We start from the raw sequence: 113928 nt of genomic DNA on the forward strand, positions 1-113928 counted from the left end.
AGCCCGGGGCCCGGCGGCGGTCCGAGACCCGGAAGCGCTCAGCGGCGCGTGTTCGTCCGCTTCGTCGGCTCCGCCCCCGCCGGGTCCTCCGGCCACGGGTGCTTCGGGTACCGGCCGCGCAGCTCCGCCCGCACGGAGCGGTACCCGTCGCGCCAGAAGGACGCCAGGTCCGCCGTGACGGCGGCGGGCCGGCCGGCCGGGGACAGCAGGTGCACCAACACCGGAACGCCCGCTATCCGCGGGGTCTCGCCGAGCCCGAACATCTCCTGCAGCTTCACCGCCAGCACGGGCTGCTCCCCGGCGCCGTACTCCACCCGGATCCGCGACCCGCTGGGCACCTCGATCCGCTCCGGGGCCAGCTCGTCCAGGCGGGCCGCCTCACCGGTGGCCCAGGGCAGCAGCCGCTGCATCGCCTGACCGGCGTCGACACGGGCCAGGTCCGCCCGCCGCCGTGCCCGGGACAGCTCCGGTTCCAGCCAGTCGCCGGCCCGCTCCAGCAGCGCGGCGTCCGACACGTCCGGCCACGGCGCGCCGACCACCCGGTGCAGGAACGCCAGCCGCTGCCGCAGCCCCTCCGCCTCCCGCGACCACCGCAGCAGCCCGAGCCCCTCGCGCCGCAGGCCATCCAGCAGCGCCTCCCGTACGCGTACGGGGTCCGGGTCGGTCAGCGGCCGTACGGTCAGCTCGACGGCGCCCAGCCGCTCCACGGACCGGGCGACCACGTCACCGGCCTCCCAGCCGACCTCCTCACCCGCCAGGAACAGCCCCCCGGCGGCCGCCCGCGCGGTCTCCTCGTCGATCACGGCCGCCAGCCGCACCCGCGCGGACGCCGCGTGAGCGGGCCGGTCCGCGACGGCCACGGCCAGCCACTCCGACCCGCGCAGCCGGGACCCCTCGCCGAGTTCGGCCCGCGTCCCGGACGCCATGAGGAACGCGCCCTCGGCCTTCGCGCCCCGCGCACGCGCCACCCGTTCCGGATACGCCAGGGAGGTCACCGCGCCGACGGCGGCGTCATCCGGCACCCCACGGCCCGGGCCGTCGGCGGAGTCCAGCTGCCCCGCGAGGCGCCGGGCCTCCTGCCGCCAGCGGGCGCCGTACGCGTCGCCCGGCGTACGGCGTGCCGTGCGCCAGGCGGCGGCCAGGTCGTCGCCGTACTCGCGCGGGGGTTCCTCGCTCAGCAGGGCCACCACCTCCGCGGCGCGCCGTGCGCCCACCACAGGCGCTCCGTCCAGCAGGGCGCGGGCCAGCCGGGGGTGCACGCCCAGCCGCGACATGCGCCCGCCCCGGTCCGTCACCCGCCCAGCCCCGTCGACCGCGCCGATCGCGGTCAGCACCTCCCGCGCGGCGCCCATCGCGCCCGCGGGCGGCGGATCCAGCAGCGCGAGACCCGCGGCACCCGGGTCGCCCCAGGCGGCGGCCTGCAGCGCGAACGCGGTCAGATCGGCCACCTGGATCTCGGGCGCCGGGAACGGCTGCCGCCGCGTGTCCTCCGCCTCGGCCCAGCACCGGTAGACGGTGCCCGGCGCCTCGCGCCCGGCGCGCCCGGCGCGCTGCCGGGCGGCGGCCCGCGACGCCCACACCGTGGTCAGCGACCCCAGGCCCCGCGCGTGGTCCACCCGCGGCTCACGCGCGAGCCCCGAGTCGACCACCACGCGCACGCCGGGCACGGTCAGCGACGACTCGGCGACCGACGTCGCCAGCACCACCCGGCGGCTGTCCCCGCCGGGGGAGAGGACCGCGTCCTGCACCGCCGCCGGGGCCCGGCCGTGCACCTGGAGCAGCTCCACGCCGGACAGGCCGGACAGCAGTCCCGCCACCCGCGCGATCTCCCCGACACCGGGCAGGAAGCACAGCACGTCCCCCGACCGCTCCGCCAGCGCCCGCCGCACCACCGAGGCCACGTGCCCGAGCAGCGCCGGGTCCACCCGCATCCCATGAGGCGGCCGCACCGGCGCGGCCGGCGGAGCCCACACCACCTCCACGGGGTGCGCCACACCCGCCGCCTCCACCACGGGCGCGCCGCCCAGCAGCCGCGCCCACCCCTCGGCGTCGGTCGTCGCGGACGCGGCCAGCAGCCGCAGCTCGGGCCGCAGGGTCTCCCGTACGTCCAGCAGGAACGCCGCCGCCGTGTCCGCGTCCAGGTGCCGCTCATGGCACTCGTCGAGCATCACGACGTCGGTGCCGCCGAGCTCCTGGTCGCGCTGGAGGCGCTGCAGCAGGACACCGGTCGTCACCACCTCGACGACCGTCTCGCGCGACACCACCCGTTCACCGCGCACGGTGAAGCCGACCCGGCCGCCGGCCTTCTCGCCCAGCAGCCACGCCATGCGCCGGGCCGCGGCCCGCGCGGCGATCCGCCGCGGCTCCGCGACGAGGACGCGTGCGCCCCGCTCGGCGAGCACCAGCGGCACCATGGTGGTCTTGCCGGTGCCGGGCGGCGCGCACAGCACCGCCGCCCCGTGCCCGTCCAGCGCCCGCTCCAGGGCGGGCAGGGCGGTGCGTACGGGCAGGTCCAGGGCCTCCGCACGCATCACGCGCGCTCGCACACGAAGATCGCCGTCCCCGGGATCAGGTTTCCGCGCAGCGGGGACCAGCCGCCCCACTCCTGGGTGTTCCACGCGGGCCATTCCGGTTCGACCAGGTCCACCAGGTGGAACCCGCCCGCCACCACGTCCCGCACCCGGTCCCCGAGGGTCCGGTGGTGCTCCACGTACACCGCCCGTCCCTCCTCGTCCTGCTCGACGTAAGGGGTGCGGTCGAAGTACGAGGAGGCGACCGACAGCCCCTCCGGTCCGGGCTCGTCGGGGAACGCCCAGCGGATCGGGTGCGTCACCGAGAACACCCACCGCCCACCCGGCCGCAGCACCCTGCGTACCTCGCGGAACACCCGCACCGGATCGGCGACGAAGGGAACCGCCCCGTACGCGGAGCAGGCCAGGTCGAAGGCGCCGTCCCGGAAGGGGAGGGCGCCCGCGTCGGCCTCCACCAGCGGGACGTCCGCGCCGATCCGCAGGGCGTGCTGGAGCTGGCGGTGGGAGAGGTCCAGGGCGACCGGGCGGGCGCCCCGCGCGGCGAGCCAGCGCGAACACTGCGCGGCGCCCGCGCCGATCTCCAGGACGTCCAGTCCGGAGACGTCCCCCAGGAGCCGGGCCTCCGCCTCGTCCAGCCCCTCCGGCCCCCAGACGAAGCGGTCGTCCCCCAGGAACGCGCCGTGCTCGGTCTGGTACTCGTCGGCGTTCCGGTCCCACCAGCCCCGGTTCGCCCGGCTGCTCTCGGCGTCACCGGCATGGCGCCTGGTGGCCTCGGGCTCGTACTCTTGGATCATCCCCACCGCCGTTGTAGGTTGCGCACGGCTGCCTGCGGGAGCCCCTGAGCGGGCGCCCGCGGAAGCCGAAGCCGCGGCCACGATGGCCTTGGGAAACATTAAATGTGCCGGGTATGTGACGTTCTGCCCCGGGTGTGCGCCTTCGCGCATTGACCGTGTCCGGCCGTCCCCGTATGCTAAAGGTTGCGCTGCGGGCCTGCGCGCCTCAGACGGAGCAGGCCGCGCTCGCATCTGTTGCATGTCCCCTCGGTTCTCGAGGCCTCGCCCCTTCGGGGCGGGTGCTTCCTTGGCTGTCCGGCTTCTGCAGAGGCGATACGGGCTCTCGGCGTAGCAGTACCTACGACTTCAATGTCCGTACCGGAGCCCTTTCCCACATGACGAGCAGCACCGAGACCACCGCCACCACCCCGCAGGTTGCGGTCAACGACATCGGTAACGAGGAAGCCTTCCTCGCCGCGATCGACGAGACGATCAAGTACTTCAACGACGGCGACATCGTCGACGGCGTCATCGTGAAGGTCGACCGGGACGAGGTCCTGCTCGACATCGGTTACAAGACCGAAGGTGTCATCCCGAGCCGCGAGCTCTCGATCAAGCACGACGTCGACCCGAACGAGGTCGTCAAGGTCGGCGACGAGATCGAGGCCCTTGTTCTCCAGAAGGAGGACAAGGAAGGCCGCCTGATCCTCTCGAAGAAGCGCGCCCAGTACGAGCGTGCCTGGGGCACCATCGAGAAGATCAAGGAAGAGGACGGCATCGTCACCGGTACCGTCATCGAGGTCGTCAAGGGTGGTCTCATCCTCGACATCGGCCTCCGTGGCTTCCTGCCGGCCTCCCTCGTCGAGATGCGTCGTGTCCGCGACCTCCAGCCCTACGTGGGCAAGGAGCTCGAGGCGAAGATCATCGAGCTGGACAAGAACCGCAACAACGTGGTCCTGTCCCGCCGCGCCTGGCTCGAGCAGACCCAGTCCGAGGTCCGCCAGACGTTCCTCACGACCCTCCAGAAGGGTCAGGTCCGTTCCGGCGTCGTCTCCTCGATCGTCAACTTCGGTGCCTTCGTGGACCTGGGTGGCGTCGACGGTCTGGTCCACGTCTCCGAGCTGTCCTGGAAGCACATCGACCACCCGTCCGAGGTTGTCGAGGTCGGCCAGGAAGTCACCGTCGAGGTCCTCGACGTCGACATGGACCGCGAGCGTGTCTCCCTGTCGCTGAAGGCGACGCAGGAGGACCCGTGGCAGCAGTTCGCCCGTACGCACCAGATCGGTCAGGTCGTCCCGGGTAAGGTCACCAAGCTCGTTCCGTTCGGTGCGTTCGTCCGCGTGGACGAGGGCATCGAGGGTCTGGTCCACATCTCCGAGCTGGCCGAGCGCCACGTGGAGATCCCGGAGCAGGTCGTCCAGGTCAACGACGAGATCTTCGTCAAGGTCATCGACATCGACCTCGAGCGCCGCCGCATCAGCCTCTCGCTGAAGCAGGCCAACGAGTCCTTCGGTGCCGACCCGGCCTCGGTCGAGTTCGACCCGACCCTGTACGGCATGGCCGCGTCCTACGACGACCAGGGCAACTACATCTACCCCGAGGGCTTCGACCCGGAGACCAACGACTGGCTGCCGGGCTACGAGGCCCAGCGCGAGGCGTGGGAGACCCAGTACGCCGAGGCGCAGCAGCGCTTCGAGCAGCACCAGGCCCAGGTCATCAAGTCCCGCGAGGCCGACGAGGCCGCCGCTGCCGAGGGTGGCGCCGCCGCTCCGGCGGGTGTCTCCGGCGGTTCGTACTCCTCGGAGTCGGACGACAACTCCGGCGCCCTGGCGTCGGACGAGGCGCTGGCCGCCCTGCGCGAGAAGCTGGCCGGCGGCCAGAGCTGACGATCGGCTCGCATCGATGCGGCTGGAAACGGCCCGGATCGATCGATCGACTCGCCGCTGAGCGGTAGGTAGCAGTACTGAGGCCCGTCCCCGGAAGGGGGCGGGCCTCAGTCGTGTTCGCGACCCGGGGCCGCGGAGTGGGAATGCCTGTGCGGTGAGTGATGTTCTTCCCAGAGATATGAGGAGGAGCGGTAATCGTGCTTGATCCCCGGGATTTGTACGCATGGGAGCCGAAGGGCCTGGCCGTCGTCGACATGGCGCTGGCACAGGAGTCGGCCGGCCTCGTCATGCTCTACCACTTCGACGGATACATCGACGCGGGTGAGACCGGCGAGCAGATCGTCGACGGCCTGCTCGGATCCCTGCCCCACCAGGTGGTGGCCCGCTTCGACCACGACCGGCTCGTGGACTACCGGGCCCGCCGCCCGCTGCTGACGTTCCGGCGCGACCGCTGGACCGGGTACGAGACGCCCGCCATCGAGGTCCGCCTCGTCCAGGACTCCACCGGGGCGCCCTTCCTGCTGCTGTCGGGTCCGGAGCCGGACGTCGAGTGGGAGCGGTTCGCCGTCGCCGTACGGCAGATCGTCGAGCGGCTCGGCGTGCGTCTGTCGGTCAACTTCCACGGCATTCCCATGGGCGTGCCGCACACCCGCCCGGTCGGCCTCACCCCGCACGGCAATCGCACCGACCTGATGCCCGGCCACCGCAACACCTTCGACGAGGCCCAGGTGCCGGGCAGCGCCGAGTCGCTCCTGGAGTACCGCCTGATGGAGGCGGGCCACGACGTGCTGGGCGTCGCCGCGCACGTACCGCACTATGTGGCGCGGTCTTCGTACCCGGACGCGGCCCTCACCGCGCTGGAGGCCATCACCGCCGCGACGGGCCTGGTCCTGCCGGGTGTCGCGCACGCGCTGCGCACCGAGGCCCAGCGCACTCAGACGGAGATCGAGCGCCAGATCGGCGAGGGCGACGAGGAGCTCGTCGCGCTCGTACAGGGCCTTGAGCACCAGTACGACGCGATGGCGGGTGCCGAGACGCGCGGCAGCCTGGTCGCCGAGCCGGTGGAGCTGCCGTCCGCCGACGAGCTCGGCCGCCAGTTCGAGCGGTTCCTCGCGGAGCGGGAGGGCGATGCCTAGCGGCGGCGCCCCGCGATGGCGGCGCCCCGCGATGCCGTTGAAGGGTGCCTGACACGGCGGGGGAGTCAGGGCCTAAGCTTCGGCACATGCTGAGAGTGGGGCTGACCGGCGGCATCGGAGCCGGCAAGAGCGAGGTGTCGCGGCTGCTCGTCTCGTACGGAGCGGTCCTGATCGACTCCGACAAGATCGCCCGCGAGGTCGTCGAGCCCGGCACGCCCGGGCTCGCGGCCGTCGTGGAGGCGTTCGGGCCCGAGATCCTCACCCCCGAGGGCACCCTCGACCGGCCCCGGCTCGGCTCCATCGTCTTCGCCGACCCGGACCGCCTCGCCACCCTCAACGCCATCGTCCACCCCCTCGTCCGCGCCCGCTCCGCCGAGCTGGAGGCGGCCGCCGGGCAGGACGCGGTGGTGATCCACGACGTCCCGCTGCTCACGGAGAACGGCCTGGCGCCGCTCTACGACCTGGTCGTCGTCGTCGACGCCTCGCCCGCGACCCAGCTGGACCGGCTCGTACGGCTGCGCGGGATGACCGACGCCGAAGCCCGCGCCCGGATGGCGGCCCAGGCCACGCGCGAGCAGCGCCTCGCCATCGCCGACCTCGTCATCGACAACGACGGGCCGCTGGAGGCGCTGGAGCCGCGCGTGCGCGAGGTGTGGGCGGAGCTGGGCGAACGGGCCGCCCGTTAGGGCCTGTCTTCCGGATCAGGCCCTAGCCGCCGGAATACGGGCCGCGCTGACGATGTTGAAGGGCTGGAGCCAAGGGGAAGGATGTGACCGTGCCCGACAGCAGCCCCGAGACCTACGTCATCGACTTCCGCGCCGCGGAGCAGCTCCTCGCCGCACGGGACCCGCGCGGAGCCGTCAAGCTGCTCGACTCGGTGATCGCCGCCCATCCCGAGAACACCGCCGCCCGTCTGCTGCGCGCCCGCGCCTTCTTCGCCGCGGCGCAGCTGCGCCCCGCCCAGCTGGAGTTCGAGCTGGTCCTGGAGCGCGAGCCGGACAACGCCTTCGCCCACTTCGCACTCGCCCGGACCTTCCAGCGCTCCGGTCGGCCGGACCAGGCCAAGCGCCACTTCCGCCTGGCCGCCGCGCTCGATCCGAAGCCCGAGTACCTGGAGGCGGCCCGCTTCGAGCCGGGCCCGTAGCGGTTCTAGCGGTCCCGTAGCGGGGGCTCAGGGCTCGTACGGAGGGACATCGCGGCCCGGCTGGTAGTGGGGGCCCTGGCGGATGTGCCGCGTGATGAACACCAGGTCCGCCGTGACCACCAGGAACAGCACCCCGCAGGCCACCGCCCACCCGGTGCGCCCGGCCAGGGCGAAGCCCGCCGTGCCGGCGGCCGCCCAGATCAGACCCCAGACCGCCAGCCAAAACCGGATGCGCAGTGGACTGCGTGCGGTCCTGGGTTCACTGCCCGTACGTCGCATGGTGATCGCTCTCCCGTGCGTTCCTCCGCGCCGGGTACCCGTTCAGCGCGCACCTCTTCCCGGACGCTCCGATGAGCTCTCGGCGCGGGCCAAGGGGAAGTACGCCGCCACCCCCGTCGTCTTCGTGGTGCTGCTCGCGCTCGTCCGTCGGCGGAAGTGACCCCTGCGCCAGGCACGTACGGGAGACACTGAGGTGCCCCGACGTCGACCGAAGGGACCCGGTGAACCCCATGGATGAAGCGGTGTGCAGGACACGGCAGGGCGCGGTGCGCGGCACCCTCTCGGCGGACGGGGGCGTCGCCTCCTTCCTCGGAATCCCGTACGCCGCCCCGCCCTTCGGTCCGTTGCGCTTCCAGCCACCGGCTCCCCCGCGCGCGTGGAGCGGCACGCGCGATGCCACCACCCACGGGCCGACGGCCCCGAAGGCCCCGTACACCCCGCCCTTCGACGCCCTCATACCGGAGGGCGGCGTCCCGGGAGAGGACTGCCTCAACCTCAACGTGTGGACGCCCTCACCCGGCCCCGGAGCCCGGCTGCCGGTCATGGTCTGGCTGCACGGCGGCGCCTTCACCAACGGGTCGGCGTCGTCGTCCGCGTACGACGGCAGTGCCTTCGCCCGCGACGGTGTGGTGTTCGTGTCGCTCAACTACCGGCTCGGCGCGGACGGGTTCCTGCACCTGGACGGTGTGCCCGACAACCGGGGGCTGCTCGACCAGGTGGCCGCGCTGGAGTGGGTACGGGACAACATCGCGGAGTTCGGCGGCGACCCGGACCGGGTCACCGTCTTCGGCGAATCGGCCGGTGCGATCGCCATCGGTTTCCTGCTGGCCGACGAACAGGTGCGCCGGCGCGGCCTGTTCAGGCGGGCGATCCTGCAGAGCGGCGCCGCCCACCACTTCCTCCGCCCCCGGTCGGCCCGCCGCATCACGGAGCACCTGGCCGGGAAACTCGCCGTCGAACCGACCGCCGAGGCGTTCGCCGCGGTGCCGATGGACCGGCTCCTCGCCGCCCAGGCCGAGCTGCGCCGCGAGATCGGCGCCCGGCCCGACCCCGCGGTGTGGGGTGAGGCGGCGCTCAACGTCATGCCCTTCGAGCCGGTGACCGCCGGACCGGCCGAAGACGGGCTGGAGCTCCCGGGCCCCGACTGCGGCGTCGAGCTGCTCCTCGGCAGCAACCGCGAGGAGTACCGGCTCTTCCTGGTCCCCACCGGGCGACTGGAGCTGCTGCCGGAGGCCAAGTTGCGCGCCACGGCCGAGGCGTACGGTCTCGACCCCGACAAGGCCCTGGCCGTCTACCGGGACGCGCGGCCGGGCGCGGTGCCGGGCGAGATCTTCGACGCGGTGACGACGGACTGGTTCTACCGGATTCCGGCGATCCGGCTGGCGGAGTCGGTGCCCGGTTCGTACATGTACGAGTTCGCCCGGCGCTCCTCCGCCTTCGACGGGCGCCTCGGCGCCTGCCACGGCAGCGAGCTGGCGTACGTCTTCGACCGCCTCGACGATCCGGCGTCCACCCCGCTGGCGGGGGAGGACGCGCCGCAGGCGGTGGCGGACGCCATGCACGGGGCGTGGGTCGCCTTCGCGAAGACCGGCGACCCGGGGTGGGCCCCGTACGACACCGGGGCGGAGGCCGCGGGCGCCGGGGCGCGGGCGACGATGGTCTTCGACGATGTCGCCCCCGGGGTGGTGGAGGACTTGCGAGCGGAGGAGCGGGCGCTGTGGGAAGGGGTCCGCTGACGGCTGCGCTGACAGCTGTGCCGACAGCCTGCTGCAGGTGCTCGGGACCGATTGTCAGACCCCACCCGTAAGGTCGTAGATCCAGGCGGTTCCATGACGCGGACCGCGTGACACGACCAGCGTGAGGGGAGGTGACCGGCCATGGGCCAGGGTCCGCCGCACCACCGGCTGCCGGCCGGCTGCGCCGCCACCTTCCTCCCCGCCGACCTGCCCCGCGACGGCCGCGTCGCCTTCTGGTCCGTGACGGGCGGCCCGCTGCCGGACCCGCCCCCGGGCGGGGAGGGGCCGACGGCGGGCGCGACCGGGCCGACGGCCGACGGGGCCGGGACGACGCGTGCCGCCACCGGCACCGTCACCGTCGTAGGGCCCCACGGGAGCGGGGTGCGCAGCCGGGCGGTCGCCGCCGTCGTGCTGCCGGTCGCGGAGGCCCTGCCGCTGCTCGTCGCCGCCCGGCAGGACGGCGGCGCGCACCCCGCGGCGGTGTGCTGGGGAGCGGCCGCGCTGCACGCCCTGCACCTGGTCGCGCGGGGGCGGCTGCTGCCCGGCCTGACCGCCGCCGACTTCGACGCCTGGCGGGCCGGGCCCCTCGACCCCGACGACATCGCCCACCTGCGGGCGATCGCCGCCGCCATGCCGTACGAGGCCCACGCCGCGCCCGTCCCGGGCCTGCGCCCGCTCCGGCTGCCCGAGCCGGAGGCGCTGGTGCGGGCGTTCCTGGACGCGGTCGCCGACACCCTGCCGCGTACGCCCGCCGCCGCGTACGCCGCGGGGGCGCCGTTCGCGGCCCGTGCGCCGCAGCACCTGCCACACGCGCGTGCCTGGGCCGCCGAGGCGGCGGCGGGCATGGACGCCGGGGTCCGCGTCTCGCTGCGCCTCGACCTGTCCGGGTACGAGCTGTTCGACACGCTCCCGGAGGGCGGTGAGGAGCGGCAGGCCGCCGCCGCCCTCCTCCAGGTGCACAGCCTCGCCGACCCGTCCCTCGTCGTCGACGCGGCCGAGCTGTGGGCGGGCGCGGGCGACGAGCACTTCGGGCCGCGCGCCCGGATCGACACCGTCCTGGCGCTGCGCCGCGCCGCGCGCGTATGGCAGCCGCTGGCCCGGCTGCTGGAGCGGGACGTGCCCGACGTGCTGTCCCTCACCGAGGACGAGCTGTACGAGCTGCTGGGCCCCGCCGCCGCACGGCTCGGCGCGGCGGGCGTCACCGTGCACTGGCCCCGGGAGCTGGCCCGCTCGCTGACCGCCGCCGCGGTCGTCCGGCCCGCGCCGGGCTCGGCCACCGACGGCACGGCGTTCTTCGACAGCGAGCAACTGCTGAGGTTCAACTGGCAGCTGGCGCTGGACGGCGACCCGCTCACCGAGCGCGAGATGGACGCCCTCGCCGAGGCGCACCGCCCCATCGTGCGGCTGCGCGACCAATGGGTGGTCGTCGACCCCGCGCTCGTACGCAAGGCGCGCAAGCGCGAGCTGGGCCTGCTGGAGCCGGCCGACGCCCTCGCCGTCGCGCTCACCGGCACCGCCGAGGTCGACGGCGAGACGGTCGAGGCCGTCCCCGCCGGTGCGCTCGCCGCGCTGCGCGACCGGCTCCTGGCCGGCCCGGCCGACGCGACCCAGCCCCCGGGGCTGGACGCCACCCTGCGCGACTACCAGCTCCGCGGCCTCGCCTGGCTGGACCTGATGACCTCCCTCGGCCTCGGCGGCTGCCTCGCCGACGACATGGGCCTCGGCAAGACCGTCACGCTGATCGCCCTCCACCTGCGCCGCGCCCACCCCGCCCCCACCCTCGTCGTCTGCCCCGCCTCCCTCCTCGGCAACTGGCAGCGGGAGATCACCCGCTTCGCGCCCGGAGTCCCCGTGCGCCGCTTCCACGGCACGGACCGCACCCTGGAGGGACTGGACGGCCCGGACGGCGGCGGCTTCGTCCTCACCACGTACGGCACCATGCGCACCAGCGCCGAGAGGCTGGCCGCGCAGCGGTGGGGGATGGTCGTCGCCGACGAGGCCCAGCACGTGAAGAACCCGTTCTCCGCCACGGCCAAGGCCCTGCGCACCATTCCCGCCCCCGCGCGCGTCGCGCTCACCGGCACCCCCGTCGAGAACAACCTCTCCGAGCTGTGGGCGCTGCTCGACTGGACGACGCCGGGGCTCCTCGGCCCGCTGAAGGCGTTCCGGTCCCGCCACGCCCGCGCCGTCGAGAACGCCGAGCGGATCGAGAACGACGAGGCCGTCGAGCGGCTCGCCCGGCTGGTCCGCCCCTTCCTCCTGCGCCGCAAGAAGTCCGACCCGGGCATCGTGCCGGAGCTGCCGCCCAAGACGGAGTCCGACCACCCCGTCGCCCTCACCCGCGAACAGGCCTCCCTCTACGAGGCGGTCGTACGGGAGACGATGGCGCAGATCGAGGGAGCGGAGGGCATGGCCCGCCGCGGCCTGATCATGAAGCTGCTCACCTCCCTCAAGCAGATCTGCAACCACCCCGCGCAGTATCTGAAGGAGGAGCCGGCGCGGCTCGCCGGCCGCTCCGGAAAGCTGGCCCTCCTGGACGAACTGCTCGACACGATCCTGTCCGAGGGCGGCTCGGTGCTGGTCTTCACCCAGTACGTGTCCATGGCGCGGCTGCTCACCGCCCACCTGGCGGCCCGCGCGGTGCCGTCCCAGCTGCTGCACGGCGGGACGCCGGTGGCCGAGCGGGAACGGATGGTGGACCGGTTCCAGTCCGGCGAGGTCCCGGTGTTCGTGCTGTCCCTCAAGGCGGCGGGCACCGGCCTGAACCTGACCCGAGCGGGCCATGTGGTGCACTACGACCGCTGGTGGAACCCGGCCGTCGAGGAGCAGGCCACCGACCGGGCCTACCGCATCGGCCAGACGCAGCCCGTCCAGGTCCACCGGCTCATCGCCGAGGGGACGGTGGAGGACAGCATCGCGGAGATGCTCCGGAGCAAGCGGGCCCTCGCCGACGCGGTGCTGGGCTCCGGGGAGGCGGCCCTGACGGAGCTCACCGACCGAGAGCTCGCCGACCTCGTGTCGCTGAGGAGGCCGTCATGAAGGCCGTCATGAAGGCCGACATGAGGAGGCCGTCATGAGCCCGCACCGTACGCGTCCGGGCGCCGCCCGCCGTGCACCGCTGCACGACGACCACCGCCGTACGTTCCCGCAGCTCGCCCCGGCCCAGGACGCCGAGGGGCGGTTCGCCGCCACCTGGTGGGGCAACGCCTGGGTGCGGGCCCTGGAGGACACCGCCCTGGACCCGGCACGCCTCGCCCGTGGGCGGGCCTACGCGGCCGGGGGCCACGTGGACGCCATCACCGTGACGCCGGGCCGGGTCGTCGCGTACGTCCACGGCAGCAGGCCGCGCCCGTACCGCGCGGAGATCCGCCTGCGGGTCCTCCGCGACGACGACTGGGAACGCTTCCTGGACCTGGCCGCGGCCCGGCCGGACCACATCGCGGCCCTGCTGGACAAGGACGTGCCGCACGCGCTGGCCGCCGTCGCCGACCTGCTGCCCGGCAGCGGGGACCTGATCCCCGACTGCTCCTGCCCCGACCACGGATACCCCTGCAAACACACGGCCGCCCTGTGCTACCAGGCGGCGCGGCTCCTCGACGAGGACCCGTTCGTGCTGTTCCTGATGCGGGGCCGCGGCGAACAGGAGATCCTCGCGGCACTCAGCCACCGCAACGCCACCCGCGCCGCCGCCGAGACCAGCGCGGCGCCTCCGCGGATGCCGACGGTCCCGGCACGCGAGGCGCTGGCCGCCCCGTCCGGCGCCGGTGCCGTGGGCGGCGCGCTCGCCCTGCCGCCGCCGTTGCCCGTCCTGGAGCACCCCGGCCGCCCGCCCGCGTACCCGGAGGATCCGGAGGGGCCCGACCCCCTGGCCCTGGAGCTGCTCGCCACCGAGGCGGCTGCCCGCGCGCACGCGTTCCTGGCGACGGGCCGGGACCCGGTCGCCGCGCTCACGCCCTGGCAGGACGCCGTGCGCCTCGCCGCCGCGCACCCCGGCTCGGGCCTGACGGCCACGACCCGCGCCCTGTACCGCGACCTCGCCGCCGCGCTGGACCGCACCCCCGCCGACCTGGCCCGCGCGGTCGCCGCCTGGCGTCAGGGCGGCCCGGCGGGCCTCGCCGTCCTGGAGGAGGCCTGGGACCCGCCCGCAGGCCCCTTCGACCGGGCGCGCCCCGCCCTGATCGCCGCCGACTTCCCGCACTTCCGCCCCTGGCGCAACCGCCTGTCGAGCCGCTCCCTCCAGCTGCGCTACGGCCGCGACGGCCTCTGGTACGGCTACGAGTCCGACCCGGACCGCGAGGACTGGTGGCCACGCGGCACTCCCGACACGGACCCCGTCGGCGTACTCGCCGACCTGCTCGGGCGCTGATGGGTAGGCTGCCGTCGGATACGGGGAAACGACCACGAAGGGGGCCGGGTGGAAGCCGAGTTGATGACGCTGGCGACGGCGGGGGCCACCGCGCTCGTCCATCAGATGGTGGGCGACAGCTGGGAGCAGGTCAAAGGCCGGATCGTCGCGTTCTTCGCCCGCCGCGCGGGCACGGACCCGGCGGTGATCGAGGACGAGCTGGACACGGTACGAGCGGAACTGCTCGCCGCCGAGGAGACGGGCGACGAGCGCACGACGGCCGACGCCCAGGCCGAAGCGCGGACCGAATGGCGGGCCCGCATGCGCCGCACCCTTCAGGCGGACCCGGAGGCGGCGGTCGAACTCCGCGACCTCCTGGACGAGATGATGCCCAGGAACCCGGGCCCGACGACCATCACGACGAACAACACCATGAACGGCGGGGTCAACCACGGCACCGTGATCCAGGCCGGCATCATCGAGAGGAACTACGGCGCACCGGGCGCCTGACCCCTACAGTTGGGCCGTGAGCGACGAGACACGGAACAGCGTGGGCGGCAGCGCACGGGTGGACACGGTCGTATAGGCGGGCCACATCGGCGAGCTGCACCAGCACCGCCACGACCACCACCACGTGACCCCACCGCCCCCGGAGCTCACGGCCCACCAATTACCGCCGCGCCCCCGTCACTTCGAGAACCGTGACGCCGAGCAGCAGCGACTGCTGAGTGCCGTGCGCACGGACCGGCCGCGGGACGGCCGCCCGTTCGTCGCCGCCCTCAGCGGCCTGCACGGCGTCGGCAAGACCACCCTCGGCGTACTCCTCGCCCGCAGACTCGTCGACCGGCACGCCGACGAGCACACCTCCGACGAGCACACCTCCGACGAGCACGCCATCCGCTACATCGACCTCGACGACCACCGCACCGACGGCGGCGCCGACATCGCCGAGGCCCTCGCCGACCTGCTGCGCTCGCTCGGCGTCCACCCCGGCTGGATCGAGCGCACCCTCGCCGGGCGCCGTCGCCAGTACTGGGCGAGCACCGAGCACAAGCCCCTCGTCCTCGTCCTCGACAACGTCCGCTACGGGACGGAGGTCGACCAACTGCTGCCCGCGTCGCCGCACAGCACCGTGATTGCGATCAGCAGGCGCCGCCTCTACGACATCCGGGGCGGCGCCGACCTCGACCTCCCGCTCGGCCCGCTCGACGCGCACCACGCCCAGCAGCTGCTGCACCGCATCGCCGCCGACGACCCGCGGCTGTCGGCCGAGGCGACCGCCGTCGCCGAACTGGCCCGGGCCTGCGCAGGTCTGCCCGCCGCCCTGGAGGTCGCCGCCGAGTGGCTGCGCCGCCACCGCCGCCGCCCCCTCGGCCGGCTCGTCACCCAACTCGCCGACACCTGGCGGGACAACGGCGTACCGGAGGTGGAAGCGGTGTGGAACACGGCGTACCGGGAACTGAGCCCCGAGTCCGCCCGCCTCTACCGCCTCCTCGCCGTGCACCCCGGCCCGTACGTCGCCCCCGACGCCGTCGCCGCCCTCCTGGGCACCGGGCCGGACGCCGCCGAGGACACGCTCGACGAGCTGGAGGTCTCCGCCCTCCTCCCGCTGGGCCGGGGCGGCCTGTACCGCCTGCACGACCTGCTGCGCGACCACGCGCACCGCAGCGCCCGCCGCGACGACCCGGACGGCACCGAGGCCGCCGCCGGCCGCACCCGGATCATCCGCTGGTACCTGCGCCAGGCGCAACGCGCGGACGCGCTCTGGGCGGGCACCAGGCTGACCCTCGCCGCACCTGTGCCCCCGCTCCCCGGGGACGTACCGGACGTGGACTGGGGAACCGAGAGGGGCGACGCGCTGCGCTGGCTGGAGGCGCGCAGGCACGCCCTCTACGCGGCCGTCCGGTCGGCGTACCGGCACGGTATGGACGACGAGGCCTGGGCCCTGTGCGAGCCCCTGTGGACCCACTTCCTCGACCACCAGCACTACGCCGACGTGACCGACGCCTTCACCGCCGGGCGCGACGCCGCCCGCCGCGCCGGGAACGTCCCCGCGCTCATCCGGATGCGCTGCCAGCTGGCCCGGCCCCTGTGGGAGCAGGAGCGTTTCGACGAGGCGGAGGCCGAGGTGGAGGCGGCGGTCGACGCGGCGGCCGGCCTCGGCGAGAGCACGCTCCACGGCAAGCTGCGGGCGTCGGCGTCCGAGTTCCGGGGCAAACTCCGCACCGTACGGGGCGACTGGCGGGCGGCGGCGCCCGACTTCGAGACGGCGCGCCGCATCCACCAGGAGATCGGCAACGCCTACGGGGTCATGCTCCAGACCTATCTCCTCGCCCAGACCGCCCGCGAAACCGGCGACCTCGACGCGGCTGCGCGCCTCGCCGAGCAGGCGCACCGCATGGCCGCCCTGCCCCCCGAGCGCCCCCGGATGAAGGCCCGCACCGCCTTCGAGCTGGGCCGGACGCTCCACGCCCTCGGCCGCACCGACGAGGCGCGCCCGCTCTACGCATCCGCCCTGGCCGGCGCCCGCGAGCGCGCCGCCACCCGGGAACAGGCCACGATCCTCACCGCCCTGGCCGCCCTCGCCGACGACACCGGCGACCGGCCGGCGGCGCAGCGCCATCGGGAGGAGGCCCGCGCGATCAGGGCCGCGGCGACAGCCGCAGACTGACCCGCCGACCACCCACGACGCACCACGCCTCACCGCTGCCACCACGACCGCCGCCACCGCCGCCGGTCCGCGCACCCCGTTCCAGCCACGCGTGGACACCGCTGAGCAGGGCGGCCGGATCGGCACGGTGCCGGCGCTCGGCGACCACGTCGTACACCTCACCGTCCCGCCGCCGTACGACGAAACGCTCCGGGGACCGCACGACGGCGGCGGTACGGCACCCGGGGAACGCCGCCAGGGTCCGCGCGGCCCAGGCGGCCACCCCGTCGGCCGGTTCGGCGCGCCGGTAGAGCAGCGCGGCGCTCTGCCGCTGCCGTACGCCCGCCAGGTCGTCCTCGGCGGCGAGATGGTCCACGTCCACATCCGCCTCGGCCGCGGCGGGATAGCGCTCGACGTCCACCGTCCGCCCGTCCACCGCCGCCCGTACGGCGAAGGCCGCCGGTACGGCCCCGGGCCCGCCGGGGGCCGGCCCCCAGCCCGTGGGCACGGGGAGCGGCCGCGGCTCGGCCGGGTAGCCCGGCGGATCGAGCTCGAGCAGCCGGTACACCTCGGCCCGCAGCCGCTCCAGCGACTCGCCCTCGCACGCGAACGCGCCCCGCGCGTACGCCCGTACGCCACCCGCGCGATGCTCCCGCACCACCCTGTCGAGCTCCCGGGCACCCCCGAAAGCGGGCACCGCGCCCAGCAGCCGCGCCATCGGGCTTCCCGCGATGAGCTCCCGTCCCCCGTCGTACGCCCCGACGACCGGCCGGTCGAGAGCGGCCGCGTACAGCGCCGCCGACCCGTGGTCGGTGACCACGACGTCGGACGCCACGAGCAGCGCGCCCCACTCCTCGTACGGCCGCGCCAGCACCGCCCCCGCGTCGAGGGCGGGCCCCAGCGTCAGCCGCAGGTCGTACGCCCCGACCTCGCTGAACTCGTTGGGGTGTACGACGACCGCCACCTGCCAGCCGTCGTACGGGAGGGCGCCGACGAGCTCGGCGGCGAGGCCGGGCCGTCGGCGTATCAGCGACTCGGGCCCCCACGTCGACGCCACGACCACCAGCCGCCGCGCCCCGGTCCCGAGCGCCGCCCGGTACCGTTCACGGAGCCCCGTGGACGTGAGGATCCGGTCGAGCGTGGGATCACCCACGACCACGCCGCGCCCGGCCGCACGGGGGCACGTGGCGGCGATCCGCTCGATCTGCCGGCCGTGCGCGAGCGCGTGTACCGCGGCCAGCGGCCGTCCGTCCCGCATCAGGTACGACGGGTCGAGGCCGGATGCGGAGTCCGCCGAACCGCCTTTCTCCACCGCCTTGTTGAAACCGGCGCCGTGCGGCATCAGCACGAGCGGCCCGTCCAGCAGCTCCAGCCGCCCCTTGGGGCTCGCGGCCACCACCAGGTCGTACCGCGATGCGACGGCCTCGTCCCACGCAACCGTCCGTGCCCCCGCCTGCTCCAGCGCGGCGAGCGCGTCCACCCCGAAGTCCGACCCGGGTACGAGGACGAAGCGCCGGTGGATCCGGTGGTCCCCGTGGAAGACGGGCATCACGTCAAGCAGCCGATGCAGCGCGGTCGCCGACCGTACGGCGAACAGCACGGTCCTCGACGCCTCTTGGCCCCCGGCCTGCTGCCTGCTGCCTGCTGCCTGCTGCCTGCTGCCCGCTGCCCGCTGCCCGCTGCCCGCTGCCCGCTGCCCGCTGCCCGCTATGTGATTGTTCATCCTACTCTGTGCCGATTTCGCGCATATGCCGTTCCGTTCAACTGGCTCCGGTGCACCCGTCGTCGGCATGCCGGCGATCGTACGTGAGTGCGCCAACCGGCCCAGTGCCTCCCCGGATCGCGCGTTCACGCCGCGCCCAGGGGTGCGATCCGTAGAGGACCTGTGAGGGTTCGATTAAGCCGCCACTCGATGGGGTGAATGACAGATGCGACATAACCCGCGTTGTCTGTAAGGCGTTAATTCCGGTGCGGGCGGGTGCCCGTGAAAGTCTCCGGAAGGCAGGAAGCCATGAGGCACACTCGCCGAAATGGTCTGGCCACCCTGGTGGCCACCGGCGGCGCGCTCGCTATGGCGGCGGGTTATGCGTACGCCGACTCCGAGGCGGCCGGCGCTACGGCCGACTCGCCGGGGCTGGTCTCCGGCAACAGCGTGCAGCTGCCGGTGGACGTCCCGGTCAATGTCTGCGGCAACACCATCAACGTGGTCGGTCTCCTCAACCCGGCGGCCGGCAACACGTGCGCGAACAAGAGCGGCGGCAAGTCCGCCCACAAGGACCAGGCGACCACCCCGCACGGCGGCAGCGGCAGCGGAAGCGGCGACAGCAGCGGTAAGGGCAGCGCGAACGGCGGCGGTGCGTCCGCCGAAGGTGTCATCAAGGGGTCTCCCGGGGTGATCACGGGCAACGGCATCCAGCTGCCCGTCGACCTGCCGGTCAACATCAGCGGCAACTCCGTCAACTTCGTCGGTGTCCTCAACCCCGTCTTCGGCAACGCGTCCAGCAACGGCGGCGGCAAGACCCCCGTCACCCCGCCGACGCCGCCGAAGGGCGACGAGCCGTCCCAGCCGCCGAAGCCGGGTGCGTCGAAGCCGGAGGAGCCGTCCGCCGCGGGGCCCGCTCCGGCGCCCGACACCCGCCCCGCACTGGAGACCAGCACGACGCCGCTGGCCGAGACCGGTGCCGACGGCGACCTGCTCGCCCTCGGCGGTGCGGCCATGGGCCTGCTGCTCGGCGGCGCCGTCCTCTACCGCCGCTTCCGCGGCCCCGCGACGCACGAAGGCGTCTGAGCCCGCTCAGGCCGGCACCGACGCGTAGGTCTCACCGCCGCCAGGACTCCAGCACCGCGTCGATGGCCGGTGCCAGGCGGGTACGGGCCTGGTGGCGGGGGACACCGCGCATCAGCAGCGTGTCGTACTCCGTGTCGAGGTGCCGCACCGACGCCCGCACCGCCGCGGTCACCGCGCCCTCGTCCAGGGCCCGGCCCGCCGCCGTACGCCCGACGCGCCCGCTGCCGCGCAGCGAGGCGTGCGCCGCGATGCCGGCGGCCCGCTCCGGGGGGCACCCCGGGAACAGGCGCAGGATCTCGGCGGCCAGGGCGGCCGTGAACCGCTCGTCCTCGGCCGCCCGCCGCTCCGCGTCCCTCGCCCTGCGGCGGGCGCGCGCCTCGGCGTCGGCGAGGCAGGCGGCCTCGGCCCGCGCCAGGGCCGCCTCCTCCACGAGGATGCCCTGGCGCTCGTATCGGGTGCGGCGCCGGTTGTGGCGTACGACCACGGCCCACAGCCCGCTCGCCTCGCGGGCGCGGCGGGTCAGCGCCGCGTCGCCGCGCGGCAGGTAGACCAGGTGGCCGAGGTCGGCGCAGTCCAGGCAGAGCGGCGCGTGGAACTCCAGGACCATCCGGTCCAGCGGGCCGCTGCGGCACTCCGCGCAGTGGCGGCGTCGGCGCAGCGGCTCGATCACCACGATCGGGGCCGGTACGGACATGTCGGCGCCCTCTCAGCGCACGCTCGGCGCCGCCGCCTCGATGAACGCGGTCAACGCCTCGACCGCCTGCTGCGAGCGCCGGTCCCGGTCCGCCTCGTCCCTCGCCTCGTGCATGCAGTTCGTCACCTGGAAGGTCTCCTCCGCCAGCCGTACGATCGCCGGGTCGTCGCACACCAACTGCACGCGCACCAGAGCCTGTCGGGCGGCGGCCCGCCGGTCGTACGACTCCAGGCGGGTGCTCTCCGCGTGCGAGCCGTTCCTGCGGTACCAGCGCGCGTTCTGCGCCCGCCGGTACTCCACCACCGCGTCGGCGAACGCGCTGTACGTCGCGATCCGTTCCTGACGGAGCTGTTCCGCGCGGGCGAGCGCGGCCGTGCGCTGCGCCGCCCGCCCCTGGAAGAAGTGCGTGACCACCGCGCCGAGCAGCGTGCCGATCACCGCGATCAGCGCCGTCTCCATCGCTGTCTCCCCCTCGGGTCCCCCGCTCCGTACGCGGTCGTTCCGCACCCTATTACGACCGTGCGCCGAGCCGCACCGGTCGGGAGCGGGGCCCGGACTGCGCCAAGGCAAGCTCCCCGGTGGCGAGTTCAGGCCGACGCCCCCTGCACCGGGACGGGTATGCGGCGCAGGGGGCACCGACATGCTGTGGGGGCCGCGGTCTCGGGGAACATGGGGGCGTGAGACTCGAACCGATCACCTGGGAACGGCTGGCCGACCACCTCGCCGCGCACGTGGACGGGCTCCGGCCCGGCGACGGAGGACCCTGGCTCAAGGTCGGCGTCGACGGGCCGCCCGCCGCCCGGCCCGAGGAGCCGGCCGCGCTGCTGGCCGAGGCGCTGCGGCTGCGCGGCCGGGCGGTGGCGGTGGTCGGGACGGAGGGCTTCCTGCGCCCGGCGTCGTTGCGGTACGAGTACGGGAAGGAGGACCCCGACTCGTACTACAGCGGCTGGTTCGACACGAGCGCGCTGTGGCGCGAGGTCTTCACGCCGCTGGAGCCGGGCGGCACCGGGCGCGTCCTCCCGGACCTGTGGGACCCGGTGACGGACCGCGCCACGCGCAGCCCGTACACCCGGCTCCCGCCCGGTGGTGTGCTGGTGCTGCACGGCCCGTTCCTGCTCGGGCACTGGTTCCCCTTCGACCTGACGGTGCACCTGCGCCTGTCGCGGGGAGCCCTCGCCCGGCGCACGGCCGAGGCGTGGACCCTCCCCGCCTTCGACCGTTACGAGGCCGAGGTCGGCCCGGCGGAGGCGGCGGACGTCCTCGTGCGCGCGGACGACCTCCGCCACCCGGCGTGGACCGGCGTCCGAGGACGGGACGCGCAGTAGCCCGGCGGCCCTCACCGACCCGCCGGCCGGCCGCCCAGCACCGCCACCGCCTCGGCCCCCGCGCGGCAACCGGCCGACGCCGCACCGGCCGGGGACGCGCCGGAGAGGCGGGCGGCCAGGAAGGCACCCGTGAAGGCGTCGCCGGCGCCCGTCGAGTCGAGCGCCCGCGCCGGTGGTGCCGACGCGCGGGCGACGACGCGGCCGGACGCCGCCACCAGCGCGCCCGCCGCGCCGAGCGTCACGGCGACCAGCGGGAAGCCGTGGCTGAGCTTGGCCGCGGCGTCCGACGGGTCGGGCAGTCCCGTCAGCAGCGCGGCCTCGTCGGCGTTGGGCAGCAGCACGTCCGCGCCCTCCACCGCCGCCAGGAACCGGGCCACGCCGAACTCCGCGAGGAACCCCGCCGACGCCGGGTCCACGCTCACCGGCACGCCCCGCTCCCGCGCCGCCGCCAGGGCCAGGGACGCAGCCTCCCGGCTGGGTCCCGCGAAGAAGAGGTACCCGGACAGATGTACGTGTGACACACCCTCCAACAGGGTTGGCGACCAGTCGCCACGGTCCAGCCGCAGCGCCGCCCCGCCGTCCGTGAGGAACGTGCGCTCCGCGGTCGCGTCGACCAGCGCCACGACCGTCGCGGTCGGCGCCTCCCCGTCCCGTACGAGCAGGGGCCGCACCCCGGCCGCCCGCAGCCGCTCCTCGTGCCAGGAGGCCCGGTCCGCGCCCACCCGCGCCAGGATCCGCACGTCCGGCCAGCCCGAACGCGCCGCCCAGCACGCGACGTTCCCACCGGCGCCGCCGGGCAGGGTGCGGATCTCCGCCGCCGTGTCGGTTCCCCGCGCCGGCGGGGTACGGTGCCGGGCCACGACGTCGGTGACCACGTCACCGACCACGAGCAGTGCGCCGCTCATCGCAGGGGTTCTGCCGCAGCCGCGGTCGGTGCCGCGGCCGTCGCCGCCGCCTCCGCGATGCGCGCCGCGAGCCGCACATTGCCGCGTACGGCCGCGATGTTGGCCTCCAGGGACGCGCCGCCGGTGTGCCGCATGAGGTACTCCAGGAGGAACGGCGTCACCGCCTGCCCGGTGATCCCGCGCTCCCGGCACGCGTCCAGGGCCTCGGCCAGCACCCGGTCGTGCAGCTCCGGGTCCAGTTGCTCCGCCTCCGGCACCGGATGGGCGACGATCAGCGCGGTTCCGGTGCCGGTTCCGGTTCCGGTTCCGGGTTCGGCGAGGGCGTCCTGCGCCCGCATCACCGCCGCCACCTCCTGTGGCGACCGCACCGTCCAGTCGACCGGTTCCCCGGAGGACGTCAGATAGAAGCCGGGGAAGTACTCGGTTCCGTATCCGAGGATGCCCACGCCCAGCGTCTCCAGCCGCTGGAGCGTCGCCGGGACGTCCAGGATGGACTTGACCCCCGCGCACACCACCGTGATCCGCGTCCGCGCCAGCAGGCGCAGGTCCGCCGACTCGTCCTGCGTGTGCGTCCACTCCCGGTGTACGCCGCCGAGCCCGCCGGTCGCGAAGACCCGGATGCCCGCCCGCGCGGCCAGGAACGCCGTCGCCGACACGGTCGTCGCCCCGCTCGCCCCCGTCGCCAGGGCGGGCGCCAGGTCCCGGTGCCCCAGCTTGCGTACGCCGGGATCGCCGGCCAGCCGCTCCAGCCCGCTCTTGTCCAGCCCGATGCGGGCCACACCGTCCAGGACGGCGATGGTGGCCGGCACGGCACCACCCTCCCGTACGAGCGCCTCCAGCTCCCGCGCCACGGCGAGGTTGCGCGGGCGGGGCAGCCCGTGGGCGATGATCGTCGACTCGAGGGCCACGACGGGCCGGTGAGCCGCCAGCGTCTCCCGTACTTCTTCGGACAACACCACTGTGGTCTCTGGCATGTCCCCATCCCTGGCGCGACGGCGGGCCCCGCAAACCTGAGCCCCGCGGCGCTCAGGTCACCCGGAACGCTTCGGTGAGCGCAGCGCCAGCACGGCGAGCGGCAGCAGCAGGCACGCGCCGGCCGCGTTCAGCCAGCCGTAGCCGGCCTGGGCGACGATCAGGCCGGCCGCCGCCCCTCCGATGCCCGCCGACGTGTTCATCGTCAGGTCCGACAGGCCCTGGACGGCGGCGCGCGCCGCCTGCGGCACGGAGTCGGTCAGCAGGGCCGAGCCGGAGACCAGGCCCGCGGACCAGCCCAGACCCAGCACGAAGAGCCCGGCGGCCGTACGGCCGTGACTGGCCCCCGCCGTACCGGCCAGCAGGGCCGCGCAGGACAGCAGCCCGACCGCCAGCCCGATGACCGACAGCCTGCCGAGCTTGTCCGACAGCCACCCCATCACGGGCGAGAACGCGTACATGCCCGCGATGTGGCCGCTGATGACGAGCCCGATCAGCTGGATGCCGGCGCCGTGGTGGCTGAGCGCCACGGGGGTCATCGACATGATCGAGACCATCGCGGTGTGCGAGGCCGCCACCGTCACCAGCGCCAGCCGGGCGCGCGGCGACTCCCGCACCGCGCGGAGGCCCGCCTTCAGGGAGCGGCCCTCCGGTGCCGTGTCCTCCGCGGAGCCGGCCGCCAGCGCCCGTGCGGTCAGCAGCGGGTCCGGGCGCAGCAGCGCGGCCACCGCCAGCGCCGAGACCAGGAAGACTCCGGCCGCCCACAGGAACGGTCCCGCCGCCGCAGGGATGCCCATTCCGGCGACGCTCCGCCCCGCCGGCGCGGCGATGTTCGGGCCCAGCACCGCGCCGATCGTGGTGGCCCACACGACCGTGGAGATGGCCCGCCCGCGCCGCTCGGGCTCGGCCAGGTCCGCGGCCGCGAAACGGGCCTGGAGGTTCGCCGACGACCCGGCGCCGAACCCCGCCATGCCCACGAGCAGCAGCGGAAAGCTCCCGACGACCGCCGCGAGCACCACCACACCCGCGCCGACCGCCCCGAGCACGTACGCCACGACCAGCCCGGGCCGCCGCCCGCGGGCGGTCATCAGCGCCGCCAGCGGCATGGACAGCAGCGCCGTCCCGGCCACCATCGCCGTGGGGGCGAGCCCGGACAGCGCCTCCGTCCCGCTCACCTGCTGTGCCAGTACGGAGGCGAGCGCGATGCCGATCGCCACCCCCAGCCCGCCCAGGATCTGGCTGACGATGAGGACGGCCGCGGTCCGCCGCCGCAGGGAGGGCAGATCGGCCACCGCGACCGGCGCGGAAGCGGAGTGGGGCACCGGCACGGGAACGTCGGGTATACCGGAGGGCGTAGTCACCGCGGAAGTCTGTCACCCCTTACACACTTCGGCCAGATCCGTAGGGCGGTGGCGGTCGCCACACCCCGTCCGCCCGGTCGCCCGGGCCGCGCGTGCGGGGATGCCCTCATGCCGACCACCGTACGACCCGCCACTGACAGCGCCACCCGGCTCGTGGGCGCGGTGTGAATCTTTGTTTGGTACGTCTCCGGCCATAGCCTCACACCCCTACCAGCGGGTACACATGGCACGACCAGCACGACAGCACCACGACGACAGACCACGTACGAGGCTTGGCAGGCGGCGGGGCACAAGGGGCGAAGGGCTTACGGGTATGCCGAGTATGCAGGGCACGGTCGACGGATTCAGCTACGGACTGGTCACGCCCGTGGCCGCCTATCTGATGGCGTGCCTCGGCGGCGCGCTCGGACTGCGCTGCACCACCAGGTCGCTGCGCGACGGGGGACGGTTCCGGTTCGGCTGGCTGGCCCTCGGCGCCACGTCCATCGGCTCCGGCATCTGGACCATGCACTTCATCGCGATGATGGGCTTCAGCGTCCAGGAGTCGCCGATCGGCTACGACCGGCTCATCACCTTCGCCAGCCTCGCCGTCGCGATCGCCATGGTCGGCGTCGGCATCTTCCTCGTCGGCTACCGCGGCGCGACGGCGATGGCCCTCGTCACCGGCGGCACCATCACCGGACTCGGCATCGCCACCATGCACTACCTCGGCATGGCCGGGATGCGGCTGCAGGGCCGGATCGAGTACGACACCCTCACGGTCGCCCTCTCGGTGGTGATCGCGGTGGTGGCGGCCACGTCCGCGCTCTGGGCGGCCGTATCGGTCCGCGGCTTCATGGCCACCCTGGGCGCCAGCCTGGTCATGGGCGTCGCGGTCACCGGCATGCACTACACGGGCATGGCCGCCGTCAACGTCCATCTGCACGGCGACGGCCAGGTGCCGGGCACCGAGGACACCACCGCCCTCCTCACCCCGATCCTGATCGGTCCGGCGGCGTTCCTGCTGCTCGCCGGGGTCGTGGTGCTTTTCGACCCGCTGCTGGTGCTGGGCGAGACCGGCGGGCGGCGGCCCGTCTTCCGCCCGCCGCACCGGTACGGTGCCCCGGCCCGGCTCCACGGCCAGGAGGCCCGCCGGACCCGCCAGGCCCACGAGGACCGCCGGAGCCATGGGAGCCACGACGGCCATGGGAGCCACGCCTACGGGGAGTCGGCCAACTGGTCGGCGGCCCGTCCGCCCCGCCGCCGCGAGCGCTCCCGCCCCCGCTGATCCCCACGACGACCCCCGGCTGTCAGTGGTGAGTCGTACGGTGGTTGCATGCGGCCCGTTTCCAAGATCGAACGTTCGGTGGCGCCCTTCGAGGTCGTCAGCCCCTACCAGCCCAGCGGCGACCAGCCCACGGCCATCGCCGACCTGGCCCGCCGTATCCAGGCGGGCGAGAAGGACGTCGTCCTGCTCGGCGCGACCGGCACCGGCAAGTCGGCGACGACCGCCTGGATGATCGAAAAGCTCCAGCGCCCCACCCTGGTGATGGCGCCGAACAAGACGCTGGCCGCGCAGCTGGCCAACGAATTCCGCGAGCTGCTGCCGAACAACGCCGTGGAGTACTTCGTCTCGTACTACGACTACTACCAGCCCGAGGCGTACGTCCCCCAGTCGGACACGTACATCGAGAAGGACTCCTCCATCAACGAGGAGGTCGAGCGGCTGCGCCACTCCGCCACCAACTCGCTGCTCACCCGGCGCGACGTCGTCGTGGTCGCCTCCGTCTCCTGCATCTACGGCCTCGGCACGCCGCAGGAGTACGTGGACCGGATGGTCCAGCTGAAGGTCGGCGAGGAGACCGACCGCGACGAGCTGCTGCGCCGGTTCGTCGACATCCAGTACACGCGCAACGACCTCGCCTTCACCCGCGGCACCTTCCGTGTCCGCGGCGACACCATCGAGATCTTCCCGGTCTACGAGGAGCTCGCCGTCCGCATCGAGATGTTCGGCGACGAGATCGAGGCGCTCTCCACGCTGCACCCGCTCACCGGCGAGGTCATCAGCGACGACCGCGAGCTCTACGTCTTCCCGGCCAGCCACTATGTCGCGGGCCCGGAGCGCATGGAGAAGGCGGTCAACGGCATCGAGCGCGAGCTGGAGGAGCGCCTGGCCGAGCTGGAGAAGCAGGGCAAGCTGCTGGAGGCCCAGCGGCTGCGCATGCGCACCACGTACGACATCGAGATGATGCGCCAGATCGGCTCCTGCTCCGGCATCGAGAACTACTCGATGCACTTCGACGACCGCGAGCCCGGTTCCCCGCCGAACACCCTCCTCGACTACTTCCCCGAGGACTTCCTCCTCGTCATCGACGAGTCCCACGTCACGGTCCCGCAGATCGGCGCCATGTACGAGGGCGACGCCTCGCGCAAGCGGACGCTGGTCGACCACGGCTTCCGGCTGCCGTCCGCGCTCGACAACCGGCCGCTGAAGTGGGAGGAGTTCCAGGAACGGATCGGCCAGACCGTCTACCTGTCGGCGACGCCGGGACAGTACGAGCTGTCCCGCTCGGACGGCTTCGTCGAGCAGATCATCCGCCCCACCGGCCTCGTCGACCCCGAGGTCGTCGTCAAGCCCACCGAGGGCCAGATCGACGACCTGGTACACGAGATCCGGCTGCGCACCGAGCGCGACGAGCGCGTCCTGGTCACCACCCTCACCAAGAAGATGGCCGAGGACCTCACCGACTACTTCCTGGAACTGGGCATCCAGGTCCGCTACCTGCACAGCGACGTCGACACCCTGCGCCGCATCGAGCTCCTGCGCGAACTGCGCGCCGGTGACTACGACGTCCTGGTCGGCATCAACCTGCTCCGCGAGGGCCTCGACCTGCCCGAGGTCTCCCTGGTGGCCATCCTCGACGCCGACAAGCAGGGCTTCCTGCGCTCCGGCACCTCGCTGATCCAGACGATCGGCCGTGCCGCGCGCAACGTCTCCGGCCAGGTCCACATGTACGCGGACACGGTCACGCCCGCCATGGCCCAGGCCATCGACGAGACCAACCGGCGCCGCGAGAAGCAGGTCGCGTACAACAAGGCCCACGGCATCGACCCACAGCCGCTGCGCAAGAAGATCAACGACATCGTGGCCACCATCGCGCGCGAGGAGGTCGACACCGAGCAGCTGCTCGGTACCGGCTACCGCAAGTCCAAGGACGGCAAGGGCGCCAAGGCGCCGGTGCCCTCCCTCGGCGGCGCCACGGCGGCCACGGCCGGCAAGGGCGGCAAGGCGGGCAAGGCCGCCTCCAAGGGCGCGCTGGTCAGCGACCGCCCCGCGGCCGAACTGGCGGGCATCATCGAGGAGATGACCGACCGGATGCGGGCCGCGGCCGCGGAGCTGCAGTTCGAGGTGGCCGCGCGGCTGCGCGACGAGGTGAGCGAGCTGAAGAAGGAGCTCCGGCAGATGAAGGAGGCGGGCATCGCCTGACCGGGCGTCGCCTGACGCTCCCACAGCGACGGCCGGTCCGCCCTCGTGCCGGGCCGGCTGTGTTGCAACACCGCCACAAATGCCGGACGTGGCTGCTGCCGCCCCGGCCCTCCTGCGTAGGGTGCTGGGCAACCGCACTCGAAGACGGTCGCGGGGGAACGCAACGAGAGGGGACAGCGGTGACGGTCAACATGACCAAGGGGCAGGCCATCAGCCTGCAGAAGAGCGACGGAGGCACCCTGACCGCCGTGCGGATGGGGCTCGGCTGGCAGGCCGCGCCGCGCCGCGGCCTGTTCGGTTCGCGCACCCGGGAGATCGACCTGGACGCCTCCGCCGTGCTCTTCGCCGACAAGACGCCCATCGACGTGGTCTTCTTCCGCCACCTGGTCAGCGACGACGGCTCCGTACGCCACACCGGCGACAACCTGGTGGGCGGCGCCGGCCAGGGCGGCGACGACGAGGCGATCCTCGTCGACCTCGCGCGTGTCCCGGTCCACATCGACCAGATCGTCTTCACGGTGAACTCCTTCACCGGCCAGACGTTCCAGGAAGTGCAGAACGCCTTCTGCCGCATCGTCGACGAGACGAACGGCCAGGAGCTCGCCCGCTACACGCTCGACGGCGGCGGCCAGTACACCGCGCAGATCATGGCCAAGGTGCACCGGGCCGGCTCCGGCTGGCAGATGACGGCGCTGGGCAGCTCGGCCAACGGCCGTACGTTCCAGGACCTCATGCCGGCGATCCTGCCGCACCTGTAAGTCCACGACCTCGTCGCCGCACACACCGCGGCGACGGGCACCGCGTCCATCCGCAGCTCCCGGAGGCACCAGGCCGCCCCGGGAGCTGCCGCAGCGTTCGAGCTGTCGCAGCAGCGAGGGGGAACAGGCGCATGACGGCCGCACTGGTCCGGGGACAGAACCATCCTCTGCCCCACGCCCGACTCGAGATCCGGGTGTCGGCGGCCGAGCCGGTCATGGCCGGTGCCACACTCGGCGACGAGGACGGCCGTGTCCCCGGCGTCGAGTGGGTCGTCCACCCCGGAGCGCCCGCCCTGCCCGGCGTGGAGGTCTCCCGTCAGGCGGCCGCCGACCACCGGCTCGCCGTCGACCTCGACGCGCTGCCGCCCTCGGTCCACAGGGTCGCGGTGCTGCTCGCGCTGCCCCTCGGCCTCGGCGGCCCGGACCGGTTCGGCGCCGTCGCCGCGCCCTTCGTCTCGGTCACCACCCTCGACGGCACGGGCATCGCCGACTACACCCTCACCGGCCTCGACCGCGAGTCCGCCGTCGTCGCCCTGGAGCTCTACCGCCGCCAGGGCGCGTGGAAGGTCCGCGCCGTCGGCCAGGGGTACGCGGGCGGCCTCGCGGCGATGCTCGCCGACCAGGGGCTCGACGGGGCCGACGACCTGGCGGAAGCCATCCGGCAGGCCATCGCCCAGGGCATGAGCCGGGCGGTGGCCGCGCCGCCGCCGCGTACCGCCGAAGGCGACCGGGTCCGCCGGGACGCGCCCCCGACGGCGGGCCCCATCGACTACACGCACCCCCGGCGCCGGGCGGAGTCCCAGCCGGCCGCCCCGGCCCCGGCTGCCACGCAGCGGCAGCCCGCGCCGCCGGTCGCCGGTGACGCCTCGGGCTGGACCATGGAGGAGCGGCTCTACAACCAGGTCTGGGGCATGTTCGAGGACCTGGCCCGCACCACCGCCGCCTACCGCAGCGCGGTCGACTTCGCGGAGTCCCGCATGGACCAGGAGCTCGACCGCGTCCTGTCCGACCCGCGCAGCCGTATCGGATCCGGCGGAGACGCGGTACGGGCCGCCGCCCGCGCCAAGCACGACGAGCTGACCGCACGGGCCCGCGAGGCGCTCGACCGCGACCTCGCGCAGCTCGCCGCCGAGGCGGAGGTGGTCGAGCCCGCCCTGCCGCCCGCGTTCGCCGGCTGGGACAACCCCGTCTGGCACGCCTACCGCGTCCCCGCCGAGGCCCCGATGGCCCTCCGCCTCGGCGACCTCCACCTCCCGGAGAGCCCGGAGCTGCGCATCCCCATGCTCGTACGGCTGCCGCTGGCGCGGGGCCTGTGGGTGGACAGCGGCCGCTCGGGGGCCACCGAGGAGGCCGGCCTGGACGACGGCGCACTGCGCCGGCTCGCCATGGACACGGCGGTGTCGCTCGCGGCGCGGATCGTCGCGGTGCACCCGGCGGGGGAGTACACCGTTCACGTCGTCGACCCCGCGGGCTCGGCGGCGGCCTCCCTCGCCCCGCTCACCGAACCCGGCGTACTGGCCGGTCCGCCGGCGTCCGGCGCCGGGGGAGTGGCCGACCTCCTCGGCCGGCTCACCGACCGCGTGGACCTGGTGCAGATGGCCGTCCGCGGCGGGGCGGCCGACGCCCTCCCGCCCGACCTGGACACCGCCGAGCAGTTGCTGATCGTCAACGACTTCCCGCACGGCTTCGACGACCGGGCCGTCACGCGGCTGCGCTACCTCGCCGACGAGGGGCCGGCCGTCGGCGTGCACCTGCTGATGGTCGCGGACCGCGACGACGCCCGGGCGTACGGCCCGGTGCTCGACCCCCTGTGGCGCTCGCTGCTGCGGATCACGCCCGTCCCGGACGACCATCTCGCCGACCCGTGGGTGGGCCATGCGTGGACGTACGAGCCGCCGCTGGTCCCGGCGGGGAGCGGGATCCTGCGCCAGGTCCTGTCCCAGGTCGCCGGCGCTCGCCCCAACAGGCGCCACTGACCTGCACACTTGGGGCTCCCTTTACTTTCCTCTTTACCTTTCTTTGGTGTTTGCGGTACTGTTCTTTGCGCGGAGGGGAGTACTCCCACGTGCGGCGTTCCCGTCAGTACGGACGGTCGGATCACGACCGGTCCCGGGGCGCCGGCCCGTTGTGTCGTCCGGCGGTGAGAACCGGCGGAGCCTCGGGTGGAAGAGACCTCCGGCAGCGACGACGCTGATCAGTAGCCGTACGACGCCGGAGGCGCAGTGGACGTTTCAATGAACCTGTGGGTGGCGACCGTTCTCGGTCTGTCCATCCTGATCGCGGCCGACTTCTTCATCGGGCGCAAGCCGCATGACGTGTCGGTCAAGGAAGCCGGTATCTGGACGGCCGTCTGGATCGTCCTCGCCGCGCTGTTCGGTCTGGGCCTGCTGGTCTTCGGCGAGAGCCAGGCGTCCGGAGAGTTCTTCGCCGGCTTCATCACCGAGAAGTCGCTCAGCGTCGACAACCTCTTCGTCTTCGTCCTGATCATGGCGAAGTTCTCGGTGCCGTCCCACCTCCAGCAGCGCGTGCTGCTCATCGGTGTACTGATCGCCCTGGTGCTGCGCGCGATATTCATCGCCGCCGGCGCCGCGATCATCGCCAGCTTCTCGTGGGTCTTCTACATCTTCGGCGCGTTCCTGATCTACACCGCCTGGAAGCTCATCCAGGAGGCGCGGGCCGACGAGCCGGAGGAGGAGTTCGAGGAGAACCGCCTCCTGAAGTCCATCGAGAACCGCTTCGGCGTCGCCGACCGGTACCACGGCACCAAGCTCTTCATCCGCAACAACGGCAAGCGCATCCTGACCCCGCTGATGGTGGTCATGCTCGCCATCGGCACCACGGACGTGCTGTTCGCGCTGGACTCCATCCCCGCGATCTTCGGCCTGACCCAGGACCCGTACATCGTCTTCACGGCCAACGCGTTCGCCCTGATGGGTCTGCGGCAGCTGTACTTCCTCATCGGCGGCCTGCTGAAGAAGCTGGTCCACCTCAGCTACGGCCTGTCGGTGATCCTCGGCTTCATCGGCGTGAAGCTGGTGCTCCACGCCATGCACGAGTCGGGGGTGCACGTCCCGGAGATCTCGATCCCGGTCTCGCTGGCCGTCATCTGCGCCGTGCTGGTCATCACCACGATCACCAGCCTGATCGCCTCGAAGAAGCAGGCCGAGCGCGAGGAGCGCGAGGCGGCCGCCGAGGACAAGGACAGCGTCGAGGCCTGACGACTCCGCCACGGCGCGCGCACGTGCCGTGGCGGGCACAGGCTCAGTCGGCCGGTACGGGTTCGCATGGCGACCCGCACCGGCCGGCCTCGTCAGACCGCCGCCGAGCCCCCGGCCGGCTCAGCGACCGGTTCCGCCACCGGCTTGGGGCGTGTCTCCGGCAGCAGCGCGAAGCAGCCGAAGCTCAGCAGCGCGATGCCGGTCAAGTACGCCGCCACACCCCATGGCGGCCCGGCGGCGCCACCCGCCGCGGCCGTCGCCACGATCGGCGTGAGCGCACCGCCCACCACTCCCGCCAGGTTGTAGCCGACCGCCGCACCGGTGCACCGCACCCTCGGCTCGTACAGCTCCGGCAGGTACGCCGCCACCACGGCGAACGTCGTGATGAAGGCCAGCAGCGCCCCCGTGAACCCCACGAACATCAGCAACGGCTGCGCGGTGTGGAGCAGCCCCACCATCGGGAACATCCACAGCGCCGATGCCGCGCAGCCCGCCAGGCACATCGGCCGCCGCCCGAAGCGATCCCCCAGCATCGCGGCGAACGGCGTCGCCACGCCCTTGACGGCCACCGCCGCCATGATGCAGACCAGCATCACCGTACGGCTCACGCCGAGCCGCTCCGTGCCGTACGCCAGCGCCCAGGTGGAGACCGCGTAGAAGACGGCGTACCCGACCGCGAGAGCCCCGGCCGTCAGCAGCACCAGCCGCCAGTGCCCGCGCGCCACCTCCACCAGAGGGGCGTTCGCCCGCGCCCCCGTCGCGGCCAGCTCCTCGAACTGCGGCGTCTCCCGCAGCGACCTGCGCAGCAGCAGCCCGCCGGCCGCCAGCACCCCGGCCGCCCAGAACGGCACCCGCCAGCCCCACTCCCGGAACTGGGCGTCGCTCAGCCCGGCCGACAGCCCGAGGATCACCCCGTTCGCCAGCAGGAACCCCACCGCCGGTCCCACCTGCGGAAAGCTCGCCCACAGCCCCCGCTGCCGCTCCGGCGCGTGCTCCACCGTCAGCAGCACCGCCCCACCCCACTCCCCGCCGAGCCCGAGCCCCTGCAGGAACCGCAGCACGAGCAGCAGGACGGGAGCGGCCACGCCGAGCGTCGCGTACGACGGTACGCAGCCGACCGCGACCGTCGCCGCGCCCGTCAGCAGCAGGGAGCCGAGCATCACCGGCCGCCGCCCGTAACGGTCACCGATGTGTCCGAACAGCACAGAACCGAGCGGGCGGGAGAGGAAACCGATCGCGAACGTGCCGAACGCCGCCAGCGTCCCGGCCACCGGCGAGAAGGTGGGGAAGAACAGCGGCCCCAGGACGAGTGCGGCGGCGGTCCCGTAGACGAAGAAGTCGTAGAACTCGACCGCCGTCCCGGCGAGGGCGGCGACGGCGAGCCGTCTCATGGAGGGAGGCGTGGAGGGGTTCGTCGACGGGTTCGCTGACGGGTTCGCGGACGGAGTGGGTGTGGTGTGACTCTGGCGCATGCCGCGCCAACCACCCCGCGCAGACCAGGGTTACGGCCCGTCACGGGGCGCGCGGAAGCACACCGCGCGCACGGCCCCGCCAGGGGCGGACCGGAGCTGCTACCAGCCGCGCTCGCGCCACTCCGGCAGATGCGGGCGCTCGTCACCCAGCGTGGTGTCCTTGCCGTGTCCCGGGTAGATCCAGGTCTCGTCCGGCAGGACGTCGAAGAGCTTCGTCTCCACGTCCAGGATCAGGCTGGCGAAGGCGTCGGGGTCCTTGTGCGTGTTGCCGACGCCGCCGGGGAAGAGGCAGTCACCGGTGAATACGTGCGGATGGCCGTGCGGGTCGTCGTAGATCAGCACGATCGAGCCGGGCGTGTGCCCCACCATCCGCCGCGCGGTGAGCTCGACCCGTCCGACGCGGATCGTCTCCCCGTCCTCGACCGCCACGTCCGTGGGCACGTCGATGCCCTCGGCGTCGTACCGCCCGGCGTACGTCCGGGCCCCGGTGGCCGCCACGACGTCGGCGAGCGCCTGCCAGTGGTCGTGGTGGCGGTGGGTGGTGACGACGGCGGTGATGCCGTCGTCACCGATCAGCCGGAGCAGCGTCCGCGGCTCGTTCGCCGCGTCGACCAGCAGCTGTTCGCCGGTGGTCCGGCAGCGCAGCAGGTAGGAGTTGTTGTCCATCGGGCCGACGGCGACCTTCGAGATGATCAGGTCCGTGAGCTCGTGCACATCCGCGGGCCCGCCGACCTTGACCGCTCCGCTGTACGTCATGCCCCCAGGCTATAGCGGCGGCAGCGCCGGAAGGGTGCCACCCCGCACTTCCAGGGCCGCGCCGTCGCGGCGGCCGGCGAGCCAGCCCAGCAGGTCGGCCGCCGTGCCGGAGACGGTCACCTCGGTGCCCTCCTCGCCGCCGGTGCGCCACTCCCGGCCGCCGGCCAGCAGCCGGGTGGGCGGCACCGTCGCGTTGCCGGAGAACCGGTCGGCGAGGAACTCGATCTCCCGCTCCGTGAACTCCGCCGGAAGGTCCTCCAGCTCGTAGCCGATGCCCAGGTCGACATGGTGCAGCTCGACCTCGACGAGGCGGCGGAAGGGCACCCGGACGGCCCGGTCCGTCACGCCGTTGCGGAGCTCGACCGTCCGGTCCCAGTCGGCCGGGACCTCGCCCTGGGCCTGGAAGCGCGCGGCGCTCTCGCGGACGTCGTCGAGCTGGGCGGCGAGCGGGCGGGGGGCGTCGCGCTCGATGTCGGTGTCACGGGCCTCGCCGCTCTCGTACATCGGGCGGCCCTGGAGAACATTTACGAGGGCATCCGCGTTACGTGAGAGGTGGGCCAGTACGTGGCCCCGGGTCCAGCCCGGCAGGCGGGAGGGCGCGGCGACCGCCGCGTCGTCCAGTTTGGCGGCTGCGGTGAGCAGCCGGTCGGTCGCCTCGCGTACAGAGGCCAGGTCATGCACGTGATCGATCATGCCGCCGACCCTAGCGCCGCCACACGATCGGGTGAAGGTGGCCGAGCAAGACCGGAAATCGAATGCACGTGCTATACGCTCGGTGGGGGCATCCTTGAAAGTCAGGCACTCATCCGTTTGGCGGCCCCCCGTAGGCTTGAACAGTCTGGGACGGGGGCTGTGCCCCCGCTTCTCTCAAGAAAGGTGCGGACCGGCGTGGCCGACCGTCTCATCGTCCGTGGCGCGCGCGAGCACAATCTGAAGAACGTCTCGCTCGACCTCCCGCGCGACTCCCTCATCGTCTTCACCGGGCTCTCGGGGTCGGGCAAGTCCTCCCTCGCGTTCGACACGATCTTCGCCGAGGGGCAGCGCCGGTACGTCGAGTCGCTCTCCTCCTACGCCCGGCAGTTCCTCGGCCAGATGGACAAGCCGGACGTCGACTTCATCGAGGGCCTCTCCCCGGCCGTCTCGATCGACCAGAAGTCGACCTCGCGCAACCCGCGCTCCACGGTCGGCACCATCACCGAGGTCTACGACTACCTGCGCCTGCTCTTCGCGCGCATCGGCAAGCCGCACTGCCCGGAGTGCCGCCGCCCGATCTCGCGCCAGTCGCCGCAGGCGATCGTCGACAAGGTGCTGGAGCTGCCCGAGGGCAGCCGCTTCCAGGTGCTCTCGCCGCTGGTGCGCGAGCGCAAGGGCGAGTTCGTCGACCTCTTCGCCGACCTGCAGACCAAGGGCTACAGCCGGGCCCGGGTGGACGGGCAGACCGTCCACCTCGCCGAGCCGCCCACCCTGAAGAAGCAGGAGAAGCACACCATCGAGGTGGTCGTCGACCGCCTGACGGTGAAGGACAGCGCCAAGCGCCGGCTCACCGACTCCGTGGAGACCGCGCTCGGCCTGTCCGGCGGCATGGTCGTGCTCGACTTCGTCGACCTCCCCGAGGACGACCCCGAGCGCGAGCGGATGTACTCCGAGCACCTCTACTGCCCGTACGACGACCTCTCCTTCGAGGAGCTGGAGCCCCGCTCCTTCTCGTTCAACTCGCCCTTCGGCGCCTGCCCCGACTGCACCGGCATCGGCACGCGCATGGAGGTCGACCCCGAGCTCGTCGTCCCCGACGAGGAGCGCTCCCTCGACGAGGGCGCCATCCACCCCTGGTCGCACGGCCACACCAAGGAGTACTTCGGCCGCCTGATCGGCGGGCTCGCCGACGCGCTCGGCTTCCGTACCGACATCCCCTGGGCCGGGCTGCCCGCCCGAGCCAAGAAGGCCCTGCTGTACGGGCACAAGACCCAGGTCGAGGTCCGCTACCGCAACCGGTACGGCAGGGAGCGGGCGTACACCACCCCCGCCTTCGAAGGCGCCGTCTCCTTCGTCAAGCGGCGGCACAGCGAGGCCGAGAGCGACTCCAGCCGCGAGCGCTTCGAGGGGTACATGCGCGAGGTGCCCTGCCCCACGTGTGAGGGCACGCGCCTCAAGCCGATCGTCCTCGCGGTCACGGTGATGGAGAAGTCCATCGCCGAGGTCTCGGCGATGTCCATCAGCGAGTGCGCCGAATTCCTCGGCCGCCTCACGCTGAACGCCCGCGACAAGAAGATCGCCGAGCGCGTGCTCAAGGAGGTCAACGAACGGCTCCGCTTCCTCGTGGACGTGGGCCTGGACTACCTCTCGCTGAACCGCGCGGCCGGCACCCTCTCCGGCGGCGAGGCCCAGCGCATCCGGCTCGCCACCCAGATCGGCTCCGGCCTGGTGGGTGTGCTGTACGTGCTCGACGAGCCGTCCATCGGCCTCCACCAGCGCGACAACCACCGGCTCATCGAGACGCTCGTGCGCCTGCGCGACATGGGCAACACCCTCATCGTCGTCGAGCACGACGAGGACACCATCAAGGTCGCCGACTGGGTCGTCGACATCGGCCCGGGCGCCGGCGAGCACGGCGGCAAGGTCGTCCACTCCGGCCCGCTGAAGCAGCTGCTGGCCAACAAGGAGTCGATGACCGGGCAGTACCTGTCCGGGAAGCGGTCCATCCCGACCCCCGACGTCCGGCGGCCCGTGGACCCGTCCCGCCGGCTCACCGTGCACGGCGCCCGCGAGAACAACCTGCGGGACATCGACGTCTCCTTCCCGCTCGGCGTGCTCACGGCGGTCACCGGCGTCTCCGGCTCCGGCAAGTCGACCCTGGTCAACGACATCCTCTACACCCACCTCGCGCGCGAGCTGAACGGCGCCAAGTCGGTGCCGGGACGGCACACGCGCGTGGACGGCGACGACCTCGTCGACAAGGTCGTCCACGTCGACCAGTCGCCCATCGGCCGCACCCCGCGGTCGAACCCGGCGACGTACACCGGTGTCTTCGACCACGTCCGCAAGCTCTTCGCCGAGACGATGGAGGCGAAGGTCCGGGGGTACCTGCCCGGGCGCTTCTCCTTCAACGTCAAGGGCGGCCGCTGCGAGAACTGCTCCGGTGACGGCACCATCAAGATCGAGATGAACTTCCTGCCGGACGTGTACGTCCCGTGCGAGGTCTGCCACGGGGCGCGCTACAACCGGGAGACCCTGGAGGTGCACTACAAGGGCAAGTCCATCGCCGAGGTGCTGGACATGCCGATCGAGGAGGCCCTCGGCTTCTTCGAGGCCGTCCCCACGATCGCCCGCCACCTGCGCACCCTGACCGAGGTCGGTCTCGGGTACGTACGGCTGGGCCAGTCGGCGCCGACGCTCTCCGGCGGCGAGGCGCAGCGCGTCAAGCTCGCCTCCGAGCTGCAGAAGCGGTCGACCGGGCGCACGGTGTACGTCCTGGACGAGCCGACCACCGGTCTGCACTTCGAGGACATCTCGAAGCTGATCAAGGTCCTGTCGAACCTGGTCGACAAGGGCAACAGCGTGATCGTCATCGAGCACAACCTCGATGTCATCAAGACCGCCGACTGGGTCGTCGACATGGGCCCCGAAGGCGGCAGCGGCGGCGGCCTGGTCGTCGCCGAGGGCACGCCCGAGCAGGTCGCGGGCGTCCCGGCCAGCCACACCGGCAAGTTCCTGCGGGACATCCTCGACCCGGAGCGCATCAGCGACGCGGTCCCGTCGGTCCCGGCGGCACGCAAGCGCGCGTCGAAGAAGACGGTCGCGGCGGCGGACGGTGCGCCCCGCCGCAAGACGGCCACGGCCCGCACGACCCCGGCGAAGAAGACGGCGTCGGCCCGCAGCCGCACCACCTCCTGACGCCCGGCCGCAGGCCACGCCGCCCGGTGCCCCTCCCCCGCGGGAAGGGCACCGGGCGGCGCCGGTTTGCCTACTGCGGCAGCTCCGCCGCGTACGGCGGCTCCGCGCCCGGGCGGGAGCAGGTGACGGCCGCCGCACGGGACGCGAAGGCCAGCAGGTCCCGCCAGCCGTCGGCGTCCACAGCGGCCAAGGAGTCCAGGGCGCTCCCGGCATCCAGGGCGCTCCCGGCATCCAGGGCGCTCGCGGTATCCAGGGCGCCCTCGGCGTCCGGGGCCCGGCCCGCCAGGCCGTGCAGCAGCGCCGCGTTCACCGTGTCACCCGCGCCGATCGTGTCGGCGACCGCCACCGGCACCGCCGGCACCGAGACGTCCAGGTCACGGGTGTGGAGCGACAGCCCCGACGCGCCACGCGTCAGCACCACCGCCGACGGACCCTTCGCCAGCCACTCCTCCGGCGAACCGCCCAGCCACCGCGCGTCCTCCTCGGAGAGCTTCAGCACCGACACGTACGGCAGCCACCCCGCGAACCGCGCCCGGTAGGCGTCCGCGTCCGGGATCAGACCCGGCCGGACGTTCGGGTCCAGCAGCGTGAGCACCCCGCGCCCGGCCTCCCGCCGCAGCAGCGCCTCGTACGCGCTCGCGCCCGGCTCCAGCGCCAGCGAGCACGTCCCGAAGGAGACCGCCCGCACGCCCTCCGGAAGCCGCTCCGGCAGCGCGAAGAGCCGGTCGGCCGTGCCCTGCGCGTAGAACCCGTACCGCGCCGACCCGTCCGCCCCCACGGAGGCCACCGCCAGCGTCGTCGGCTCGGGACCGCGCTGTACGAGGCCGGTGGCGACGCCCGCGGCCCGCAGGCCCTCCAGCAGCGCCTCCCCGAAGGCGTCGGTGGAGACGCGGGAGCAGAAGGCGACGTCCGCGCCCAGCCGCCCCAGCGCCACCGCGGTGTTGTACGGGCCCCCGCCCCGCCGGGGCACGAGCGGCGCGAGCGGTCCGGCGCCCTCGGCACCGGGTTCCGGGACCAGGTCGATCAGGGACTCTCCGGCGACGACGATCACGAGCCCGAACGTAACCCATCGCCGGGGGCCGGGACAGCCCCCGCGGAAGGGCCGCACATCTACGCGGGTATCGTCGGATCCGTACCGAGTCGGACCGTGCCGGTCCGCCCGTACCGCGTCGGCGCGTACCGCTGGTCCCCGTACCGGGTGGTCCCGCCGCCGACGTCCCCCTTCCGCCGTGAGACCCGTGGAGCGCCCATGTCCGGCCAGCCCGCAGCCCGCCGCACCGTGCTGAAAGGTGCCGCCCTCGCCGGGGCCGCCGGGCTGGGCGCCGCCGCCTGCTCCACCGACTCCAAGCTCGGCCACGCCCAGAACCCCACCCCCACCGCCCCGGTCGACCTCGGCGCGGCGGAGGAGGTGCCCGTCGGGGGCGCCAAGCTCTACCGCGAGCAGCGCCTGGTCGTGAGCTGCCCGGCCAAGGGCCAGTACAAGGCGTTCAGCGCGCAGTGCACCCACGCGGGCTGCGTCTTCGACAAGGTCGAGGGCATCGAGGGGAACTGCCCCTGCCACGGCAGCCGCTTCGACGTCACCACGGGCAAGGCGATCAAGGGCCCGGCGACCGCCGCGCTGCCGGAGGTCCCGGTCAAGGTCACCGACGGCAAGCTGGTCGCGGGCCCCGACGCATAACGCGGCAGTCGCCCCACGGCCGTTACGCCGGCCGGACTGTCAGTGGGCGCCAGTAGGGTGTGAGGCATGGCAGACCCCTCCAGCTACCGCCCCAAGCCGGGACAGATCCCCGACTCGCCGGGGGTCTACAAATTCCGCGACGATCACCGCCGGGTGATCTACGTCGGGAAGGCGAAGTCCCTGCGCCAGCGGCTCGCCAACTACTTCCAGGACCTGGCGGGCCTGCACCCGCGCACCCGCACCATGGTCACCACGGCCGCCTCCGTGGAGTGGACGGTGGTGTCGACGGAGGTCGAGGCGCTTCAGCTGGAGTACTCGTGGATCAAGGAGTTCGACCCCCGGTTCAACGTCAAGTACCGGGACGACAAGAGCTACCCCTACCTCGCCGTCACCCTCAGCGAGGACTTCCCCCGCGTGCAGGTCATGCGCGGCCAGAAGAAGAAGGGCGTGCGCTACTTCGGCCCCTACAGCCACGCCTGGGCCATCCGCGACACCGTCGACCTCCTGCTGCGGGTCTTCCCGGTACGGACCTGCTCCGCCGGGGTGTTCAAGAACGCCGAGCGCACCGGCCGCCCCTGCCTCCTCGGCTACATCGGCAAGTGCTCGGCGCCCTGCGTGGGCCGGGTGGACCCCGAGGAACACCGGGACCTGGCCGAGGAGTTCTGCGACTTCATGGCCGGCCGCACCGGCACGTACATCCGCCGCCTGGAGAAGGACATGATGGCGGCGGCCGAGGACATGGAGTACGAGCGGGCCGCCCGCCTCCGCGACGACATAGAGGCCCTGAAACGGGCCATGGAGAAGAGCGCCGTCGTCCTCGCCGACGCCACCGACGCCGACCTGATCGCCGTGGCCGAGGACGAGCTGGAAGCCGCCGTCCAGATCTTCCACGTCCGCGGCGGCCGGGTCCGCGGCCAGCGCGGCTGGGTCACCGACAAGGTGGAGGCGGTCGACACGGCGGGCCTGGTCGAGCACGCGCTCCAGCAGCTGTACGGGGACGAGAGCGGCGACGCCGTGCCCAAGGAGGTCCTCGTCCCCGCGCTCCCGGAGGACGCCGAGGCCGTCACGCAGTGGCTCAGCGGCCGCCGCGGGGCGAACGTCTCCCTGCGCATCCCGCAGCGCGGCGACAAGAAGGCGCTGATGGAGACGGTCGGCCGCAACGCCCAGCAGGCCCTCGTCCTGCACAAGACCAAGCGCGCCAGCGACCTCACCACGCGCTCCCGCGCCCTGGAGGAGATCGCCGAGGCCCTGGGCCTGGAGACGGCGCCCCTGCGGATCGAGTGCTTCGACATCTCGCACCTCCAGGGCGAGGACGTCGTCGCGTCCATGGTCGTCTTCGAGGACGGCCTGCCCCGCAAGAGCGAGTACCGCCGCTTCCAGATCAGGGGCTTCGAGGGGCAGGACGACGTCCGCTCGATGCACGAGGTGATCAGCCGCCGCTTCAAGCGGTACCTCGCGGAGCGCGAGCGGACCGGCGAGTGGGCGGTGGAGGAGCCCGACGGCGCCGCCGGCCGCGACCGTGCCGCCGACCACGCCGACGGAACCGCCGCCGGCGCCGTCCCCGGCACGGTCCCCGCCCCCGGCGAGGCCCCGGCCCCCGGTACCGCCCCCGGCGAGGCCCCGGCCCCCGGCACCGCGCCCGCGCCCGGCGAGGGGCCGGTCGCCCTCGGTCTCGCCGACGAGACCGGCCGGCCCAAGAAGTTCGCCTACCCGCCCCAGCTGGTCGTCGTCGACGGCGGCCGCCCGCAGGTCGCGGCCGCCCGGCGCGCCCTCGACGAGCTCGGCATCGACGACGTCGCCGTCTGCGGCCTCGCCAAGCGCCTGGAGGAGGTGTGGCTGCCGGACGAGGAGGACCCGGTGGTCCTGCCCCGGAGCAGCGAGGGGCTGTATCTCCTCCAGCGCGTCCGGGACACGGCGCACGACTTCGCCATCCGCTACCAGCGCTCCAAGCGCTCCAAGCGGATCAGGACCAGCCCGCTGGACGACGTGCCCGGTCTCGGCGACACCCGCAAGCAGGCCCTGATCAAGCATTTCGGCTCGGTGAAGCGGCTGCGGCAGGCGACAATCGAGCAGATCTGCGAGGTACCGGGCCTCGGCCGGAAGACCGCCGAAGCCGTGGCCGTCGCCCTCGCCCAGGCCGCTCCGGCCGCTCCCGCCGTGAACACGGCGACAGGAGAGATCATTGAAGACGACGGCGGGGGAACCGCATTGGACGGGGGAAGCAGAGATGACTGAGCACGAGCCACTGGCAGCCGAACCGGCGACCGAACCCGCGACCGGACCGGCAGCCGAACCGGCGGCAGAGCGAGAAGACGGAGCAGCACACGTGAGTACGGGCACGACGATGGAGCCCGGTGAGGCCGCCGAGGCGGCCATCCCCGAGCTGGTGATCATCTCCGGTATGTCCGGCGCCGGGCGCAGCACCGCCGCCAAGTGCCTGGAGGACCTCGGCTGGTTCGTCGTGGACAACCTGCCGCCGGCGCTGATCCCCACCATGGTGGAGCTCGGCGCCCGCTCCCAGGGCAATGTCGCGCGGATCGCCGTCGTCGTCGACGTACGCGGCCGCCAGTTCTTCGAGAGCCTCCGCGAGTCCCTCGCCGACCTCGACGCCAAGCAGGTCACGCGCCGCATCGTCTTCCTGGAGTCGTCCGACGACGCCCTGGTCCGCCGCTTCGAGTCGGTGCGCCGCCCGCACCCGCTCCAGGGCGACGGCAGGATCGTCGACGGCATCGCCGCCGAGCGCGATCTGCTGCGCGAGCTGCGCGGCGACGCCGACCTGGTGATCGACACCTCCAGCCTCAACGTCCACGAGCTGCGCGCCAAGATGGACGCCCAGTTCGCCGGTGACGAGGAGCCGGAGCTGCGCGCCACGGTCATGTCCTTCGGCTACAAGTACGGCCTGCCCGTCGACGCCGACCTCGTGGTGGACTGCCGCTTCCTGCCCAACCCGCACTGGGTGCCGGAGCTGCGCCCGTACACGGGCCTCAACGAAGAGGTCTCCGGGTACGTCTTCAACCAGCCGGGCGCCAAGGAGTTCCTGGACCGGTACACCGAGCTGCTCCAGCTGATCTCCACCGGCTACCGCCGCGAGGGCAAGCGGTACGTCACCATCGCCGTCGGCTGCACCGGCGGGAAGCACCGTTCCGTCGCCATGTCCGAGAAGCTCGCCGCCCGTCTCGCCTCCGAGGGTGTCGAGACCGTCGTCGTCCACCGGGACATGGGGCGCGAGTGAAACCGTACCGCCGGCGTACGAGCACCCTGTCCGCTCGTACGCTCCGCAGACGCGGCGCGCAGCCCAAGGTCGTCGCCCTCGGCGGCGGCATGGGCCTGTCCGCGTCCCTCGCCGCGCTGCGCCGTATCACCGGCGACCTGACCGCCGTGGTCACGGTCGCCGACGACGGCGGCTCCAGCGGCCGGCTCCGCGAGGAGCTCGGCGTGCTGCCGCCCGGGGACCTGCGCAAGGCCCTGGCGGCGCTGTGCGGCGACGACGACTGGGGCCAGACCTGGGCCAGGGTCATCCAGCACCGCTTCCAGTCGCAGGGCGAGCTGCACGAGCACGCGGTCGGCAATCTGCTCATCGTCGCCCTGTGGGAGCAGCTCGGCGACCATGTCCAGGCCCTGGACCTGGTGGGCAGGCTGCTCGGCGCGCACGGCCGGGTGCTGCCCATGTCGGCCGTGCCGCTGGAGCTCCAGGCGCTGGTCAGGGGCCATGACCCCGAGCGCCCGGACGACGTGGACCTGGTGCGCGGGCAGGCGACGGTGGCCCTCACGCCCGGTGAGGTGCAGTCCGTACACCTCGTGCCGAACGACCCGCCGGCCGTGCCCGAGGCGGTCGCGGCCGTGCTCGACGCGGACTGGGTGGTCCTGGGCCCCGGCTCCTGGTTCTCGTCGGTGATACCGCACCTGCTGGTGCCCGAGCTGCTGGATGCCTTGATCGAGACCAAGGCCCGCCGGGTGCTGTCGCTCAACCTGGCGCCGCAGCCCGGCGAAACCGAGGGCTTCTCCCCGCAGCGTCATTTGGAGGTTTTGGGACGACACGCCCCTAAACTCGCCCTGGACGTGGTGCTGGCCGACGAGGCCGCCGTACCCGACCGCGAGTCCCTCGCAGATGCCGCCCAGCGGCTGGGTGCCGCGGTCGAGCTGGCCCCGGTGGCCAGGAAGGACGGCTTGCCGAAGCACGACCCGGAGCTGTTGGCCGCCGCGTACGACCGTATTTTTCGGATGCATGGAAGGATCGGCCCATGGCGATGACGGCAGCGGTGAAGGACGAAATCTCCCGGCTTCCCGTCACCCGGACCTGCTGCAGAAAGGCGGAGGTCTCGTCGATCCTGCGGTTCGCCGGCGGACTGCACCTGGTCAGCGGGCGGATCGTGATCGAGGCGGAGCTGGACACCGCGATGGCGGCCCGCCGTCTGAAGCGGGACATCGCGGAGATCTTCGGCCACAACTCCGAGTTGATCGTGATGGCGCCCGGCGGTCTGCGGCGCGGCTCGCGCTTCGTCGTGCGCGTGGTGGCCGGCGGCGACCAGCTGGCGCGGCAGACCGGGCTGGTGGACGGCCGCGGCCGGCCCATCCGGGGCCTGCCGCCGCAGGTCGTCTCCGGCGCCACCTGTGACGCCGAGGCCGCCTGGCGCGGCGCGTTCCTGGCGCACGGCTCGCTGACCGAGCCGGGCCGCTCGTCTTCCCTGGAGGTGACCTGCCCGGGCCCGGAGGCCGCGCTCGCGCTGGTCGGCGCCGCCCGCCGGCTCTCGATCCCCGCCAAGGCCCGCGAGGTGCGGGGCGTGGACCGCGTGGTCGTACGCGACGGGGACGCCATCGGCGCCCTGCTGACCCGGCTCGGGGCGCACGACTCGGTGCTGGCCTGGGAGGAGCGGCGGATGCGCCGCGAGGTCCGCGCCACCGCCAACCGCCTGGCCAACTTCGACGACGCCAACCTGCGCCGCTCGGCGCGCGCGGCCGTCGCCGCCGGCGCCCGAGTGCAGCGCGCCCTGGAGATCCTCGGCGAGGAGGTGCCCGAGCACCTCGCGGCGGCCGGGCGGCTGCGCATGGAGCACAAGCAGGCCTCGCTGGAGGAGCTGGGCGCCCTCGCCGACCCGCCGCTGACCAAGGACGCGGTCGCCGGCCGGATCCGCCGCCTCCTGGCGATGGCCGACAAGCGGGCGCAGGATCTGGGCATTCCGGGCACGGAGTCCAGCCTGACGGAGGAGATGGCCGACGGTCTCGTCGGCTGAACCCCTGCCAAGGACACGTCATCGCCGGCGGCATCCCTTCCCGGGGTGCCGCCGGCGGCGTTTTCCGCCCCCGCGCCGGGTTCGGTCACGGCGTCCGAGGCGGTATTGACATGATCATGATCTCCCACAAGCCTGGCGCCTGTTCACTTTCGTGGCAGACAACAGCAAGGGGGGCTTATGAGACGCAGAGCGAGAGCGATCCTCGCCGCGGCTTCACTGCTGATAGCCGGGCTGGCGGCGGGACCCGTCGCCGGAGCGGAACAGAAGGACGGCACGGACGGCGACCGCCTGTCCGTCTGGCACGCGAAGGTCGGCAAGGACCAGGTGCAGCTCCTCCTCGAAGCCGGTGCCGACGGCCATGAGCTGAGCGAGCGCATCCCCGAAAAGGGCGCCGCCACCATCGAGTTGTACCTCACCGGGCCCCAGGCGAAGAGCCTGCGCGACAAGGGCGTCGACCTCACCGAGCACACCGTCCCCGACGCCGCCGAGAAGCGCCTCGCGGCCGCCGGGGACGGCGTGTTCCGCCCGTACGGCGGCGAGAACGGGCTCAAGGCGGAGATCCTCGCGACCGCCCGCGCCCACCCCGCCCTCACCAAGGTCGTCTCCCTCGGCAAGACCGTCAAAGGCCAGGACATCCTCGCCCTCAAGCTCACCAAGGCCGCCCAGAAGTCCAAGGACGGCTCCAAGCCCGCCACCCTCTACCTCTCCAACCAGCACGCCCGCGAGTGGATCACCCCCGAGATGAACCGGCGGCTGCTCCACCACTACCTCGCCGGATACGGCAAGGACCCCCGCATCACGCGGATCGTCGACACCACCGAGCTGTGGTTCGTCCTCTCCGCCAACCCCGACGGCTACGACTTCACGCACGCCGACCCCGCCAACCGCCAGTGGCGCAAGAACCTGCGCGACAACAACGGCGACGGCCGCATCACCCCCGGCGACGGCGTCGACCTGAACCGCAACTTCTCCTACAAGTGGGGATACGACGACGAGGGCTCGTCCCCCGACCCCGCCGACGAGACCTACCGCGGCCCCGGCCCCATGTCCGAGCCCGAGACGAAGGCGCTCGACGCCTTCCAGAGGCGGATCGGCTTCCAGTACGGCATCAACTACCACTCCGCCGCCCAGCTGATCCTCTACGGCGTCGGCTGGCAGGTCGCCACCGACACCCCCGACGACGTCCCCCTCAAGGCGCTGGCCGGCACCCCCGCCCAGCCCGCGATCCCCGGCTACCGCCCGCAGGTCTCCTCCGAGCTCTACACCACCAACGGCGAGGCCGACGGCCACGCGGCCAACGTCAACGGCATGCAGATGTTCACCCCGGAGATGTCGACCTGCGCCACCGCCTCCCGCGTCGACCCGAACGACGCCTGGGAACCGTCCGACTGCGCCTCCGTCTTCACCTTCCCCGACGACGAGAAGCTGATCCAGCAGGAGTTCGCCAAGAACATCCCGTTCGCGCTCGCCGTCGCCGAATCCGCCGCCCGCCCCGACAACCCCGTCTCCCCGACCGGCGCCGACGCGCCCCCCTTCGTCCCCGACACCTTCACCACCTCGTACGCGTACGACGGCGCCGACCAGGAGGTCTCCGTCACCGCCCGCACATCGCTGCGCGACAAGGAGCTCAAGTACCGCGTCAACGGCGGCCGCACACACGACCAGCGCCTCGAAGCCTGGGAGGGCGGCGAGACGTACGGCGGCGAGGACAACCTGTACTACGACGAGTACCGCGCCGAGGTCCAGGACGGCGAACCGGGCGACACGGTCGAGGTCTGGTTCACCGGCCGCACCCGCGACGGCGAGCGCGTCTCCTCGACCCCCTTCACGTACACCATCGCCGCCCGCCCGCGCGGTGACGTGCTGGTCCTCGCCGACGAGGGCGGCACCGGAGCGCCCGCGCAGCACGCGGCCGCGTACACCCGGGCCGTACGGGACGGCGGCCGCCGCGCCGCCGTCTGGGACGTCGCCGTGCAGGGCACCCCGCACCCGCTCGGTGTGCTGGGCCACTTCGGGACGGTCGTCTGGTACACCGGCGCGAACGCGCCCTCCGGACCCACCATGCTCGCCGTGCGCGACTACCTCAACGAGGGCGGCAAGCTCGTCAACGCCGGCGAGCAGGCGGGCGGCCTGGTCGACATCGGCCGCGCCGACTCCGACGACTTCGCGCAGTACTACCTCGGCGCGTACCACCGCGCCGGACTGAAGGACCCGACGCGCTTCGCCGGCACCGGCCCCTTCGCCGGTACGAAGGCGGCGCTCGGCCCGGTCGCGGGCAACCCCCTCGACCACGCCGGCGCCTACACCGTCACCTCCGACACCCTTCCGCCGGACCGCTTCCCGCAGTTCCGCAGCGCCGCCGCCGGCGACTACCCCGGCCTGCGCACCCCCTTCGAACCGTCCGAGGGCACCTCCTTCGCGGCCGTCCGGCACGCCGACGACACCTGGGCGCGGCTCACCCGCACCATCGACCTCACCGGTGTCGACGCCGCGTCGAAGCCCACCCTCCGCTTCGCCCTCAGCCACGACACCGAGCCCGGCTACGACAACGTCATCGTCGAGGCCCACACCGCGGGGGCGGACGACTGGACCACCCTGCCCGACGCCAACGGCAACACCTCCACCACCGTCCCGACCGACTGCGGCGAGGGCTTCTACGTCGCCGGCCACCCCTTCCTCGCGCGCTACCTCACCGTCGGAGCCGACGGCTGCACCGCCACCGGCACCACCGGCGCCTGGCACGCCTTCACCGGCTCCTCCAACGGCTGGCGCCAGGCCGCCGTCGACCTGAGCGCGTACGCGGGCAAGAAGGTCGAGCTCTCCCTCTCCTACGTCACCGACCCGGGCACCGGCGGGATGGGCGTCTTCGTCGACGACACCGAGCTCCTCGTCGGCTCCGCCCGGCAGGACGGCGAGGGCTTCGAGACCTCGCTGGGCGCCTGGACCGTCGCCGGCCCGCCGGCCGGCAGCCCGGGCAACGGCGCCGACTGGGCGCGCTCGCCCGCGCTGTTCCACTCCCGGGCGGCCGTCACCACCCGCGACACCGTGCTCCTCGGCTTCGGCCTGGAACACGTGGCCACCCCGGCCGAGCGCCGGGACCTGCTCGGAAAGGCGCTCACCGCACTCCGCCGCTGACCCTGCGTAGCCACCGGGAGCCCCCGGAAAGGCCCCGGATCCCGTACCCGTCGGTAGGTACGGGACCCGGGGCCGTACGGATGCGCAGGATGTCACTAGCGCGCCCTAGGCGGGGTAGGGTCGTAATCGGTCGGGGACATCCCAAATAAAACTCGCCGGCGTCGAAAACCGGCGTACCTAACGAGGAGATCGGTTCGTGACGATCCGCGTAGGCATCAACGGCTTTGGCCGCATCGGTCGTAACTACTTCCGCGCGCTGCTGGAGCAGGGTGCAGACATCGAGATCGTGGCTGTCAACGACCTGGGTGACACCGCGACCACCGCTCACCTGCTGAAGTACGACACCATCCTGGGTCGTCTCAAGGCCGAGGTCAGCCACACCGCCGACACCATCACCGTCGACGGCCACACGATCAAGGTGCTGTCCGAGCGCAACCCCGCCGACATCCCGTGGGGCGAGCTGGGCGTCGACATCGTCATCGAGTCGACCGGCATCTTCACGAAGAAGGCCGACGCCGAGAAGCACATCGCCGGCGGCGCGAAGAAGGTCCTCATCTCGGCTCCGGCCAGCGACGAGGACATCACCATCGTCATGGGTGTCAACCAGGACAAGTACGACGCGGCCAGCCACCACATCATCTCCAACGCCTCCTGCACCACCAACTGCGTGGCGCCGATGGCCAAGGTGCTCGACGAGAACTTCGGCATCGTCAAGGGCATGATGACGACCGTCCACGCGTACACCAACGACCAGCGCATCCTGGACTTCCCGCACAAGGACCTGCGCCGCGCCCGCGCCGCCGCGGAGAACATCATCCCGACCTCCACGGGCGCCGCCAAGGCCACCGCGCTGGTCCTCCCGCAGCTCAAGGGCAAGCTGGACGGCATCGCCATGCGCGTCCCGGTCCCGACCGGCTCGGTCACCGACCTCGTCATCGAGCTCGACCGCGAGGTCACCAAGGACGAGATCAACACCGCCTTCCAGAAGGCCGCCGAGGGGCAGCTCAAGGGCATCCTGGAGTACACCGAGGACCCGATCGTCTCCTCGGACATCGTCAACTGGCCGGCGTCCTGCACCTTCGACTCGCAGCTGACGATGGTCCAGGGCAAGCAGGTCAAGGTCGTCGGCTGGTACGACAACGAGTGGGGCTACTCCAACCGACTCGTCGACCTCACCGTCTTCGTCGGCGGCCAGCTCTGAGAGTCTAGGTCCACCAGGGCAGGCATCACGATGTGAGCACAGGGCTCGGGCAGCGCGACGGCGCGCTGTACGGGCCCTGTCGCTTGCGTCGAACTTCCAAGGAGTACGGAGTAACAGCACAGATGAAGACGATCGACGAACTTCTCCGCCAAGGAGTGGACGGCAAGCGGGTATTCGTCCGCGCCGACCTCAACGTGCCGCTGGACGGCACCACCATCACCGACGACGGCCGCATCCGCGCCGTCCTGCCGACCGTCAAGGCGCTGACCCAGGCCGGTGCCAAGGTCGTCGTGGCCTCCCACCTCGGCCGCCCCAAGGGCGCCCCGGACCCGGCCTTCACGCTGCGGTTCGCCGCCTCGCGCCTCGGCGAGCTCCTCGGCCGCCCGGTGGCCTTCGCCGGCGACACCATCGGCTCCGAGGCCCACTCCGCGGTCTCCGGCCTGGAGGCCGGCCAGGTCGCCGTCCTGGAGAACCTCCGCTTCAACGCCGGTGAGACCTCCAAGGACGACGCCGAGCGCGCCGAGTTCGCCGCCCGCCTCGCCGCCCTCGCGGACGTGTACGTCGGCGACGGCTTCGGTGCGGTGCACCGCAAGCACGCCTCCGTCTACGACCTGCCGAAGCTGCTCCCGAGCTACGCCGGCTACCTCATCGCCACCGAGGTCGGCGTCCTGAAGAAGCTCACCGAGGACGTCCGGCGGCCGTACGTCGTCGTCCTCGGTGGCGCCAAGGTCTCCGACAAGCTGGGCGTCATCGACCAGCTGCTGGAGAAGGCCGACCGCATCCTGATCGGCGGCGGCATGGCGTACACCTTCCTCAAGGCCAAGGGCCACGAGGTCGGGATCTCGCTGCTCCAGGAGGACCAGATCTCGGCGTGCCTGGAGTACCTGGCGCGCGCCGAGAAGAAGGGCGTGGAGTTTGTGCTCCCCGTCGACGTGCTGGTCTCCGCCGACTTCCCGGACCTGAAGACCAAGGCCCCGGCGAACCCGACCACGGTCTCCGCCACCGCCATCCCGGCGGACCAGGAGGGCCTGGACATCGGTCCGGAGACCCGCAAGCTGTACGCATCGAAGCTCGCCGACGCGGCCACCGTCTTCTGGAACGGCCCCATGGGCGTCTTCGAGCACCCCGACTACGCCCAGGGCACCAAGGCCGTCGCCCAGGCGCTCGTCGACTCCCCGGCCTTCTCGGTCGTCGGCGGTGGCGACTCCGCCGCGGCCGTCCGGACCCTGGGCTTCGACGAGAACGCTTTCGGCCACATCTCGACCGGCGGCGGCGCGAGCCTCGAGTACCTCGAGGGCAAGACGCTTCCCGGCCTCGCCGCACTGGAGGACTGACCCCCACATGAGCAACACCCGCACCCCGCTGATGGCGGGCAACTGGAAGATGAACCTCAACCACCTGGAGGCCATCGCCCACGTCCAGAAGCTCGCCTTCGCGCTGACCGACAAGGACTACGACGCCGTCGAGGTCGCGGTCCTGGCGCCCTTCACCGACCTGCGCTCCGTCCAGACCCTCGTCGAGGGCGACAAGCTCAAGATCAAGTACGGCGCCCAGGACCTCTCGGCGCACGAGTCCGGCGCGTACACCGGCGAGATCTCGGGCGCGATGCTGGCCAAGCTGAAGTGCTCGTACGTGGCCGTCGGCCACTCCGAGCGCCGCCAGTACCACGGCGAGAACGACGAGATCTGCAACGCCAAGGTGAAGGCCGCCTTCAAGCACGGCCTGACCCCGATCCTCTGCGTCGGCGAGGGCCTGGACGTCCGCAAGGCCGGTGACCAGGTCTCCTACACGCTCGCGCAGCTCGACGGCGGCCTGAAGGACATCCCGGCCGAGCAGGCCGAGACCATCGTGATCGCGTACGAGCCGGTGTGGGCCATCGGCACCGGCGAGGTCGCCACCCCCGAGGACGCGCAGGAGGTCTGCGGCGCGATCCGCGGGCGCCTGGCCGAGCTGTACACGCAGGAGCTGGCCGACAAGGTCCGTATCCAGTACGGCGGCTCGGTGAAGGCGTCGAACGTCGCCGCGATCATGGCGCAGCCGGACGTGGACGGCGCCCTGGTGGGCGGCGCGGCGCTGGACGCCGACGAGTTCGTCAAGATCGTGCGCTTCCGCGACCAGTGAGTATGCGGTAGGGCGGATCCGTCGTACCCTTGCGGGGGCCGGGGCCCGGATTCCGGGCACCGTGCCCCCGCAGTGCGTAGAAGTCCGTTTGTCGGTGTAGTCCGAGAATTGCCAGGAAGTAGGGTCCAGCCGTGGTTATGGGGTTCTCGATCGCCCTGATCGTCTTCAGCCTGCTGCTGATGCTGCTGGTGCTGATGCACAAGGGGAAGGGCGGCGGCCTCTCCGACATGTTCGGCGGCGGTATGCAGTCGTCCGTCGGCGGCTCGTCGGTCGCCGAGCGCAACCTGGACCGCATCACCGTGGTGGTCGGTCTGATGTGGTTCGCGTGCATCGTCGTCCTCGCGCTGCTGGTGAAGCTGGACGGCTGAGCCATCGGTTCCGTGTCCCGTGGCCGGGTGTAACTCCCACCACTGGACGCGCGTTGGGCCTTACGTAGACTGGGGCATCTTCGAGCACCATCACGCAGGGAGTTACGACCGTGGCAAGTGGCAACGCGATCCGGGGAAGCCGGGTCGGGGCGGGGCCGATGGGGGAGGCCGAGCGAGGCGAATCCGCGCCGCGCCTCCGGATCTCCTTCTGGTGCTCGAACGGGCACGAGACCCAGCCGAGCTTCGCCAGCGACGCGCAGGTTCCCGACACCTGGGACTGCCCGCGGTGCGGGTTCCCGGCCGGCCAGGACCGGGACAACCCGCCGGACCCACCGCGCACCGAGCCGTACAAGACGCACCTCGCGTACGTACGCGAGCGGCGCAGCGACGCGGACGGCGAGGCGATCCTGGCCGAGGCGCTGGCCAAACTGCGGGGCGAGATCTGACCTTCACGCGCATACAGGACGACGGGCTTCGCCGGTGGACATCACCGGCGGGGCCCGTTGTCAGTGGTGCCCCCTATCGTCGTGCTCATCGCCTCACCGGTGTCCAGGATCAATTAGGTTGGAGTCGCAGCGGGGCAAGCAGGCACGTACGAGAAGAAGTGGGCTGATGTCCGAGATGAACGCCGAAGGACGCACCAGGCTCAACCGGTTGCCCGAGTGGACGGCTCTGGGCAAGCACCGGGAGCAGCTGGGACAGACGCATCTGCGCGAGCTGTTCGCCACCGACCCGGAGCGCGGCAGCCGGTACACCCTGCGGGTGGGCGACCTGTATCTCGACTACTCCAAGCAGTTGGTGACCGACGAGACGCTGAGGCTGCTGCGCGAGCTGGCCGCGGCGACCGGGGTGGCCGAGCTGCGGGACGCCATGTTCCGCGGCGAGAAGATCAACACCACGGAGAACCGGGCCGTGCTGCACACCGCGCTGCGCGCCCCGCGCGACGCCGTGATCGAGGTGGACGGGGAGAACGTTGTCGCCGGCGTCCACGCCGTGCTCGACAAGATGGCGACGTTCTCGGAGCGCGTCCGCTCCGGCGCGTGGACGGGCCACACCGGAAAGCCCATCAGGAACGTCGTCAACATCGGTATCGGCGGCTCCGACCTCGGCCCTGCGATGGCGTACGAGGCGCTGCGCTCCTACACCCAGCGGGACCTGACGTTCCGTTTCGTGTCGAACGTCGACGGCGCCGACCTGCACGAGGCGATCCACGACCTGGACGCCGCCGAGACGCTCTTCATCATCGCGTCCAAGACCTTCACCACCATCGAGACCATCACCAACGCCACCTCCGCCCGCGACTGGCTGCTGACCGAGCTGAGGGCCGGTCAGGAGGCCGTCGCCCAGCACTTCGTCGCCCTGTCGACCAACGCCGGGAAGGTCGAGGAGTTCGGCATCGACACGGCGAACATGTTCGAGTTCTGGGACTGGGTCGGCGGCCGGTATTCGTACGACTCCGCCATCGGCCTCTCCCTGATGATCGCCATCGGTCCGGACCGCTTCCGTGAGATGCTCGACGGCTTCCACCTCGTCGACGAGCACTTCCGCACCGCTCCGGCGGAGGAGAACGCACCGCTGCTGCTGGGCCTGCTGGGCGTCTGGTACGGGGCGTTCTTCGACGCCCAGTCGCACGCCGTCCTGCCGTACAGCCACTACCTGTCGAAGTTCACGGCGTACCTCCAGCAGCTCGACATGGAGTCCAACGGCAAGTCCGTCGACCGCGAGGGCAACCCGGTCGACTGGCAGACCGGCCCGGTCGTCTGGGGCACCCCCGGCACCAACGGGCAGCACGCCTACTACCAGTTGATCCACCAGGGCACCAAGGTCATCCCCGCCGACTTCATCGGCTTCGCCAAGCCGGTCCCCGACCTGCTGCCCGGCCTGGTCGCCCAGCACGACCTGCTCATGGCCAACTTCTTCGCCCAGACGCAGGCCCTCGCCTTCGGCAAGACGCCCGAGGAGGTCCGGGCCGAGGGCGCCCCGGAGGAGCTGGTGCCGCACAAGACCTTCCGCGGCAACCACCCCACGACCACGATCCTCGCCGACGAACTGACCCCGTCGGTGCTGGGCCAGCTCATCGCGCTGTACGAGCACAAGGTCTTCGTCCAGGGCGCCGTCTGGAACATCGACTCCTTCGACCAGTGGGGCGTCGAGCTCGGCAAGGTGCTCGCCAAGAAGATCGAGCCGGTGCTCACCGGGGGCGAGGGCGGCGAGGGCCTGGACAGCTCGACCGCCGCGCTGGCCGACCGGTACCGCGCGCTCCGGGGCCGTACGGCGTAGGGGGTGTCTTGTCGATCAGGCCGGATCAGGGAGCGGCGTCTGGTGCCGTGGATCGCAAGGCGGAGGAGGGAGCCACTGCGGAGCATTGGCGACCGACGACAACGCGGCGAGGCACGGTGCCAGGCGTCGCGAGCCCGGCAAGATCGGCAAGACACCCCCTGGGAGGGCCGGTCCGATGACGGGGGAGAACGCGGTGCGGCTGCGGCCGCCGGCCCACACGCTGAACGAGCGGGCCATCGGCTGGTGGCGGGCGCAGCTACTGCTGCTGGCGGCGGTACCGGCCACGGTGCTGGTCGTGCTCGGCGGCTTCATCGGGCCCGCGCGGCCCTGGCTGCTCGCGGCCGCCGCGGCCGTGGCCGTGCTGGGGCTCATCTGCACCGCGTTCCTCCCCCGCTGGTGGTTCACGGTCCACCGCTGGGAGGTCACGGACGACGCCGTCTACGTCCGTACCGGCTTCCTGTGGCAGGAGTGGCGGATCGCGCCCATGTCCCGGATCCAGACCGTGGACACCGTGCGCGGTCCGCTGGAGCAGGCGTTCCGGCTGGCCACGGTGACCGTCACCACCGCCTCCGCCAAGGGCGCCCTCCGCATCGAGGGGCTCGACCACGAACTGGCCGCGGACCTCGCCGAGCGGCTGACCCGCATCACCCGGGCCACCCCCGGGGACGCGACATGAGCGCCGCGCCAGATCCTGCGGACGGCGGCTGGCGGAGGCTGGACAAGCGGACCGTCCTCGTCACCGCCCTGCTCATGACCGGCGTCTCGGTCGGCGGCGGGGTCCCCGCCTTCCTGGGCCTCGCCGGGGCCATGGCCGTGTGGCAGGCGTTCGCCCTCGTGGTGGCCGGTGCGGCACTGCTCGTCGCCGGCGCGGCCGCCGCCGACTACGTCCGCTGGCGCAAGACCCGCTACCGCATCGGGCCCGACCACGCCGAGCTCCACACCGGGCTGCTGCTGGTCAAGCGCCGCTCCCTGGCCAGGGAGCGCATCCGCAGCGTCGATCTGACGGCTCATCCGCTGCTGCGCGTCCTCGGGCTGGTCAAGGTCCGCATAGGCACCGGTGAGCACACCGGCGGCGGCGAATCCACCCTGGAGCTCGACGCCGTCACCCGGGCCGAGGGGGAGCGGCTGCGCCGGGAACTCCTCGACCGCACCCTGACCGGCCCTCAGGACGGCCGGGACGACGGCGAACTGGCCTCCCTCGACCCCGCCTGGATCCGGTACGCGCCGGTGTCGTTCGTCGCCCCGGCGCTCGGCGGCGCGGCGGCCGGTGCCGTGATGCAGGTCAGCGACTGGTTCGGTGCCCAGCGCGAGGTCATCACCTGGATAGGCGACCGCTTCCACGACACGTCCCCCCTGTGGATCGTCGTCGTGCTCACCGCGGCGGCCGCCCTCGCGGGCGCGGTCGGCGCGCTCGGCCTGTGGGTCGAGATGTGGTGGAACTACCGGCTGGAGCGCGAGCCGGGCGGCACGCTCAGGGTCCGGCGCGGCCTGCTCACCGCGCGTTCCCTCTCCATCGAGGAGCGTCGGCTGCGCGGGGTGGAACTCGTCGAACCGCTCGGCGCGCGCCTGTGCGGCGCCGCCCGGCTCGACGCGGTCGCCACCGGCCTGGTGAAGGACCAGGAGGACAAGCACGCCGACCTGCGGGCGCTGCTGCCCGCCGCACCCCGCGCCGTCGCGGACGCGGTCGCCGCCCGGGTGCTGCGCGAACCCGCCGCCCCCACCGGTACGCCGCTCACCGCCCACCCGCGCGCGGCGCGCACCCGCCGCCTGCGCTGGGCCCTCGGCGCCGCGCTCCTCCCCGTGCTGGTCCTGGCGGTGCTGGGGGCCCTCCTCACCGGCGTACTCCTCTACGCGGCGGCCGCCTGCGCCGTGGTGCTCCTGCCGCTCGCGACGGTCCTCGCCCTCGACGCGTACCGGAGCCTGGGTCACGGCCTCGGCGGCGACTACCTCCTGACGCGCTCCGGCACCCTCCGCCGCGCGACGGTCGCCCTCCAGCGCGGCGGCGTCATCGGCTGGACGGTCAGGCAGTCGTACGCCCAGCGCCGCGCGGGCCTGATCACCCTGACCGCCACGACGGCGGCGGGCACCGGAGCGTACGCCGTCCACGACGCCGACGAGACGGAGGGCCTGCGCTTCGCGGCGGAGGCGGTTCCGGAGCTGCTGGAGCCCTTCCTCGAAGCACGTACATGACGAACGGCCCGGTCCACCTCGCGGTGAACCGGGCCGTTACGGTCTGTCCGTCCGCCCGCAGGCTCAGGGCGATGCCGGGGGGTACAGCGCGCGCGGCAGGCGGGAGGCCGCCGCGGCGTCCAGGAGCCACAGGGTGCGGGAGCGGCCGTACGCCCCGGCGGCCGGGGCCTGGAGCTCACCCGCGCCCGACAGGGCGATGGCCGCGGCCTTCGCCTTGTCCTCGCCCGCCGCCAGCAGCCACACCTCGCGCGCCGCCCGGATCGCCGGGAAGGTCAGCGAGATGCGGGTCGGCGGCGGCTTGGGCGCGCCGTGTACGCCCACCACCGTGCGCTCGGTCTCGCGCGTCGCCGGGTGCTCCGGGAAGAGCGAGGCGACATGGGTGTCCGGGCCCACGCCCAGCAGCAGCACGTCGAAGGCCGGCACCGGGCCGTGGTCGTCGGGCCTGGCGGCCGCGGCCAGCTCCTCGGCGTAGGCGGCGGCCGCCGCCTCAGCGTCCGAGCCGTACGCCCCGCCCGCCACCGGCATGGTGTGCACCCGTGCCGGGTCCAGCGGGACGGCGTCCAGCAGGGCGGCGCGGGCCTGGGTGTCGTTGCGGTCCGGGTCGCCCTCCGGCAGGAACCTTTCGTCGCCCCACCACAGGTCGAGCCGCGACCAGTCGATCGCGTCCCGGGCGGGGGAGGAGCCGAGCGCGGCGAGCAGCCCGTTGCCGTTGCGGCCGCCCGTCAGGACCACCGAGGCGGAACCCCGCGCGGACTGGGCGTCCACGATCTTGGTGATCAGCCGGGCCGCCGCGGCCTGCGCCATCAGCTCCTTGTCCCGGTGGACCACCAGCTGCGGAGCGCTCACTTGGCGGCCGCCTTCTTGGCCGGCGCCTTCGCCGCGCCCGCGGCCTTCTCCGGGGCCGCCTTCTTGGGCGGCTCCTGACCGGCGGACTCGTCCGCCTCGCCCGCGGCGGGCTTCTCCGCGGCGGCCGGCGCCCCCAGCCGGTCGACGCCGTACCGCAGCGCCGACGCGTACGTGTCGTCCGGGTCCAGGCGCCGCAGCTCCTCCGCGATCAGCTCGGAGGTCTCACGCCGCTTGAGCGCCACCGCCCGGTCCGGCTGCCCCTGGATGGAGAGGGTGGCCAGCGAGCCGTCCGCCCGGTCCAGCACGATCGGACCGCAGTTGGTCGCCAGCCGTACGGCGGTGAGCCCGGGCCCGCGCGAACCCGACCGCTTCACCGGGACCTTCAGCCGGTCCGCCAGCCACATGGCCAGCAGCTCGACGCTCGGGTTGTACTCCTCGCCCTCCACCTCGGCCGACGTGACCTCGCACGCGATCTGGTCCAGGGCCGCCGCCAGCATCGAACGCCACGGCGTGATCCGCGTCCAGGACAGGTCCGTGTCGCCCGGGGTGTAGGCGGCGGCGCGGGCCTTCAGCTCCTCGATGGGGTGCTCGGCGGCGTAGGTGTCGGTGACCCGCCGCTGCCCGAGGGCGCCCAGCGGGTCGTTCGCCGGGTCGGTCGGCGCGTCGACCGGCCACCACACCACCACCGGGGCGTCCGGCAGCAGCAGCGGCAGCACCACCGACTGGGCGTGGTTGATCACCTCGCCGTACAGCCGCAGCACCACCGTCTCGCCGGTGCCCGCGTCCGCGCCCACCCGCACCTCGGCGTCCAGGCGCGCCTTCGCGCGGTCGCGCGGCGAGCGCGAGAACCGCTTGATGACGACCAGGGTGCGCGACGGGTGCTCGCGGGACGCCTCGTTGGCGGCCTTGAGCGCGTCGTAGGCGTTCTCCTCGTCGGTGACGATGACGAGGGTGAGCACCATGCCGACGGCCGGCGTGCCGATGGCCCGCCGCCCCTGCACCAGGGCCTTGTTGATCTTGCCGGACGTGGTGTCCGTAAGGTCGATCTTCATGGCCGGCGCCAGCTCCGTCCGTCTCGTGCGAGCATTTCGTCCGCCTCGACCGGCCCCCAGGTACCGGCCTGGTACTGCGCCGGCTTGCCGTGCCTGTCCCAGTACTGCTCGATCGGGTCGAGGATCTGCCAGGACAGCTCGACCTCCTCCGTGCGCGGGAAGAGGTTGGCGTCGCCGAGCAGGACGTCGAGGATGAGCCGCTCGTACGCCTCCGGGCTGGACTCCGTGAAGGACTCGCCGTACGCGAAGTCCATCGAGACGTCCCGCACCTCCATCGAGGTGCCCGGCACCTTGGAGCCGAACCGCATGGTCACGCCCTCGTCCGGCTGGACGCGGATGACCAGGGCGTTCTGGCCGAGCTCCTCCGTCGCGGTGTGGTCGAAGGGGGAGTGCGGGGCGCGCTGGAAGACCACGGCGATCTCGGTGACCCGGCGGCCCAGCCGCTTCCCGGTGCGCAGGTAGAAGGGGACGCCCGCCCAGCGGCGGTTGTCGATCCCCAGCTTGATCGCGGCGTACGTGTCGGTCTTGGAGTTCGGGTCGATGCCCTCCTCCTCCAGGTAGCCGACGGCCTGCGCGCCGCCCTGCCACCCCGCGGCGTACTGCGCGCGCACGGTCGACTTGCCGAGGTCCTTCGGCAGCCGCACCGCGCCCAGCACCTTGGTCTTCTCGGCGGCGAGCGCGTCCGCGTCGAAGGAGGCGGGCTCCTCCATCGCGGTCAGCGCGAGCAGCTGGAGGAGGTGGTTCTGGATGACGTCACGGGCGGCGCCGATGCCGTCGTAGTACCCGGCGCGGCCGCCGATGCCGATGTCCTCGGCCATGGTGATCTGCACGTGGTCGACGTACGACCGGTTCCAGATCGGCTCGAAGAGCGTGTTGGCGAACCGCAGCGCCAGGATGTTCTGGACGGTCTCCTTGCCCAGGTAGTGGTCGATCCGGAAGACCTGCTCCGGTGCGAACACCTCGTGGACGATGGAGTTGAGCTCCTTGGCGGAGGCCAGGTCGTGCCCGAAGGGCTTCTCGATGACCGCCCGCCGCCAGCAGCCCTCCTTCTGGTCGGCCAGCCCGTGCTTCTTCAGCTGCTGGACGACGACGGGGAAGAACTTGGGCGGCACGGACAGGTAGAAGGCGAAGTTGCCCCCGGTGCCCTGCGCCTGGTCCAGCTCCTCCATCGTCTTCTTGAGGGTCTCGAAGGCTTCGTTGTCGTCGAAGTTGCCCTGGACGAAGCGCATGCCCTGGCTCAGCTGCTGCCAGACCTCCTCGCGGAACGGCGTGCGCGCGTGCTGCTTGACGGCCTGGTACACCTCGTCCGCGAAGTCCTCGTCGGCCCACTCGCGGCGGGCGAACCCGATCAGCGAGAAGCCCGGCGGGAGCAGGCCGCGGTTCGCGAGGTCATAGACCGCGGGCATCAGCTTTTTACGGGACAAATCGCCCGTGACACCGAAGATCACCAGACCCGACGGCCCCGCGATGCGCGGGAGCCGTCGGTCTGCGGCGTCACGAAGCGGGTTGGCTCCGTGAAGAACGGACAATGTTCTTACGCCTCCGAAGGTGCGAGGCGCTTGAGCTCCGCCTCGGTCGACTTGAGCAGGTCGTTCCAGGACGCCTCGAACTTGTCGACGCCCTCGTCCTCCAGCAGCTGCACCACGTCGTCGTAGCCGATGCCGAGCTTCGCGAGGGCGGCGAGGTCCGCGCGCGCCTGCTCGTAGGTGCCCGCGATGGTGTTGCCGGTGATCTCACCGTGGTCGGCGGTGGCCTCCAGGGTGGCCTCCGGCATGGTGTTCACCGTGCCCGGCGCGACCAGCTCGTCGACGTACAGGGTGTCCTTGTACGCCGGGTCCTTGACGCCGGTCGAGGCCCACAGCGGACGCTGCTTGTTGGCCTGCGACTTGTCCAGCGCGGCCCAGCGGTCCGAGGAGAAGACCTCCTCGTACGCCTCGTACGCCAGGCGCGCGTTGGCGAGGGCGGCCTTGCCGCGCAGCGCCTTGGCCTCGTCGGTGCCGATCGAGTCCAGCCGCTTGTCGATCTCGGTGTCCACGCGGGACACGAAGAAGGACGCCACCGAGTGGATCTTCGACAGGTCCAGGCCGCGCTCCTTGGCCTTCTCCAGACCGGCCAGGTACGCGTCCATGACCGCGCGGTAGCGCTCCAGCGAGAAGATCAGCGTGACGTTGACGCTGATGCCGAGGCCGATGACCTCGGTGATCGCCGGCAGGCCCGCCTGGGTGGCCGGGATCTTGATGAGCGTGTTCGGCCGGTCCACCAGCCAGGCCAGCTGCTTGGCCTCGGCGACCGTCGCCTTGGTGTTGTGCGCCAGGCGCGGGTCGACCTCGATCGACACCCGGCCGTCCTGGCCCTGCGTGGCGTCGAAGACCGGGCGCAGGATGTCGGCGGCGTCGCGGACGTCCGCCGTCGTGATCATGCGGATGGCTTCCTCGACGGTGACCTCGCGGGCGGCGAGGTCCTCCAGCTGCCGGTCGTAGCCGTGGCCCTCGGAGATCGCCTTCTGGAAGATCGAGGGGTTCGTGGTGACGCCCACGACGTGGCTCTGGTCGATCAGCTCGGCCAGGTTGCCGGAGGTGATCCGCTTGCGCGAAAGGTCGTCCAGCCAGATCGCGACGCCTTCGTCGGAGAGGCGCTTGAGTGCGTCTGTCATGAGAGTTGCATCTCCTACTTGTCGTATACCGGCGTCAGCGCGCTGCGGCTTCGATCGATTCCCGCGCGGCGGCGGCCACGTTGTCGGCGGTGAAGCCGTACTCGCGGAAGAGGACCTTCCCGTCCGCCGAGGCACCGAAGTGCTCCAGCGAGACGATGCGGCCCGCGTCGCCCACGTACCGGTGCCAGGTCAGGCCGATCCCGGCCTCGACCGCGACCCGCGCCTTCACCGACGGCGGCAGCACGGCATCCCGGTACCCCTGGTCCTGCTCCTCGAACCACTCGACGGACGGCATCGACACCACGCGGGTCGGGATGCCGGCGGCCTGCAGCTGCTCGCGCGCCTCGACGCAGAGGTGGACCTCGGAGCCCGTACCGATCAGGACGACCTGCGGCTCACCGCCGTCGGCGTCGAACAGCACGTACCCGCCGCGTGCGGCGTCGTCGTTCCACTCGTACGTGGGCACGCCCTGCCGCGTCAGCGCGAGGCCGTGCGGGGCGCCCTTGCCGAACTCCTTGGTCCAGCGGCGCAGGATCTCGCGCCACGCGATCGACGTCTCGTTGGCGTCCGCCGGGCGCACGATGTTCAGGCCCGGGATGGCGCGCAGCGAGGCCAGGTGCTCCACCGGCTGGTGCGTCGGGCCGTCCTCGCCGAGGCCGATCGAGTCGTGCGTCCACACGTACGTCACCGGCAGGTGCATCAGCGCGGAGAGGCGGACGGCGTTGCGCATGTAGTCGGAGAACACCAGGAAGGTGCCGCCGAAGATCCGGGTGTTGCCGTGCAGCGCGATGCCGTTCATCTCGGCGGCCATCGCGTGCTCGCGGATACCGAAGTGGATGGTCCGGCCGTACGGGTCGGCCTCCGGCAGCGGGTTGCCCTTCGGCAGGAACGACGACGTCTTGTCGATCGTCGTGTTGTTCGAGCCGGCGAGGTCGGCGGAGCCGCCCCACAGCTCGGGGATGACCCCGCCGAGCGCCTGGAGCACCTTGCCGGAGGCGGCGCGGGTGGCGACGCCCTTGCCGGGCTCGAACACCGGGAGCTTCTCCTCCCAGCCGGCCGGCAGCTCGCCCGCGGCGATCCGGTCGAACTCGGCGGCGCGCTCGGGGTTGGCGGAGCGCCACTCCTCGAACTGCTTCTCCCAGGCGGCACGGGCCTCGCGGCCGCGGTCCACGGCCTCGCGGGCGTGCGCGATGACCTCGTCGGCCACCTCGAAGGTCTTCTCCGGGTCGAAGCCCAGGACGCGCTTGGTGGCCGCGACCTCCTCGTCGCCGAGGGCGGAGCCGTGCGAGGCCTCGGTGTTCTGCGCGTTCGGCGCGGGCCAGGCGATGATCGAGCGCATCGCGATGAACGACGGGCGCTCGGTCTCGGCCTTGGCGGCCTGGATGGCGTCGAACAGCGCCTGTGGGTCGAGGTCGCCGTTCTCCTTGGGTTCGACGCGCTGCACGTGCCAGCCGTACGCCTCGTACCGCTTCATCGTGTCCTCGGACACGGCGGTCTCGGTGTCGCCCTCGATCGAGATGTGGTTGTCGTCCCACAGCAGGATCAGGTTGCCGAGCTTCTGGTGCCCGGCCGTCGAGGACGCCTCCGCGGAGATGCCCTCCTGGAGGCAGCCGTCACCGGCGATGCAGTAGACGAAGTGGTCGAACGGCGACGTGCCCGGCGCGGCCTCCGGGTCGAACAGACCCCGCTCGTAGCGCGCGGCCATCGCCATGCCCACGGCGTTGGCGACACCCTGGCCCAGCGGCCCCGTCGTGGTCTCCACACCGACGGTGTGTCCGTACTCAGGGTGGCCCGGCGTCTTCGAGCCCCAGGTGCGGAACGCCTTCAGGTCGTCCAGCTCCAGGCCGAAGCCGGCCAGGTACAGCTGGGTGTAGAGCGTCAGCGAGGAGTGGCCCGCGGACAGCACGAACCGGTCACGGCCGGTCCAGTCGGCGTCCGAGGGATCGTGCCGCATCACCTTCTGGAAGAGGGTGTACGCGGCGGGGGCCAGGCTCATGGCCGTACCGGGATGGCCGTTGCCGACCTTCTGTACGGCGTCCGCGGCCAGGATGCGGGCGGTGTCTACGGCCCGCTGGTCCAATTCGGTCCACTCGAGGTCTGTGGTGGTCGGCTTGGTGCTCACCCTGGGTCAGGGCTCCTCTCCACATGTTCCACATGTCGAATGCCGGTGACGTCGATCTCACCGGCTGTCGTCGAGCCTACCCCCGTGAGAACGCGCATTTTTTCGGGTCATTCCAGAGTGTGGTCCCCCGAAGATCCCCGCCTCCCGACGGGCCCTTTCGGAGTTCGGCAAATGAATACGGAGGCGCTCAACCGAGTGCTCAATCGAGCGCCATCCAGGCCCTTTGCTGCACCCGGCCCAACACGGCCCACCCCGGCGGAGGGCGAGGTATGGGCAACGTCTAGAGTGGCGTGGTACGCGCGAGTCTTTACCGGCCCTTCACGGCTGTCCTGTCGTCACCTCCGGTGCGGCTCGCTGGGATGTCTCTGTCAGGGGTGTGCGTGACGGCCGTCGAATCCCGTCCAGCGGGTGTTCTCGGGACGAGCACCGGCAAGCGGCCATTCGGGGCCCGCGTCAAGGCGTTCGTGGCGCTGACCAAGCCGCGGATCATCGAGCTGCTGCTGATCACCACGGTGCCGGTGATGTTCCTCGCCGAGCAGGGGGTGCCGGACCTGTGGCTGGTGCTCGCCACCTGCCTCGGCGGCTACCTGTCGGCCGGTGGCGCGAACGCGCTGAACATGTACATCGACCGCGACATCGACGCGCTGATGGACCGCACCTCGCAGCGGCCGCTGGTCACCGGCATGGTCTCGCCGCGCGAGGGCCTGGTCTTCGGCCTCACCCTCGCGGTGGTCTCCACGCTCTGGTTCGGCCTGCTCGTCAACTGGCTCTCGGCCTGGCTGTCGCTCGGTGCGCTGCTCTTCTACGTCGTCGTCTACACGATGATCCTCAAGCGCCGTACCGCGCAGAACATCGTGTGGGGCGGTATCGCCGGCTGCATGCCCGTGCTCATCGGCTGGTCGGCCGTGACGAATTCGATGTCGTGGGCCGCCGTCATCCTCTTCCTCGTCATCTTCTTCTGGACGCCGCCGCACTACTGGCCGCTGTCGATGAAGGTGAAGGAGGACTACGCGCGCGTGGGCGTGCCCATGCTCCCGGTCGTCGCCTCCAACAAGGTGGTGGCCCGGCAGATCGTCCTCTACAGCTGGGTGATGGTCGCCGTCTCCCTGCTGCTGACGCCGCTCGGCTACACCGGCTGGTTCTACACCGCGGTGGCGCTGGCCACGGGCGGCTGGTGGCTGTGGGAGGCGCACGCGCTCCAGGCCCGCGCGAAGGCGGGGGAGACGGGCGCCAAGCTCAAGGAGATGCGCCTCTTCCACTGGTCCATCACCTATGTCTCGCTGCTCTTCGTGGCGGTCGCGGTGGACCCGTTCCTGAAGTGAGCCTGTGAGCCTCACGTGAGCGAGGATCTGGCCAGACCCCTTACTGGTCGGTAGCATTCCACTCATGGCAGACACCAAGCAGGCGGAGAAGCAGGCGGAGAGCCGGGCGGACAAGCACGCCGAGCGCACGGCCTCCAAGCTCGCCAAGCGGATCCAGTCGTTCTCCAAGGAGCACGGCGGTGCCGAGGGCCAGCTGGCGTACATCGGCCAGATGGGCACCCGCATCGTGCTCGTCGGCGAGGACGGCGGCTGGGGCGACCTCGTCGCGCCCACGCACGAGGTCGCGAAGAGCGCCGCCGAGAAGGCCGGGCTCACGCTCCACGAGACGTTCGACGGCGACTTCGCGGCGAAGGTGCGCACCGGTCCGTACGAGTGGGCGCGGATGGCCGGCATCCAGGTCGGCGGCCCGTCCAACGGCCCGGCCGGCGACTGACCCGCCGCCCGAGGCAACACCTTGCGCGGGGTTCACCCGTTAGGACCTGTGAAGGTCCATCGGACGCGTCCACCGCAGGGAGCCCCCGCCATGCTCGACACCCCGTCGCTGGTGGACCAGTACTGCCACGGGGTGCTCCGCACGGAACTGGGCCTCGGCACGTTCGAGGCCCACCTCGGCGGGGCCGCGGGCCTGCCCGCGCCCGGCACCACGTTCTTCGACACCCAGACCGGCTTCGCGGTACGGCGCTGGTGCCCGCCGCTCCTCGGCCTGGAGCCGCACTGCTCACCCGCCCGCTATCTGGCCCGCCGCCGCGAGCTCGGTGCCCTCGAAGCGGGCCGGCGGCTCCTGCGGTCCACCGGGATCTCCACCTATCTGGTGGACACCGGACCGCCCGGCGACCTCACCGGTCCGGTGGAGATGGCGGCCACGGCTGACGCCGAGGTCCGTGAGATCGTCCGTCTCGAACCGCTCGCCCAGCAGGTCGCGGACACCTCCGGCACCGTCGACGGGCTCCTCGCCAATCTCGCCGAGGCCGTCCACGGCGCGGCCGTCTCCGCCGTCGCCTTCGCCTCCGTCGCCGCCGTGCGGCACGGGCTGGCCCTCGCACCCGACCCGCCCGGACCCGGCGAGGTGCGCGGCGCGGCCGGACGCTGGCTGGCGGGGCGCCGCGTCGGCGATCCGCTCACCGATCCGGTCCTGCTGCGCCACCTGCTGTGGATCGCCGTCGCCTCCGGCCGGCCGCTCCAGCTGTACGTCGGGGTCGACGACCCGATACGCCTCGGCGACTTCGCCGCCGCCACCAGCGGCCTCGGCACGGACCTGGTGCTGCTGCACGGCTACCCGTACCACCGGCAGGCCGCCCATCTGACGAGCGTCTTCCCCCATGTGTACGCCGACCTCGGCGCCGCCCTCGCCCAGACCGGTCCTAGAGCCGCCGCCGTGCTGGCGGAGACCCTGGAGCTCGCGCCGTTCGGCAAGCTCCTCTTCTCCAGCGGCGCCCGCGGCCTGCCCGAGCTGCACGTGGTGGGCGCGCGGGCGTTCGCCGAGGGGCTCGGGCGCGTACTGGACGACTGGGTGTACGCCGGCGCGTGGACCCGTACGGACGCGCAACGCGTCGCCGAGATGATCGCGGCGGGCAACGCCCGCAGGGTGTACGGACTCGGCTAGGCGGCGGTCAGCGCCGAGCCGGCCTGCTGGGGGGCGGGGATGTCCGGGGTGGCCGGCGGCCGCTCGCGCAGGCTCAGTGCCAGGCGCAGCACCGCGATCCACATCAGCGACGAGCCCAGCATGTGCAGGCCCACCAGGATCTCCGGAACCCCGGTGAAGTACTGCACATAGCCGATCCCGCCCTGAAGCAGCAGCACCAGCAGCAGGTCGCGGGCGCGCGCCCGGGTGTCGTCCGGGGCGTCCACCACGCGCAGCACGAAGAACATGCCGACCGCCAGGGCGCACACCGCCCAGGCGAAGAGCGCGTGGATCTGGGCGACCGAGGTGTAGTCGAACGGCATGCGCGGCACGTCACTGCTGTCGCCCGCGTGCTTGCCGGAGCCCGTCACCGTCGTACCGGCGGCGATCAGCAGCCCCGACACGACCATCAGTGCCCAGCCGAGCTTGCGCACCGGCCCCGGGACGCGCGGCCGCCAGGGGCCGTCGCCCTCGCCGGCGCGCACCCAGGTGACCACGGTGACCGTAAGAAGCGCGTTCGCGGCGAGGAAGTGCCCCGCGACGGTCCACGGGTTGAGGCCCATCCACACGGTGATGCCGCCGAGGACCGCGTTGACCATCACCACCCAGAACTGCGCCCAGCCGAGCCGGGTCAGCCCGCGCCGCCACGGCTTGGTGGAGCGCGCCGCGATGATCGCCCAGCCGACCGCCGCCGACAGGACGTACGTCAGCATGCGGTTGCCGAACTCGATGGCGCCGTGGATGCCCTGGGCGGGCGTGGCGAAGAGGCTGTCGTCCGTGCACTTGGGCCAGGTGTCGCAGCCGAGACCGGAGCCGGTGAGCCGGACCGCGCCACCCGTGACGATGATGACGACGCTCATCACGACGGCGGCGAGCGCGGCGCGCCGGACCGTGCGGGGGGAGGGGGTCCAGCGCTGGGCGATGAAGGCGAGGGGGGTCAACACGGTTCCCTATCGTAGGTGCCCGCTTGTGCATGGATTCACGAGGGGTGTCCGGTTCTCTCCCGGGTCTACTCCCAGCGGAAGAAACGTGCCGCCGCGCCCAGCCCCAGCACCGCCCACACCGCCAGGATCCCGGCCGCGCCCCACGGCATCGGCGCACCCTGCTGGAGCACGTCCCGCAGCCCCTCCGACAGCGCCGAGATCGGCAGCAGCTCCAGCGCCGCGCGCGCCGCGTCCGGGAACTTCTCCAGCGGTACGACGACCCCGCCGCCCACCAGCAGCAGCAGGAACACCAGGTTGGCCGCCGCCAGCGTCGCCTCCGCCTTCAGCGTGCCGGCCATCAGCAGCCCGAGCCCCGAGAAGGCGGCCGTACCGAGGACGAGCAGCAGGAGCACGGAGAGCGGGCCGCCCTGCGGTGACCAGCCGAGCGCCAGCGCGATCACCGTCAGGAGCGCGATCTGGAGCACCTCCGTCACCAGGACGGAGAGCGTCTTGGCGGTCATCAGCGCCCAGCGCGGCAGCGGTGACGCGCCGAGCCGCTTGAGCACGCCGTACCGCCGCTCGAAGCCGGTCGCGATGGCCTGCCCGGTGAAGGCGGTCGACATCACGGCGAGCGCCAGCACGCCCGGCGCGAGGAAGTCGACGGCCTCGCCGCTCCCGGTGTCGACGATGTCGACGGTCGAGAACAGCACCAGCAGCAGCGACGGGATGACGACCGTGAGCAGCAGCTGTTCGCCGTTGCGGAGCAGCATCTTCGTCTCGAGCGCCGCCTGCGCCGCGATCATCCGGCCGATCGGCGCCGCTCCGGGCTTGGGCGTGTAGGTCCCGGCGCTCATGCGCGCAGCTCCTTGCCGGTCAGGGTCAGGAAGACGTCTTCGAGGGTGTGGCGCTCGACCGAGATGCGGTCGGGCATCACCCCGTGCTGCGCGCACCAGGTGGTCACCGTGGCGAGCAGCTGGGGGTCGACCGTGCCGCTGATCCGGTACGCGCCCGGCGTCAGCTCCGCGGCGGCGGTGCCGTCCGGCAGCGCCTTGAGCAGCGAGCCGAGGTCCAGGCCGGGACGGCCGGTGAAGCGCAGGGTGTTCTCGGCGCCGCCGCGGCACAGCTCCTCGGGGCTGCCCTGGGCGACGACCCGGCCCCCGTCGATGATCGCTATGTCGTCGGCGAGCTCCTCCGCCTCGTCCATGAAGTGCGTCGTCAGGACGGTGGTGACTCCGTCGGCGCGCAGTTCGCGCACCAGGTCCCAGGTGGAGCGGCGGGCCTGCGGGTCGAGGCCCGCGGTCGGCTCGTCCAGGAAGACCAGCTCGGGCCGCCCGACCACCGCCATCGCGAGCGCGAGGCGCTGCTGCTGCCCCCCGGAGAGGCGGCGGTACGTCGTACGGCCGCAGGAGCCGAGGCCGAGGCGCTCGATCAGCGCGTCGACGTCGAGCGGGTGGGCGTGGAGTTTCGCCATGTGGCGGAGCATCTCGTCGGCGCGGGCGCCGGAGTAGACGCCGCCGGACTGGAGCATCACGCCGATGCGCGGGCGCAGGCGTGCGGCGTCGGCGACCGGGTCGAGCCCGAGGACGCGCACGGTGCCGGCGTCGGGGCGGCGGTAGCCCTCGCAGGTCTCGATGGTGGTGGTCTTGCCGGCGCCGTTGGGCCCGAGGACGGCGGTCACGCCGCCCGCGCGGACGTCGAGGTCGAGGCCGTCGACGGCGGTCTTGGTCCCGTACCGCTTGACGAGGCCCTGGACCCGTACGACGGACTCGTATCGCATGCGGGAAGTCTAAAGAGCTCGCGGCGCCCTCCGGTCCACAGGCCCCCGCGGGGGCTCGAAGGGGCCGGTCAGAGGGGTGCGGGGCAGGTGCGGCGGGTGGCTGGAAATCATCCCACCAATGATCGTTTCCGCAGGTCAGGTGAGGCTTCCCTTAGTGACGCAGAGCACCGTCCACTGGTCAGGACGTCGCTTGTCACTCTCTCGCGAATTACGCAACAATGGCGTTGTGAAAAACGTCGGCCACGCCCAGCAGGCTCCAGCGGAGGAGCTCGCGACCGGGGAGCGCTCCACGCGCAACCGGGTCGCGCGGTCCATCCTGGACCACGGGCCGTCCACGGTGGCCGAGCTGGCGCAGCGGCTCGGCCTCACTCAGGCCGCCGTCCGTCGCCATCTCGACGCGCTCGTCACCGACGACGTCGTCGCCCCGCGCGAGCAGCGCGTCTACGGCGCGCGCACGCGCGGCCGCCCGGCCAAGGTGTTCGCCCTGACGGACGGCGGCCGGGACGCCTTCGACCAGTCGTACGACACGCTCGCCGTCGAGGCCCTGCGCTGGATCGAGCGGAACGCGGGCGGGGAAGCCGCCGTCGCCGCGTTCGCGCGCGACCGGATCGAGGCCCAGGCGGAGGCGTACCGCGAGGCCGTCGAGGCCGCGGCGCCCGAGGACCGCGCGGAGGCGCTCGCCAAGGCGCTGAGCGCCGACGGGTACGCTGCCACCGCGCGCAACGCGCCGGTCGGACAGCAGCTGTGCCAGCACCACTGCCCGGTGGCCCACGTCGCCGAGCGGTACCCGCAGCTGTGCGAGGCGGAGACCGAGGTCTTCAGCCGGCTGCTCGGGACGCACGTGCAGAGACTGGCGACCATCGCCCACGGCGACGGGGTCTGCACGACGTACATCCCGCACACCACGCACACCACACCATCAGCATCCGCAAGCACGGCCGGGAGGAACCCCGCATGACCACCGAGATCAGCCACCCCGAGCTCGAGGGCCTGGGTCGGTACGAGTATGGCTGGGCCGACCCGGACGCCGCCGGCGCCACCGCCAAGCGCGGTCTCTCCGAGGACGTCGTCCGCGACATCTCCGCGAAGAAGAACGAGCCCGAGTGGATGCTGAAGCTCCGCCTCAAGGGTCTGCGCCTCTTCGACAAGAAGCCCATGCCGAACTGGGGCTCCGACCTGTCGGGCATCGACTTCGACAACATCAAGTACTTCGTCCGGTCCACCGAGAAGCAGGCCGCTTCCTGGGAGGACCTGCCCGAGGACATCAAGAACACGTACGACAAGCTCGGCATCCCGGAGGCGGAGAAGCAGCGCCTCGTCGCCGGTGTCGCCGCCCAGTACGAGTCCGAGGTCGTGTACCACCAGATCCGCGAGGACCTGGAGGCGCAGGGCGTGATCTTCCTGGACACGGACACCGCGCTCAAGGAGCACCCGGAGCTCTTCCAGGAGTACTTCGGCACGGTCATCCCGGTCGGCGACAACAAGTTCGCGTCGCTGAACACCGCGGTGTGGTCCGGCGGCTCCTTCATCTACGTGCCGAAGGGCGTGCACGTCGACATCCCGCTCCAGGCCTACTTCCGCATCAACACGGAGAACATGGGCCAGTTCGAGCGGACGCTGATCATCGTCGACGAGGACGCCTACGTCCACTACGTCGAGGGCTGCACCGCCCCGATCTACTCCTCCGACTCGCTGCACAGCGCCGTCGTGGAGATCATCGTCAAGAAGGGCGGCCGCTGCCGCTACACGACGATCCAGAACTGGTCGAACAACGTCTACAACCTGGTTACCAAGCGTGCCGTGGCCTACGAAGGCGCGACCATGGAGTGGGTCGACGGCAACATCGGCTCCAAGGTGACGATGAAGTACCCGGCCGTCTACCTGATGGGCGAGCACGCCAAGGGCGAGACCCTCTCCATCGCCTTCGCGGGCGAGGGCCAGCACCAGGACGCCGGCGCCAAGATGGTCCACATGGCCCCGAACACCTCCTCCAACATCGTCTCCAAGTCGGTGGCGCGAGGCGGCGGCCGCACCTCCTACCGCGGTCTCATCGAGATCGGCGAGGGCGCCCCGGGCTCCAAGTCGAACGTGCTCTGCGACGCCCTGCTCGTCGACACGATCTCCCGCTCGGACACGTACCCGTACGTCGACGTGCGCGAGGACGACGTGTCCATGGGCCACGAGGCGACCGTCTCCAAGGTCTCCGAGGACCAGCTCTTCTACCTGATGAGCCGCGGTCTGTCGGAGGACGAGGCGATGGCGATGATCGTGCGCGGCTTCGTCGAGCCGATCGCCAAGGAGCTGCCGATGGAGTACGCGCTGGAGCTCAACCGGCTGATCGAGCTGCAGATGGAGGGTGCGGTCGGCTGACGCCGCCCCCGCCGTCCGTACCAGTCTTTACGTAGGAAGAGAGCAACACGACAGCCATGGCTGAGGCCCAGAACAACCCGACGGGGACCATCCCGGCGGGCTCCACCACCGCCGGCTCCATCGCGGTGGCCGCCGAGTCCACCGTCGCCACCCGCATGAGCGCCCCCCCGTCCTTCGACGTCGCGGACTTCCCCGTCCCGCACGGCCGCGAGGAGGAGTGGCGGTTCACGCCGCTGGAGCGGCTGCGCGGCCTGCACGACGGCACCGCGGTCGCCACCGGCGACGGCGTACGCGTCGAGGTGGAGGCGCCCGAGGGCGTCACCGTCGAGACCGTCGGCCGCGACGACGCGCGGCTCGGCAAGGCCGGCACCCCGGTGGACCGGGTCGCCGCCCAGGCGTACTCCGGCTTCGAGAAGGCCTCGGTCGTCACCGTGCCCAAGGAGACCGTGCTCACCGAGCCGGTCCGGATCTCCGTGCACGGCGAGGGCGGCACCGCCTTCGGCCACCAGGTCATCGAGCTCGGCGCCTTCGCCGAGGCCGTCGTGGTCATCGACCACACCGGTGACGCGGTGCTCGCCGCCAACGTCGACTACCTCATCGGCGACGGCGCCAAGCTCACCGTCGTCTCCATCCAGGACTGGGACGAGAAGGCCGTCCACGTCGGCCAGCACAACGCGCTGGTCGGCCGGGACGCCTCCTTCAAGTCGGTCGTCGTCACCTTCGGCGGTGACCTGGTCCGCCTGCACCCGCGCGTGCAGTACGCCGCGACCGGCGGCGAGGCCGAGCTCTTCGGCCTGTACTTCACCGAGAAGGGCCAGCACCAGGAGCACCGCCTCCTGGTCGACCACAACACCCCGCACTGCAAGTCCAACGTGGCCTACAAGGGCGCGCTGCAGGGCGAGAACGCGCACGCCGTGTGGATCGGCGACGTCCTCATCCAGGCCGCGGCCGAGGGCACGGACACGTACGAGATGAACCGCAACCTGGTTCTGACGGACGGCGCCCGCGTCGACTCCGTGCCGAACCTGGAGATCGAGACCGGCGAGATCGCCGGCGCCGGTCACGCCTCCGCCACCGGCCGCTTCGACGACGAGCAGCTCTTCTACCTGATGGCCCGCGGCATCCCGGAGGCCGAGGCGCGCCGCCTCGTCGTCCGCGGCTTCTTCGCGGAGCTCGTCCAGCAGATCGGCCTGCCGGACGTCGAGGAGCGCCTCATCGCCAAGATCGAGGCCGAGCTGGAGGCGTCACTCTGATGCCCTTCGTCCGCGCCTGTGGGCTGAGCGAGCTGGAGGAGGACACCCCGAAGAGGGTGGAGATCGACGGCACGCCGGTCTCCATCGTCCACACCGAGGGGGAGGTGTTCGCGATCCACGACATCTGCTCGCACGCGAACGTCTCGCTCTCGGAGGGCGAGGTGGAGGACTGCCAGATCGAGTGCTGGCTGCACGGCTCCGCCTTCGACCTCCGCACCGGCAAGCCGTCCGGCCTTCCCGCGACGCGCCCCGTCCCCGTATACCCCGTACAGATCGAAGGGGACGATGTGCTCGTCTCCGTCACCCAGGAGTCCTGAGTCACCCATGGCAACGCTTGAAATCCGCGACCTGCACGTCTCCGTCGAGGCCGACAACGCCACGAAGGAGATCCTCAAGGGCGTCGACCTGACCGTGAAGCAGGGCGAGACCCACGCCATCATGGGCCCCAACGGCTCCGGCAAGTCGACGCTCGCGTACTCGCTGGCGGGTCACCCCAAGTACACGATCACCGGCGGCACCGTCACCCTCGACGGCGAGGACGTCCTGGAGATGTCCGTCGACGAGCGCGCCCGCGCCGGCCTCTTCCTCGCCATGCAGTACCCGGTCGAGGTCCCGGGCGTCTCGGTGAGCAACTTCCTGCGCACCTCCGCCACCGCCGTCCGCGGCGAGGCCCCCAAGCTGCGCACCTGGGTGAAGGAGGTCAAGGAGGCCATGGAGCGCCTCAACATGGACCCCTCCTTCGCCGAGCGCAACGTCAACGAGGGCTTCTCCGGCGGTGAGAAGAAGCGCCACGAGATCCTCCAGCTCGAGCTGCTCAAGCCGAAGGTCGCGATCCTCGACGAGACCGACTCCGGCCTGGACGTCGACGCGCTGCGCATCGTCTCCGAGGGCGTCAACCGCGTCCGCGAGACCGGCGAGGTCGGCACCCTGCTGATCACGCACTACACGCGCATCCTGCGCTACATCAAGCCGGACTTCGTCCACGTCTTCTCCGCCGGCCGGATCGTCGAGTCGGGCGGCCCCGAGCTCGCCGACAAGCTGGAGAACGAGGGCTACGAGTCCTACACGAAGGGTGGCGCATCCGCGTGACACAGCTGCCGGGCCTTCTCGACACCGAGGCGATCCGCAAGGACTTCCCGATCCTCGACCGGGTGCTCCACGACGGCAAGAAGCTCGTGTACCTGGACAACGCGGCGACCTCGCAGACGCCGCGCCAGGTCATCGACGTGCTGAGTGAGTACTACGAACAGCACAACGCCAACGTGCACCGCGGCGTGCATGTGCTGGCCGAGGAGGCCACGGCGCTGTACGAGGGCGCGCGCGACAAGGTCGCCGCCTTCATCAACGCGCCGAGCCGCAACGAGGTGATCTTCACCAAGAACGCCTCGGAGTCGCTCAACCTCGTGGCGAACATGCTGGGCTGGGCCGACGAGCCCTACCGGGTCGACCACGAGACCGAGATCGTCATCACGGAGATGGAGCACCACTCCAACATCGTGCCGTGGCAGCTGCTCGCGCAGCGCACCGGCGCGAAGCTGAAGTGGTTCGGGCTGACCGACGACGGCCGGCTCGACCTGTCGAACATCGAAGAGATCATCACCGAGAAGACGAAGATCGTCTCCTTCACGCTGGTCTCCAACATCATGGGCACCGTCAACCCGGTCGAGGCGCTCGTGCGCCGCGCCCAGGACGTCGGCGCCCTGGTGCTGATCGACGCCTCGCAGGCCGCCCCGCACATGCCGCTGGACGTGCAGGCGCTCCAGGCCGACTTCGTGGCCTTCACCGGCCACAAGATGTGCGGCCCGACGGGCATCGGCGTGCTGTGGGGCCGCCAGGAGCTGCTGGAGGACCTCCCGCCGTTCCTCGGCGGCGGCGAGATGATCGAGACGGTCTCCATGAGCTCGTCGACGTACGCCCCCGCCCCGCACAAGTTCGAGGCCGGTACGCCCCCGATCGCGCAGGCCGTCGGCCTCGGCGCGGCCGTGGACTACCTCTCCTCGATCGGCATGGACAAGATCGCCGCGCATGAGCACGCGATCACGGAGTACGCCATCCAGCGCCTCCGGGAAGTCCCCGACCTGCGGATCATCGGCCCGGTGACGGCCGAGGACCGCGGTGCGGCGATCTCCTTCACGCTCGGCGACATCCACCCGCACGACGTGGGCCAGGTCCTCGACGAGCAGGGCATCGCCGTCCGGGTCGGGCACCACTGCGCCCGGCCGGTCTGCCTGCGGTACGGAATTCCTGCGACCACGCGAGCGTCGTTCTATCTGTACTCCACGCCGGCCGAGGTGGACGCCCTCGTGGCGGGCCTGGAGCACGTCCGGAACTTCTTCGGCTAGGAGCGGGTGTGAAGCTGGATTCGATGTACCAGGACGTCATCCTGGACCACTACAAGAACCCGCACGGCCGGGGCTTGCGGGACGGCGACGCCGAGGTGCACCACGTCAACCCGACGTGCGGTGACGAGATCACGCTGCGCGTGAAGTACGACGGCACGCGCGTCGCGGACGTCTCGTACGAGGGCCAGGGCTGCTCCATCAGCCAGGCGTCGGCGTCCGTACTGAATGAACTCCTCGTCGGCAAGGAACTCGCCGAGGCGCAGCAGATCCAGGGCACGTTCCTGGAGCTGATGCAGTCCAAGGGCAGGATCGAGCCGGACGACGCCATGGAGGAGGTGCTGGAGGACGCGGTCGCGTTCGCCGGCGTCTCCAAGTACCCGGCCCGGGTGAAGTGCGCCCTGCTGAGCTGGATGGCCTGGAAGGACGCGACGGCCCAGGTGATGGGTGAGGGCGCGGAGAGGAAGACCGCATGACCGAGAACCAGACGGCCGACACGGCGGAGACGACGGCGACGGCCGAGCCGGCCGAGGCCGCCTCGACGGCCACCGAGACGGCACCCGCGGCCGAGGCCGCCCCGATGAAGCCGGCGTCCGAGGAGGAGATCCGCGAGGCGCTGTACGACGTCGTCGACCCCGAGCTGGGCATCGACGTCGTCAACCTCGGCCTCATCTACGGCATCCACATCGACGACGCCAACATCGCGACCCTCGACATGACGCTGACGTCGGCGGCCTGCCCGCTGACGGACGTGATCGAGGACCAGGCGAAGGCCGCGACGGACGGCATCGTGAGCGAGCTGAAGATCAACTGGGTCTGGATGCCGCCGTGGGGCCCGGACAAGATCACGGACGACGGGCGGGAGCAGCTGCGCGCTCTCGGCTTCAACGTCTGAGGTCCTTCACGTCCTTGACGCCGTGCCCTCCGGTCCGTTTCCGGAGGGCACGGCCGTTTCTCCGTACAGTGAGACCGGTTCGCCTGAGCGGGCGACCGGCGGTTAGGTTTCCTGCATGACTTCTGCACCGTCTGCACCTCGCACCACCGGCGCCGTCGCCGCCGGCCTCGCCACCATCGCCGGCGACGGCACCGTTCTCGACACCTGGTTCCCCGCGCCCGAGCTCACCGAGGCCGCCGGGCCGGCCGGGACCGAGCGGCTCACCTCCGACCAGGCCGTCAACCTGCTCGGGGAAGGCGCCGCCAAGGCCATCGGCGTCGACGCCCGCCGGGGCGTCGAGGTCGTCGCCGTACGCACCGTCATCAGCTCGCTCGACGAGAAGCCGCTCGACGCGCACGACGTGTACCTGCGGCTGCACCTGCTCAGCCACCGGCTGGTCAAGCCGCACGGGCAGAACCTCGACGGCATCTTCGCGCACCTCGCCAACGTGGCCTGGACGAGCCTCGGCCCCGTCGCCGTCGACGACGTCGAGAAGGTCCGGCTGAACGCCCGTGCCGAGGGCCTGCACCTCCAGGTCACCAGCATCGACAAGTTCCCGCGCATGACGGACTACGTCGTCCCCACGGGCGTCCGCATCGCCGACGCCGACCGCGTCCGGCTCGGCGCGCACCTCGGCTCCGGCACCACCGTCATGCACGAGGGCTTCGTCAACTTCAACGCCGGCACCCTCGGCACCTCCATGGTCGAGGGCCGCATCTCCGCCGGTGTCGTCATCGGCGACGGCTCGGACATCGGCGGCGGCGCCTCCACCATGGGCACCCTCTCCGGCGGCGGCAACGTCATTATCTCCATCGGTGAGCGCTGCCTCGTCGGCGCGGAGGCGGGCGTCGGCATCGCGCTCGGCGACGAGTGCGTCGTCGAGGCCGGCCTGTACGTCACGGCGGGCACGCGGGTGACCATGCCCGACGGCCAGATCGTCAAGGCGCGCGAGCTGTCGGGCGCCTCGAACATCCTCTTCCGCCGCAACTCGGTCACCGGCACCGTCGAGGCCCGGCCGAACAACGCGGTGTGGGGCGGCCTGAACGACATCCTGCACAGCCACAACTGAGCCCACGAGTGCGGGCGTGCTGTTTCAGCTCGACCGGCCCGTCGGCTTCCCTTCCTCGCCCCGAGCCGCTGGATCGGGTGATGTCGCGTGACCTTTCGGTCCGTAGGACCGATAAGCAGGTCGGCGCGTATCACACGAATGGGCAAGGCGAGGGACGGCTGATATGAAGACCGGCAGGTTGATCGTTCCCGGGGTGCTCGCGCTGGCGGCCGTGTTCTCGTCCGGGGCGGCCGCGCAGGCCGATGAGAGTCACCGGGGGTCCGACAACGGGCACCGCATCACCCTGCTGTCGATCGGCCAGATCGACGACCCGATGGAGGACGTGCTGGAGCACGTGTCGATCCTCGGGAGCAATCAGGTGACCGGCTCCTGAACCGGGGGCCGCACCGGGTGCCGGAGCAGTTCCTCGTACGCCGCACGCAGCCCGTCGACCGTTCGCCGGTCGGCGGGCTGCAGTGGTTCCCGTACCGGGCCGGCGGAGAGCAGGGCCTTGACCGTCACCGCGCCCGGCAGGCCCGACGCCATCATCAGTTCCGTCAGCGGCAGCGCGCGCTGGTGGAGGCGGGCGGCCAGGGCCGTGTCGCCCGCGTCGAAGGCGTCCAGCACCGCACGCATGGGGCCCGGCGCCACGTTCGCGACCGTACTGACGAAGCCCGCACCGCCGATCGCGTACAGCGGGAGGTTCAGCTCGTCGCAGCCCGAGTAGTACGCCAGTGACGTGCGCGCCATGACCTTGGCCGAGCCCAGCAGGTCGTACGCGCAGTCCTTCACCGCCACGATCCGCGGATGGTCCGCGAGCCGCAGCACGGTCTCCGGCTCGATGCGGACACCCGTGCGGCCCGGGATGTCGTACAGCGCCAGCGGCAGGCCCGTCGCGTCCGCCACCCGCCGGAAGTGCGCCTCGATCGCCGCCTGCGGCGGGCGGCTGTAGTACGGGGGCACCACGAGCAGCCCGTCGGCGCCCGCCGCCTCCGCCTGGCGGGCCAGCTCGACGGTGTGGCGGGTGTCCGCCGTGCCGACCCCGGCCACCAGGGCCGCGCGCGTGCCGACGGCCTCGCGCACCGCCCGTACGAGCGCGGCCTTCTCGGCGTCGCTCGTGGTCGGCGATTCGCCCGTCGTCCCGTTCAGGACGAGTCCGTCGCAGCCCTCGGCGACCAGGCGCGCCGCCAGCTCCTGTGCCCGGTCCAGGTCCACCTCCTCGCCGGAGGCGGTGAAGGGTGTGACCATCGCGCAGAGCGCGCGGCCGAAGGGCGGGGCGGTGGTGGTGTGGATCATGTACGCAGTGTGATCGCGTTCACCGTGTAGGTCCACTTAGCTTTTCTGACAAGCACAGCTAAGTGGTGCTGAACTGTCGTGGGGTTCCGAGCACGGGAAGGCGGGTACCCGAAGCTCCCCGTACGAGATGGGAGGCGTTGCCATGGCCGGAGAACCGTCGGTCGGCGAGCTGGTGAAGCAGGCGTCGGAGCAGCTCACGGACCTGGTCAGGACCGAGATGCGCACCGCGCAGGCCGAGATGATGCAGAAGGGCAAACGCGCGGGCAAGGGCGGCGGGATGCTCGGTGCCGCGGCCGCCGTCGGGTACGTCGGGCTGATCGGGATATGGGCCACCGTGGCCGCCCTGCTGAACCTGGCCCTCGACGTGTGGGCCTCGGTGCTCATCGCCACCGGAGTGTTCCTGGTGCTCGCCGGAATCCTCGCCCTCCTCGGCCGCAAGCAGCTGAAGGCCGCGGTGCCGCCCAAGCCCGAGCGGGCGATCGACGGGGTGCGTTCGGACGTCCACGAGATCAAGGAGAGGGTCCACCGATGACACGGGAGACGCGTAAGGCGCCCGGACCTGACGAGCTGCGGCGCGAAGCAGCGCGCAAGCGGCAGGAGCTGGGCGAGACGATCGACCAGCTGATGGCCAAGACCGATGTGAAGGCGCGCGCCGCCCACCTGGTGCACGACAAGACCCCGGAACCCGTGCGCAACCACCCGCGCCCGGTCCTCGCCGCCGTCGCCGCCATGGTGGTCGCGGGGATCGTGGTCTGGCAGCTGCGGCGCAGCGGTAAGTGGGGGTGAACGCGGGAATGGCGGACAAGCAGAAGAAGCAGCACAAGAAGAAGAGGAAGCAGAAGCTCCTCTACCGCCCCGTCGGCATCCTCCTCGGCATGGCGAGCGGTGCCATCGCGAGCACGCTCTTCTCCCGCGCCTGGGCGGCGGTCGGCAACGGAGACGCCCCGGACGCCATGGACGAGGAGCGCGAGTGGAAGGAGATCCTGCTCGCGGCCGCGATCGAGGGTGCCATCTTCGCCGTCGTCAAGGCGGCCGTGGACCGCTCCGGCGCGGTCGGGGTCCGGCGGCTGACCGGCACCTGGCCGGGGTGAGAAGGGATGAGGGCCGGCTGTTGACCTCAAGCGCGGTTGACGTCTGATCATGGGGTTCCGGCCGCACCGAACGGGGGGCGGCGGCGAATCCGAGAGGCAGCAGCCATGGCACGTACGATCGCGACCTTCGGCCCCGACGCCCGCCCGCGGATCTCCCGGCCCGACGCCGGTGTCGTCAAGGCGAGCACCTGGCGCGTGGGGACGCCCGAGCGGCAGAGCGCCGCCGTGGAGGCCATCGCCAAGGCCTGGCAGAACCGCGACTGGCCGGTCGATGGCCTCCTGTCGTACACCGTGTACGCCGGCGAGGACGGCGACACCCTCTTCCACTACTCGCAGTGGCGCGACGAGGAGACCTACCGCGCGTTCTTCGCCGGCCATCGCGACGACCGGATCGACGAGATCGACGCGGCCGTGCCCGGCATCGAGCGCGTCGGCCTCTTCTCGTACGAGCTCTACCGCACGGACGGGCCGGCCGAGGGCGACGGCCGCGTACCGGGGGCCGTCATCATCGTCGACGTCGAGTTCGAGGGCGCGGACGCGGAGCGGCAGCGGCACTGGGTGGACGGGGTGTTCGAGGCGCTGGAGACCGAGCCGCGGCCCATCCCGGGGGCCATCTCCGGGAACTTCCACGTCAGCCTCGACGGCACCCGTGTCCTCAACTACGCCGAGTGGGAGAGCGCCCGGGCCCACATCGAGGCACTCGCCGCCCCCGGCGACGGGATCGGGTCGGACACCCCGCAGTGGCGCAGGGTGCTGGCCTACCCCGGTGTCGTCGGGGGCGGGGTCAAGCGGTACGCGCCCGCGCTGAGCCTGCGCCCGGGCGCGTAACCGCCGTAACCGCTTGACCCGTGCGGGGGCCTACGGGCGGAAGCGCAGCACCTGCGGGTCGTGGTCGCTGTTCTGGTCCGCGAACTCGGCGTTGATGTGCACGCTGTCGTACGTGAAGTCGCGGATCGACGGGCTCGTCAGGATCTGGTCCAGCACCTGGCTGTTGCCCTGGAAGACGTACGAGTACCGCTCGGCGCGCGGCAGCGACATCACCGCCGGGTACAGCGCTCCGCCGTCCGTCAGGGCCTTCGTCGTCGCCGAGAACTCGAAGTCGTTGATGTCGCCGAGGACGACGACGTCGGCGGTCCGCTGCACCTTCAGGACGTCCTTCACGAAGGCGTTGACCGCCTGGGCCTGCTGGAGCCGCTTCGTCTCGGAGGAACGGTTCGGCGGCTGGTGGTGCGAGACCAGCGACTCGTCGCCGCCCTTCGAGCCGAAGTGGTTCGCGATCACGAAGACCGTACGGCCCCGGAAGGTGAACTCGCCCGCCAGCGGCTTGCGGCTGTTGTCCCAGGCGGAGTTCGCCGGGTCGATCCGGCCGGGGGAGTGCGTCAGGGCCGCCCGGCCCTTCTCCCGTACGACCCCGGTCGCCGTCGCCGCGTCGCCGCCCGCGCGGTCGGTGAAGGACACGCGCTCGGGGTTGAAGAGGAACACCTGCCGGATGTTGCCGCCCGGCTCGCCGCCGTCCTTGCCGTCGGCCGGGTCGATGCTGCGCCACTCGTACGCGGGGCCGCCGGCCGCGACGATCGCGTCCGTGAACTTCTTGAGCGTCTGGTCGGCGGCGACCGTGCCGTCGTTCTTCGCGCCGTTGTTGTCCTGGATCTCCTCCAGGGCCACGATGTCGGGCGAGGCGAGGTTCTCCACGACCGCCTTCGCCAGCGCGTCGAACTTCTCCTGCGGGTCGCCCGGGTCGAGGTTCTCGACGTTGTACGTGGCCACCGCCAGCTCGCTGCGGTGCTGCTTCTCGGTGACTTCGCGCTCCAGGCCCCGGTCGGCGAGCGTGCCGAGGGTGCGGGCGGCGAGGGTGTAGCCGCCGAACTGGTTGAAGTCCAGCGGGCCCTCGGTCGTGCCGGTCAGCCAGTCGCCGACGTTCGCCTTGGGGAACGGCTGCTGGGCGAGCGGGACGAGCGACTGGATCTTCAGACGGCCGGTGTTCTGGGAGGCGTACGAGCCGTAGACCGCGCCGCCGCGGGCGCTGGGGTTCTCGTGCGGCTTCACCGTCACCCACAGCTCGGCGTGCTCGTTGCTCGCGGTGACGACCCGGGAGGAGCCGATGCGGACGTTCGTCCCCTCCAGCGACTCGAGGTAGTCCAGGGCGTACGAACCCGGGCGCAGCGGCAGGCCGTTGATGGAGCCGCCGGCGGCCGGGTCGCCCTCGGGCGCGTACGCCGACGGCACGGAGCGGGCGGAGATGACGGTGGGCGCCGGGAGCGGGTTGCCGGAGGAGACCACCGTGACGGTGGGCTTGCTGATCTGCGTGAGGGACTGGTTGCCGGAGGACGTGCCGCCCGGGACGTACTCGGTGACCGTGCCCGAGACCGTCACGGCGTCGCCGACGGCGACGTTGGGGGCGGAGCCGGTGAAGACGAACAGGCCCTCGCTGGTGGCGGGGTCGGCGTCGGGCTGCGCGTCCTGGATCCAGAAGCCCTTCGAGCCGTAGGCGCGGACGCCGGTGACGATGCCGGGCACGGCGGTGACCTGGCGGCCGACGAGGGGGGATATGCGGGTGGAGCCCTGGATGTCGTGCACGCGTATCGCCTCGGCGGCCGTGTCACCGGCCTGGGTGGAGACGGAGGCGGACGCGGACGGGGAGGCGGCGAGCAGGCCGGCGGCGAGCGCGGCGGCGACGACGGCCGAGACGGCTGCGGTTCTCGGCAGGGGAGAAGGGCGCATGGAGAGGCTCCGATGGTGGTGGGAGGTGGGGGTGTGATCGGGGTAAGAGATCTACGCGCGTCAATGTCTTGTGTGGGCGGGGCAGTTGTCAAGGGTTGGCGGGTGTACGGGCGTTGACCGGTACATGAACCACCGGACATGCACCCAAATGCGTCTACGCTGGGGGCCGCCCGGACCCCTTCCCCGTCCCGAGGAGAGACCCCTGATGTCGTCAGACCGCCCCACCCTGCCGCCGGTGCGGCTGCCCTCGGACGCGGAGCTGGCGCGTGACGCGCTCGCCGCCCCGCTGCTGGCCCGGGCCGTCCGGCTCGCCCGCTGGGCGGGGCCCGGGACGCGGGTCGGCGCCGGGGGCGAGCTCGTCGAGGAGCTGCTGCCGGCCGCCGCGGAGGTGCTGGGGCTGCCGGCGGACGAGGACGGGGCGGCGTACGCGAGCGAGGCCTGGCGGGTCGCCGTCGACACCGGGCTGGTGGAGGTCGAGGACCCGGCGGAGGGCGCGGACGAGGCGGAGGAGGCGTCCGTCGCGGCGGGCGAGAACCTGCCGCTGATCACGGGCGGTTCACCGCAGGACGTGCTGGCGCTGTGGCTCGACGGCCTGGAGACGGTGTTCGCGGACGCCACCGCGCCGCTGCTCGACGACCTCGCGGACGTCGTCGGCGAGGACGGCCGGATCGACCTGGAGGCGCTGGACTGGGACCCGGAGGGGGAGGCCGACTTCCTCGACGGGGTCCTCGGCAACCTGTACCTGCTGACCGTCTCGGAGAGCGGCGCGGCGGAGACGGGCCGCGCGCCGGGCCCGGTGCCGCTGCCCGCGCTCGCCGCGTCGATGATCCTCCCGGACGACATGGGCGAACCGACCGACGACATCCTGGAGCAGGTGTCGGAGGCGATGATGCGGCTGGACGACCAGTTCCGGGTCCTGGAGCCGATCGGGCTCGTGGAGTACACGCCCGTCGACGAGGCGCTGATGGCGGAGGCGGGCGACGCCGAGCCGGTCGCGGTCGGCGACGACGAGGACGTGTCGCGGTACGGGATGGTGCGGCTCACGCCGCTGGGCCTGTACGGCATCCGGGCGCGCATGCTGGACGCGGGCGTGGACGCGCCGGCGGTGGGCGACCTCGCGGACAAGGGCGCGGAGGCGCTGCTGGCGGGCGTCGCGCACTTCCCCGAGGGGGCCGCACGGGCCGAGACGCGGGAGTGGCTGGCCCGGCGGGAGCCGGTCGCCGCGGGGCGCGAGCTCCTGGCCGCCGCGAAGGGCGCGGACGCGGACTCGCCGCTGCGGCGGCTCCACTGCCAGCAGGCGCTCACCCTGGCGGGTGCGGAGGCGGAGCCGGCGGTACGGGAGGTGCTGGACGACCCGGAGCTCGGCGGGCTCGCGCGGGTGTGGCTCGCGGAGCGGGGCGCGGCGGACGTGCCGGCGCCGCCGGAGTCGATGATCTTCTGGCTGGCCATCGACACGATCGCGGCCCAACTGGACGCGCAGGGCGAACTGGAGGAGCTCCAGGACCTGGTGGAGGGCCTGACGGGCCAGCACAGCGGCTTCTTCGACACCGCCTGGCGCGTCGAGCACCCGGCGACACCGGAGGTGCTGGAGGCGATGGGCCGTCTGCACCGCGACAAGCGGGTGGCGAAGGCGGCCCGGAAGGCCGCGTTCAAGGCACGGTCGCGCGCGGGCGCGTGAGGGCGTAGGGGCGTAGAACTCCTCACAGAATGGTCAGGTCGGGCAACCCGACCTGGTCCGCCCGCGCTGACCGTTGCCTCAGTCACGTGCTGGCCGAGGTCCTCAGCTCGGCGTAGCAGAGAGAGCCGAGGCGGGCGCCGTACTGTCCTGACGGGTGCTTGCTCGATAGATCCGCATCGGTACGGGCTGGCAGTGCACTGCCGCGTTCTTCCGACTGCGCCGAGCAGTGGCGACTGCTCAACGCGGGCGAGATCCCTCGCCGACCCGCGCACTGCCTCGGTCGTCTTCTAGGGTCATCCGTATGATGATCGACACTGGGTTCGCCGGCTCGCTCTTCCAATCCCTCCAGGCGGACGCCCTCACCCGCCCGGACCAACTGCGCGAGCTCTACCCGCAGCCGAACCCGAACTCGCTCCGCAAGGAGATCGATCACCTGACCGAGGAGGCCCGAGCGCTGATCGGCTGTTCCTCGCTGGTGTTTGTCGGCAGTGCAGACCTCGAAGGCTGGGCCGACGTGACGCCGCGTGGCGGCCCGGCCGGGTTCGTCTCGGTGCTCGACGAGCGGACCTTGGTCATCCCCGACGCCACCGGCAACAAGCGGCTCGACACCATGCACAACGTGCTGCAGACCGGGCGCGTCGGACTGATCTTCCTCATTCCCGGCCGCCCGACCACGCTGCGCGTCAATGGCCGCGCCTGCGTCTCGGCGCGCCCGGAGCTGCTAGCCCACCTCACGCCCGTTGGAAAACCGCCGGTCACGGCGATGGTGGTGCATGTCGAGCAGGTCTATCCGCACTGCCCGAAGTCGCTGATGCGCGCCAACGCCTGGCAACCAGAGCGGTGGGTGCCTACTGAGGCCCAGCCGACCAGCGCTGAGGTGACGCAGGCCCAGCTAAACCTGCCGGGCCTTACCGTCGACGAGATCGAGCAGGCCGAACGGGAGTCACTGCGCCTGCGTTACGAGTGAATGCGGATAAGCACTCCTATCGCGATGAGTTCAGGCGCCGCCAGCGGACGAGGGCGTATCCGAAGGTCAGGAAGGCCTCGTGGATGTCGTCGCGGATCTCCGAGGATCATTTCGTCAAGGGTTCTTAGGGGCGTGGGAGGCCGCCCCAGGGCCCCGGAGGTCCGCGGCCTGGGGGCTCCGGGCCCGCAGGCCGGCGGCTCCGGGACCGAGGGCCCATGGCCCGAGCACGCTCGGCTGGTCGGGCGTCCGCGTACGTGGATCTATACCGGCCAGGAGTTGTCGGGGTCGTCCAGCCAGGCCTGGTGACCCTCGGAGGTGACCGTGAGGCCGAACCGTGTGACTTCCGGGGTGCCTTGGGTGAGCCACCAGCGGTAGGCCGTTTCCACCTCATTCCAGAGTCGGCGCGGGCCCGACTGCCAGACCGTGGCCTCCACCCGGCCATCCCGGAACATCACACATGCCCATGACCGGTCGGTCAGCCCGTAGAACCACACGGGGCGTGCCCCGTCCCTCTTCTCTGCGACCACCTGCGCACAATGCCGGACGCGTAGCCCCAGCACGAACGGCACCGTCGTGTACTGCCCGGTGACGAACTCCGCCTCCGTCACGTCCGTGGCGGACTTGTCGGCCCTCTCCGTGGCGTCCTCGCCGACATACTCGGCGTGGTGCGGGCCGGACAGCCTCTGTGTGCGCATCTTCATGAACTCGACATGCCCGGTGAAGTGCCCGGTGGCTCGCCCGCTCGTGACCGTCAGGCGCGCCACGGCGTCACCGTTGCCGAAGCCGGTCCCCCACGGGGCCACGATCAGCCCGCCGCGCCGTGTCTGCTCGATCCACACGGACGGGACCTTCCGCAGTCCCACAGTGGCGAGGATGCGGTCGTACGGGCCGCCGGCCCCGTGCCCCGCGTAGCCGTCGCCGACCACCACCTCCGGGTGGAGCCCCGCCTTGGACAACCGTTCCCGGGCACGGGCCGACACCACCGGGTCCACCTCGATCGTGGCCACCTGGTTCCGCCCGCAGCGGTGCGTCAGCACGCCGGCCGTCTCGCCGGTGCCCGTACCGACGTCGAGGACCCGCATGCCCTCGTCGGCCGCGAGGTCGCCGAGCAGGGAGTAGACGACCGACGGCATCGACGAGGAGCTGGTCGACAGGTTGCCCGGGGCGCGGCCGGTGTGGGCGCCGTCGTCCCACTGCGTCACGATCGGGCTGTTGCGGTCGGCCGCCGCGTACCAGGCATCCGGGTCTTCCGCCTTGTCGACGGCAACGCTCGTGTGGCGTTCGGTGTCGTACGGCCACATGAGATCCGGCAGGAACAATGCCCGGTCCACGGCCTCGAACGTCGGAACCCAGTCCGGGGCGAGCGCGCCGGATCGCAGGAGCGCGCGCCCCAGCTCCTTTCGGCCGGGGCGCGTCGCCTGTACGTCGGTGCCCATCGATCAGCCCTTGGGCGGGTTGGGGACACCCGGGCCACCGTCGGGGGTGGGCGGCTGGTGCGGGCCGGGGTACGGCGAGCCGGGCAGCTTGTCGCCGCCGTCGGCCGAAGTGGTCAGGTTGTGCATGTCCTTCTCCCATCGTTGAGACATGTGCATTCACCCGCCCGTCACCGTCACACAGCGGCCGGGAGGTCTTGCCCGCCCCCGCCGGGTTCGACGAGTTCCGGCGGGAGCGGAATCCAGGGGGACAGGCGCAGAGCTGCAGACGAGCCTCACGACGGGCAGTCGTCGAGCGCCGGACGGTCGACGGGCGGCCCCGCACCACCGGAACGGGCCCCGACACCACCGAACCGCCACCGTCCGGCACCGGCGTCACCACCGCCCGCTGCATCCGCGTCGTCCTGATGGGCGAGCACCTTCTCGACCGCGTCCGCCAGCACCGGCAACGCGGCCCTTAGGGCCTCGCGGATCACTTCCGCGTCTCGCTCGCCGAGGATGTACGCCAGTCCGGCATCGAGCGCCGCGCGCTCCTCCGCCGTCGGCTGCCACACCGGCTTCACATCCCCTCCCGCATCCGCTGCCGCATGCGATTGCTCGTGTTCGCCGCGACCAGGCCCTCGCGCATCGCGTCCGACTGGGCGGCCGGTGCCAGCTCCGTGGCGGGAGACGACCACTCCTTGCCGCCGTTGAGCGGCCGGAGGTACACCAGGCCGGCCCACTCGCCCATCACGCGGCCGACGCGGCCTTGTACGTCCTTGGCGACGTCGCCCTCCTGCCAGTGGCGGGGCTGCTCACGCGATACCTCAGCGCCGGTCATCGGCGAGCCTCCTGCGCAGCGCCGCCTCGACGTCCCGCAGCGTGTCCGCCGTCGGCCGGCGGTTCAACCGCGGCGGGCGGGCGGCCTCCTCCGGCATCCCGCACACCATGGCCGCCGACGAGGTCCAGTCGTCCGGCTTCAGCCGGTGAAACTCGCCGCGCGCTATGGCCGCGTCCAGCTCGGTGCCGGGCACACGCTGGGGAAGCTCTGCTGCCATGCCGTTTCACCTGTCCTTCCGACGCCGGACGTTGCACGCACTACGCAACCGGACGGACACGCACAGCGGTACCGTGTGGCGAGTGGGGAAAGTAGAAGGAGTGGAAAGTTCGCCGACGACAGGGGTACACGGCCATGGGTGACCGGGCTCCGAACACGGGCCTCGCCGGACTGCTGAGCGCCGCGAACTGGACGCAAACCCAGCTAGCCGCGCAGGTTAATCGCATTGGTGGCGAGGTTGGTCAGTCCGTGGGGTGCACCAAGTTCAACGTGAACAAGTGGGTACGCGGAACGATCCCGCGTAAGAACATCCGTCCGCTCATCGTCGAAGCCTTCGCCCGGAAGTTGGGTCGTCCCGTCACCCATGAAGAGGCAGGCTTCCCCCCGCTGGTGGCCGATTCGGAAGTCCCGACTTTCGGTTCGGGGGACACTGTGGAGGGACTTGTCTCTACCGGGAGGGCAGACATGGACCCTGAGCGGCGCAAGTTCCTCGCCACCAGCCTGTACTCAGCAGCGTTACCGGTCCCGGCGTTCCGGGAGCTGGTCGACCGCGAGAAGTCGAACGCGGCTGGTCGCACCACACGTATCGGTGCCGGTGAAGTATCCACAGTGCGCACCATGACGGATCGCATCGCCGAAATCCTCGATGAGCTGGGTGGAGCGCACGCCCGCCCCATGGCCGCCGCGTTCCTCGTCAACACCGTGGCCCCGTACCTCCGCGCCGAAGCGCCAGACCCCGTGAAACGCGGCATGCTCGCCGCTGCCTCCGATCTCGTCTACCTCACCGGGTGGATGGCCATGTACGAGCGCGATCACGGACTAGGGCAGCGGTACTACGTCCGCGCCCTCGAACTTGCGGGGGCAGCAAACGATCACATCACGTACTGCCGGACGCTGCGCGGCATGGCCCTGCAAGCGGCCAGTCTGAAGCACGCGCGCAAGGCGCTGGAACTCGCCGACAGCGCCGCGGAGGCGGCGCCGAAGGCCGGCCCGCGTCTTCACGCCTTCCTCGCTGGTCAGCAGGCACATGGAGCCGCGCTTGTCGGAGACCGCCGCCAGGCGTTCGCCCGCCTTCGCGAAACCGAGGCCGCACTCTCCAAGGCGGACAACCGACGTGATGCGATCGGCGGATACGACCTGGCGGCGTACTTCTTCCACGTGTCGAGCGTCACCTACGCCCTGGGGGACGTTGCCGCGTCCGTAAAGGCCATGCAGGACAGCAACCGCGTACGCCCGCCTGTTGAGCGGCAAGGCCGCGCGCACGCGAACGGCCTACTCGCTCAGCGGCAACTCGAAATGGGGCACCTCGAAGCAGCTTGCGCCACGTGGGCCAAGTTCCTTGATGACTACGAGAAGCTGTCATCGTCACGGGCAGACGAGCATTTCGAGATCATGGGGCGTCGGCTGCGCGGCTACCAGACGCACCGGGCGGCGCGGGAGCTCCGGGAGCGCGCAGCCGAACTCGCTCGCCGCAAGGCCGCAGCGTAAACAACGGCGCCCTTGGCGGGGTTTACCCCGGCGGGGGCGCCGCGTTTCCACCGGCCGAGAGCTGTTTACCGGGCACGGCGCGACGGGGTGCGCGAGCGGGGCGCACTGTGCGGCGGCGCGCTCCACGCGGGACTGCGGCCGGCGGCTACCGGCTTTCGGCGCTCCCGCTGATCAGCCGCCCGCCCACGGCGTACCGCCCGCCCACGGCGTACCGCCCGCCCACGGCGTACCGCCCACCGCCCTGATTCCGCTTCAGCCGCGCAGGTGCGAGGCGCCGTTGAGGTCCAGGATCGTGCCGGAGGACCACTCGGCCTCCGGCGAGGCCAGCCACAGCACCGCCGCCGCGATCTCCTCCGCCGTGCCCACCCGGCCGAAGGGGCTCTGCGCCCGGATCGCCTCCCCCTCCGGGCCCGTCAGCCGGTCCGCGACGCGCTCGGTGGCGAAGAAGCCGGGCGCGACGGAGGCGACCGCGATGCCGTACGGCGCCAGGGAGACCGCCAGCGACTGGCCCAGGGCGTGGACGGCGGCCTTCGTGGCGCCGTAGGCGGGGTGGTCCGGTTCGCCGCGGAAGGCGCCGCGGGAGCCGATGTTCACGATGCGCCCGCCCGCGCCCTGGTCGATCATGCGGCGCGCGGCGAGGTGGCTCAGGTGCGCCGTGGCCAGGAGGTTGACCGAGACGTGCTGCTGCCAGAGCGCCACCCACGCGTCGTACGGCGTCTCGGCCAGGGGGTGCCGGATGTTGACCGCCGCGTTGTTGACGAGCACGTCCAGGCCGCCGAGCGCGGACGCGGAGGCGTCCGCGACGCGGGCGGCCTGCGCCGGGTCGGAGAGGTCGCCGGGGGCGAGGACGTGACCCGTGCCCGGCAGGGACTCCAGGGTGCGCCGCGCCTCCTCGCCGCGCGAGGAGTAGTGGACCGCGACCCGGTCACCGTTGGCCGCGAACACCCGGGCGACGGCGCGGCCGAGGCCCCGTGAGGCGCCGCTGACCAGGACGCGGCGGCCGGTGGCGGGGAACGCCCCCGGGGGAGGCGTACGGCCAGCGGCGCCGTCCGCCGGGGAAGCCGGGGGAGCCGGGTCAGCGGGGGGTGTCACAGTGCCTGCGCCGCCGGCTTCACCATGCCGCGGACCGTGCGCGACTTCACGAACTCGCCCATCGCGGTCATCTCCCACTCACCGGAGAACTGCTTGATGAGCTTCGCCATCATCACGCCGGTCTGCGGCTCGGCCGTGGTGAGGTCGAAGCGCACCAGCTCCTCGCCGGTGGCCGCGTCCATGAGCCGGCAGTAGGCCTTGGCGACCTCGGTGAACTTCTGCCCGGAGAAGGAGTTGACGGTGAAGACCAGGCCCGTCGCGTCGGCCGGCAGCCGGCCCAGGTCGACCGTGATCACCTCGTCGTCGCCGGCGCCCTCGCCCGTGAGGTTGTCGCCGGAGTGCTTGACGGCGCCGCCCAGGATGGACAGCTTGCCGAAGTAGCAGCTGTCCAGGTGGTTGCGCTGGGGGCCGTAGGCGATGACGGAGGCGTCGAGGTCGATGTCCTTGCCGCGGTACGCGGGCTCCCAGCCGAGGCCCATCTTGACCTGGGACAGCAGTGGGCGGCCGCCCTTGACGAGGGAGACGGTCTGGTTCTTCTGGAGGCTGACGCGGCCCTTGTCGAGGTTGATCTTCCCGGTGGAAGGGGGCGCGGCCGGTACGGGAGGCGCGGCGGGGGCCGGGGCCGGGGTCACGGGCGCCGCGGCCACCGGGGCCGGAGCGGGGGCCGGAGCGGGGGCCGGGGTCGGGGTCGGTGCGGCGGCCGGCTCCTCGTCCACGGACACGCCGAAGTCCGTCGCGATGCCCGCCAGCCCGTTGGCGTACCCCTGGCCGACCGCGCGCGCCTTCCAGGCGCCGCCCCGGCGGTAGACCTCCACCACGACCAGGGCCGTCTCGGAGCCCAGCCGGGGCGGGGTGAAGGTGGCGAGGACGGCGCCGCCGTCGGCGTCGCGGATGGTCGCGGTCGGTTCGATGCCCTGGAACGTCTGGCCCGCCGCGTCCGGGCTCGCGGTGACGACGATCTTCTCGATGCCCGGCGGCACGGCGGCGGTGTCCACGATCACCGCGTCGGGGGCGGTGCCGCCGCCGGACCGGTAGGTGACACCGGCGCCGGAGGGCTGGTTGTAGAAGATGAAGTCGTCGTCGGAGCGCACCTTGCCTTCGGCGGTGAGCAGCAGGCCCGATACGTCGAGCCGCACGGGCGCGGAGACGTCCACCGCCACCCGGGTGGCGGTGAGGGGGATGTTCGAGCCGGGGGTCATAGCTGTCATGCCTGACGTAACGAGCGGGACCGCTTTGCCGTTCCCTTACCTTCGCCCCCTTGGGCCACTCCGGTTACGGGACGACGCTGCCGGGCCGGTCACGGGTCAGTGCGGCCACTGCGGCGGGTTCGTGGTGAAGTGGCCGCCCAGGACCCGGTGCTCCGGGTTGGCGTCGTCCAGCTCGCCGTGCTCGGCGACGAGCTTCGGGGCGTACTGCTCCGAGTCGTCCTGCGGGTCGTAGCCGAGCGCCCGCGCCGAGGACAGGTCCCACCACAGGCGGGTGTTGGCCGACGATCCGTACACCACGGTGTGGTGGACGTCCTCGGCGGTGAGCGCCGTGTGGAAGAGGCGGGCTCCGTCGCCCGGGCTCAGCCAGACGGACAGCATCCGCACGGAGGTGGGCTCCATGTAGCAGGAGCCGATCCGTACGGAGACGGTTTCGATGCCGTGCAGGTCCCAGTAGAGCTGGGCCAGGTCCTCGCCGAAGCACTTGGACAGTCCGTAGAAGGTGTCGGGGCGGTGCGGGGTGTCGACCGGGATCAGGGGGTCCGACCCGTGCGGGCGCGGGGTGAAGCCGACGGCGTGGTTGCTGGAGGCGAAGACGATCCGCCGTACGCCCTCCTCCCGGGCCGCCTCGTAGAGGTGGTACGTGCCCTCGATGTTGGCGCGCAGGATCTTCTCGAAGGGCGCCTCCAGGGAGATGCCCGCCAGGTGGACGATCGCGTCCACGCCCCGGACCGCCTCGCGCAGGGCGTCCTGGTCGGCCAGGTCGGCGGTGATGGCGTCCGGCTCGCCGTCGATGGGCGTCACGTCGAGGAGGCGGAGGTCGTAGCCGTACGCGGGCAGCAGCCCCCGCATCAGGGTGCCGACGCCGCCGGCGGCGCCGGTGAGCAGGACGGTGCGGGGAGCGGGCATGGGCGGATCTCCTCGGTAGGGCCGACGGCTCGACTAGTACAGCTCACGCGGGTGGGGCTCGACTGCGTACGTCTCAAGCGCGCACGGCTCAACTGCGTAGACGTCATTCACAAGCATGGACACGCTAGGGAGCGGGCGCGAACAGCGTCAAGTGAGGCGGGTACCCGCCCAACTCGCTGCCATGGCCGCGGTTTTCCGTCGAGTGGCACCTTGACCGGCCCAAGAGGCCTGCCATAGCGTGGCCGCGTTCAGAAATATAAACATCGGTCAGAATCGTGCACGCAGGTGTGCGATGGCTGTTCAGGGAGAGCCCGTGACCTCTGCCCCGTCCCCTGGTCGAGCACCGCTCGCCGACCGGTTCGACGGCCTGCTGTTCTTCCCCGTCACCGCGTACGGACCGGACGGCGCGCTCGACCTCGACGCCTTCCGCGCGCACGTACGCGGCGGCGTCGAGGCGGGCGCCGCCGCCGTCTTCGCCTGCTGCGGCACGGGGGAGTTCCACGCCCTCGCACCGGAGGAGTTCCGCGCCTGCGTCGCCGCCGCCGTGGAGGAGGCCGCCGGACGGGTGCCGGTCGTCGCGGGCACCGGATACGGCACCGCCCTCGCCGTCCGGTACGCGCGCCTCGCCGAGGAGGCGGGCGCGGACGGGCTGCTCGCCATGCCGCCGTACCTGGTCGTGGCCGACCAGGCGGGCCTGCTGCGCCACTACGCCGCGCTGGCCGCGGAGACATCCCTCGACGTCATCGTCTACCAGCGCGACAACGCCGTCCTCACCCCGGCCACGGCCGTCGCGCTCGCCCGCGTCGACGGCGTCATCGGCCTCAAGGACGGGTACGGCGACCTCGACCTGATGCAGCGCGTCGTCAGCGCCGTCCGCGCCGAAGGGCTCGACCTGCTCTACTTCAACGGCCTGCCCACCGCGGAACTGACCGCGCCCGCCTACCGGGGCATCGGCGTCACCCTCTACTCGTCCGCCGTCTTCTGCTTCGCACCCGACCTCGCCCTCGCCTTCCACCGGGCGCTCCGCGACGGCGACGACGCGACCGCGGACCGCCTCATCGACGGCTTCTACCGGCCGCTGGTCGAACTGCGCGCCCAGGGGCGCGGGTACGCCGTCTCCCTCGTCAAGGCGGGGGTACGCCTCGGCGGCCTGGACGTCGGCGGGGTCCGCCCGCCGCTCAGCGAGCCCGCCCCCGCCCACGTCGAGGAGCTCGCCCGGCTCGTCGAGCGCGGACGCGCCCTGCTCGCGGCGGGCCCCGGAGGCGAGCGGTGAGGGCCTCCGCCTTCCTCTACCCCTGGGACGTCATCGGCGACCCGGACGCCGCCGGGCGCATCGCCGGCCTCGGCGTCCGGCAGGTCACGCTCGCCTCCGCGTACCACTCCACCCGCGCCCTGACCCCGCTCCACCCCCGCCACCGCGTCGTCACCGCCGAGTACGCCGCCGTCCTCTACCCGCCGGACCCCGGCCGCTGGGCGCGCCACCCGCTGCGCCCGTACGCGGCCGGGGCGTGGGCCCCCGGCGACGCGTACGGCGAGGCCGCCGAGGCGCTGGCGGACGCCGGGCTCGACGTGCACAGCTGGGTCGTCCTCGCGCACAGCTCCCGCCTCGGCGCCGAACACCCGGACACCTCGGTGGTCAACGCGTACGGCGACCGCTACCCCTGGGCGCCCTGCGTCGCCCGGCCCGAGGTGCGGGCGTACCTCGTCGAGCTCGCCGCCGAAGCTGCGGTACGCCCCGGGGCGCGCGGCACCGAACTGGAGTCGTGCGGCTGGTACGGCATGGCCCACCTGCACGCCCACGACAAGACCGGCGGCGTCGCCCTCGGGGACGCCGCGCAGTACCTGATGTCGCTGTGCTTCTGCGGCACCTGCCGGGACGGGTACGCGGGCGAGGGCCTGGACCCGGACGAGCTCGGCGCCGCCGTGCGCCGCGCCCTGGAGCCGGTGTGGGCGGGGAGCGGGACCGGCGGGGCCGGGTGGCCGGCGGTCGGGAGGCTGCTCGGCGCCGGGTTCGCCGCAGCCACCCTCGCCTGGCGCACCCGTGTCGCCCGCGCCCTCCAGGAGGCGTGCGTCGCGGCGGTCCGGGCGGCCGCTCCGCCGGGCTTCCGGGTGCTGCTGCACGCCGACCCGGCCCCGTACCGCTGTGGCGCCAACGCGGGCGCGGACCCGGCGCACGTCCTGTCCGTCGCGGACGGCGTCGTCCTGCCCTGCACGGGCGGCGGCGCGGAGACGGTGCTCCCGCCGTTCGCCGCGCACGCCCGCGGGGACACCGTCCTGGCCGCCAACCTCACGGTGGTCTCCGGCATGGGCGGCTCCCCGGCCACCCTCGCGGCCGACGCCCGCCGCGCCCGCACCCTCGGCGCCACCGAACTGCGCCTCTACCACGCCGGCCTGGCCTCGCCCCGCGACCTCTCGGCGGTGGCGGAGGCGCTGCGGGACCTGCGCTGACGCGCAGAGACCAACGCCCTTACGGGCGCCCCGCGTTCGGGCCCGGCCGATCCGGCCGGGCCTTTTCCGGCGGAAGCGTTGACGTAGCCATGCCACCGCCCTACCTTCAACCCGTCGTCCTTCGTACGTCATATATGAGACGCGATACGCGAGATATGAGAGCAGCCGCCCGTATGGCCTTCGCCGCCCCCACCCCGATACCCTCCCGCACCCAGTACGTCCTCGAAGCGATCAAGCACGCGATCCTCACCGGGCGGCTGGCCCCCGGCAAAGCGCTGGTGGAGACCGAACTGGCCGCCCAGTACGGGGTGTCCAAGACGCCGGTGCGCGAGGCGCTGAAGACGCTCGCCGGGACCGGGCTCGTCGTCATGAGCCAGTACAAGGGCGCCACCGTCCGCACCGTGGACGCCGCGATGGCGCGCGAGGTGTACGACGTACGGCTCCTCCTGGAGCCCGAGGCGCTGCGGCGCACCGTCGAGCGGAAGGCGTCCCTGGAAGTCGCCGGCCAGGCGCTGGTCGACGCGGACAACGCCGCCGACCAGGCCGAACGGTCCCTCGCCAACCGCGAGTTCCACCGCGCCCTGTACGCGCACTGCGGCAACCCGCTGCTGGCACGGATGCTCGACGAGGTGCGCGACCAGGCCGCCCTCGTGTCGACCGTCGCCTGGAGCGCCGAGCCGTCCTGGCGGCGCGAGGCCGACGAGCACCGGCGGATCCTGGACCTCGCGGCCGCCGGGGACGCCGAGGGTGCCGCGCGGGCGCTGCACCAGCACATCGCCTCGTTCGTCGAGCGCGCCTTCCCCCGCCCGTGAGCACTCCGCAGACAGCAGACAAGGACAGCCGCATGGACCACGCATCACCGAGGGCGGCGCTCGCGGACGTCGTCGCGATCCCCGTGACACCCTTCGGACCCGACGGAGGCGTCGACCGGGACGCGTACCGCGCCCTGCTGGGCCGGCTCCTCGACGGCGGCGTACGGGCCGTGACCCCGGGCGGCAACACCGGGGAGTTCTACGCGCTCACCCCCGACGAGCGGCGCCTCGTCACCGAACTGACCGTGACGTACGCGGGCGACCGCGCCGCCGTCCTCGCCGGTGTCGGGCACGACCTGCCCACCGCCGTCGCGGCCGCCCGGCACGCCCGCGACGCCGGCGCCGGCATGGTGATGGTGCACCAGCCCGTCCACCCGTACGTCTCGCGGGACGGGTGGATCGACTACCACCGCGAGATCGCCGACGCCGTCCCCGAGCTCGGCGTCGTGCCGTACGTCCGCAACCCCCTCCTCGACGGCGCCGCCCTCGCCCGCCTCGGCGAGCTGTGCCCGAACGTCATCGGCGTCAAGTACGCCGTCCCCGACGCCGCCCGCTTCGGCGCCGTCGCCCGCGACGCCGGGCTGGAGCGGTTCGTGTGGATCGCGGGCCTCGCCGAGCTGTACGCGCCCGCCTACTGGGCCATGGGCGCCACCGGCTTCACCTCCGGGCTCGTCAACGTCGCCCCGGCCGTCTCCCTCGCCCTGCGCGACGCGCTACGCGACGGCGACCGGGCGGCCGCCGCCGCTGTGTGGGAGCGGATCCGCCCCTTCGAGGAGCTGCGCGCCGCCGACCAGTCCGCCGACAACGTCACCGTCGTCAAGGAAGCCCTCGACGTCCTCGGGCTGTGCCGCCGCGACGTGCGCCCGCCGAGCCGCCCGCTGCCCGAGGCCCGCCGCGCCGAGGTCGCCGAGATCGTCAAGGGGTGGGAGATATGAACCAGAGGGATATGAATCCGGAAGAGCTCCGCAGCCACCGGTGGTACGGCAGCGGCATCTCGGCGGGTCTCCGCTCCTTCAGCCACCGCGCCCGCACCCGCCAGCTCGGCTACCTCCCCGAGGAGCACCTCGGCAAGCCGGTCATCGCGATCCTCAACACCTGGTCCGACATCAACCCCTGCCACGTCCACCTGCGCGACCGCGCGCAGGCCGTGAAGCGGGGGGTGTGGCAGGCCGGGGGCTTCCCGCTCGAGTTCCCGGTCTCCACGCTCTCCGAGACCTTCCAGAAGCCCACCCCCATGCTCTACCGCAACCTCCTCGCCATGGAGACGGAGGAGCTGCTGCGCTCCTACCCCGTCGACGGGGCCGTGCTGATGGGCGGCTGCGACAAGTCGACGCCCGCGCTGCTCATGGGCGCCGCCTCCGCCGACCTGCCCACCGTCTTCGTACCGGCCGGGCCGATGCTGCCGGGCCACTGGCGCGGCGAGGTCCTCGGCTCCGGCACGGACATGTGGAGGTACTGGGACGAGAAGCGCGCCGGGCTCATCGGCGACTGCGAACTGGCCGAGCTCGAAAGCGGCCTGGCCCGCTCGCCCGGCCACTGCATGACCATGGGCACCGCCTCCACCCTGACGGCCGCCGCCGAGGCGCTCGGCGTGACGATGCCCGGAGCCTCCTCCATCCCGGCCGTCGACTCCGGACACGACCGGATGGCCGCCGCCGCCGGGATGCGGATCGTCGAGCTCGTCCGCCGGGACCTGCGGCTGTCGCGGATCCTGACCCCGGAGGCGTACGAGGACGCCGTGACGACCGTCCTCGGGCTCGGCGGCTCCACCAACGCCGTCATCCACCTCATCGCCATGGCGGGCCGCTCCGGGGTCGGACTCACCCTCGACGACTTCGACCGCATCGCCCGCACCGTGCCCGTCCTGGCCAACCTCCGCCCCGGCGGGCGCCACCTCATGGAGGACTTCCACTTCGCCGGCGGACTGCCCGGCTTCCTCTCCCGTATCACCGACCTGCTCCACCTGGACCGGCCCACCGTCGCCCATGACACACTGCGCGCACAGCTCGACGGCGCGCTCGTCCACGACGACGACGTCATCCGGCCCCGCGGCAACCCGCTCGCGCCCGAGGGCGGGGTGGCCGTCCTGCGCGGCAACCTCTGCCCCGACGGCGCCGTGATCAAGCACATCGCCGCCGAGCCGCATTTGCTCAAGCACACCGGCCCCGCCGTCGTCTTCGACGACTACCGGACCATGCAGCGCACCATCAACGACCCGTCGCTCTCCCTCACCCCCGAGCACGTGCTGGTGCTCCGCAACGCCGGCCCCAAGGGCGGCCCCGGCATGCCCGAGTACGGCATGCTCCCGATCCCGGACTACCTGCTCAAGCAGGGGGTGCGGGACATGGTGCGGATCTCCGACGCCCGGATGAGCGGCACCAGTTACGGCGCCTGCGTGCTGCACGTCGCGCCCGAGTCGTACGTCGGCGGGCCGCTCGCCCTCGTCCGCACCGGCGACCTCATCACCCTCGACGTCGAGGCGCGCGCCCTCCACCTGGACGTGGACGACGAGGAGCTGGCGCGCCGCAGGGCCGCCTGGACGCCGCCGCCGGTCCGGTACGAGCGCGGCTACGGCGCCCTGTACAGCGAGCACATCACCCAGGCCGACACCGGCTGCGACTTCGCGTTCCTGGCCAGGAGCGGCGAGGTCCCGGACCCCTACGCGGGCTGAACCGCCGCTCCGGATCCACCACTTCACGTGTCCGGGATACCGAACGGCATCCGGAAAGCGCTTCCCCACGTCCGATGAACGGAGACACGCCATGGCCCACGCCACGGCCGCACCACGCCGGTTGCCGTACCTGCTGATCGCACCCGCCGCCCTGCTGATGACCGGCTTCATCGCCTACCCGGTGCTCAGCGTCTTCCACTACAGCCTCCAGCACTACAACGTCACCAAGCCCTGGAAGAACGGCTTCGCCGGGCTCGACAACTTCACGCGGATCTTCACCGAGGACCCGCTCTTCTGGTCCACCCTCGGCTTCAGCGCCAAGTGGGTCGTCGTCCAGGTGGGCCTGCAACTCGCCCTCGGGCTCGTCCTGGCGCTGCTGGTCAACCAGACCTTCGCCGGCCGGGCGTTCGCCCGCGCGCTGGTCTTCTCCCCGTGGGCCGTCTCCGGCGTCCTCACCACCACCATCTGGATGCTGCTCTACAACCCCTCCACCGGGCTGAGCCGCTACCTCGCGGACGCCGGCATCGGCGCGTACGGCACCTCCGTGCTGTCCGACACGGGCACCGTCTTCTGGGCGGCGGTCCTCGCCGAACTCTGGCGCGGCGTCCCCTTCTTCGCCATCCTCATCCTCGCCGACCTCCAGTCCATCCCGAGGGACCTGTACGAGGCGGCCTCGGTCGACGGGGCCGGGCGGCTGCGGCAGTTCCTCCACATCACGCTGCCGCACCTGAAGGACGCGATCATCCTCTCCACGCTGCTGCGCGGTGTCTGGGAGTTCAACAACGTCGACCTGCTCTACACGCTCACCGGCGGCGGCCCGGCCGGCGTCACCACGACCCTGCCGCTGATGATCGCCAACACCGGCATCGAGGGCCACGACTTCGGTTACGCCTCCGCGCTGACCACCGTCGCGTTCGTGATCCTCCTCTTCTGCTCGATCCTCTATCTGCGCCTGAGCAAGTTCGGAGGCGACCGCTCATGACCGCCCAACTCGCCGAGAAGGGCACCCGCGTACGCGTGGCCACGCCCGAGGGCCCGCCGCCCCCGTCCCCCGCGCGCACACGGAAGCGCGAGCGCGCCTTCGACGACGTACCCCGCTGGCAGATCTACCTCCCGCTCGGGCTGTACCTGCTGTTCACGCTCGTCCCCTTCTACTGGATGCTGCTGTTCGCGGTACGGCCGGCCGGGTCCACCTCCCTCCTGCCGTGGCCGATGACCTTCGACCACTTCGAGAAGGTCTGGACCGAGCGCAGCTTCGGCGTCTTCTTCGAGAACAGCATGATCGTCGGCCTGGTGACGCTCGTGACGACCACGCTGGTGGCCCTCTCCGGCGGTTACGCGCTCGCCCGCTTCGACTTCCGCGTCAAGAACGGCTTCATGCTGGCGCTGCTGTGCTCGCAGTTCATCCCGGGCGCGCTCATGCTGGTGCCGCTCTTCGAGATCTTCCGCAACCTCCAGATGATCAACTCGCTGGGCAGCGTCATCATCGCCGAGACCGTCTTCCAGCTGCCCCTGTCGATCATCCTCATCAGCGGCTTCATCAAGAACGTGCCGGTCTCCCTGGAGGAGGCCGCCTGGGTGGACGGCTGCTCGCGCCTGCGCGCCTTCCTCGCCGTGGTCCTGCCGCTGCTGCGGCCCGGGCTCATCGCAGTCGGCTCCTTCGCCTTCGTCCACAGCTGGAACCACTTCCTCTTCGCCCTGATGTTCCTCAGCGAACAGGACAAGCAGACGATCCCGGTCGGCCTCAACACCCTCATCGGCGCCGACAGCGTGGACCTGGGCGCGCTTGCGGCGGGCGGCGTCGTCGCGGCCGTACCCGTGGTGATCGTCTTCGCCTTCATCCAGAAGTGGCTGATCACCGGCTTCAGCGCCGGCGCGGTGAAGGGCTGAGACCCCATGACCCCGATACCGCTCGTCCTGGCGGGCGCCCGAGGCCACGGCCGGTGGCACCTGGCCAACATCCGGCGCCTCCAGCGCGCCGGTCTCGTACGCCTCGCCGGCGTCTGCGAGCCGCGCCCCCTCGACACCGCCGAGCTCGACGCCCTCGGCTCCCCGCCCCCACTCCACTCCGCCGACCTCGGCGCCCTGCTGGAGGCGACGGGTGCCGCCGACGGCGGCATCGCCGTCCTCTGCACCCCCATCGACACCCACACCGACCTCGCCCTCACCGCCGCCGCGCACGGGACGCACCTCCTGCTGGAGAAGCCGCCCGCGCCCTCCTTCGCGGAGTTCCGGCGGATGGCCGACGGCGTACGGGCCGCCGGCACCGCCTGCCAGATCGGCTTCCAGTCGCTCGGCTCGCACGCCCTGCCCGCCATCGCCACGCTCGTCGCCGAGGGAGCCGTCGGCGACGTCACCGGCATCGGCGCCGCCGGGGCCTGGGCGCGCGACGAGGCGTACTTCCGCCGCTCCCCGTGGGCCGGCAGGCGGCGCCTCGACGACGGCACCGACGTCGTCGACGGCGTCCTCACCAACCCGCTCGCCCACGCCGCCGCCACCGCCCTCGCCCTGGACGGCAGCCCGCACGCCGAGGACGTCGCCGCCATCGAGCTGGAGCTCGCCCGCGCCCACGCCATCGAGGCCGACGACACCTCCTGCGTACGGCTCACCACGCGCCGCGGCACCCGCGTCACGGTCGCCGTCACGCTCTGCGCCGAGGAGCCCGGCGAGCCGTACGTCGTCGTCCACGGCACCCGCGGCCGCATCACCCTCTGGTACAAGCAGGACCGCGTGCTGCTGCAGCGCGCCGGACACGGACCGGCCGAGAGCCTCCACGGCCGCACCGACCTCCTGGAGAACCTCGTCGGCCATCTGACCGCGGGCGAGGAACTGCTGGTCCCGCCGCACCGCACCGGCGCCTTCATGCGGCTCGTCGAAGCCGTGCGCACCGCCCCCGAACCGCGCCGCCTCCCCGAGGGGACCTGGTACGCGGACGGGAACCGCCGCGTGGTGAAAGGCATCGACGCGCTCGTCCACGCGAGCGCCGACACCCTCTCCCTCTTCTCCGAACTGGAGAACTCCCCATGACCCTCCTCGTCCTGCGCTGCGCGGGCCGGCCCGTCGGCCGCTACCGCTACCGGCCGTCCACCCTCGCCCCGGACCTCGCGCCCCGCCCGTACCTCCACCCCGTCACCACCCTCAAGGGCACCCCCGTCACCGAGGAGCTCCCCGACGACCACCGCCACCACCTGGGCGTCTGCGTCGCCGTGCCCGACGTCGACGGCCGCAACTTCTGGGGCGGGCGCACCTACGTACGCGACCGGGGGCCGACGGACCTCGACAACCACGGCGAACAGCGCCACGAGGACTGGAAGCTGTGCGACCCCGACGGCTTCGTGGAGGACCTGGTCTGGCGCGCCGACGGCCGGGAGCTGCTGCGCGAGCGCCGTACGGTCGCCGCCACCGAACTGACCGCCACCGCGTGGGCACTGGACTTCACCTACTCGCTCACCAACCCCGGCCCCGGCGGCCTCTCCATCGGATCACCCGCCACCAACGGCCGCCCCGGCGCCGGTTACGGCGGCTTCTTCTGGCGCGCCCCCAAGGGCCCCGCCGCGCCGGGCGTCTTCACCGCCGACGCGGAGGGCGAGCGGGCGGTGCACGGGCGCACCGCCGACTGGCTCGCCCTGGCGGGCCCCGACTGGACGCTCGTCTTCGCCGGAGCCACCGACGCGACCCGCCGCGACCCCTGGTTCGTCCGCACCGAGGAGTACCCGGGCGTCGGCTCCGCGCTCGCCTGGGACACCCGGCTGCCCCTGCCGGCCGGCGCCACCGCCGTACGCCGCGTGGTGACCGTCGTCGCCGACGGCCGGCTGGAGGCGGGCGAGGCCGCCGCCCTCGTACGGAAGGCCCTGTCGTGACACCACCGGTAGGGACGGCGGACCTCGGCGACGGCACCTACCGCAACCCGGTCCTGCACGCCGACTGGTCCGACCCCGACGTCATCGCCGTCGGCGAGGACTTCTACCTCACCGCCTCCAGCTTCGGCCGCGCCCCCGGCCTGCCGCTGCTGCACTCCCGCGACCTCGTCAACTGGTCGCTCGTCGGGCACGCCCTGGACCGGCTGGAGCCGGCCGCCGACTTCGCCGCGCCGCGCCACGACCGGGGCGTCTGGGCGCCGTCCCTGCGCCACGCCGACGGGCGCTTCTGGATCTTCTGGGGGGACCCGGACCACGGGATCCACCAGGTGAACGCCGAACACATCCGGGGCCCGTGGAGCGAGCCGTACCTCCTCAAGGCGGGCAAGGGCCTCATCGACGCCTGCCCCCTGTGGGACGAGGAGACCGGCGAGGCGTACCTCGTCCACGCCTGGGCCAAGTCCCGCTCCGGCGTGAAGAACCGGCTCACCGGCCACCGCATGAGCCGCGACGGCCGCACCCTTCTCGACGACGGCGCGGTCATCGTCGACGGCGACCGGATCCCCGGCTGGTTCACGCTTGAGGGGCCCAAGCTGTACCGGCACGACGGCTGGTTCTGGATCCTCGCCCCGGCCGGGGGAGTGGAGACCGGCTGGCAGGGCGCCTTCCGCGCGCGGGACTTTTCCGGCCCGTACGAGGAGCGGGTGGTGCTCGCCCAGGGCGCCACCGATGTCAACGGCCCCCACCAGGGCGGCTGGGTGCGCACGGCGGCGGGCGAGGACTGGTTCCTGCACTTCCAGGCGCGCGGCGCGTACGGCAGGGTCGTCCACCTCCAGCCGATGGCGTGGGACGCGGACGACGGCTGGCCGGTGATCGGCGACGCGGGGGAGCCCGTACGCGTCCACCGCAAGCCCGCCGGCCCGCCCCAGCCCGTCGGGGCCCCGGCGACCGACGACGCCTTCCCCGGCGGGCGGTTCGGGCGCCAGTGGCAGTGGACCGCGAACCCCCAGCCCGGCTGGACGCCCGTCCACGGCGGCGACGGGCTGCGCCTCGCCTGCGTTCGGACCGCCGACGCCCACGACCTGCGCCTCCTGCCGAACGTCCTCACGCAGCGGCTGCCCGCCGAGACCTTCACCGCCGAGGTGGGCCTGACCCTGGAGGCCGCCGCACCGGGGGCCCGCGCCGGGCTCGCCGTCCTGGGCGACGCCTTCTCGTGGATCGGGCTGGAGCGGGGAGCGGACGGGGCGGTGTCCCTGGTGCACCGGTTCGCCGAGCCGGTCGCGGAGCGGGAGCGGGACGCGGCGCACCCGGTCCGCCTCCGGGCCCAGGCACCCGACGGCGGCGTGCGGTTGCGGGTCGCGGTCTCGTCCGGCGCCCGCTGCCGGTTCGCGTACGACACCGGCACCGGGGAGGGGTGGCGGCCGTCCGGGCCGGTCTTCGCCGCCACGCCCTGGCGCTGGGTCGGGGCGCTGCTCGGGCTGTTCGCGGTGGCGCCGCCCGAGGGGCCGCCCGGCGGCGCCGGGACGGCCACCTTCACCGACTTCCGCGTCAACTGACCCGTCCGCACCCCTCTTTGGAGCCGCCATGCCGTACCCATGCAGCAAGCGCTTGCCCGGCAGGGCCCTGGCCGCGGTCACCGCCCTCGCCGCCGTCCTCGGCCTGGGCGCGGTGGCCCCGGCCTCCGGGGCCGCGCCCGCACCCGTACCGCAGCACGTGAATCCGCACGTGGCCGACGAGCCGCACGGCTTCGCCTCCCTCGCCGGCGGCACCACCGGCGGCAAGGGCGGCAAGGTCGTCACCGTACGCACCCAGGCCGACCTGGCGACGTACGCGGCCGCCGCCGAGCCCTACATCATCCGCGTGGCGGGCGCGATCGACGTCGAGCCCTTCGGCTCGTCGATCACCGTCGCCTCCGACAAGACCATCGTCGGCGTCGGCACGAGCGGCGAGATCGTCCACGGCGAGCTGCAGCTGAAGCCCGGCACGCACAACGTCATCATCCGCAACCTCACCATCCGCGACGCGTACGTCGAGGGCGACTGGGACGGCAAGACCAGCGACTTCGACGCCATCCAGATGGACGCGGTCCACCACGTCTGGATCGACCACAACCGCTTCACGCACATGGGCGACGGGCTGCTGGACGTCCGCAAGGACAGCCGGTACGTCACCGTCTCGTACAACCGCTTCGACACCCACAACAAGGCGTTCGGGATCGGCTGGACCGAGAACCTCACCACCGAGATCACCATCGACCACAACTGGTTCAGCGGCACCAAGCAGCGCAACCCGTCCGCCGACAACTGCGCCTACGCCCACCTCTACAACAACTACCTCTCGTCCCAGGTCGCGGACGGCGACCCCGTCTGGTCGTACGGCAACTACGCCCGCGGCCGCACCCGGATGGTCATCGAGAACAGCTACTACGAGGACGTCCAGCACCCCTACCAGGCCGACGCCACGGCCGAACTGGTCGAGCGCGGCTCGATCCTGCGGGGCACGACCGGCCGCCACGACGAGTGGGGCACCGCCTTCGACCCGCGCGCCTTCTACGCGTACCGGCTCGACCCGGCCGCCGCCGTGCCCGCCCTGGTGAAGCGTTTCTCCGGCCCGCAGAGGACGATCGGCGTCGACACCGTGCTCGACGTGCCCGCCGCTTACCCCACCGTCCAGTCGGCCGTGGACGCCGTCCCGGCCGGCAACGACGGGCTCGTGACGGTGCGGATCGCACCGGGGACGTACCGCGAGAAGGTCCGTATCCCGGCCGACCGGCCGCGGATCGCCCTGGCCGGCACGGGCCGGAACCGGGCCGACACCGTGATCGTGTACGACACGCCGAACGCGTACGGCGGGTCCAGCGCCAGCGCCACCGTCCTGATCGCCGCCTCCGACGTCTCCGCCCGCAACCTCACCTTCGTCAACGACTTCGACGAGGCGGCGCACGAGCTCAACGCCGAACAGGCGCTGGCGATGAAGACCACCGGCGACCGGATCGTCTTCGAGAACACCGCCTTCAAGGGCAACCAGGACACCCTGATGACCGACAGCCCCCGCCTGGACGCCATCAGCCGGGTCTACCTCCGCGACGCGTACATCGAGGGCGACGTCGACTTCGTCTACGGACGGGCGACGACCGTCATCGAGGGGTCGCTGATCCGGGCGCTGAGCCGCGGCTCCACCACGAACAACGGGTACGTCACCGCCGCCAGCACCTGGAAGGACAACCCGTACGGCTTCCTCATCGCCCGCTCCCGCATCGTCAGCGACGCCCCGGCCGGCTCCTTCCACCTCGGCCGGCCCTGGCACCCGGGCGGTAACCCGGACGCGGTCGGCCAGGTGCTGATCCGGGAGACGGAGCTGCCCGCCGCGATCAAGGCGGCGCCGTGGACCGACATGGGCGGCTTCTCGTGGAAGGACGCCCGCTTCAGCGAGTACCGCACGTACGGCCCGGGCGCCGCCGTCACCGCCGACCGTCCCCAGATGTCCGACACCGACGCGGCCCGGCACGAGGTCGCCGACTACCTCGCGGGCCGGGACGGCTGGGCCCCGCACCGCGCCCCTCGACTTCCGTGACCCCCGCACGCACTCCCGCACCCCCGCACGCACCGAGAGAGAAGAGCCGCACATGACCCACCACCACCCGCACCCCGGCACCAGACGGACCGCCGTGGCCGTGTCCCTGACCGCGGTGCTCGCCCTCACCGCCACCGCCTGCGGTGACGACGGCACCGGCGGCAGAGGCGCCGAGGGCTCCGGCACGGGCACGATCACCTTCTGGGACAACAACGGCGGCGTCCGCACCGCCGTCTGGCAGGAGATCATCAAGGACTTCGAGGCGAAGCACCCCGACATCAAGGTGAAGTACGTCCCCGTCCCCAGCGAGGACGTGCAGTCCAAGTACGACACCGCCATCGCGGGCGGCGGCCTGCCGGACGTCGGCGGCGTCGGCGCCGCCTACCTCGCCAACATGGTCGCCCAGGACGCCCTGGACCCGGTCGGCGACCGGATCAAGGACTCCAGCCTCGACGGCAAGCTGGTCGAGACGATGGTCGACTCCGTCACGTCGGCCGGCGGGCGCGGCGACGAGATGTACGCCGTGCCGACCTCCGCCAGCAACGGCACGCTCTACTACCGCACCGACCTGTTCAAGGCGGCGGGCCTCCAGCCGCCGACGACCTGGGACCGGTTCTACGCGGCGGCCCGGAAGCTCACCGACGCCGGGAACAACAAGTTCGGCTACACAATCCGGGGCGGGGCCGGCTCCATCGCGCAGGCGCTGGACGCCATGTACGGACAGTCGGGCATCACCTCCTTCTGGGAGGGCGACAAGACCACCGTCAACGACCCGAAGAACGTGGCGGCGCTGGAGAAGTACGTCGGGCTGTACAAGAAGACGACGCCCGCGGCGGACGTCAACAACGACTTCAAGAAGATGGTCGCGCAGTTCGACACCGGCACCATCGGCATGCTCAGCCACAACCTCGGCTCCTACACCGACCATGTGAAGGCGCTCGGCAAGGACAAGTTCGCCGGCATCCCCAACCCGGTCGGACCGGACGGCAAGCGCGTCCAGGTCTCCAACCCGGTGGACGGCCTCGGCCTCTTCAAGACCGGCAAGAACAAGGCCGCGGCGTGGAAGTTCATCGAGTTCGCCGTCTCGCACGAGTCCAACAGCAAGTGGAACGCCTCCGCCGGCGCCATCCCGGCAAACAAGGACGCCCAGGCCGATCCGTGGCTGCGGGACGCCGAGGCGACGAAGCTGGGCGCGCAGGCGCTCACCGACGGCTCCACCACGATCGTCGAGCTGCCGTACTTCCTCCCCGACTGGAACAAGATCAGCAAGGCCGACAACGAGCCGAACTTCCAGAAGGTGCTGCTGGGCCGGCTGACCGCGAAGCAGTTCCTCGACACGCTCGCGGAGCAGCTGAACACGGCCCGTGCGGAGTGGAACGAGCAGCAGAACAAGGGCTGAGCCCCCGCCCCCGACGAGAGTGAGCACGTACCCGTGTCCCTGAGCCGCAGACAGACCGTGCGGACCGCGGCGGCGCTCGCCGCCGCCCTGCCGCTGGTGCCCGCCGCCGCGGGGGAGGCCCTGGGCCGCCCCCGCCCCCGGCCGCGCACCCTCCACATCGCCGGAGACTCCACCGCCGCGCCGAAGTACGCCGACGCCGCGCCCGAGACGGGGTGGGGGATGGCGCTCCCCTTCTTCCTCGCGCCGGGCCTCGCCGTCGCCAACCACGCCGTCAACGGCCGCAGTTCCAAGAGCTTCATCGACGAGGGCCGCCTCGATGCCGTCCTGGAGGTGCTGCGCCCCGGCGACGACCTGCTCGTCCAGTTCGGCCACAACGACCAGAAGTCGGCCGACCCCACCCGGTACACCGAGCCGTGGACCACCTACCAGGACCATCTGCGCCGGTACGTGACCGGGGCCAGGGCGCGCGGGGCCCGGCCGGTGCTGCTGACCTCCGTCGAGCGGCGGAGGTTCGACGCCTTGGGCGGTCCCGTGCCGACGCACGGTGCGTATCCGGCGGCCGTGCGGGCGCTGGCGGCCGAGGAGGGCGTCGCCCTCGTCGACGTACAGGAGTCGAGTCTCGCCGAGTGGCGCAGGCTCGGCCCCGAGCCCTCCAAGGAGTACTTCCTGTGGCTCGCGCCGGGCGAGTCGCCGAACTTCCCGGACGGCGAGCAGGACAACACCCACTTCCGGCCGCGCGGCGCCATCGAGGTGGCCCGGCTGGTGGCGAGGGGCCTGCGGGCGGCCGGAGTGCTGGAACCGCGGCACGTACGGCGGCTGGAGGACCCCGTACCCGCCGAGTGGATCACCTGGCCGGAGCCCGAGTCCGAGTCCCTGACCTCCCCACAGACCTGACACGACAGGAGCCGCCATGCGCCCCCACAGATCCGCGCCGGCGTTCGCCGGATGCACCGCCCTGGTGCTCGCCCTGACCGGTACGGCTACGGCGCACGCCGCCACCGCGCCCGCCCCTCGCGACCTCGCCCGGCAGACCCTCCCGGCCGGTGACGGCTGGGCCTCCGAGGGCCCGGGCACCAAGGGCGGGGCCGCCGCAGCCCCCGAGCACGTGTACACCGTCACCACCTGGTCCCGGTTCAAGGCCGCGCTCGCCGCCGACACCGGCGGCGCGCCCAGGATCATCCGGGTGGTGGGCACCCTGGACGCCACCGAGGGCGGCTGCGCCTCCTTCGAGGCCGACGGGTACGACTTCGACCGGTACCTCGCCGCGTACGACCCGGCGGTGTGGGGCCGTGACACCCCCGTCAGCGGGCCCCAGGAGGACCTGCGCGCCGCCTCCGCCGAGAAGCAGGCGGCCTCCGTCAAGGCCGCCGTCCCCGCCCGCACCACCATCGTGGGCGTCGGCGACGACGCCGGCATCACGGGCGGCAGCCTGCAGATCCGGCACGTCGACGACGTCATCGTCCGCAACCTGACGCTGGAGAGCCCGCTCGACTGCTTCCCGCAGTGGGACCCCACGGACGGCGCGACGGGTGCCTGGAACTCCGCGTACGACGCGATGGTGGTGTACGGCTCCACCCATGTGTGGATCGACCACAACACCTTCACCGACGGCCGGTACCCCGACAGCTCCCTGCCCCACTACTACGGCGAGCTGTACCAGCGGCACGACGGCGAACTGGACGTCGTGCGGGGCGCCGACCACGTCACCGCCTCCTGGAACGTGTTCGCCGACCACGACAAGACGCTGATGATCGGCAACAGCGACAGCGCGGCCGCCACGGACGCGGGGAAGCTCAAGGTGACGCTCCACCACAACCTCTTCAGCGGTGTCGTCGAGCGCGCCCCGCGCGTCCGCTTCGGCCAGGTCGACGCGTACAACAACCACCACGTGGTGAGGAAGGGGCAGCCCTACGCGTACGCCTTCGGCATCGGCCACGCGTCGCGGCTCCACGCAGAGAAGAACTCCTTCAGCCTGCCGGCGGGCGTCAGCGCCGGGCGGATCCTGAAGAAGTGGAAGGAGGCCCCGGTGACGGCCGTCGGCAACCACGTCAACGGCCGGCCGGTCGACCTCATCGCCGTCCACAACGCGGAGATGCCGGGCGAGGTCCTCACGCCGGGGGCGGGCTGGACCCCGGCCCTGCGCACGCGGGTCGACGACCCGCGTGCCCTGCCGGGACTCGTCACCGCGCGCGCGGGGGCGGGCAGGCTCCGCTGACCGGGCCTCGTTCTCCGGGCGACCGCCGTGCGGGGCGGGACGCCCGGAGAAGGAGGCCGCCCTCAGGCGTCGACGGGTTCGTGGAGCGGCCCCTTCGACGCGTCGGTGCGCGTGGACCGGTTCCGCCGCCGGGTGATCCCGGCCACCGCACCGAGGATCAGGAGGGTGCCCACGACGTGCTGCCAGGTGATGCGTTCGTCCGCCAGCCACGCCCCCAGGAGCAGGGCGATGACCGGGGTCGCGAAGGCGTACGCGGACGTCCGCGTGGGACCCCAGGCCCGCAGCAGGTAGGTGTACGCGGTGAAGCCCAGCACCGACCCCACGAGGACGAGATAGCCCCAGCTCAGCCAGGTCGACGAGGCTTCCGGCAGCGGATGCTCCAGGATCCGCCGGCCCTCCAGGAGGAACGCGAAGGGCAGGAGCAGCAGGCCGCCCACCAGGTTCTCGAACGCGGACATGAGCGCCGAGGGGTAGCGGGACAGCACGTCCCCTCCGTACACGCCCGCCCAGTCGTACACGAGCGTGCCCACGACGATCGCCAGGGCGGCGAGGGCCTTGCGCGGCGACCAGTCGCTGCTGGTCTGCCCGTAGAGCAGCAGCACCACGCCGCAGAGGCCGATGCCGAGCGAGGCCCACTGCGTCCGGCCGATCACCTCACGGGTCATCAGCGCCGCGAAGAAGAACAGCCCGATCGGGACGAACCCCTGGACGATGACTCCGGCGGTCCCCGACTCGACGTACTGCTCGCCCCAGAAGATCAGCCCGAAGCACACGCTGATGGCCCCGAAGGACATCACCACCAGGGGCCTGATGTCGGAGCGGGCGATGGGTTTCCAGCCGCCGAGCCACCGCGCGAGCAACAGCAGGATCAGCCCCGCCACGACGAAGCGCGTGGCGGCGAACCACAGCGGGGGCATCGCGGTGACCCCGACCCGGATCGCGATCCAGGTGCTTCCCCAGGCGATGCAGAGGGTGGTGAAAACCAGCCACACGAAGGCGGTGGACCTCCCCCCTCCCCCCGGCTCAGGCATCGGGGGAGCGCTTCCGCATCGCCAGCACGGTGGTGCTGCCGAACGCCGCGGTACGGCTGCTCAGGTCGGCCGCGAGCTCGAAGCCGTGCGCGCGGATCTCGTCGATCAGCTCGTTCGTCGGGCTCTCCTTGTACGGCACCAGGGGCAGCATCAGCTCGGTGGTGCTGCCGTCCTCCAGGCGGATGCGCCGCGGGATGACCCGTCCGGGGACCACCGGGCCCACCGACTCGTAGTCCGGCACGGAGAAGAACCCGTCGAGCCATCGTTCCCGGCAGTGGGCCACCAGGAACAGGCCGCCGGGGGCGAGGAGTTCGTGCACCCGCTTCAGGTGCGCGGAGCGGAGGTCGCTGTCCGGGATCATGTGCAGGCAGCCCATGTTGATCGCCAGGTCGAACCGCGGCCGGGGCAGGTCCGCCAGGACGCAGATGTCCCGTTCGAGGAACGTCGCCTCCACGCCCTGGGCGGCGGCCCGCTCCCGTGCCTTGGTGAGCGCGGGGCGGGCGACGTCGACGCCCACCACGTCGAAGCCCCGCCCCGCCAGGTAGTTCGCGTCGCGGCCCTCGCCGCACCCCAGGTCGATGACGGAACAGGGTTCCACGCCCAGCGTCTCCAGGGCGTGCACCAGCGCCTCGTTGGGCTCGGGGGGCTCCCAGAGCGGCGCGCCGGCCTCGTAGACCCGGGCGTACCGGTCGGAGTAGCCGTAGTAGTAGTCGGGCAGCGCGGGGACCTCCGCCAGGCGCGGAAGCGACTCGGGCTGCTCCTTCAGGGCGCCGGGTACGTTCGAGACCTCCACGACCACGGCGGTGTCCGTACTGGCACTCGGCCGGATCCCGGCCGCCGTGCCGGGGACCAGCCGGCGGACCTGCCCTTCGCCCACGACCTCCCCCGTGGGCCCGTCCGGGGCGTGGCCGGCGAGCGCGACGAGCTCCACCCGGCCGGAGACGACGACGAGGAACGCCTCGTCGGAGACGGTGAAGCACACCGGCCCGTCGATACATCGCCGGGCGGCCGTCCTGCCGTCCGGCAGACATCGGGCCTCTTCCAGCGCCGCGAAGGAGTCGAGGTCGACGGAGCCCGTGGTCAGGGTGGAGCGCAGCTCGTTCCAGGAGGTATCGGGAGCGAGGACGCTCCGCAGCGATATCGCGTGGTGCACCGGGGGCGTCGCGGTCACGACAGGGCCTCTTCTCGGACGGTACGGGTACGGCTGAGCTTGATCTCCCGCACGAGCTGACGCTGCTCGTCGGGCCACCACGCCCCGCAGTCGTCGCTCACGACGCAGGCGGCGCAGCGCTCGAGGTCGTAAACGCGCATGCCGGTGATGGGCGGTGCGTACAGGTGGAGCGTCACCGTCAGGTCGTCCGTCGGGTTCTCCATGCTGTGGATCAGGCCGCGGGGGGCGAAGTACCGGGAGCCGCACTGCTCGTCGCGGGTGAGGAAGGAGACCGGGATGTCGTCCTGGTCGAGGGTGTACAGGGTGTGCCGGACGGTTCCCGCCATGACGTTGATCCACCCGAAGGAGTGCCCGTGGTCGTGCGGCGCGCAGGGGCGGTGCGACGCCCAGTTCATGGCGAGGATCTCGATGTCCCCGGTGGCGTACAGCTTCTTGCGCCCGTAGGGGTAGACGCCCGGGTCGCCCGCGTAGGGCAGGATCTCGTCCAGTGAGGCGTCGATGCTCTCCCACGCTTCCCGGAGCTCGTGCGGGCCGGGCCGCCGCAAGGAATCGAATGTGCTTGATATGCGCTCGATCAACTGCATGAGGGGTCAACCTTTCGCGCGCAGCGCTTAGTTGGGGTTCAAGCGGGAAAAGGCCATCAGTTGTCCGGATGGACAGTCAAGGCTCTTTTCGGAAGCGCTCGCCACGAAAGAATGTGCGGGATCCGGTACGGACCTGCGGTCCTTCGGGACTTGTCATGCGCATTGACAGAAAGCCTGCCCGCTGGTTCATTGCTTGTAAATGGGAGCGCTCCCACCGCGACCGCTCCCGTCCCTGCCCCCGCACCCTTCCGAAAAGGGAGATCCGTACGTGACGCACGTGACGCACGAGACACGCAAGGGAAAGCGGCACAAGCGGCGGCGCACCGCCGTGGCCGCAGCCACCGCCACCACCCTCCTCTTCGGCCTGGCCGGCCTCCTCGGCTCCGCGCCGACGGCGGCCGCGGCCGAGGCCCACGTCGACAACCCGTTCGCCGGCGCCTCCTTCTACGTCAACCCGGACTACGCCCGCCTGGTCGACGGCTCCATCGCGCAGACCAGCGACACGGCGCTCAAGGCCAAGATGGAGAAGGTCAAGACCTATCCGACCGCCGTCTGGCTGGACCGCATCGCCGCCATCCACGGCGGCGAGGTCAACGCGGGCCGCAAGAGCCTCGCCGACCACCTCGACCTGGCCCTCGCCCAGAAGAAGCCCGGCCAGCCGCTCGTCGCCACGTTCGTCGTGTACGACCTCCCGGGCCGCGACTGCGCCGCCCTCGCCTCCAACGGTGAACTTCCCCTCACCGCCGCGGGCCTGGCGCGCTACAAGACCGAGTACATCGACGCCATCGCCTCGGTCTTCGCCAACCCCAAGTACCAGGACATCCGCATCGCCACCGTCATCGAGCCGGACGGCCTGCCCAACCTGGTCACCAACCTCGCCGACCCCGAGTGCGCCCAGGCCAAGAGCAGCGGCATCCAGGTCGACGCCATCCGGTACGCCCTGAACAAGCTGCACGCCATCCCGAACGTCTACACGTACATGGACTTCGCCCACTCAGGCTGGCTCGGCTGGGACACCAACCTCTCCCAGACCACCCAGCTGTACACGGACGTCGTCAAGGGCACGACGGCCGGTCTGGCGAGCGTGGACGGCCTGATCACCAACGTCTCCAACTACACGCCGCTCGCGGAGCCGTTCCTCACCGACCCGAACAAGACGGTCGGCGGCAACATGATCAAGTCGGGCAAGTACTACGAGTGGAACCCGAACTTCGACGAGTCCGACTTCACCAAGGCGATCCACAGCGCCCTGGTCTCCCAGGGCTGGCCGGCCTCCACCGGCATGGTCGTCGACACCTCCCGCAACGGCTGGGGCGGCGCCGCACGGCCGACCGCGGAGTCCACGAGCACCGTCCTCGACACGTACGTCACCCAGTCCAAGGTCGACCGCCGCACGCACCGCGGCCTGTGGTGCAACGTGAACGGCGCCGGCATGGGCCAACCGCCGCAGGCCTCGCCCGCCGGCTACCCGGACTCGCACCTCGACGCGTTCCTCTGGATCAAGCCGCCGGGGGAGTCGGACGGCGCGAGCAAGGACATCCCGAACGACGAGGGCAAGCGTCCGGACCCGATGTGCAACCCGGCCTACACGGCGCCCAACGCGGGCAACAACCCCACCGGCGCCATGCCCGACGCACCGCTGGCCGGCCACTGGTTCCACAACCAGTTCGCGATGCTCGTCCAGAACGCCCACCCGGCCGTCGGCGGCGGTGACACGCCTCCTCCCGTCGACACCACCGCTCCCACGGCGCCGACCGGCCTGACCAGCCCGGCGAAGACCTCGTCCTCCGTGACGCTGTCGTGGACGGCGTCGACCGACAACGTGGGTGTGAGCGGGTACGACGTGTACCGGGGCGGTACGAAGGTGAACGCGGCCCCGGTGACGGGGACGACGTACACCGACACGGGGCTCGCGGCCTCGACGGCGTACAGCTACACCGTGCGGGCGCGTGACGCGGCCGGCAACGTGTCGACGCCGTCAGCGGCGCTGACCGTCACCACCTCGGCGGGCGGCGGCGACCCCACGCCCACGGGCGGGGTGAAGGTCCGCTACAAGAACAACGACGCGTCGGCGACGGACAACGCCATCCGGCCCTCGCTTCAGCTGGCCAACACCGGCACCTCGGCCGTGGACCTGAGCAAGGTGTCGCTGCGCTACTACTTCACGCGTGACGGCTCCGCCTCCGTCAACGCCTACTGCGACTACGCGGCGGTCGGCTGCTCGCAGGTGAAGCTGCGGGTCGTGCCGCTGCCGGCTCCCGTGGCGGGTGCGGACGCGTACCTGGAGGTGACCTTCGCGGCGGGCTCGCTGGCCGCAGGGCGGGACACCGGTGACATCCAGCTGCGGATGGCCAAGTCGGACTGGTCGAACTTCAACGAGGCCAACGACTACAGCCGGTCGACGGTGACCGCGTACGCCGACGCGCCCGCGATCCCGGCGTACACCGGCACCGCCCTCGCCTGGGGCGCGCCCCCGGCCTGAACCCCACCCACTCCTGTCCGCCCCGCCTTGTCGGACATGCCGGGCCGGGCGGACAGGCCTCACCCACCCCCTCGCTCATCCCTCACTCACTGAACAGGCGGAGCGAGCGGCCGGCCGTACCCACGGGGGGACGGCCGGCCGTCGTCGTGCACGTCGCTCTCGGCGTCGGGCGGCTCCCTGCACCGCCGCGCCCGCTTCGGAAGGGGCGGGGGGGACGGA

General features: G+C 72.2%; 100 protein-coding genes. 66 read left to right on the forward strand and 34 right to left on the reverse strand.

Annotation, left to right across the window (positions count from 1 at the left end; all coding sequences use genetic code 11):
- Positions 1–38: 38 nt before the first annotated feature.
- A complete protein-coding gene (gene hrpB, locus ACZ42X_RS22500; RefSeq protein WP_468293414.1) occupies positions 39–2534 on the reverse strand; it encodes an ATP-dependent helicase HrpB in 2496 nt (831 codons plus the stop codon).
- Positions 2531–3325, reverse strand: a complete 795-nt coding sequence (locus ACZ42X_RS22505) for a class I SAM-dependent methyltransferase (protein WP_468292862.1) — start codon at positions 3323–3325, stop codon at positions 2531–2533. Before ACZ42X_RS22505 ends, hrpB begins: the two co-directional genes overlap by 4 nt.
- 374 nt (positions 3326–3699) lie before the next feature.
- Between ACZ42X_RS22505 and rpsA the strand changes: the two genes are divergently transcribed.
- The 4 genes from rpsA to ACZ42X_RS22525 all read left to right on the forward strand — a co-directional run bounded on the left by rpsA (position 3700) and on the right by ACZ42X_RS22525 (position 7470).
- On the forward strand, positions 3700–5190 hold the full coding sequence (gene rpsA / locus ACZ42X_RS22510; RefSeq protein WP_468292865.1) for a 30S ribosomal protein S1: 1491 nt from the start codon (positions 3700–3702) through the stop codon (positions 5188–5190).
- Positions 5191–5387: 197 nt separating this feature from the next.
- Entirely contained in the window at positions 5388–6326 is a 939-nt protein-coding gene (locus tag ACZ42X_RS22515) for a PAC2 family protein (protein ID WP_361414749.1), read from the forward strand.
- 86 nt (positions 6327–6412) lie between these two features.
- The gene (gene coaE / locus ACZ42X_RS22520) at positions 6413–7012 is read left to right on the forward strand and encodes a dephospho-CoA kinase (protein ID WP_468292869.1); all 600 of its coding nucleotides are present in this window, start codon (positions 6413–6415) and stop codon (positions 7010–7012) included.
- An 89-nt stretch (positions 7013–7101) separates the two neighbouring features.
- Positions 7102–7470: a tetratricopeptide repeat protein gene (locus ACZ42X_RS22525; RefSeq protein WP_468292872.1), complete on the forward strand. Its 369-nt coding sequence runs from the start codon at positions 7102–7104 to the stop codon at positions 7468–7470.
- A 27-nt stretch (positions 7471–7497) separates the two neighbouring features.
- Here ACZ42X_RS22525 and ACZ42X_RS22530 read toward each other — a convergent pair whose 3' ends face one another.
- Positions 7498–7749 carry a DUF6343 family protein gene (locus ACZ42X_RS22530; RefSeq protein ID WP_361414755.1) on the reverse strand — a complete coding sequence of 84 codons (252 nt, stop codon included), beginning with the start codon at positions 7747–7749 and terminating at the stop codon, positions 7498–7500.
- A gap of 242 nt (positions 7750–7991) precedes the next feature.
- Between ACZ42X_RS22530 and ACZ42X_RS22535 the strand changes: the two genes are divergently transcribed.
- From ACZ42X_RS22535 to ACZ42X_RS22555, 5 genes are all read left to right on the forward strand, one after another.
- On the forward strand, positions 7992–9485 hold the full coding sequence (locus ACZ42X_RS22535; protein ID WP_468292876.1) for a carboxylesterase/lipase family protein: 1494 nt from the start codon (positions 7992–7994) through the stop codon (positions 9483–9485).
- 141 nt (positions 9486–9626) lie between these two features.
- Positions 9627–12524: a DEAD/DEAH box helicase gene (locus tag ACZ42X_RS22540; protein WP_468292879.1), complete on the forward strand. Its 2898-nt coding sequence runs from the start codon at positions 9627–9629 to the stop codon at positions 12522–12524.
- Between the two features lie 34 nt (positions 12525–12558).
- Positions 12559–13851 (forward strand): SWIM zinc finger family protein, encoded by a 1293-nt coding sequence (locus tag ACZ42X_RS22545; protein WP_468292882.1) that lies wholly within the window; start codon positions 12559–12561, stop codon positions 13849–13851.
- Between the two features lie 48 nt (positions 13852–13899).
- Positions 13900–14340, forward strand: coding sequence for a hypothetical protein (locus tag ACZ42X_RS22550; RefSeq protein ID WP_468292885.1), 441 nt, complete (start codon positions 13900–13902; stop codon positions 14338–14340).
- A gap of 124 nt (positions 14341–14464) precedes the next feature.
- Positions 14465–16501: a hypothetical protein gene (locus ACZ42X_RS22555; RefSeq protein ID WP_468292888.1), complete on the forward strand. Its 2037-nt coding sequence runs from the start codon at positions 14465–14467 to the stop codon at positions 16499–16501.
- On the opposite strand, the gene ACZ42X_RS22560 is transcribed toward ACZ42X_RS22555, so the two are convergent.
- Positions 16473–18203 carry a translation initiation factor 2 gene (locus tag ACZ42X_RS22560; RefSeq protein ID WP_468292891.1) on the reverse strand — a complete coding sequence of 577 codons (1731 nt, stop codon included), beginning with the start codon at positions 18201–18203 and terminating at the stop codon, positions 16473–16475. The genes ACZ42X_RS22555 and ACZ42X_RS22560 overlap by 29 nt on opposite strands.
- Positions 18204–18491: 288 nt before the next feature.
- Between ACZ42X_RS22560 and ACZ42X_RS22565 the strand changes: the two genes are divergently transcribed.
- Positions 18492–19268 carry a chaplin gene (locus tag ACZ42X_RS22565; protein ID WP_468292894.1) on the forward strand — a complete coding sequence of 259 codons (777 nt, stop codon included), beginning with the start codon at positions 18492–18494 and terminating at the stop codon, positions 19266–19268.
- 31 nt (positions 19269–19299) lie between these two features.
- On the opposite strand, the gene ACZ42X_RS22570 is transcribed toward ACZ42X_RS22565, so the two are convergent.
- Positions 19300–19962, reverse strand: a complete 663-nt coding sequence (locus ACZ42X_RS22570; RefSeq protein ID WP_468292897.1) for a DUF2293 domain-containing protein — start codon at positions 19960–19962, stop codon at positions 19300–19302.
- Between the two features lie 12 nt (positions 19963–19974).
- Positions 19975–20421: a hypothetical protein gene (locus tag ACZ42X_RS22575; protein ID WP_468292900.1), complete on the reverse strand. Its 447-nt coding sequence runs from the start codon at positions 20419–20421 to the stop codon at positions 19975–19977.
- A 218-nt stretch (positions 20422–20639) separates the two neighbouring features.
- Between ACZ42X_RS22575 and ACZ42X_RS22580 the strand changes: the two genes are divergently transcribed.
- Positions 20640–21287 carry a nucleoside/nucleotide kinase family protein gene (locus ACZ42X_RS22580; RefSeq protein WP_468292903.1) on the forward strand — a complete coding sequence of 216 codons (648 nt, stop codon included), beginning with the start codon at positions 20640–20642 and terminating at the stop codon, positions 21285–21287.
- An 11-nt stretch (positions 21288–21298) separates the two neighbouring features.
- Here the strand turns inward: ACZ42X_RS22580 and ACZ42X_RS22585 are convergent, their stop codons facing one another.
- The 3 genes from ACZ42X_RS22585 to ACZ42X_RS22595 are packed head-to-tail and all read right to left on the reverse strand — an operon-like array spanning position 21299 to position 24492.
- Positions 21299–22192 (reverse strand): carbohydrate kinase family protein, encoded by an 894-nt coding sequence (locus ACZ42X_RS22585; protein ID WP_468292906.1) that lies wholly within the window; start codon positions 22190–22192, stop codon positions 21299–21301.
- Positions 22189–23166, reverse strand: coding sequence for a pseudouridine-5'-phosphate glycosidase (locus ACZ42X_RS22590; RefSeq protein WP_468292908.1), 978 nt, complete (start codon positions 23164–23166; stop codon positions 22189–22191). The genes ACZ42X_RS22585 and ACZ42X_RS22590 overlap by 4 nt, the downstream gene beginning before the upstream one ends.
- Positions 23167–23223: 57 nt before the next feature.
- Positions 23224–24492, reverse strand: a complete 1269-nt coding sequence (locus tag ACZ42X_RS22595) for an MFS transporter (protein WP_468293417.1) — start codon at positions 24490–24492, stop codon at positions 23224–23226.
- Between the two features lie 355 nt (positions 24493–24847).
- On the opposite strand from ACZ42X_RS22595, the gene ACZ42X_RS22600 reads away from it, so the two are divergent.
- The 5 genes from ACZ42X_RS22600 (at position 24848) to ACZ42X_RS22620 (ending at position 31967) form a co-directional block, all read left to right on the forward strand.
- Positions 24848–25792 (forward strand): MHYT domain-containing protein, encoded by a 945-nt coding sequence (locus ACZ42X_RS22600; RefSeq protein ID WP_468293420.1) that lies wholly within the window; start codon positions 24848–24850, stop codon positions 25790–25792.
- Between the two features lie 48 nt (positions 25793–25840).
- Complete coding sequence (gene uvrB / locus ACZ42X_RS22605; protein ID WP_468292911.1) at positions 25841–27991, forward strand: excinuclease ABC subunit UvrB; 2151 nt, start codon at positions 25841–25843, stop codon at positions 27989–27991.
- Positions 27992–28170: 179 nt separating this feature from the next.
- A complete protein-coding gene (locus tag ACZ42X_RS22610; protein ID WP_468292914.1) occupies positions 28171–28749 on the forward strand; it encodes a TerD family protein in 579 nt (192 codons plus the stop codon).
- A 131-nt stretch (positions 28750–28880) separates the two neighbouring features.
- A complete protein-coding gene (locus ACZ42X_RS22615; protein ID WP_468292918.1) occupies positions 28881–30725 on the forward strand; it encodes a TerD family protein in 1845 nt (614 codons plus the stop codon).
- Between the two features lie 246 nt (positions 30726–30971).
- Positions 30972–31967 (forward strand): TerC/Alx family metal homeostasis membrane protein, encoded by a 996-nt coding sequence (locus ACZ42X_RS22620; RefSeq protein ID WP_468292921.1) that lies wholly within the window; start codon positions 30972–30974, stop codon positions 31965–31967.
- Between the two features lie 92 nt (positions 31968–32059).
- Here the strand turns inward: ACZ42X_RS22620 and ACZ42X_RS22625 are convergent, their stop codons facing one another.
- From ACZ42X_RS22625 to ACZ42X_RS22635, 3 genes are all read right to left on the reverse strand, one after another.
- Positions 32060–33358 carry an MFS transporter gene (locus ACZ42X_RS22625; protein ID WP_468292924.1) on the reverse strand — a complete coding sequence of 433 codons (1299 nt, stop codon included), beginning with the start codon at positions 33356–33358 and terminating at the stop codon, positions 32060–32062.
- A 180-nt stretch (positions 33359–33538) separates the two neighbouring features.
- Positions 33539–34195: an MBL fold metallo-hydrolase gene (locus ACZ42X_RS22630; protein WP_468292927.1), complete on the reverse strand. Its 657-nt coding sequence runs from the start codon at positions 34193–34195 to the stop codon at positions 33539–33541.
- 9 nt (positions 34196–34204) lie between these two features.
- A complete protein-coding gene (locus tag ACZ42X_RS22635) occupies positions 34205–34888 on the reverse strand; it encodes a maleylpyruvate isomerase family mycothiol-dependent enzyme (protein WP_468292930.1) in 684 nt (227 codons plus the stop codon).
- A gap of 195 nt (positions 34889–35083) precedes the next feature.
- Between ACZ42X_RS22635 and uvrA the strand changes: the two genes are divergently transcribed.
- Positions 35084–38086: an excinuclease ABC subunit UvrA gene (gene uvrA / locus ACZ42X_RS22640; RefSeq protein WP_468292933.1), complete on the forward strand. Its 3003-nt coding sequence runs from the start codon at positions 35084–35086 to the stop codon at positions 38084–38086.
- 70 nt (positions 38087–38156) lie between these two features.
- Here the strand turns inward: uvrA and ACZ42X_RS22645 are convergent, their stop codons facing one another.
- Positions 38157–39137 (reverse strand): carbohydrate kinase family protein, encoded by a 981-nt coding sequence (locus ACZ42X_RS22645; protein WP_468292936.1) that lies wholly within the window; start codon positions 39135–39137, stop codon positions 38157–38159.
- A gap of 198 nt (positions 39138–39335) precedes the next feature.
- On the opposite strand from ACZ42X_RS22645, the gene ACZ42X_RS22650 reads away from it, so the two are divergent.
- The 14 genes from ACZ42X_RS22650 to ACZ42X_RS22715 all read left to right on the forward strand — a co-directional run bounded on the left by ACZ42X_RS22650 (position 39336) and on the right by ACZ42X_RS22715 (position 56290).
- Entirely contained in the window at positions 39336–39764 is a 429-nt protein-coding gene (locus tag ACZ42X_RS22650) for a Rieske (2Fe-2S) protein (RefSeq protein WP_468292939.1), read from the forward strand.
- A 66-nt stretch (positions 39765–39830) separates the two neighbouring features.
- On the forward strand, positions 39831–41999 hold the full coding sequence (gene uvrC / locus ACZ42X_RS22655; protein ID WP_468292942.1) for an excinuclease ABC subunit UvrC: 2169 nt from the start codon (positions 39831–39833) through the stop codon (positions 41997–41999).
- A complete protein-coding gene (gene rapZ / locus ACZ42X_RS22660) occupies positions 41992–42996 on the forward strand; it encodes an RNase adapter RapZ (protein WP_468292944.1) in 1005 nt (334 codons plus the stop codon). The genes uvrC and rapZ overlap by 8 nt, the downstream gene beginning before the upstream one ends.
- Complete coding sequence (locus tag ACZ42X_RS22665) at positions 42993–44015, forward strand: gluconeogenesis factor YvcK family protein (protein WP_468292947.1); 1023 nt, start codon at positions 42993–42995, stop codon at positions 44013–44015. Before rapZ ends, ACZ42X_RS22665 begins: the two co-directional genes overlap by 4 nt.
- Positions 44006–44995, forward strand: a complete 990-nt coding sequence (gene whiA, locus ACZ42X_RS22670) for a DNA-binding protein WhiA (protein ID WP_355360120.1) — start codon at positions 44006–44008, stop codon at positions 44993–44995. Before ACZ42X_RS22665 ends, whiA begins: the two co-directional genes overlap by 10 nt.
- Positions 44996–45172: 177 nt before the next feature.
- Positions 45173–48130: a M14 family metallopeptidase gene (locus tag ACZ42X_RS22675; protein ID WP_468292950.1), complete on the forward strand. Its 2958-nt coding sequence runs from the start codon at positions 45173–45175 to the stop codon at positions 48128–48130.
- Positions 48131–48326: 196 nt separating this feature from the next.
- The gene (gene gap / locus ACZ42X_RS22680) at positions 48327–49331 is read left to right on the forward strand and encodes a type I glyceraldehyde-3-phosphate dehydrogenase (protein WP_468292953.1); all 1005 of its coding nucleotides are present in this window, start codon (positions 48327–48329) and stop codon (positions 49329–49331) included.
- 122 nt (positions 49332–49453) lie between these two features.
- A complete protein-coding gene (locus ACZ42X_RS22685) occupies positions 49454–50665 on the forward strand; it encodes a phosphoglycerate kinase (RefSeq protein WP_468292956.1) in 1212 nt (403 codons plus the stop codon).
- A gap of 7 nt (positions 50666–50672) precedes the next feature.
- Positions 50673–51452, forward strand: a complete 780-nt coding sequence (gene tpiA, locus ACZ42X_RS22690; RefSeq protein ID WP_468292959.1) for a triose-phosphate isomerase — start codon at positions 50673–50675, stop codon at positions 51450–51452.
- A 137-nt stretch (positions 51453–51589) separates the two neighbouring features.
- Positions 51590–51820, forward strand: coding sequence for a preprotein translocase subunit SecG (gene secG, locus ACZ42X_RS22695; protein WP_361415205.1), 231 nt, complete (start codon positions 51590–51592; stop codon positions 51818–51820).
- A 110-nt stretch (positions 51821–51930) separates the two neighbouring features.
- Positions 51931–52266 (forward strand): RNA polymerase-binding protein RbpA, encoded by a 336-nt coding sequence (locus ACZ42X_RS22700; protein ID WP_003957010.1) that lies wholly within the window; start codon positions 51931–51933, stop codon positions 52264–52266.
- Between the two features lie 175 nt (positions 52267–52441).
- On the forward strand, positions 52442–54100 hold the full coding sequence (gene pgi, locus ACZ42X_RS22705; protein WP_468293423.1) for a glucose-6-phosphate isomerase: 1659 nt from the start codon (positions 52442–52444) through the stop codon (positions 54098–54100).
- 175 nt (positions 54101–54275) lie between these two features.
- The gene (locus tag ACZ42X_RS22710; protein WP_468292962.1) at positions 54276–54776 is read left to right on the forward strand and encodes a PH domain-containing protein; all 501 of its coding nucleotides are present in this window, start codon (positions 54276–54278) and stop codon (positions 54774–54776) included.
- Entirely contained in the window at positions 54773–56290 is a 1518-nt protein-coding gene (locus ACZ42X_RS22715; RefSeq protein ID WP_468292965.1) for a PH domain-containing protein, read from the forward strand. The genes ACZ42X_RS22710 and ACZ42X_RS22715 overlap by 4 nt, the downstream gene beginning before the upstream one ends.
- A 63-nt stretch (positions 56291–56353) precedes the next feature.
- Here ACZ42X_RS22715 and pgl read toward each other — a convergent pair whose 3' ends face one another.
- From pgl to tkt, 5 genes are read right to left on the reverse strand one after another with little or no spacing between them, the layout of a single operon-like run.
- A complete protein-coding gene (gene pgl, locus ACZ42X_RS22720) occupies positions 56354–57136 on the reverse strand; it encodes a 6-phosphogluconolactonase (RefSeq protein ID WP_468292968.1) in 783 nt (260 codons plus the stop codon).
- On the reverse strand, positions 57133–58188 hold the full coding sequence (opcA, locus tag ACZ42X_RS22725) for a glucose-6-phosphate dehydrogenase assembly protein OpcA (protein ID WP_468292971.1): 1056 nt from the start codon (positions 58186–58188) through the stop codon (positions 57133–57135). The genes pgl and opcA overlap by 4 nt, the downstream gene beginning before the upstream one ends.
- Positions 58185–59717, reverse strand: a complete 1533-nt coding sequence (gene zwf / locus ACZ42X_RS22730) for a glucose-6-phosphate dehydrogenase (protein ID WP_468292973.1) — start codon at positions 59715–59717, stop codon at positions 58185–58187. The genes opcA and zwf overlap by 4 nt, the downstream gene beginning before the upstream one ends.
- A gap of 5 nt (positions 59718–59722) precedes the next feature.
- Complete coding sequence (gene tal / locus ACZ42X_RS22735; RefSeq protein ID WP_468292976.1) at positions 59723–60841, reverse strand: transaldolase; 1119 nt, start codon at positions 60839–60841, stop codon at positions 59723–59725.
- A gap of 34 nt (positions 60842–60875) precedes the next feature.
- Complete coding sequence (tkt, locus tag ACZ42X_RS22740) at positions 60876–62963, reverse strand: transketolase (protein WP_468292979.1); 2088 nt, start codon at positions 62961–62963, stop codon at positions 60876–60878.
- 380 nt (positions 62964–63343) lie between these two features.
- Here tkt and ACZ42X_RS22745 point away from each other — a divergent pair, with 380 nt between their 5' ends.
- The 3 genes from ACZ42X_RS22745 (at position 63344) to ACZ42X_RS22755 (ending at position 65888) form a co-directional block, all read left to right on the forward strand.
- On the forward strand, positions 63344–64285 hold the full coding sequence (locus tag ACZ42X_RS22745) for a heme o synthase (RefSeq protein WP_403550597.1): 942 nt from the start codon (positions 63344–63346) through the stop codon (positions 64283–64285).
- 64 nt (positions 64286–64349) lie between these two features.
- Entirely contained in the window at positions 64350–64718 is a 369-nt protein-coding gene (locus tag ACZ42X_RS22750; protein ID WP_468292982.1) for a hypothetical protein, read from the forward strand.
- 90 nt (positions 64719–64808) lie between these two features.
- A complete protein-coding gene (locus ACZ42X_RS22755; RefSeq protein WP_468292985.1) occupies positions 64809–65888 on the forward strand; it encodes an amidohydrolase family protein in 1080 nt (359 codons plus the stop codon).
- Here ACZ42X_RS22755 and ACZ42X_RS22760 read toward each other — a convergent pair.
- The 3 genes from ACZ42X_RS22760 to ACZ42X_RS22770 all read right to left on the reverse strand — a co-directional run bounded on the left by ACZ42X_RS22760 (position 65885) and on the right by ACZ42X_RS22770 (position 68606).
- Positions 65885–66850: a COX15/CtaA family protein gene (locus tag ACZ42X_RS22760; RefSeq protein ID WP_468292988.1), complete on the reverse strand. Its 966-nt coding sequence runs from the start codon at positions 66848–66850 to the stop codon at positions 65885–65887. The genes ACZ42X_RS22755 and ACZ42X_RS22760 overlap by 4 nt on opposite strands.
- 65 nt (positions 66851–66915) lie before the next feature.
- Positions 66916–67683, reverse strand: a complete 768-nt coding sequence (locus ACZ42X_RS22765; protein ID WP_468292991.1) for an ABC transporter permease — start codon at positions 67681–67683, stop codon at positions 66916–66918.
- The gene (locus ACZ42X_RS22770) at positions 67680–68606 is read right to left on the reverse strand and encodes an ABC transporter ATP-binding protein (RefSeq protein ID WP_361414842.1); all 927 of its coding nucleotides are present in this window, start codon (positions 68604–68606) and stop codon (positions 67680–67682) included. The genes ACZ42X_RS22765 and ACZ42X_RS22770 overlap by 4 nt, the downstream gene beginning before the upstream one ends.
- 226 nt (positions 68607–68832) lie before the next feature.
- Here ACZ42X_RS22770 and ACZ42X_RS22775 point away from each other — a divergent pair, with 226 nt between their 5' ends.
- From ACZ42X_RS22775 to ACZ42X_RS22820, 10 genes are all read left to right on the forward strand, one after another.
- On the forward strand, positions 68833–69564 hold the full coding sequence (locus tag ACZ42X_RS22775) for a helix-turn-helix transcriptional regulator (RefSeq protein ID WP_468292995.1): 732 nt from the start codon (positions 68833–68835) through the stop codon (positions 69562–69564).
- Complete coding sequence (gene sufB / locus ACZ42X_RS22780) at positions 69561–70976, forward strand: Fe-S cluster assembly protein SufB (protein WP_355360177.1); 1416 nt, start codon at positions 69561–69563, stop codon at positions 70974–70976. The genes ACZ42X_RS22775 and sufB overlap by 4 nt, the downstream gene beginning before the upstream one ends.
- A 56-nt stretch (positions 70977–71032) precedes the next feature.
- Positions 71033–72229, forward strand: coding sequence for a Fe-S cluster assembly protein SufD (sufD, locus tag ACZ42X_RS22785; protein ID WP_468293000.1), 1197 nt, complete (start codon positions 71033–71035; stop codon positions 72227–72229).
- A complete protein-coding gene (locus tag ACZ42X_RS22790) occupies positions 72229–72546 on the forward strand; it encodes a non-heme iron oxygenase ferredoxin subunit (RefSeq protein WP_361414848.1) in 318 nt (105 codons plus the stop codon). The genes sufD and ACZ42X_RS22790 overlap by 1 nt, the downstream gene beginning before the upstream one ends.
- A gap of 7 nt (positions 72547–72553) precedes the next feature.
- A complete protein-coding gene (sufC, locus tag ACZ42X_RS22795; protein ID WP_468293004.1) occupies positions 72554–73318 on the forward strand; it encodes a Fe-S cluster assembly ATPase SufC in 765 nt (254 codons plus the stop codon).
- On the forward strand, positions 73315–74571 hold the full coding sequence (locus ACZ42X_RS22800) for a cysteine desulfurase (protein ID WP_355360189.1): 1257 nt from the start codon (positions 73315–73317) through the stop codon (positions 74569–74571). The genes sufC and ACZ42X_RS22800 overlap by 4 nt, the downstream gene beginning before the upstream one ends.
- An 8-nt stretch (positions 74572–74579) precedes the next feature.
- The gene (gene sufU / locus ACZ42X_RS22805) at positions 74580–75044 is read left to right on the forward strand and encodes a Fe-S cluster assembly sulfur transfer protein SufU (RefSeq protein WP_361414853.1); all 465 of its coding nucleotides are present in this window, start codon (positions 74580–74582) and stop codon (positions 75042–75044) included.
- Positions 75045–75148: 104 nt separating this feature from the next.
- Positions 75149–75463 (forward strand): metal-sulfur cluster assembly factor, encoded by a 315-nt coding sequence (locus ACZ42X_RS22810; protein WP_468293426.1) that lies wholly within the window; start codon positions 75149–75151, stop codon positions 75461–75463.
- A 115-nt stretch (positions 75464–75578) separates the two neighbouring features.
- Positions 75579–76571 carry a 2,3,4,5-tetrahydropyridine-2,6-dicarboxylate N-succinyltransferase gene (dapD, locus tag ACZ42X_RS22815; protein ID WP_361414855.1) on the forward strand — a complete coding sequence of 331 codons (993 nt, stop codon included), beginning with the start codon at positions 75579–75581 and terminating at the stop codon, positions 76569–76571.
- 163 nt (positions 76572–76734) lie between these two features.
- Positions 76735–76944 carry a hypothetical protein gene (locus ACZ42X_RS22820; RefSeq protein ID WP_361414857.1) on the forward strand — a complete coding sequence of 70 codons (210 nt, stop codon included), beginning with the start codon at positions 76735–76737 and terminating at the stop codon, positions 76942–76944.
- Here the strand turns inward: ACZ42X_RS22820 and dapA are convergent.
- On the reverse strand, positions 76926–77846 hold the full coding sequence (dapA, locus tag ACZ42X_RS22825; RefSeq protein WP_468293009.1) for a 4-hydroxy-tetrahydrodipicolinate synthase: 921 nt from the start codon (positions 77844–77846) through the stop codon (positions 76926–76928). The genes ACZ42X_RS22820 and dapA overlap by 19 nt on opposite strands.
- A gap of 142 nt (positions 77847–77988) precedes the next feature.
- Here dapA and ACZ42X_RS22830 point away from each other — a divergent pair, with 142 nt between their 5' ends.
- From ACZ42X_RS22830 to ACZ42X_RS22845, 4 genes are all read left to right on the forward strand, one after another.
- Positions 77989–78378, forward strand: coding sequence for a phage holin family protein (locus ACZ42X_RS22830; protein ID WP_468293012.1), 390 nt, complete (start codon positions 77989–77991; stop codon positions 78376–78378).
- Entirely contained in the window at positions 78375–78632 is a 258-nt protein-coding gene (locus tag ACZ42X_RS22835; RefSeq protein ID WP_361414863.1) for a DUF3618 domain-containing protein, read from the forward strand. The genes ACZ42X_RS22830 and ACZ42X_RS22835 overlap by 4 nt, the downstream gene beginning before the upstream one ends.
- An 8-nt stretch (positions 78633–78640) precedes the next feature.
- Positions 78641–78937 carry a DUF4235 domain-containing protein gene (locus tag ACZ42X_RS22840; protein WP_468293015.1) on the forward strand — a complete coding sequence of 99 codons (297 nt, stop codon included), beginning with the start codon at positions 78641–78643 and terminating at the stop codon, positions 78935–78937.
- Positions 78938–79042: 105 nt separating this feature from the next.
- The gene (locus tag ACZ42X_RS22845) at positions 79043–79765 is read left to right on the forward strand and encodes an antibiotic biosynthesis monooxygenase (RefSeq protein ID WP_468293018.1); all 723 of its coding nucleotides are present in this window, start codon (positions 79043–79045) and stop codon (positions 79763–79765) included.
- Between the two features lie 30 nt (positions 79766–79795).
- Here ACZ42X_RS22845 and ACZ42X_RS22850 read toward each other — a convergent pair whose 3' ends face one another.
- On the reverse strand, positions 79796–81658 hold the full coding sequence (locus ACZ42X_RS22850; protein ID WP_468293021.1) for an endonuclease/exonuclease/phosphatase family protein: 1863 nt from the start codon (positions 81656–81658) through the stop codon (positions 79796–79798).
- Between the two features lie 205 nt (positions 81659–81863).
- Here ACZ42X_RS22850 and ACZ42X_RS22855 point away from each other — a divergent pair, with 205 nt between their 5' ends.
- Both ACZ42X_RS22855 and ACZ42X_RS22860 read left to right on the forward strand, forming a co-directional pair.
- Positions 81864–83336, forward strand: coding sequence for a hypothetical protein (locus ACZ42X_RS22855; protein ID WP_468293024.1), 1473 nt, complete (start codon positions 81864–81866; stop codon positions 83334–83336).
- 301 nt (positions 83337–83637) lie between these two features.
- On the forward strand, positions 83638–84303 hold the full coding sequence (locus tag ACZ42X_RS22860; RefSeq protein ID WP_468293026.1) for a pyridoxamine 5'-phosphate oxidase family protein: 666 nt from the start codon (positions 83638–83640) through the stop codon (positions 84301–84303).
- 260 nt (positions 84304–84563) lie between these two features.
- Here ACZ42X_RS22860 and ACZ42X_RS22865 read toward each other — a convergent pair whose 3' ends face one another.
- The 5 genes from ACZ42X_RS22865 to ACZ42X_RS22885 form a co-directional block, all read right to left on the reverse strand.
- Positions 84564–85739: a protein-L-isoaspartate O-methyltransferase family protein gene (locus tag ACZ42X_RS22865; protein WP_468293029.1), complete on the reverse strand. Its 1176-nt coding sequence runs from the start codon at positions 85737–85739 to the stop codon at positions 84564–84566.
- Between the two features lie 3 nt (positions 85740–85742).
- A complete protein-coding gene (locus ACZ42X_RS22870) occupies positions 85743–85889 on the reverse strand; it encodes a hypothetical protein (RefSeq protein ID WP_468293031.1) in 147 nt (48 codons plus the stop codon).
- Between the two features lie 122 nt (positions 85890–86011).
- Positions 86012–86299 carry a hypothetical protein gene (locus ACZ42X_RS22875; RefSeq protein ID WP_468293034.1) on the reverse strand — a complete coding sequence of 96 codons (288 nt, stop codon included), beginning with the start codon at positions 86297–86299 and terminating at the stop codon, positions 86012–86014.
- The gene (locus ACZ42X_RS22880; RefSeq protein ID WP_468293037.1) at positions 86296–86556 is read right to left on the reverse strand and encodes a hypothetical protein; all 261 of its coding nucleotides are present in this window, start codon (positions 86554–86556) and stop codon (positions 86296–86298) included. The genes ACZ42X_RS22875 and ACZ42X_RS22880 overlap by 4 nt, the downstream gene beginning before the upstream one ends.
- Positions 86543–86773 (reverse strand): hypothetical protein, encoded by a 231-nt coding sequence (locus ACZ42X_RS22885; protein WP_468293039.1) that lies wholly within the window; start codon positions 86771–86773, stop codon positions 86543–86545. The genes ACZ42X_RS22880 and ACZ42X_RS22885 overlap by 14 nt, the downstream gene beginning before the upstream one ends.
- Positions 86774–86907: 134 nt before the next feature.
- Between ACZ42X_RS22885 and ACZ42X_RS22890 the strand changes: the two genes are divergently transcribed.
- Entirely contained in the window at positions 86908–88260 is a 1353-nt protein-coding gene (locus ACZ42X_RS22890) for a hypothetical protein (protein ID WP_468293042.1), read from the forward strand.
- A 252-nt stretch (positions 88261–88512) separates the two neighbouring features.
- On the opposite strand, the gene ACZ42X_RS22895 is transcribed toward ACZ42X_RS22890, so the two are convergent.
- The 3 genes from ACZ42X_RS22895 to ACZ42X_RS22905 form a co-directional block, all read right to left on the reverse strand.
- Positions 88513–89250: an SDR family NAD(P)-dependent oxidoreductase gene (locus tag ACZ42X_RS22895; RefSeq protein ID WP_468293429.1), complete on the reverse strand. Its 738-nt coding sequence runs from the start codon at positions 89248–89250 to the stop codon at positions 88513–88515.
- Between the two features lie 98 nt (positions 89251–89348).
- Positions 89349–90551, reverse strand: coding sequence for a TerD family protein (locus ACZ42X_RS22900; RefSeq protein ID WP_468293432.1), 1203 nt, complete (start codon positions 90549–90551; stop codon positions 89349–89351).
- A 105-nt stretch (positions 90552–90656) separates the two neighbouring features.
- On the reverse strand, positions 90657–91466 hold the full coding sequence (locus tag ACZ42X_RS22905; protein WP_468293045.1) for an NAD-dependent epimerase/dehydratase family protein: 810 nt from the start codon (positions 91464–91466) through the stop codon (positions 90657–90659).
- Between the two features lie 292 nt (positions 91467–91758).
- On the opposite strand from ACZ42X_RS22905, the gene ACZ42X_RS22910 reads away from it, so the two are divergent.
- From ACZ42X_RS22910 to ACZ42X_RS22975, 14 genes are all read left to right on the forward strand, one after another.
- Positions 91759–92739, forward strand: coding sequence for a 5-dehydro-4-deoxyglucarate dehydratase (locus ACZ42X_RS22910; RefSeq protein WP_468293048.1), 981 nt, complete (start codon positions 91759–91761; stop codon positions 92737–92739).
- Positions 92736–93914: a hypothetical protein gene (locus ACZ42X_RS22915; RefSeq protein ID WP_468293051.1), complete on the forward strand. Its 1179-nt coding sequence runs from the start codon at positions 92736–92738 to the stop codon at positions 93912–93914. The genes ACZ42X_RS22910 and ACZ42X_RS22915 overlap by 4 nt, the downstream gene beginning before the upstream one ends.
- Positions 93915–94087: 173 nt before the next feature.
- Positions 94088–94726, forward strand: coding sequence for a GntR family transcriptional regulator (locus ACZ42X_RS22920; protein WP_361414880.1), 639 nt, complete (start codon positions 94088–94090; stop codon positions 94724–94726).
- Between the two features lie 32 nt (positions 94727–94758).
- Positions 94759–95661 (forward strand): dihydrodipicolinate synthase family protein, encoded by a 903-nt coding sequence (locus tag ACZ42X_RS22925; protein ID WP_468293054.1) that lies wholly within the window; start codon positions 94759–94761, stop codon positions 95659–95661.
- Complete coding sequence (gene araD, locus ACZ42X_RS22930; protein WP_468293057.1) at positions 95658–97397, forward strand: L-arabinonate dehydratase; 1740 nt, start codon at positions 95658–95660, stop codon at positions 97395–97397. Before ACZ42X_RS22925 ends, araD begins: the two co-directional genes overlap by 4 nt.
- Positions 97398–97488: 91 nt before the next feature.
- Entirely contained in the window at positions 97489–98379 is an 891-nt protein-coding gene (locus ACZ42X_RS22935; RefSeq protein WP_468293060.1) for a carbohydrate ABC transporter permease, read from the forward strand.
- Positions 98376–99287: a carbohydrate ABC transporter permease gene (locus ACZ42X_RS22940; RefSeq protein ID WP_468293063.1), complete on the forward strand. Its 912-nt coding sequence runs from the start codon at positions 98376–98378 to the stop codon at positions 99285–99287. The genes ACZ42X_RS22935 and ACZ42X_RS22940 overlap by 4 nt, the downstream gene beginning before the upstream one ends.
- A gap of 6 nt (positions 99288–99293) precedes the next feature.
- The gene (locus ACZ42X_RS22945) at positions 99294–100424 is read left to right on the forward strand and encodes a Gfo/Idh/MocA family protein (RefSeq protein ID WP_468293065.1); all 1131 of its coding nucleotides are present in this window, start codon (positions 99294–99296) and stop codon (positions 100422–100424) included.
- The gene (locus ACZ42X_RS22950; RefSeq protein ID WP_468293067.1) at positions 100421–101257 is read left to right on the forward strand and encodes a DUF6807 domain-containing protein; all 837 of its coding nucleotides are present in this window, start codon (positions 100421–100423) and stop codon (positions 101255–101257) included. The genes ACZ42X_RS22945 and ACZ42X_RS22950 overlap by 4 nt, the downstream gene beginning before the upstream one ends.
- Positions 101254–102810 (forward strand): glycoside hydrolase family 43 protein, encoded by a 1557-nt coding sequence (locus tag ACZ42X_RS22955; RefSeq protein WP_468293070.1) that lies wholly within the window; start codon positions 101254–101256, stop codon positions 102808–102810. Before ACZ42X_RS22950 ends, ACZ42X_RS22955 begins: the two co-directional genes overlap by 4 nt.
- 28 nt (positions 102811–102838) lie before the next feature.
- Positions 102839–104827 (forward strand): pectinesterase family protein, encoded by a 1989-nt coding sequence (locus tag ACZ42X_RS22960; protein ID WP_468293073.1) that lies wholly within the window; start codon positions 102839–102841, stop codon positions 104825–104827.
- Between the two features lie 52 nt (positions 104828–104879).
- Positions 104880–106226, forward strand: coding sequence for an ABC transporter substrate-binding protein (locus ACZ42X_RS22965; protein ID WP_468293076.1), 1347 nt, complete (start codon positions 104880–104882; stop codon positions 106224–106226).
- Between the two features lie 33 nt (positions 106227–106259).
- Complete coding sequence (locus tag ACZ42X_RS22970; protein WP_468293079.1) at positions 106260–107120, forward strand: rhamnogalacturonan acetylesterase; 861 nt, start codon at positions 106260–106262, stop codon at positions 107118–107120.
- 16 nt (positions 107121–107136) lie between these two features.
- Positions 107137–108441 carry a pectate lyase family protein gene (locus tag ACZ42X_RS22975; protein ID WP_468293081.1) on the forward strand — a complete coding sequence of 435 codons (1305 nt, stop codon included), beginning with the start codon at positions 107137–107139 and terminating at the stop codon, positions 108439–108441.
- A gap of 62 nt (positions 108442–108503) precedes the next feature.
- Here ACZ42X_RS22975 and ACZ42X_RS22980 read toward each other — a convergent pair whose 3' ends face one another.
- The 3 genes from ACZ42X_RS22980 to ACZ42X_RS22990 are packed head-to-tail and all read right to left on the reverse strand — an operon-like array spanning position 108504 to position 111188.
- On the reverse strand, positions 108504–109433 hold the full coding sequence (locus ACZ42X_RS22980; protein ID WP_468293084.1) for a DMT family transporter: 930 nt from the start codon (positions 109431–109433) through the stop codon (positions 108504–108506).
- 31 nt (positions 109434–109464) lie between these two features.
- On the reverse strand, positions 109465–110643 hold the full coding sequence (locus ACZ42X_RS22985; protein WP_468293087.1) for a class I SAM-dependent methyltransferase: 1179 nt from the start codon (positions 110641–110643) through the stop codon (positions 109465–109467).
- Positions 110640–111188: a cysteine dioxygenase gene (locus ACZ42X_RS22990; protein ID WP_468293090.1), complete on the reverse strand. Its 549-nt coding sequence runs from the start codon at positions 111186–111188 to the stop codon at positions 110640–110642. The genes ACZ42X_RS22985 and ACZ42X_RS22990 overlap by 4 nt, the downstream gene beginning before the upstream one ends.
- Positions 111189–111495: 307 nt before the next feature.
- Here ACZ42X_RS22990 and ACZ42X_RS22995 point away from each other — a divergent pair, with 307 nt between their 5' ends.
- A complete protein-coding gene (locus ACZ42X_RS22995) occupies positions 111496–113709 on the forward strand; it encodes a glycoside hydrolase family 6 protein (protein WP_468293093.1) in 2214 nt (737 codons plus the stop codon).
- Positions 113710–113928: the final 219 nt, after the last annotated feature.

The organism is Streptomyces sp. NPDC030862 (assembly GCF_055571835.1).

What these genes read in the sequence shown, in the direction of transcription:
- secG (WP_361415205.1), top strand. Translation starts at nt 51,590, where the DNA reads ATGGGGTTCTCGATCGCCCTGATCGTCTTCAGCCTGCTGCTGATGCTG.
- ACZ42X_RS22750 (WP_468292982.1), top strand. Translation starts at nt 64,350, where the DNA reads ATGGCAGACACCAAGCAGGCGGAGAAGCAGGCGGAGAGCCGGGCGGAC.
- ACZ42X_RS22560 (WP_468292891.1), bottom strand. Translation starts at nt 18,203, where the DNA reads ATGAACAATCACATAGCGGGCAGCGGGCAGCGGGCAGCGGGCAGCGGG.
- ACZ42X_RS22860 (WP_468293026.1), top strand. Translation starts at nt 83,638, where the DNA reads ATGATGATCGACACTGGGTTCGCCGGCTCGCTCTTCCAATCCCTCCAG.
- ACZ42X_RS22865 (WP_468293029.1), bottom strand. Translation starts at nt 85,739, where the DNA reads ATGGGCACCGACGTACAGGCGACGCGCCCCGGCCGAAAGGAGCTGGGG.
- ACZ42X_RS22765 (WP_468292991.1), bottom strand. Translation starts at nt 67,683, where the DNA reads ATGAGCGCCGGGACCTACACGCCCAAGCCCGGAGCGGCGCCGATCGGC.
- ACZ42X_RS22900 (WP_468293432.1), bottom strand. Translation starts at nt 90,551, where the DNA reads ATGACCCCCGGCTCGAACATCCCCCTCACCGCCACCCGGGTGGCGGTG.
- sufC (WP_468293004.1), top strand. Translation starts at nt 72,554, where the DNA reads ATGGCAACGCTTGAAATCCGCGACCTGCACGTCTCCGTCGAGGCCGAC.
- ACZ42X_RS22590 (WP_468292908.1), bottom strand. Translation starts at nt 23,166, where the DNA reads ATGCCAGAGACCACAGTGGTGTTGTCCGAAGAAGTACGGGAGACGCTG.
- araD (WP_468293057.1), top strand. Translation starts at nt 95,658, where the DNA reads ATGAACCAGAGGGATATGAATCCGGAAGAGCTCCGCAGCCACCGGTGG.
- ACZ42X_RS22810 (WP_468293426.1), top strand. Translation starts at nt 75,149, where the DNA reads ATGAAGCCGGCGTCCGAGGAGGAGATCCGCGAGGCGCTGTACGACGTC.
- ACZ42X_RS22885 (WP_468293039.1), bottom strand. Translation starts at nt 86,773, where the DNA reads ATGGCAGCAGAGCTTCCCCAGCGTGTGCCCGGCACCGAGCTGGACGCG.
- ACZ42X_RS22935 (WP_468293060.1), top strand. Translation starts at nt 97,489, where the DNA reads ATGGCCCACGCCACGGCCGCACCACGCCGGTTGCCGTACCTGCTGATC.
- ACZ42X_RS22890 (WP_468293042.1), top strand. Translation starts at nt 86,908, where the DNA reads ATGGGTGACCGGGCTCCGAACACGGGCCTCGCCGGACTGCTGAGCGCC.
- ACZ42X_RS22545 (WP_468292882.1), top strand. Translation starts at nt 12,559, where the DNA reads ATGAGCCCGCACCGTACGCGTCCGGGCGCCGCCCGCCGTGCACCGCTG.
- ACZ42X_RS22870 (WP_468293031.1), bottom strand. Translation starts at nt 85,889, where the DNA reads ATGTCTCAACGATGGGAGAAGGACATGCACAACCTGACCACTTCGGCC.
- ACZ42X_RS22540 (WP_468292879.1), top strand. Translation starts at nt 9,627, where the DNA reads ATGGGCCAGGGTCCGCCGCACCACCGGCTGCCGGCCGGCTGCGCCGCC.
- ACZ42X_RS22755 (WP_468292985.1), top strand. Translation starts at nt 64,809, where the DNA reads ATGCTCGACACCCCGTCGCTGGTGGACCAGTACTGCCACGGGGTGCTC.
- ACZ42X_RS22835 (WP_361414863.1), top strand. Translation starts at nt 78,375, where the DNA reads ATGACACGGGAGACGCGTAAGGCGCCCGGACCTGACGAGCTGCGGCGC.
- dapA (WP_468293009.1), bottom strand. Translation starts at nt 77,846, where the DNA reads ATGATCCACACCACCACCGCCCCGCCCTTCGGCCGCGCGCTCTGCGCG.
- ACZ42X_RS22965 (WP_468293076.1), top strand. Translation starts at nt 104,880, where the DNA reads ATGACCCACCACCACCCGCACCCCGGCACCAGACGGACCGCCGTGGCC.
- ACZ42X_RS22635 (WP_468292930.1), bottom strand. Translation starts at nt 34,888, where the DNA reads ATGATCGATCACGTGCATGACCTGGCCTCTGTACGCGAGGCGACCGAC.
- ACZ42X_RS22925 (WP_468293054.1), top strand. Translation starts at nt 94,759, where the DNA reads ATGGACCACGCATCACCGAGGGCGGCGCTCGCGGACGTCGTCGCGATC.
- uvrB (WP_468292911.1), top strand. Translation starts at nt 25,841, where the DNA reads ATGCGGCCCGTTTCCAAGATCGAACGTTCGGTGGCGCCCTTCGAGGTC.
- ACZ42X_RS22905 (WP_468293045.1), bottom strand. Translation starts at nt 91,466, where the DNA reads ATGCCCGCTCCCCGCACCGTCCTGCTCACCGGCGCCGCCGGCGGCGTC.
- ACZ42X_RS22975 (WP_468293081.1), top strand. Translation starts at nt 107,137, where the DNA reads ATGCGCCCCCACAGATCCGCGCCGGCGTTCGCCGGATGCACCGCCCTG.
- ACZ42X_RS22675 (WP_468292950.1), top strand. Translation starts at nt 45,173, where the DNA reads ATGAGACGCAGAGCGAGAGCGATCCTCGCCGCGGCTTCACTGCTGATA.
- ACZ42X_RS22650 (WP_468292939.1), top strand. Translation starts at nt 39,336, where the DNA reads ATGTCCGGCCAGCCCGCAGCCCGCCGCACCGTGCTGAAAGGTGCCGCC.
- ACZ42X_RS22910 (WP_468293048.1), top strand. Translation starts at nt 91,759, where the DNA reads ATGGCTGTTCAGGGAGAGCCCGTGACCTCTGCCCCGTCCCCTGGTCGA.
- uvrC (WP_468292942.1), top strand. Translation starts at nt 39,831, where the DNA reads ATGGCAGACCCCTCCAGCTACCGCCCCAAGCCGGGACAGATCCCCGAC.
- ACZ42X_RS22505 (WP_468292862.1), bottom strand. Translation starts at nt 3,325, where the DNA reads ATGATCCAAGAGTACGAGCCCGAGGCCACCAGGCGCCATGCCGGTGAC.
- ACZ42X_RS22820 (WP_361414857.1), top strand. Translation starts at nt 76,735, where the DNA reads ATGAAGACCGGCAGGTTGATCGTTCCCGGGGTGCTCGCGCTGGCGGCC.
- ACZ42X_RS22685 (WP_468292956.1), top strand. Translation starts at nt 49,454, where the DNA reads ATGAAGACGATCGACGAACTTCTCCGCCAAGGAGTGGACGGCAAGCGG.
- rapZ (WP_468292944.1), top strand. Translation starts at nt 41,992, where the DNA reads ATGACTGAGCACGAGCCACTGGCAGCCGAACCGGCGACCGAACCCGCG.
- ACZ42X_RS22790 (WP_361414848.1), top strand. Translation starts at nt 72,229, where the DNA reads ATGCCCTTCGTCCGCGCCTGTGGGCTGAGCGAGCTGGAGGAGGACACC.
- ACZ42X_RS22920 (WP_361414880.1), top strand. Translation starts at nt 94,088, where the DNA reads ATGGCCTTCGCCGCCCCCACCCCGATACCCTCCCGCACCCAGTACGTC.
- ACZ42X_RS22625 (WP_468292924.1), bottom strand. Translation starts at nt 33,358, where the DNA reads ATGAGACGGCTCGCCGTCGCCGCCCTCGCCGGGACGGCGGTCGAGTTC.
- ACZ42X_RS22575 (WP_468292900.1), bottom strand. Translation starts at nt 20,421, where the DNA reads ATGGAGACGGCGCTGATCGCGGTGATCGGCACGCTGCTCGGCGCGGTG.
- ACZ42X_RS22630 (WP_468292927.1), bottom strand. Translation starts at nt 34,195, where the DNA reads ATGACGTACAGCGGAGCGGTCAAGGTCGGCGGGCCCGCGGATGTGCAC.
- ACZ42X_RS22585 (WP_468292906.1), bottom strand. Translation starts at nt 22,192, where the DNA reads ATGAGCGGCGCACTGCTCGTGGTCGGTGACGTGGTCACCGACGTCGTG.
- sufD (WP_468293000.1), top strand. Translation starts at nt 71,033, where the DNA reads ATGGCTGAGGCCCAGAACAACCCGACGGGGACCATCCCGGCGGGCTCC.
- whiA (WP_355360120.1), top strand. Translation starts at nt 44,006, where the DNA reads ATGGCGATGACGGCAGCGGTGAAGGACGAAATCTCCCGGCTTCCCGTC.
- dapD (WP_361414855.1), top strand. Translation starts at nt 75,579, where the DNA reads ATGACTTCTGCACCGTCTGCACCTCGCACCACCGGCGCCGTCGCCGCC.
- ACZ42X_RS22945 (WP_468293065.1), top strand. Translation starts at nt 99,294, where the DNA reads ATGACCCCGATACCGCTCGTCCTGGCGGGCGCCCGAGGCCACGGCCGG.
- ACZ42X_RS22950 (WP_468293067.1), top strand. Translation starts at nt 100,421, where the DNA reads ATGACCCTCCTCGTCCTGCGCTGCGCGGGCCGGCCCGTCGGCCGCTAC.
- ACZ42X_RS22710 (WP_468292962.1), top strand. Translation starts at nt 54,276, where the DNA reads ATGACGGGGGAGAACGCGGTGCGGCTGCGGCCGCCGGCCCACACGCTG.
- ACZ42X_RS22960 (WP_468293073.1), top strand. Translation starts at nt 102,839, where the DNA reads ATGCCGTACCCATGCAGCAAGCGCTTGCCCGGCAGGGCCCTGGCCGCG.
- rpsA (WP_468292865.1), top strand. Translation starts at nt 3,700, where the DNA reads ATGACGAGCAGCACCGAGACCACCGCCACCACCCCGCAGGTTGCGGTC.
- coaE (WP_468292869.1), top strand. Translation starts at nt 6,413, where the DNA reads ATGCTGAGAGTGGGGCTGACCGGCGGCATCGGAGCCGGCAAGAGCGAG.
- ACZ42X_RS22530 (WP_361414755.1), bottom strand. Translation starts at nt 7,749, where the DNA reads ATGCGACGTACGGGCAGTGAACCCAGGACCGCACGCAGTCCACTGCGC.
- ACZ42X_RS22880 (WP_468293037.1), bottom strand. Translation starts at nt 86,556, where the DNA reads ATGACCGGCGCTGAGGTATCGCGTGAGCAGCCCCGCCACTGGCAGGAG.
- ACZ42X_RS22830 (WP_468293012.1), top strand. Translation starts at nt 77,989, where the DNA reads ATGGCCGGAGAACCGTCGGTCGGCGAGCTGGTGAAGCAGGCGTCGGAG.
- ACZ42X_RS22615 (WP_468292918.1), top strand. Translation starts at nt 28,881, where the DNA reads ATGACGGCCGCACTGGTCCGGGGACAGAACCATCCTCTGCCCCACGCC.
- ACZ42X_RS22840 (WP_468293015.1), top strand. Translation starts at nt 78,641, where the DNA reads ATGGCGGACAAGCAGAAGAAGCAGCACAAGAAGAAGAGGAAGCAGAAG.
- ACZ42X_RS22600 (WP_468293420.1), top strand. Translation starts at nt 24,848, where the DNA reads ATGCAGGGCACGGTCGACGGATTCAGCTACGGACTGGTCACGCCCGTG.
- ACZ42X_RS22570 (WP_468292897.1), bottom strand. Translation starts at nt 19,962, where the DNA reads ATGTCCGTACCGGCCCCGATCGTGGTGATCGAGCCGCTGCGCCGACGC.
- ACZ42X_RS22715 (WP_468292965.1), top strand. Translation starts at nt 54,773, where the DNA reads ATGAGCGCCGCGCCAGATCCTGCGGACGGCGGCTGGCGGAGGCTGGAC.
- opcA (WP_468292971.1), bottom strand. Translation starts at nt 58,188, where the DNA reads ATGAAGATCGACCTTACGGACACCACGTCCGGCAAGATCAACAAGGCC.
- ACZ42X_RS22855 (WP_468293024.1), top strand. Translation starts at nt 81,864, where the DNA reads ATGTCGTCAGACCGCCCCACCCTGCCGCCGGTGCGGCTGCCCTCGGAC.
- sufB (WP_355360177.1), top strand. Translation starts at nt 69,561, where the DNA reads ATGACCACCGAGATCAGCCACCCCGAGCTCGAGGGCCTGGGTCGGTAC.
- ACZ42X_RS22845 (WP_468293018.1), top strand. Translation starts at nt 79,043, where the DNA reads ATGGCACGTACGATCGCGACCTTCGGCCCCGACGCCCGCCCGCGGATC.
- ACZ42X_RS22770 (WP_361414842.1), bottom strand. Translation starts at nt 68,606, where the DNA reads ATGCGATACGAGTCCGTCGTACGGGTCCAGGGCCTCGTCAAGCGGTAC.
- tal (WP_468292976.1), bottom strand. Translation starts at nt 60,841, where the DNA reads ATGACAGACGCACTCAAGCGCCTCTCCGACGAAGGCGTCGCGATCTGG.
- ACZ42X_RS22940 (WP_468293063.1), top strand. Translation starts at nt 98,376, where the DNA reads ATGACCGCCCAACTCGCCGAGAAGGGCACCCGCGTACGCGTGGCCACG.
- pgi (WP_468293423.1), top strand. Translation starts at nt 52,442, where the DNA reads ATGAACGCCGAAGGACGCACCAGGCTCAACCGGTTGCCCGAGTGGACG.
- tpiA (WP_468292959.1), top strand. Translation starts at nt 50,673, where the DNA reads ATGAGCAACACCCGCACCCCGCTGATGGCGGGCAACTGGAAGATGAAC.
- ACZ42X_RS22850 (WP_468293021.1), bottom strand. Translation starts at nt 81,658, where the DNA reads ATGCGCCCTTCTCCCCTGCCGAGAACCGCAGCCGTCTCGGCCGTCGTC.
- ACZ42X_RS22565 (WP_468292894.1), top strand. Translation starts at nt 18,492, where the DNA reads ATGAGGCACACTCGCCGAAATGGTCTGGCCACCCTGGTGGCCACCGGC.